This window comes from Methylobacterium fujisawaense (assembly GCF_014138435.1).
GTDB classification, from domain to species: Bacteria; Pseudomonadota; Alphaproteobacteria; order Rhizobiales; family Beijerinckiaceae; genus Methylobacterium; species Methylobacterium fujisawaense.
The window spans coordinates 1-111,000 of sequence record NZ_JACJIM010000011.1 but is presented as its reverse complement, the minus strand read 5'-3'; the positions used below and the strand labels follow the sequence as shown (position 1 = coordinate 111,000).

Genomic DNA, 111,000 nt, shown 5'->3' with positions numbered 1-111,000 from the left:
GTGACGGGGATGCCCTCGGCCATCAGCACCTGCGTCAGCACCTGCCCGAAGCGGCCGAAGCCGATCACCAGCACCCTGGCGTCGCCGCTCTCGGTCAGCTCGGTGGAGGGCGCCTCCAGCGCGCGGGTGCTGCGCGCGGTGCGCCGCTCGATCAGCTTGTCGAGCCCCTTGGCGGCAATCGGCCCGATCAGCATGGTCAGCGCGGCGAGCGCCACCGCGAAGCGCGTCGCCGTGACGCCGGTGAGGCCGAGATCCTGGGCCTGAGGCAGCAGCACGAAGGCGAACTCGCCCGCGGGCGCCAGAACCGCCGCCCCCCGCAGGGCCCCCAGCGTGTCCGAGCCGAACAGCCGGAACAGGCCGGCCACGATGGCGACCTTGACCAGGATCGCCGCCAGGGTGGCGCCGAACAGGGCGGGCCAGACCTCCCGCACGAGGTTGCCGTCGATCGACATGCCGACGCTCATGAAGAACAGGCCGAGCAGCATGCCGCGGAACGGCTCGATATCGGCCTCCAGCTGGTGGCGGAAGTTCGACTCGGCCAGCAGGATGCCGGCGAGGAACGCGCCCATCGCCATCGACAGGCCGACCTGCTCCATGAGGAGCGCGGTGCCGAGCACCACCAGGAGCGCGGCTGCGGTCATCACCTCGCGGGCGCCGCTCGCGGCGAGCAGCCGGAAAAAGGGGTTCAGGCCGTAGCGGCCGACCAGCACCACCGCCAGGATCGCCGCGAGCGCCTTGCCGGTGGAGAGGGCCGCTTCCCCGAGCCAGGAGACGTCGGTCGCCTCCCCCGCCGAGGCCAGCAGGGGCATCAGCGCCAGGATGCCGACCACCGAGAGGTCCTGGAACAGCAGGACCGCGAAGGCGCGGCCGCCATAGGCGCTGGAGAGATCGCCCCGCTCCTCCAGGAGCTGCAGGGCCACCGCGGTGGCCGAGAGCGCCAGCGCGAGGCCGATCACCGCGGCGGCGCCCAAGCTGAGGCCCGCCAGGATTCCGGCGCCGCCGAGCACCAGCGCGCAGAGGACGAGCTGCGCGGTCCCGAGGCCGAAGATGTCGCGCCGCATCGAGACGAGCTGCGACAGGTGCAGTTCCAGGCCGACGATGAAGAGCAGCAGCACCACGCCGATCTCGGCGACGCTCGCCGCCGTCTCGGGCTCGGCGATCAGCGACAGGCCCGAGGGCCCGATCAGCACCCCGGCCACGAGATAGCCCAGCACGGCGCTCTGGCCGATCAGCCGGAAGATCGGCACGCCGATCACCGCCGCCGTGAGGAAGGTCAGGACCGGCGGCAGGAAGCTCGCATGTTCGACGGGGCTCGCCATGGTGATCGTCCCGGCGGTTCTGCTTGATCGGCGCGGGTGGAGCCCCCCGCTTAGCGTGCGCGGGGCCGGGATGCGAGCCGTCCGCGGGTGCCGTTCGGCACCGACGGGTCCGCGCCGGGCGCGGCGCGGGCCGGGATCAGCCTAGGAGTCGCGTGCGGGCCCGGTGCGAGCCGTCGATGAACTCGAAGCCGCCGGCGGCGCTCAGCATGTGCAGGCGCGTGCCCGGCCAGGCCGCCCCGGGCCGCAGGCGCGTCTCGACCCGCTGCGCGTAGGCCTCCTCGTCGAGGCGCAGGATCCGGGCGAGGCCGAGCGCCGCGCCGTAGCCCTCGCGGCAATCCTGGACCGGCCGGATCAGGCCGCCGTCGCGCGCCACGATCGGGCCCGCGGCCCGGGCCGAGCCGATGTCGATCAACACCGGGTTGTGCCGGTGCGGGGTCCAGGGCCCGCGGAAATGCGGCGCGTGCCAGAGATGCAGGGTGTCGGAATAGCTGCCCCCGCCGGCCCGGACCGTGGCGAACATCCACCAGCGGCCGCCATGCTGCAGCAGGGTCGCATCCCCGGCCACGACCCCGTCGAGGAGCACCGCCTCGTGGACCCATCCGCGCGGGAAGTCGGTGGCCCGGTAGAGGTCGATCGTGCCGGAGGCGTGGGATTCCGGGATCATCCAGACCTGTCCGTCCGCCTCGAACACGAACGGGTAGGAGAGATGGGTCTCGAGTTCGAGCACCGGCTCCGGACGGCCGCGGGGTCCGGTCTCCCCGAAGCCCACCGCGGCGATCACGCCCTTGCCGCGGCGATAGTCGAACTCCTCCACGAACAGGGTCACGGCGCCGTCCCGGGCGATCGCGAAGGGGTCGGCGTAGAAGCGCCGGCCGTCGTCGGGAAGGACCTGCCAGCCGCCCTCGGGATGCCGGCGCAGATCGATCAGGTCGGGGCCGACGATCCGGCGCCAGCCCACCCGCCAGTGCGGGCCGTGGAAGCAGAGGGCGTAGAGCCTGCGGGCGATCTGCCGGGCGAGCCCCCCGGCGGCCCGCCGCCGGGCGCCCAGGCCGCCGAGGTCGTAGGCGGTCGCGGGCTGCAGGGGCGCCCCGGCGCCGTCGGGAAGCTCCGTCGAGGCGGCGCCGTCGAGGGCGGCGAGGATCAGCGTGATGGTCCGCGCGAGGTAGCCCTCGAAGGCCGCGAGCATCACCGTATGCGATTCCGCGCCCAGGCGCCCCAAGGCCACCGGCTTGCCGTCCGGTCCACGCAGGGCCGCCACCGGGGCACCATGGGCGAACAGGGCCGCGAGCAGGCCGGCTTCGCCCGGCATCCCGTCATAGTCGAGCCGCCACGCCGGTGCCGATCCCGGTTCCGCAGGCGCGCTCGAGAGATCGAGGACGAGATCCTGGGCGCCGCTGCTGCGGAGCTCCTCGCCCGCGGGGCTCGCCTCGTAGGACGCGAGCGCCACCGGCTCGGCCGCCGTGGCCAGGCCCGGCCGGGGCAGGCCGTGGATGGTGGCCTCCAGCCGGAACAGGAGTTCCGCGTTCGGCGGCAGCCCCCCCGCGTGGTCGACCCATGCGACGCGGATCCGGTGGTCGGGCCGCTGCCCGAGCTGGTCGAGAAGGCGGATATGCCAGCCGCGCAGCGCCCGGCGGTCCAGTCGAACGGTGACGGTCCGGCTGCGGGGGAGCGTCCGCGAGGGCGAAGGCTCGGCCCGGGCGGGAGCCCGGCCGCCGGCCGCCGATGGCCGGTCCATGCCTCCGGTCGCCCGCTCCATCAGCCGGTCGGCCTCATGCCCCGCGTGCCGGCTTTCGTATCGACGTTCACGGCAACCAGACCCGGTATGCGCCCGGCGGTGACCGCCGATACGGTCGTCGCGCAGGCTCGAATTCTGTTACGCCGCGCCACGATCAAGCACGGCCGGATCGATGTCTACCGGTTCAATCTTAACAGCGGAGACGATTTCTGGGCGGTGAACCGAAAAAATCGAAATTCAGGGCGTCGAATAGGCGGGTGTTGGCAGACGGTGATACAATGCCGTGAAGCCGCGGCGGTTCGCACCAGAGTCCGCCTTTGAGGGAACCGCGCTTTCAGCTGGACCGTTCGCTTGGCAATGACATGGTGCGGAGACAGGACATGACGCGCAAGACGCTGACGGTGCCCCTCGCGGCGATGCTCCTCGCCGCCACTCCGGGGATGGCCTTTGCCTGGGGCGGCGGCGGTGGCGGTGGTGGCGGCGACAGCGGCAGCGGCCTCTCGCCCTACGCGGCGCTGAGCGGCAACGATCGTTCGGCCGGGGTCAACAACGGCAATTACCGCGACCCAGCCCTCGACCCTTACATCCGGACTTACGATCCGGAGGCCGCGGCCCGCTACGCCGCCCCGCCGGCGGCGCAGCCGCGGTTGCGCGTGCGGCCGTATTACGGCCACCCCTACTGAGAAACTTCGCCGGCTGAAAGACTTGGCTGAGGCCGCCGGGCGCGGCGGCCTCGTTCAGGAGCGGCCGGCGCCGCTCGCGCTCCGGACGCGCTTCAGCGTCCATGGGCCGCCCGAGAGCTTGCAGCCGGTGCCGCGGACGAAGCGGCTGCGGGCCGGTCCGATCACCGAGGCCAGGAAGTTGCGGCAGATCAGGTCGTCCGAGACATAGGGCAGGCCGGTCGGGTTGACCGACCCGTGAAGCCCGGTCTCCGGATTGTCCCATTTCACGGGCCGCCCGTTGCCCTGCGGATCCAGGGCGACGCCCAGGGCGGCACGCGCCCGGCGCCAATCCTCCTCGGCGAGGTCGTCCCCGAAGCTCACAGGCCGCTTCTCGATGCTGCCGGTGACGGTGGGCTCCTCGACCACGCGCGGCGCCGCCGGGGGATCGCCCCGGAAAATCAGCAGAGGCTGGCTGCAGCCGCACAGGGCCATCGCCACCGACACGACCGACACGGACGCGCAGATGCGCGCCCGCCGGCTTGGCCCTTTACACGCGCATCGCCGCATTACACCTGACTCACGACGGGCTTTCCGCTCGACCGAACATGCCGATGTCGGTGCCCCCTCAGGCCCTTGACGCGGCAGGCAGGAGTCTTGGCGTGGATCAGTTAAGGACCGATGACCCGAAGAGCGCGGACTTCACACTGAGCGACGACCCCTTCGGGCTGTTCGCTTCCTGGATGAAGGACGCGGAGGCGGCTGAACCCGAGGACCCGAACGCGATGGCGCTCGCCACCGCCGGGTCGGACGGGCTGCCGGACGTGCGGATGGTGCTGCTGAAGGGCTTCGACGCCCGCGGCTTCGTCTTCTACACCAACACGCAATCCACCAAGGGGGAGGAGCTGGCCCAGAACCCGCAAGCCGCCCTGGTGCTGCACTGGAAGAGCCTGCGTCGGCAGGTGCGGGCCCGGGGCCCGATCACGCCGGTGACGGCCGAGGAGGCGGATGCCTATTTCCAGAGCCGCCGCCGCGAGAGCCGGCTCGGCGCCATCGCCAGCCAGCAATCACGCCCGCTCGCCGATCGCGCCACGCTGATGAGCGCCGTGGCGGACCTCTCCGAGCGCTACGGCGAAGGGCCGATCCCCCGGCCGGAGCACTGGACCGGCTTCCGCATTGCGCCGGTCACCCTCGAATTCTGGCAGAACGGCGATTTCCGCCTGCACGACCGGGTCCGCTTCACCCGGGCCGGCGATGGCTGGAGCCGCGCGCGGCTCTATCCCTGACCGCCCGCCCGAACGAAGAGAGCCCCGGCAGGGCCGGGGCTCTCGAGAGTGCGGAGCAGTGCGACGAGGCTCAGGCCTCCTCGCCGTCTTTCTTCTCGTCCTCGGAGGTCTCGGCCTCGGCTTCGGCCTTCTCCTCGGCGGCCTCGGCCGACTGCGCCTCGGCGATGGCGGCCTCCTCGGCCTCCACCTCGGCGCCCAGCACGGTCGGCGGCACGATGTTGGCCACCGGATCGGTCGCCTCACCGGTGTAGGTGCCGGCCGGGATCTTGATGTCGGAGACGTGGATCACGTCGCCGATCGCGCGGCCGGTCAGGTCGACCTCGATCGCGTCCGGGATCTGATCCGGGGCGACGTCGAGGGCGAGCGTGTGGGCCACGATGTTGAGGGTGCCGCCGAGCTTCTTGATGCCGGGGGCCGCGTCCTCGTTGACGAAGTGCACCGGCACCTCGACGGTGACGGTCTGGCCCGAGACGACGCGCAGGAAGTCGACGTGCAGCGGCACGCCGGAGACCGGGTCGAGCTGGAAGTCGCGCGGGATCGCGCGGATCTTCTTGCCGCCAGCGTTGATCTCGAACAGCGTCGTCTTGAAGCCGCCCGCGTAGATCAGGGTGCGGGTGCGGATGAGATCGACCGCGATGGATTGCGGCGGCTGGCCACCGCCGTAGATGACGGCGGGAATCTGGCCCTGGCGACGAACGGCCCGGGCGGCCCCCTTGCCGACCCGGTCGCGTGCCACGGCCTCAAGCGTCTTGACTGCGCTCATGGCGTGATCCTTACGAATTGCTGGAGCCGGAACGCGAAAAGGCCGCCCTGTGCGGACGGCCAAGCCCTTCCCGACGCGCCCCTGCCTCCAAGGGTGTCTCGGGGGCGCGGGCTGCGCATACACGGATGGGGGTGGGTTGGCAATGTTGCGGTGGAGCCCCTACGCGGCCGCGAGGCCGCGGCGGAGGATGATGCCGATCGCCTCATCCCGGGTGGGACGCTCCGGCTCGGACAGGCGCCACGCCTCGATCGCGTTCAGCACATCCACAGGGATGGAAGCCGCGTCGACCGGCTGGGGGGCGCCAACCATCACACCGAAGCGGCTCAATGCGAAAGGCGATCCACCCTCGGCGGTCAGGTATAGGGTGGTCGCGACCTTTTCTCCGCTCGCCAAGCGATCGACGATGTCGTGCGCCTCGTGCAAGTCCAGGCCGAATGCCATCAGGGCCTTCACGAGGTCGACGGGCTGATCGTTCGAGGCCGAAATCTGAAGCACGAGTTCAACGGGGATACCGGAAGGGTGGTGGCCGGCGCCCCCGTTTCGGTCCCGCTCCTGTCGTTCGAGCGCCTCCTTCAATGACGACCGCATCAACTTCAGCCTCTCTCAGGATCTCCGCGCCGATCGCGTTCAGCCCCGCTCGCCCAAGGGCACCCTTGTGCAGCCCCTGGATGTGGGCGCGACGAAAATACAAGGTTCGGCCGATCTGCTCCAGTTCGCCGACAGCCTCCAGCCGTCCGGCAGGCGTCTCGATTTCGATCAGAACCGTATTGCCGCGGCCGTAAGCGAGGATCGCGATCGCAACGGAACCAGCTGGCCACACCCGCGAACCTCGTCGACTCGACGGCCTCCAGGGTGAGCGGGTAAGCGCCCTACCGCAACCCCGCCATGGCCCGCCGCGCCCGGCGCTTCTGCAGCCACAGGGTCAGGCCGAGCGCCGTCCCGATCACCAGGGCCGAGACGGCGGTGGTCATCGTGCCCAGCGCATAGATCTCCGGCGTCGTCACCGTGGTGGTCAGGCCCTGCAATTCAAGCGGCAGGGTGTTGCGGCCGCCGATCGCCTGGCTGGTGCGGGCGAGTTCGTCGAACGACAGGGTGAAGCCGAACAGCGCGACGCCGACGAGCGCGGGCGCGAGGATCGGCACCACCACGTGGCGCAGCGTCTGCGGACCGCTGGCGCCGAGGTCGCGGGCGGCCTCCTCGTAGGCCGGGTCGAACCGGTTGAAGACCGCGAACATGATCAGCAGGCCGAAGGGCAGCGTCCAGGTCAGGTGCGCCCCCAGCGCCGAGGTGTAGAGGCCCATCAGCGTGCCGTGATCCTCCAGGAACCCCCAGCCGGTGGCGGCGGCGAGCGCCTTGATCGCATCGTCGAGGAGCCGGAACTCCAGCCCGATGCCCAGCGAGACCACGATCGAGGGCACGATCAGGCTCGACACCGCCAGGGCGAAGACGAGGCCGGCCCCCCGAAACCCCTTCCGGAAGGCGATGCCGGCATAGAAGGCGATCGTCACGGTGAGTGCCATCACCACGAGGCCGAGCGCCAGGGAGCGCCGCAGAGCCGCCCAGATGTCGACCACGCCGACGCCCTCCCAGAGCTTGGCGAACCAATGGGTCGACACGCCGTTCATCGGGAAGGTCAGGCCGCCGGAGGGCCCCTGGAAGCTCAGGGCCAGGATGGTCAGCGTCGGCCCGTAGAGGAACAGGACGTAGAGGGCGAAGACGCCGGCCAGGAGATAGAAGGCGAGGCCGCGGGGCCGGTCCATCGCTACAGCTCCCGCCGGAGGTCGATCATCCGGGTGAGTCCCAGGATCATCAGCAGCACGGCAGCCAAGAGCACCATGGCGTTGGCCGCGGCCGCCGGGAATTGCAGGTAGGCCATCTGCACCTGGATCACCTTGCCGACGCTGGCGATCTGCTGGCCGCCCATGACGCCGACGGTGACGAAGTCGCCCATCACCAGGGTCGTCACGAAGATCGTCCCGATGGCGATGCCGGGCTTGGCCAGCGGCAGGATCACGGTCCAGAGGATCTGTGCGCCGGACGCGCCGCAATCCCGCGCCGCCTCGATCAGGCGCCGGTCGATCCGCGCGAGACTGTTGAAGATCGGCACGATCATGAACACCGTGTCGAGGTGCACGAAGGCCAGGACCACCGCGAAGTCGGAGTAGAGCAGGCCCTCGATCGGCGCGCGGATCAGCCCGAGGGCACGGAGCGTGTCGTTGACGAGGCCGTTGCGGCCGAGCAGCGGGATCCACGAGATCATGCGGATCACGTTCGAGGTCCAGAACGGGATCGTGCAGAGCAGGAACAGCCCCATCCGCACCGTGCCGGAGCGGATATAGAAGGCCAGGAAGTAGGCGATGGCGAAGCCCAGCGGCAGGGTGATCGCCAGCGTCAGCGCGACGAACTTCACCGTCGAGAGATAGGTGCGCAGCGTGGTGCAGAGGTCGGCGGACAGGCAGCCGTCGAAGACGTCGGCGTAGTTCTGCAGGGTCAGCGCCGGGATGATCTCGTACTCGTTGTACTCCCACAGCGAGACGATCCCGGTGAGCACCAGCGGCACCACCAGGAAGACGAGGAAGACGAGGGCCAGCGGCGCGGCCTGGAGATAGGCGAGGGTGCGGCGGCGCGGGCGGCCCGCAACGGTGGGCGCTGCGGTCCGCGCGGCGGTCTCGGCGGCGGGCAGGGCGAGATCGGTCATCGGATTCACCCCACGCGCGCCGCCGCTTCCCTCCCCCTCTGCGGGCTCCGATGTTCACACATCGGCTCCCGCGAGGCGCACCGCGCCCCCTCTCCCGTGCGGGAGAGGGGGCGCGCGTTCCATCCGGCAGCCGCGTGGCCGCGCAGGACGGGCGTCTCCGAGGGCCCGCGGAGGGAGAAGGACGGGGAGGGGGCGCCCACCGCCCTCACGCCGCGATGAACTCGTTCCACTTGCGCACCATGTAGGTGTTCTCGTCCATCACGGCGTTCCAGCAGGCGACCGCGCCCATCCGCGCGTCGAAGGAGCCGCCGTCGCGGGTGGCGCCGGCCTTCTCGATCAGGGTGCCGTCGGGACCGAGGATGTCCTTCTCGGCGGGCTTGCCCTCCATCCAGAAGGCCCATTCGTAGGGCTGCATGTTCGCCTGTGCGGTCTCCAGCACCGCCGAGTAGTAGCCCTGCCGGTTCAGGTAGGCCCCGGCCCAGCCGGACAGGAACCAATTGATGAAATCGTAGGCGGCATCGAGCTTCTTGCCGCTCAGGGTCTTGGGGATGCCGAAGCCCGAGGCCCAGGCCCGGTAGCCCTCCTTCAGCGGCTGGTAGGTGCAGGGCACGCCCTGCGCGCGCACCTTCGTGACGGCGGGCGACCACATCGACTGGATCACCGTCTCGCCCGAGGCCATCAGGTTCACGGATTCGTTGAAGTCCTGCCAGAAGGCGCGGAACTGGCCGGCGCGCTTGGCCTCGATCAGCACCTTGATGGTGCGGTCGATCTCGGGCTTCGTCATGTTGCCCTTGTCGCCGTAGGTGTAGTCGCCGGAGGCCTCCACCACCATCGCGGCGTCCATGATGCCGATCGACGGGATGTTGAGGATCGAGGCCTTGCCCTTGAAGGCCGGGTTCAGGAGCTCCTTCCAGCTCGTCACCGGGATCTTGATTAGGTCCGGCCGGATGCCCAGCGTGTCGGCGTTGTAGACGGTGGGGATCAGCGAGATCCACTCGGTCTGTTCGCCGGCAAATTTTTTCGAATCCTGGCCCTCCAGATAGAAGACCTTCCGGGGGGCCGTGCCCTGATCGCCGATCTTCCGGCCCCCCACCTCGCCCTTGGTGAAGATCGACGAGATCTTGTCGGCCAGTTTGATCCGCTTGGCGTCCATGCCCTGGAGGTTGCCGGAGGGCAGGATCTTCTTGAGGCTGAAATACTCGGTGTCGACCAGGTCGAAGGAATTCGGCTGGGTGACGACGCGCTTGGTCACCTCGTCGGTCACCACCGGTATGTACTCGATGGTGAGGCCCAGATCCTCCTTCACCTTCCTGGCGATGTCGGCGGACTGGTTCACCGCGGTGCCGAGGTAGCGCAGGGTCACCGGCTCGGCGGCGTGCACCGCCGGGAAGCCGGTGACAGGCGTCGCGGCCAGCGCGGCGGCCCCCTTCAGGAGCGTGCGCCGGCTCGGCTTCGAGAAAGCATCCATCGTCGTCTCCGTACCGGTTACGCGTCGAGGCGGTGGGCGGCGGCCGCGTCCCAGCCGACCGGAATCGTGTCGCCCGGGCGCAGCGGGCGGGCCGCGAAATCCGCGTCGCTGAGGATCGCCGTGAGGGCGGCGGGGCTCTCAGGCGCGCGCTCCAGCCCCTCTGCGTCGAGGCCGACATGGACGCTGGTGCCCTGGTACTCGACAGCCACCACCCGGGCCGGCCGCGCGGCGGGGCCGGCCTCGGCGCCGAGGCGGATCCGGTCCGCCCGCACGGCGATGAGCCCGTCGGGCAGGCGGATCACGTTGTGGCCGCCGATGAACCGGGCCACGAAGGCGGTCGCCGGCCGCTCGAACACGGTGCGCGGGTCGGCGGCCTGCTCGATCCGGCCGGCATTCATCACCACCACGAGGTCGGAGAGCGCCATCGCCTCCTCCTGGCTGTGGGTGACGTGGATGAAGGTGAGGCCCAGCTCGGTCTGGATCCGCTTCAACTCGACCCGCATCCGCACCCGCAGGAACGGATCGAGCGCCGAGAGCGGCTCGTCGAGCAGAAGCACCTTCGGGCCCGTGACGAGGGCGCGGGCGAGCGCGACGCGCTGCTGCTGGCCGCCGGAGAGCTGGGCCGGCAGGCGCCCGGCGAGGTGGCCCATCTGCACGAGGTCGAGCATCGCCATGGCCTTGGCCCGGCGCTCCACCTTGCCGCTTCCGCGCATCCGCAGGCTGAAGGCGACGTTGTCCCGCGCATCGAGATGCGGGAACAGGGCGTAGCTCTGGAACATCATGGCGGTGCCGCGCTCGGACGGCGCCGCGTCGCCCACTGCCTTCGGGCCGATCACCACGTCGCCCGCGCTGGCGTGCTCGTGGCCGCCGATCATCCGGAGCGTCGTGGTCTTGCCGCAGCCGGAGGGGCCGAGCAGGCAGCAATAGGCCCCGGACGGCACCTTCAGGTCGATGGCATCGACCGCGGTCGCCGCGCCGTAGCGCTTGGTCAGGCCGATCAGCTCGACATTCATGTGAGGCTCGCCTGCTTCCGGCGATGTGCAAGATACAAGAGTCGCACGATCACTCTTGAAGGCCGCGACACGCCCCCTCTCCCGTGCGGGAGAGGGTAGGGGTGAGGGACGAGAACGTTCAGGACGGGGCACACCCTTGCCATGCGCGCCCTATCCGGAAGCCGCACGCCCCTCACCCTGTCCCTCTCCCGCACGGGAGAGGGGACCCGCGCTCGATCCGGTCGACGCCGCGTCCGCAACATCGATTCCCCCTGTGTCGCCCGCCATCCGACACCGGAGAGCAAGCGGCGGGCCAAGGCTACGCCTCCCGCCGCTCGGCCGGATCGACCGCCCGGTCCAGCACCCGCCCGCGGCCCGGCTCGGACAGGACCCGGCCATCCTCGGCGATGACCTGCCCGCCCGCGATGGTCATCACCGGCCAGCCGGTGACCTCGAACCCTTCCCACGGCGTGTAGTCGGAGCCGTGGTGGAGGATCTCCTGGCGGATGGTCTCGCGCCGGTTCGGGTCCCAGAGGGTCAGGTCGGCGTCGAAGCCCGGGGCGATCGAGCCCTTGCGCGGGTACAGCCCGTAGAGCTTCGCGTGGTTCGTGGCGGTGAGCGCGGCGAACTGGTTGAGGCTGATGCGCCCCTTCGAGACGCCCTCGGAGAAGAACACCGGCAGCCGCGTCTCGATGCCGGGGATGCCGTTCGGGATCCAGCGGAAGGAGGTCTTACCCCGCGGGTTCAGCTTGCCCTGCGGGTCGTCGTAGCGGAACGGGCAATGGTCGGACGAGACCACGTCGAAGATCCCGCGCCGGATCCCCGACCACACCGCCTCCTGGCTCTCGACATCCCGCGTCGGCGGCGAGCAGACGTATTTCGACCCCGCCATCGGATCGTCCTGGCCGAGCCCCTTCATGTCTTCGGCCGTCAGGGTCAGGTATTGCGGGCAGGTCTCGGCCCGGATCTTCAGGCCCCGTCCCTGAGCCCAGGCGATCTGCTCGGTGGCCTCGCGGCCCGAGACGTGGACGATCACGATGGGCAGGTCGATCAGCTCGGCGTGGCTGATGGCCCGGTGGGCCGCCTCCCGCTCGACGATCTCGGGGCGCGACAGGGCGTGGCCATAGGGCCTGGTCTCGCCCGCCCGCTCCAGACGCTCGCTGAGGTAGCGGATCGCGTCGTAGCCCTCCGCGTGGACCATGACCCGGGCGCCCTGCCGCCGCGCGACGTGGAACACGTCGAGGAGCTGGCGGTCGTTCAGCACGAGGTCGTCGTAGGTCATGAAGACCTTGAACGAGGTGTAGCCGTCGGCGACCAAGGCCGGCAGCTCCTGGCCGAGCACCGCCTCGGTCGGGTCCGAGATGATCATGTGGATCGCCACGTCGACGTGGCACTGGCCCTCGGCCCTGGCCCGGTAGGCGTCGACCGCCCCGCGCAGGGAGGCGCCCCGGGGCTGGAGCGCGAAGGGCATCACGCAGGTGTTGCCGCCGGCCGCCGCCGCCCGGGTGGCGCTGGCGAAGTCGTCGGCCATGACGATGCCGGGGCCCGAATCCTGGGCGATGTGGACATGACTGTCGATGCCGCCGGGCAGGACCAGCAGGCCGGAGGCGTCGATCACCCGGGCGGCGTCGGCGATGCCCTCGGCCACAGCCACGATCCGGCCGCCGCGCACGCCGACATCCGCCCGCACCGTGTCGCTCGCCGTGACCACGGTCCCTCCGCGGATCGCCAGGTCGAATTCGGGCATGATGCGCTCTCCTCCGCGCCCGCGGGCGCCTGTCGGGACGGGCGGATGCATCGTCCGCGCCGATTCGGACGATGCGAGGAGGGCACAGCCGTCCGGCGGGGTCCAGAGCGTGGTCAGGGGGATCCCAAAGGGCTCACCCCTTTGGCAGGGGTTCGGGGGCGGTGCCCCTGAGGCCCCAGGGCTCCGCCCTGGACCCGCAAAAGGTCACGGACCTTTCGAAACCAAGATTTGGGTTCGGAGATTCGAGGGCGCGGCGTCGTGGAACTGACGCCAGACCCGCCGCATGTGGCGGGCCGAGCCGAAGCCCGCGCGGTCGGCGACCTGCTCCAGGGCAAGGTCGGTCTGGGCGATCAGGTCCCGGGCCAGCGCGATCCGGGCACGGTTGACCGCATCGGTCACCGTCATCCCGGCATGGACCCGGAACAGCCGGGCGAGGTTGCGCGGGCTCGCCCCGGCGAGGCGGCCGAGGATCTCGGGGGACCAGGCGCGGGCGGGTTCGGCGGTGATCGCGTCCTGGGCGCGGTGCACCACCGGGTGCAGGTGGCTGCGGCCTTCGAGCCAGGGTGAGAGCTGCGGGTCGTCGGGGCCGCGCCGCATGTAGACCACCAGGGTCCGGGCCGCCGCCAGCGCCGCGGCCGGGCCCGCCCATTCGGCGACGAGATGGAGCATCAGGTCCACGCCCGCGGTCACGCCGGCGCTGCTGAACCGGTCCCGGTCCTGCACGAACAGCCTGTTCTCCAGCACCCGCGCCTGCGGCGCCAGGGCGGCGAGCCGGGCGCAGCTCGCGTGATGGGTGGTGCAGGCATAGCCGTCGAACAGGCCGGCCCGGGCCGCCAGCAGCGTACCGTCGCAGACCGTCACCACGGTGTGGCCCGGCCGGACCGCGCCGCGCAGCCAGTCGACGATCCGCACTTCGGCGGCGCCCTCGTCCGGATCGGCCTCGCCGCCGAGCACCCGGGCCGACGCGCCCGGCACGAGCACCACGGTGCCCGGCGCGATCGCCTCCGGCAGCGGCTCGGTGCCGCCGAGATCCAGACCGATCGAGCAGCGGGTGCGCGCCTGCGGCGCCACGTAGCGCACCGAGAACGCGACCCGCTCCTGAGCCGCCCCGGCGATGCGCAGGACCTCGACCGGTCCCGCGAGGTCGAGCAGCAGGGTGCGCGGCGGCAAGACCACGAGGACCGGGATGCGCCGCGCCGTCCCGCTCATGCCGCGACCGGCAAGTCCCGACCGGCGAGCGCCTGCTCCACCGTGGCGATGCGGGCGAAGCGGTCCATCAGCACCAGCTCGGTGCGGGCCTTGATGTCGTCCGCCGTGAACCGGCGTCCGGAGGGATGGGTCATCGCGAAGGTCAGCGTCGCCTCGGTGACGTAATCCACCTGCCAGCCGCTGTCGGAGGCGTGGCGGGTGGTGGTCTCGCAGCATTGCTCGGTGCGGATGCCGGACACGATCAGGCGCCGTATGCCGTGCTGCGTCAGCCAGCCGGGCAGGCCGCTATCGACCAGGGCGCTGTGCCGGCGCTTGTGGAAGATCGCCGTCGGCGCGATCACGATCGGCTCCAGGGTGCGGACATGGCCGGAGGCGGCGGCGAAGGGGCCGCTCTCGGCGAGGTGGAAGATCTGCAGGATCGGAATCCGGCGCGCCGCGGCACCGTCGATGAGCGTCTGCAGGCGCTCGGTGAAGGGCGGGACATCGGCGTCGTTCCAGAAGGGCCTGTGCCGGAAGGATTCCTGGACATCGATGACCAGCAGCGCAACATCGGACATTTCGTGTCTCCCGCTCGGTGAAGCGAGCCGCAGGATTCCTCGGCTTGACCCTGGGCGAAAGAAACCGCGCTGCCAGCCAGCGGACATATCCGGCCAATCTCAGGCGAGCAGGAGCACCGCATGACGGACCATCCCAGGACGATCTTCGTGCTGACCGGGGCCGGCGTCTCGGCCGAGAGCGGGCTCGGCACGTTCCGGGACCGCGGCGGGATCTGGGCGCGGTTCGACCCGATGCGGCTCGCCACCCCGGAGGCCTACGCGGCCGACCCCGACACGGTGCTCGACTTTTACGACCATCGCCGCCGCGGCGCGGTCGCGGCCGAGCCGAACGCCGCGCATGTCGCTCTGGCGCAGGCCGAGGCGCGGCTCGCCGCGCGGGGCGGGCGGCTGTTCCTGTGCACGCAGAACGTCGACGACCTGCACGAGCGGGCCGGCTCGCAGGCAGTCACCCACATGCACGGCGAATTGCTCAAGGCGCGCTGCTGCGCCTGCGGTGCGGTCACGCCGTGGCGCGCCGACCTGAGCCGGGCCGATCACTGCCCCGCCTGCGGCGCATCGGGCCGGATGCGGCCGGACGTGGTCTGGTTCGGCGAGATGCCGATGCACCTCGACGCGATCGAGGCTGCGCTCGCCGGGGCGGACCTGTTCGTGGCCGTGGGCACGTCGGGGGCGGTCTACCCGGCGGCGGGCTACGTCCGGCAGGCCCGGGCGCTCGGCATCCCGACCTGCGAGGTCAACCTGGAGCCGTCCGACAACGCCGACGCCTTCGACGAGGCCCGGTACGGGCCGGCGAGCGCCGAACTGCCGCGCTATCTGGCCGAACTCGGCCTCTAGGCGGGCGCGGGGGCGGCGGCGCGGGTCCATGAGGGTCCGTGAGAGTCCATGAGGGTCCATGCGGGGACTCGGGACGGGCGACGGCCGGGTCCGACCGCGCGGCATTCGCGACCCGGTTTGCCAAGATGTTGTGAGAAAAGGATTTTTCGATCCATGATCGCTGGGCTCCGGCCAGGATCAAAATCCTAAATGACGCGAATCACATCGGCGCGAGCTGTCAAGAACTGGTCGGGCAGTTGCCCACGGGTTACAACAGTCAAGCTCGGGATCGGCGTCGCGGCCTACCCGGGCGTTCGTTGAAGCCACAAGGGGAAGCAACTACCCATGCAGCACTTCACCGTAACCGACCGCGAGCGTGACACCGTCCTGGCGGCGCTGCGCTATTACCAGTTCTACCGGATGCAGGGTCATCCGTTCGATCCCCGCCAGGATCACCTGATCGACACCATCGCCGGCCGGGCCGGCGAGGCGCTGGACCTCGCCGAGATCGACGATCTCTGCGCCGGCCTGAACGGCAACCGGCACGCCCTCGCCGCGGCGGCGGCGGCCTAAGCACCTTCCGGGGCGGCCGAGGCCGTCCTCGACGACCCCGCGGCCGGCCCAGGGATGGGGCCGGAGGACGGGCCACCTCCGAGATGAGCGGGCTACCGCCGCCGGAGCGAATCCTCCTCACCGGGGCCGGGCTTCGCGCCCGCACGACACCCTGCCGACGCGCATCCGGGCCTGCCCGCAGCGCGTCGGTCCGACGGGCGGGGCCGCGCGGCGGCCCCCCCGAAAGGCCGGTTTCGCGTCCCGTCGAAACGTGGCCTAACGGATGCGCGACGGCCGCAGGGCCGCGCCTTCCGGGAGCGCCGAGGCCGATGATGCGGACGGGTTCGGGATGGATCCGCCGCGGCGCGCTGCGGGGCGCCGGCCTCCTGCTCCTCGGGCTGGCGCCCGCCAAGGCCGCACCTGAGAGCGTCGCCACCGCGCTGGTCGTCTCGGTGGACGTGTCGCAATCCGTCGACGAATCGCGATTCCGGCTCCAGATGGAGGGCATCGCGGAGGCCTTGGAGGATCCGTCGGTGATCGGCGCGATCACCGGCAATCCGGGCGGGATCCTATTCGCGATGGTGACCTGGGCGGACCGGGCGAACCTCGCGGTCGGCTGGCGGCGGATCGCCAACCGCGTCGATGCTGCGGCGACCGCCGCCCTCGTCCGGGCCACGCCCCGGCAGGCCGGCGAGTTCACCTGCCTCGGCCAGATGTTCCGCACGGTGACCGACGCCGTGCTCCCGACGCTCCCGATCCCGGCCGAGCGCGTGGTGATCGACGTCTCCGGCGACGGGATCGACAATTGCACCGACGCCGACAGCCTCGCGGAGGCGCATGCGGCGCTGCTCGCCACCGGCGCGACGGTCAACGGCCTGCCGATCCTGGTGCCGGGCGAGAACGACGTCGTCGGGGCCGGGGCCTATCGGGCGCCGGGCTACGGCCTGCTCCCGACCCCGCTGCCGCAGGAACGCACGAGCCTGGAGCAATGGTACCGCGCCCACGTCATCGGCGGCCCGGGGGCGTTCCTGCTTGCGGCCGCCGGTTACGGCGATTTCTCGCGGGCGTTGCGGCGGAAGTTCGTGATCGAGATCAGCGCGCTGGGCCGGTGAGGCGGCAAGCCCAGCCAGGGCTCACGTCGAACCCTTCCCCTCATCCTCAGGCGACCGCGCAGCGGGCCTCAGGATGAGAGAGGTGGCTTGGATCGATGCGGGAGCGGCCAGCCTCGCGCATCGAACCCGTCAGCCCGTTCTATGAAGTGCCTCAGGGTGTCTTCTTCAACTGCTGCTCGACGCGGGACAGGGCCGCCTCGCAGCCCTTGGCGTCACCCTTCGAGTCGGCCGTGCGCGCCTCTTCAAGGGCGACCTGCGCCTGCTGGGCGGCATCCGCCCCCTGGCCGGCCTGGGCCGACTTCTCCGGCGGCGCCTCGGGGGATTCCTTCGCCCGCTGACCCTCCGTGCCGGTGACCCCCTCGCCGCCGCGCTTGGCGGCATTGCCCTGGCCGCTGGTCGAGGCGGAGATCGACTGCCTCATCTCGGACTGAACCCGCTTGGAAACGCTGTCGATCCGGTCGCCGCAGGGCGAGGCGAGGGCCGGGGCTGCCGTCAGGATCAGGGTCAGGCAGGCCGTCAGGGCGGGACGCATCATCGGGTCGGGTACTTTCCAAAAGAATGGGGCCGCAGGTTCCCCCTGCGGCCCCAACGTCTCGCGACGGGTGACGGTTCAGGCGCTCAGCTGATCGCGGATCGGCAATTGCCGGACCCGGCGGCCCGTGGCTGCGAAGATCGCGTTGGCGATCGCCGGCGCCACCGGCGGCACGCCGGGCTCGCCGACGCCGCCGAGCGGCCCGTCCCAATTGCCTGTCGGCACGAGGTGCACGCGGACCACCTTCGGGGCGGCGTCGATCCGGAGGACCTCGTAGCCGTCGAAGTTGTTCTGCACCGCCCGACCCTGCTTGAAGGTGATCTCGGAGGTCAGGGCGAGCCCCATCCCCATGACCACGGCGCCCTCCATCTGCGAGCGGATGCGCTCCGGATTCACCTGCGGCCCGCAATCGACCGCGATGTCGATCGCCTTCACCTTCACCTGGCCCTTGTCGTCGACCTCCACCTCGGCCGCCACCGCCGTGTAGGTGACGAAGCTGTAGTGGCCGGCGATGCCGAGGCCGGTGCCCTTGGGCATCTGCCGCCCCCAGCCCGCCCCCTTGGCGGCCGCCTCGATCACGCCGCGCAGGCGGCCGGTCTCGATCGGGTAGCGCTTCGGGTCCTCGCCGTAGTTCCAGACGTCGCCGATCTCGGTCGGGCTGATCTTGCGATCGGGTCCGATGAGGTCGAGCAGGTACTCCTTCGGCTCGCGGCCGGCGGCGTGCGCCAGCTCCGACACGAAGGACTGGATCGCGAAGGCGTGCGGGATGTTCGACACCGAGCGGAACCAGCCGATGCGGACATGGGCGGCAGCCTCGGGGTTCTCCAGCCGCATGTTCGGGATGTTCAGCGGCGTGTTGACCAGCCCCATCCCGAGCTCGAACGGCAGCTCGTGCTTCGGATCGGGCGCGAAGATCGAGCCGATCGTCGGCGCCACCGAGCGGTGCAGCCACGCCACCGGCATGCCCTTGTCGTCGAGGCCGGCCTCCAGATGCTCCACCGAGATCGTGTGGTAGAAGCCGTGGTGCAGGTCGTCCTCGCGGGTCCAGGCGAGCTTCACCGGGGCGCCGCCCACGGCCTGCGAGCAGAGCGCCGCCTCGACCACGTAGTCGGGCTTCGACTTGCGCCCGAACCCGCCGCCGAGCAGCGTCACGTTCACCTTGACCTTGTCGTCGGGCAGCTTGAGCGCCTTCATCAGGCGGTCGTTGGCCGCCTGCGGACCCTGCGTGCAGGCCCAGGCCTCGCAGAACCCGTCCTTCACGCGGGCCACCGCCGCCGGGGGCTCCATCGGCGCCTGGGCGAGGTGGGGCACGAAGTACTCAGCCTCGACCCTGGTCTTGGCCTTGGCGAGGGCGCCGTCGACGTCGCCCTGCGTGCGCACGACCTTGCCGGGCTTGCGGGCCGCGGCCTCCAGCTCCTTGCGGAACGCGTCGGTGTCGTAGCCGGCGTTCGGGCCGTCGTCCCAGGTGATCTTGAGGGCGTCCCGGGCCTTCAGGGCCGCCCAGGTGTTCTTGGCCACCACGGCGACGCCGCCGAGCGGCATGAACTCGGACGGGATCGTGCCGCCGTCGATCTTGAAGATCTTCACGACGCCCGGGACCTTCTTGGCCTCGCTGTCGTCGAAGGACTTCACCGTGCCGCCATAGACGGCCGGGCGCGCGACGACCGCGTAGAGCATCCCGTCGAGCTTGGTGTCGAGGCCGTAGACGGCCTTGCCGGTGGTGATGTCGAAATTGTCGATCAGCCCGACCTTGCCGGTGCCGATGTAGCGGAAGTCCTTGGGGTCCTTCAGCTTGACGTCGGTGGGCACCGGCAGCTCGGCGGCGGCCTGGGCCACGGCCCCGTAGCCGAGGGTGCGGCCCGACTTGGCGTGGGTCAGGGTGTGGTTGACCGCCGTCACCTCGGAGGCCGGCACGCCCCATTGCTTGGCCGCGGCCTGGATCAGCATCAGCCGCGCGGCGGCGCCGGCGTGGCGGAAGTGCTGGAAGAAGTGGCGGGTCGAGCGCGAGCCGTCGGTGTCCTGGTTGCCGAAGCGGGTCTCGTCACCCCAGGCCTGGACCACCTTCACCTTCGACCAGTCGGCCTCCAGCTCGTCGGCGACCGTGAAGGCCACCGAGGTCCGGATGCCCTGGCCCATGTCGGAGCGGTGGTTGGTCACCGTGACGGTGCCGTCCGGCGCGATGGCGACGAAGATCTTCGGATCGTCGCGCCAGCCGTGCGGCATGCCGTCGGCGCCGAATTTTTGGGCCTTCTGCTCGGCGGTCTGGGTCTCGTCGGCTCGCGCCGGACGCAGCGAGAGGGCCAGAACGAGAGCGCCGGCGCCACCGAGGATCCCGCGGCGGCTGACATTGTCGAGGGCCGGCTTGGTGCCGGCGGCGAGCTGGGCGCTCATCTTCGCGTCGTGGATCACAGGCGCTCTCCCTTGGTGGCGGGCGCCGGCTGGCCGGCAGCCTGATGGATCGCGGCGCGGATGCGCGGGTAGGTGCCGCAGCGGCAGATGTTGCCGCTCATCGTGTCGTCGATGTCCTGATCGGACGGCTTCGGCGTGTCCTTCAGGAGCGCGGCGGCCTGCATGATCTGGCCGCACTGGCAGAAGCCGCACTGGGCGACGTTCTGGTCGCGCCACGCCACCTGCACCGGGTGGTTGCCGTCCGGCGACAGCCCCTCGATGGTGACGACCTCCTGGCCGGCGGCGGCCGAGACCGGGGTGATGCAGGCACGGGTCGCCGTCCCGCCGAGATGGATGGTGCAGGCCCCGCAGAGCGAGACGCCGCAGCCGAATTTCGTGCCGGTGAGCCCGAGTTCGTCCCGCAGGTACCACAGCAGCGGCATGTCGGGGTCGCCGTCGAAGCTGCGCGCAGCCCCGTTCACGGTGAGTTTGATCATCGTTGCGTCCTGTCTGGCGGCGCCGGAGCGGCGATCAGTCGGGTCTGAGCCGGGCCGGAGGCCAAGGCCGGATTTGCCAGCTAACGTTCACCGATGCGGCCGGGCCGCCGGGCTAACGCTCAAGCTCAGAATAATAAGTATTCTAAATCAGGCCTCGGGCCGGGCGCAACGCAGGGACGGGGCCGGTCATCCGCGAGTGGTTGCGCTCAGGACATGCCGCGTGCGGCGGCGCACATCGTCAGGGCGTGCGATCATAGGCAGCATGCCTCACGCGGGGCACGACGTGATCCACGACCGCGCGCACCCGGTGCGCGTGGCGTGCCGGGTGGCTTCGCTCCGCTCGCACAGGGAGCCCAGTGCCCTCGCTCCTCGAGACCTTGTCCGCGCCGATCGGACGCACTTGGCCGTTCTACGGAATAGGAGGGCCGGCCCATACCCGGGCTTTTCCCCACCCGGGTGCCGGTCTCGTGGGCCGCGCTGACCTTGAAGTCGATGCCGGTCCTCTGCATCGCTAAGTGGATGGCCCGCAGCGCATCGATGCCGGCCCCGAGACTCTCGCACGGCTCTTCGGGCCGACCGATCGTGAAGCGGCAGATCCCGTGCCCGTCCGTGTCTTCCGGCGCTCGAGCCGGACCGCGCCGGGAATGTCCGCCACCGGCCCACGGATCGTCAGGACGCGCGCGCCGATGACCATGGCGGCGCGGCCCTCAGACCGTCACCTGCGTCCCCACCTCCACCACACGTCCGGTGGGGATCTGGAAGAAGTCCGTGGCGTCGTTCGCGTTCTTGGCGAGGGTGATGAAGATCCGGTCCTGCCAGAGCGGCATGCCCGAATGCGCCGCCGGCCGGATCGAGCGGCGCGACAGGAAGAACGACGTCGCCATGATGTCGAACTTGAAGCCCTGGCGGCGCAGCAGCACCAGCGTCTTCGGGATGTTCGGCGTCTCCATGTAGCCGAACTTCATCACGACCCGGTAGAAATGCGGGCCCACCGGCTCGATCCGCACCTTGTCGGCCTCGTTGGAGCGGGGCGTGTCCACCGTCTCGACGGTGAGGATCACGTTCTTCTCGTGCAGCACCTTGTTGTGCTTGAGGTTGTGCAGGAGCGCGGCCGGGGCGATCTCGGGATCGCTCGTCAGGAACACCGCGGTGCCGCGCACGTGGTGGGGCGGGCTCTTCTCCAGCATGCCGACCAGCTCCACGAGCGGCACGTCGGTCTTGCGGGTCTTGTTGAACAGGATCGTGACGCCCCGCACCCAGGTCCACATCAGGATGATGAGGCCGCCGGCGAGCAGCAGCGGCACGTAGCCCCCTTCCACCACCTTGATCAGGTTTGACAGCAGGAACAGGAACTCCAGGACGATGAAGGGCAGCATCACGGCGGCCGCCGCCACCGGCGACCATTTCCACATGCGCCACATCACCAGGAAGGTCAGCGAGGCGGTGAGCAGCATCGTGCCGGTCACCGCGATGCCGTAGGCAGAGGCCAGCGACGAGGAGGTCTTGAACAGCACCGCCAGCAGGACGACGCCCACCATCAGCAGCCCGTTGATCTGCGGCAGATAGATCTGCCCGGCATGCGACTCGGAGGTATGGCGGATCTCGAGTCGCGGCAGCAGGCCGAGCTGGATCGCCTGCCGGGATAACGAGAAGGCGCCGGTGATCACCGCCTGGCTCGCCACCACGGTGGCGATCGTGGCGAGGATCACCATCGGCAGCAGGCCCCAGGCCGGCACCAGCTGGAAGAACGGGTCGGCGGTGTCGGGCTTCTCCAGCACCAGGGCCGCCTGCCCGAGATAGTTGAGGGCGAGCGCCGGGAAGACGAGGCCGATCCAGGCCAGCTGGATCGGCTTGCGGCCGAAATGGCCGAGATCGGCAAACAGCGCCTCGGCCCCGGTCACCGCCAGGAACACCGCGCCCAAGGCCACCAGCGCCCCGGTGCCATGGCCGAGCAGGTAGTTCACGGCGTGCCAGGGATTGACGGCGCGGAACACCTCCGGGTGCAGGCCGATATGCGGCAGTGCCGCCAGCGCCATGGCGAGGAACCACACGATGGTCACCGGCCCGAAGAAGGCCGCGACCTTGCCGGTGCCGCGGTTCTGCACGAGGAACAGCGCCACGATGATCACCACGGTGATCGGCAGGACGTAATCGTCGAGGGCGGGGGTGACGAGCTTCAGGCCCTCCACCGCCGAGAGCACCGAGATCGCCGGGGTGATCACCGCGTCGCCGTAGAACAGCGAGGCGCCCATCAATCCCAGCATGAACACGATGCGCGAGCCGCCCAGCGCCTTCCGGGCGAGCGCCATCAGCGAGAGGATGCCGCCCTCGCCGTTGTTGTCCATGCGCAGCAGGATCGCGACGTATTTCACCGTCACGATCATGAACAGCGCCCAGAGGATCAGCGAGACGGTGCCGATCACCTCCTCGGGCAGCAGGATGCCGTCGGTGCGGGCGGGGACCAGCGCCTCGCGGAAGGCGTAGAGCGGACTGGTGCCGATATCCCCGTAGACGACGCCGACGGAGCCGACGAGGAGCGTCCAGAAGCCGGCATGGCCGTGGCGCGTCTCCGCCTTCTCGGGGGCATCGAGGGTGCCGGAGGTCGCCGGCCCGTGCATGGGCGTCTGGCCGGTCGTCTCGTCGGACGCCGCGGCGGCCTCCCGCGCGGCGTCGGGCGCTGCGGGCGCGGGCTGGGCTGCTACGCCGGGTGCGAAGTTGTGGCTCATGGGGATGTCGGAAGCTCGGGCGTGGCCGGCGCTTCGCGGTTCGGCTCAGGGGCCAGTCGGGGCCGGGCAGAACACGCGAACACTCCGCCGAACCGTGCGGGCCGGCCACCGGGCCGACCGCTCGCGGGATCGTGTGGCCTTGCTATCATGCCCTCGTGCGGCCGGAAACCGTGTGCCTCTGCGAAGATCGCCGAGCTGGGTCTCGGTGCGATTCAGGTCCGAATGCGATGCGCCGGAGGCGCGACACGCTCGCATGCCGACCCGATGCGCCGATGGATCAAGCGCCTGAACCGACGCGGGTTCTTGTTTCCGGGCCCGCTCGCGGAGCCCCGGAATGCCGGTGCGGTGGGAGGCGTCCTCTCGGGCGAGGACAGACTTCACCGAGCCGCGACGGGAGCGGGCCGGGGGTGTTTACCCCCGCACCGCGCCTCACTCGGCGGCGGTGCGCGTCCCGCCCTGCTGACCGAATCGGCGCTGGATGTAGTCGATCACGATCGTCTCGAAATCCTTGGCCAGCGTCGGGCCGCGCAGGGTCATGGCCTTCTTGCCGTCGATGAAGACCGGCGCGGTCGGGGTCTCGCCGGTGCCAGGCAGCGAGATGCCGATATCGGCGTGCTTCGATTCGCCCGGGCCGTTCACGATGCAGCCCATCACGGCGACGTTCAGCCCCTCGACGCCCGGATAGGACTTCTTCCACTCCGGCATCGAGGTGACGATCCAGTTCTGGATGTCCCGGGCGAGTTCCTGGAAGGTGGTCGAGGTCGTGCGACCGCAGCCCGGGCAGGCCGCCACCATCGGCACGAAGGTGCGGAACCCCATCGTCTGCAGGAGTTCCTGGCTGGCCTTGACCTCGACGGTCCGGTCGCCGCCGGGCTCTGGGGTGAGCGAGTAGCGGATCGTGTCGCCGATGCCCTCCTGGAGGAGCACGCCGATGGCGGCGGAGGCGGCCACGAGCCCCTTCGAGCCCATGCCGGCCTCGGTGAGGCCGAGATGGATCGCGTAATCCGAACGGCGCGCCACCTCGCGGTAGACGGCGATCAGGTCCTGCACGGCCGAGACCTTGGCCGAGAGGATGATCTTGTTCTGCGGCAGGCCGAGTTCCACGGCGCGGTCGGCCGAGCTGATCGCCGAGCGGACCATCGCCTCGCGCATCACCGCGCGGGCATCGATCGGCCGCGGCGCCTTGGCGTTCTCGTCCATCAGGTGGGTGAGCAGCTCGCCGTCGAGCGACCCCCAGTTGGCGCCGATCCGCACGGTCTTGTTGTGCTTGATCGCCTGCTCGATGATCGCCGAGAACTGGGTGTCCTTCTTGTCCTTGAAGCCGACGTTCCCGGGATTGATCCGGTACTTGGCGAGCGCCTCGGCGCAGGCCGGGTGGTCGGCGAGCAGCTTGTGGCCGATGTAGTGGAAGTCGCCCACCAGCGGGACGTGGACGCCGATCCGGTCGAGGCGCTCGCGGATCTTCGGCACCGCCGCCGCCGCCTCGTCCCGGTCGACCGTGATGCGCACCAGCTCCGAGCCGACCCGGGCGAGCTGGGCGACCTGCGCCACCGTGGCGTCGATGTCGGCCGTGTCGGTGTTGGTCATCGACTGGACGACGATCGGCGCGCCGCCGCCGACCGTGACCGCGCCTTCGCCCTCGCCGACCGTCACGCCGACGGTGCGGTGGCGCGGCGCGGGGCCGGCGATTTCCGGGCCGCCACCGGCCAGCGGGTTGTCGGCGGCAGGGCTTTCGGAACGGGTGGCTTCCATGACTTCCATCGTGGACCTTCGCGGGCGCGCCTCACGGGACGCCGGAGCCTGAGGGCTGCCGGGTCTGTCCCGGGACACGCTTCGCCGGAACTTCGGGGCTGTCGCGGGTTAGCTGCGGACGACCCGGCGCCGCGTCAAGCCGGCGCCACGCAGGACAGCATCGCGCATGACAGCATCGCGGCTGTCATGTCGTATCCGGGCGCGGATGTCGAGTTTGCTGCACGTCCGCGCGGCGTTTGCCTTCGGCGCCATCGGGATTTCGTCCGCCTCTGTTGCCGATTCGCTCGGGTCGGCGGGGGCGCGGGCCGCGGACCGCAGGCGTGGCCGACGGTTGATGCTGCAATGCAGCATCCCATCTAAGCGGCCGGACCAGGAGGCCGACATGAACGAGCAATCCGGCGGCGAGCCGCACAATCCGGCCACTGCCGTCCCCGAGTCACCCGTCTCGGACGTGATCGAGGCGCAGTCCGCCCAGGGGTCGGGCCACGTGCTGGCCGGGCCCAAGGCGGAGAAGCCGGTGGCCCTGGCGCTGCAGGGCGGCGGTGCGCACGGCGCCTTCACCTGGGGCGTCCTCGATGCGCTGATCGAAGATGGGCGTCTGGGCTTCGAGGCGGTCACGGGGGCGAGCGCGGGAGCGATGAATGCCGTCGTCCTCGTGGATGGCTGGCTCAAGGGCGGCCCGGACGGAGCCCGCGAGGGTCTGGAGCGGTTCTGGCGCGAGGTCAGCCTCGACGGCGACCTGGGCCCGGCCCAGCGCAACTTCGTCAGCGGCCTGTTCAGCCTGTGGAAGGGCAATCCGGTGGCCGAGTTCTGGGCCAAGATGCTGGCGCCGAGCCCCTACGTGTCGAACCCGCTCAACATCAACCCGCTGCGCAAGGCGCTGGCCGAGCAGGTCGATTTCGACCGCCTGCGCGAGGCCGACACGGCGGGCCTGTTCGTCTCGGCCACCAATGTCTGGACGGGCAAGCTCGCGGTCTTCGAGCGTGAGCGGCTGACCGTCGATCACCTGATGGCTTCGGCCTGCCTGCCCACCGTCTTCCAGGCGGTGGAGATCGATGGCGTGCCTTATTGGGACGGCGGCTATCTCGGCAATCCGCCGCTCTACCCCCTGCATCGCGGCGCCCAGACCCGCGACATCGTGCTCGTGCAGATCAACCCCGTGGAGCGGCGGGAGACCCCGCGCACTGAGGCCGAGATCCGCGACCGGCTGAACGAGATCACCTTCAACGCCAACCTGATGCGGGAATTGCGGGCGATCGACTTCCTCGACGGGCTGATCGAGGAAGGCGTTCTCGGCCAGGGCCAGTATCGCCGGGTCCTGGTGCACCGCATCGACGGGACCGACGCTTTGGAGGACTACAACGCCGCCTCCAAGCTCGATGCCCGCTGGACCGTCTTCAAGCGCCTGCGCGACAAGGGCCGCGCCGCCGCGCAAGCCTGGCTCGCGGAGAATTATGACGCAGTCGGCCGAGACTGTACGGTCGACCTGCAGCAGGCATATTAATGAGGTGATCCCCCGTCCGACCTGGCCTGTTGCGGCCGCGGGACGTCCGAGCCGGAGACCTGCCATGACGCTGCTGCGCCGCGAGGCTCTCATCCTGATCGGTGCCGGCCTTGCCGGCACCGCCCGCGCCGCCGAGGCCATGCGGGCCACGGACTTCGCCTTCGAGACGCCCGAGGGCGCGCCGATGCCGCTCTCGGCCTATGCGGGAAAGCCGATCCTGGTGGTCAACACCGCCACGGCCTGCGGCTATGCCGGGCAACTCTCCGGGCTCCAGACGCTCTGGACGCGGTTCGGCGACCGGGGGCTCACGGTCCTGGGCGTGCCCTCGCCGGATTTCGGCAATCAGGAGCCGCTGGACGGGCCGGCCATCGCGGAGGCTGCCCGGAAGAATCACGGCGTCACCTTCCCGCTCACCGCCAAGACCCGGGTGAAGATGCCGGGCGCCCACCCGTTCTACCGCTGGGCAGCGGCCGAGCGCCCGGCCGAGACGCCGCGGTGGAATTTTCACAAGTACTTGATCGCCCGGGACGGCACCCTGGCGGCGGCCTTCGCCACGCAGGTCGAGCCGACGGATCCGCGGGTGATCTCGGGCATCGCGGCAGCCCTCGATCAGGCCTGACATCCGAGACCCGGCCGGCAGGCGGGATTAAAAGGCCGCTGCCTCGCGTTCACATCCCATGGCATCGGACAAGAACACGCGCCCGGACCTCCTCGACCTGATGGTGCCCCTGCGGCGCTACGCGCGTTCGCTGGCCCGCGACGCGCTGCGGGCCGACGATCTCGTGCACGATACCCTGGTGCGGGCGCTGGAGATGCAGGGCACGCTCCGGCCCAATACCAATCTGCGCACCTGGATGATGACGGTGCTGCACAACGCCTTCATCGACGAGCAGCGCCGCCGGCAGGTCGAGGCCCGTCACGCCGACACGCTGGTGCGGATGACCGAGGACATGGCCCCGCCGGCCCAGGAGGGCCAGGTGCGCCTCGCCCAGATTCGGCAGGCGTTCCTCAAGCTGCCGGAGGAGCAGCGCGCCGCGCTCCATCTCGTCACGCTGGAAGGCATGGCCTACGCCGATGCGGCCGCCGTGTTGGGCATTCCGATCGGCACATTGATGTCCCGTCTCGGCCGCGGCCGGGCGGCCCTGCGGGCCTTCGAAGAGGGGACGCGGGCCGACCGGGCCTCCGGCGAAGGGGAGCCGTCCCGGGCACCCGAGACGCGTCGCGGGCCACCCTCCACCCTCCGGCTCGTCGTGTCCGACGAGCCGAAAAGCGGGTCCAACTGGCACCTCCGACGCGCCGTCGGCGAGAGCTGAGGACCGCGCCGACACAGGTCCGGCGCCCGCGGGCGCCGGTGCCGATTGAACGATTGCGACCGGCGGATCGCCTCCGGGCACGCTGGATTCGAGGACTTTCACGATGATCGATCCGATCACAGACGACGATCTCATCGCCTTCGTCGACGGGCAGATCGACCCGATGCGCCGTCTCGACGTCGAGGCCCATCTCGCGGCCAACCCCGAGGCTGCGGCCCGGGTGATGGCCGAGATGCACGATCGCGACGCCCTGCGGGCCTGTTTCGAGCGCGTTCCCGGGCCCGGGCCGGACCGGAACGTCGTTCTGGCGCGTCGCTTCGACCGGAATTTGCGCTGGCGCCGGGTCGCCTCGCGCCTGAAGCGGGCCGCGGCCATCGCGGTGCTCGTGGGGGCGGGCTGGCTCGCCCATGACGAGATCGGCCGCTTCGGCGTTCCCGACACCCAGGCGGCGACGCCGGACCCGGCCCTGATCGCGGATGCGCGCCAGGCCCGGGTCGTCGCGCAGCTGCGCAAGAGCATGGGCGGCCAAGCCGACGATCCGGTCTACGACCGGCCGCGCCTGCGCTCGGCGACGGGCATCGATCTCCCGGCCCTGCCGGATGGCTGGCGCGTCCGCGACATCCAGGTCTTCCCCGCCCGGCACGGCACCGGGATCGAGGTCGCCCTGGAGGCCGGTCGGTTCGGCGAGGCGTCGCTGTTCGCCACCCGCGGCATCCGCGGCGGTCCGACGACGCTCACCGGCTCGGATGACGGCGACGTCGTGTCGTGGAATACCGGCGACACGGCCTACGCCCTGAGCGGCCCGCGGGACGACACGGATCTCCGGCAGGCGGCGCGCCTCCTCGGCGCGGTGATCCGCTGACGGCGCCCCGGCGGCACCCGGCCGGAGGGCGCTGACCCCGCCCCGGCCCCCTCGACAGGCCCCCTCGACAGGGCGCCCCGGCGGGTGCCAAAGATCGGCCATGCAGGCCGCGGATTCAGCACGGGACGATGACGGGCTCGCCGCCCTGTTCGAGGCCGCCCGGGCGGTGCGTGACCGGGCGCATGCGCCCTATTCCCGCTTCCCGGTCGGTGCGGCGCTCCGCGACGAGCGCGGCGTCATCCATGCCGGCTGCAACGTGGAGAACGCCGCCTACCCGGTCGGGACCTGCGCGGAGGCCGGAGCGATCGCCGCCATGGTGGCGGCCGGAGGCCGGCGCATCGCGGCGATCCTGGTCTGCGGCGACGGCGTCGGCTTGGTGACGCCCTGCGGTGCCTGCCGCCAGCGGATCCGCGAGTTCGCCGGACCGGACACGCCGATTCATGCCGCCGGACCGGGCGGCGTCGCCCGCAGCTTCACCTTGGCGGAGCTGCTGCCGGAATCCTTCGGCCCGGAGACGCTGGGTGAGTGAGGCGGCTGCCCGCGACGCCCTGCGCGACGCCGGTTTCGCAGGACCCTACGCCTGCGCGGTGGTCACCGGCACCGGCCTCGGCGGCATCGCCGCCGCCCTCACGGATGCCATCGTCCTCGACTACGCGGCGATTCCCGGTTTTCCGGGGCCGGGCGTCAGCGGTCACGGCGGCCGGCTGCACCGCGGTCGCCTCGCGGGGCGGCCGGTCCTGATCTTCGAGGGGCGGGCCCACGCCTACGAGCGCGGCGATCCGGCGGTGATGCGGGTGCCCCTCGCTTGCGCCCGGCACCTCGGCGCCCGGCGTCTGCTGCTCACCAACGCCTCCGGATCGCTGCGGCCTGGGACGGGGCCGGGCAGCCTCGTGCTGCTCGCCGACCACATCAACCTGTCCGGCCTGAACCCGCTGATCGGCGAGGCCAGCGACGCCCGGTTCGTGCCGATGACCGCGGCCTACGATCCGGATCTGCGGACGCGGCTGCGCGCGGCGGCGGCGGCCTGCGGCCTGCCCCTCGGGGAGGGGATCTACGCGTGGTTCTCCGGCCCGAGCTTCGAGACGCCCGCGGAGGTCCGGATGGCCGGCATCCTGGGGGCCGACCTCGTGGGCATGTCCACGGTGCCCGAGGTGATCCTCGCCCGATTCCTCGACCTGCCGGTGGCGGCGGTCTCGGTGGTGACGAACCTCGCGGCCGGGATCGCCGGGGGCGCGCCGCACCACGCGGAGACGAAGGCGGTGGCGGCGCGGGCCGCGGAGGATCTCGGCCGCCTGATCCGGGCCTTCGTGGCCCATCTGCCCGATGGAGAGACCGCCGATGACTGAGTCCGAAGCCGGCGCGGTCGCCCGCCGGGCCCTGCCGCTCCTCGACCTCACCGATCTCGGCGAGACCTGCACCGAACCCAGGATCGACGCCCTCTGCCGGGACGCGAAGCGCGGCGGCGTCGCGGCGATCTGCGTCTGGCCGCGCTTCATCGAGCAGGGCGCGCGGGCGCTCGCGGGCACCGGCATCCGGATCGCCACGGTGATCAACTTCCCAGACGGTGGCGAGGATTGCGCCCGCGCCACCGACGACACCGCCGAGGCCCTGCGCGACGGGGCGGACGAGATCGACCTCGTCCTGCCCTACCGCGCCCTGTTGCGGGGCGAGGCGGCGATCGCCCGCGACATGGTGGAGGCGGTGCGCGACACCTGCGGATCCGCGATCCTCAAGGTGATCCTGGAGACGGGCGAGCTCGCCGATCCCGATCGGATCCGGGAGGCCAGCCGGATCGCCCTGGAGGCGGGCGCCGACTTCCTGAAGACCTCCACGGGCAAGAGCGCGGTCTCGGCGACGCCGGAGGCTGCCGAGGCGATGCTGGATGAGATCCGGGCGAGCGGCCGGCCCGCCGGCCTCAAGGTCTCCGGCGGCCTGCGCAGCATTGCCGACGCAGCCACCTACCTGGCTCTTGCCGACCGCCTCATGGGTCCCGCCTGGGTGAATCCCAAGACCTTCCGGCTCGGGGCGAGCAGCCTGTTCGCGGCCTTGATCCAGGCCCGGGAGTCGTGAACGTGCGGCTGCCTCAGGAGACGATCCGGGCCAAGCGCGACGGCCTTCCCCTCGACCCGGAGGCGATCGACGCCTTCGTCCGTGGCCTCACCGACGGCACGGTGGGGGAGGGGCAGGCGGCGGCTTTCGCCATGGCGGTGTTCTTCCGCGGGCTTTCCCTTCCGGAGCGGGTGGCCCTGACCCGCGCGATGGCCGAGTCGGGCCGCGTCCTCGCCTGGGATCTCCCGGGGCCGGTCCTCGACAAGCACTCGACCGGCGGCGTCGGCGACACGGTGAGCCTGCCGCTGGCGCCGATGGTCGCGGCCTGCGGCGGCTACGTGCCGATGATCTCGGGGCGCGGCCTCGGCCATACAGGCGGGACGCTGGACAAGCTCGGCAGTATTCCGGGCTATGACGCGACGCCCGGATTGGACGCGTTCCGCAGGGTCGTCCGGGACGTCGGCTGCGCGATCATCGGCCAGACCGCCGACCTCGCCCCGGCCGACCGGCGCCTCTACGCGATCCGCGACGTGACCGGCACGGTCGAGTCCCTCGACCTGATCACCGCCTCGATCCTGTCGAAGAAGCTCGCCGCCGGGCTCGACGGGCTGGTGATGGACGTCAAGCAGGGGGGCGGGGCCTTCATGGCGACGCTGCCGGAGGCGCGGGCCCTGGCCGAGAGCATCGTCACGGTGGCGGAGGGCGCCGGCCTGCGCACCGCCGCGCTGATCACCGACATGGATGCGCCGCTGGCCAGTGCGGCCGGCAACGCCGTCGAGGTCGCCTACGCGATCGCGTATCTGACAGGCGACCGCCGCGAGCCGCGCTTCCACGCGGTCACGCTGGCACTGGGAGCCGAGATGCTGGTCGTCGGCGGTCTGGCGCCGGACCGCGACAGCGCCGCCGAGCGACTGGAGCAGGCGCTCGCGTCGGGCCGGGCGGCCGATTGCTTCGCCCGCATGGTCACGGCTCTCGGCGGGCCGGGTGATCTGCTGGAGAGGCCGGCAACCTATCTGCCCGCGGCGCCGGTGCGGCGGCCGGTCCACCAGGAAGGGACCGTTGCGGCGGTCGCCACACGGGCTTTGGGCCTGGCGGTGATCGGGCTCGGTGGCGGGCGGACGCAGCCGGGGGACTCGATCGATCCGCGTGTGGGCTTCACGGATCTCGCCGGCCCCGGTGCGTCCGGTGGCCTGCTGGGGGTCGTCCACGCCGCCGATGAGGCCTCGGCGGATCGCGCGGAGGCTGCCTTGCGCGTCGCCTACCGGATCGGCGACGCGCCGTCGGAGCGGCCGCCCGTCATCGAACGGGTGAGGGCGGCATGAGGGCCGGCATGAGGGCCGGCGCGCGCCCCGCCTGAGCGAGACGCACGCCGTCAGTGCTTACCAGCGGCCGTAGCCGTGGCGATGGCCCCAGCCGCCGTGATGGTGGTGACGCGGGCCGAAGCCATGGTTGCGCCAGCCGTAATGGCGTCCCCGTCCCCAGCCGCCATGATGATGATGGCGCGGACCGAAGCCATGGTGGCCCCAGCCGCCATGACGGGGACCGTAGCCGTAGCCATACTGGACGGTGTGGATGTCCCCGCTGTCAGCCTGAAGCCCGGCGTCGAGGCTCAGCGGAGCGGCCATGGCCGGGGCCGCAAAGGCCAGCCCGCCGAAGGCAAGGGCGGCTGCAAAGCGGGTCCGTGCAGTCTTGGTGAACATCGGCGCTTTCCTGTTCCACGCCGGCCGCGTTGGCGCGTCCGGCCGTGTCTCAGGTATGCGCCTTTCAAGTTGACGCAAACGTGACCTGTTCGCTCAGGCCGTGTTCATGTCAGGGTCGGCGATAGACCCAGACCCGGGCCGGGGGCAAGTTCAGCCACACCCGGTTGGAACGGTCGGCGGTATAGCTGCCGGCTTCGCAACGGGCCGGGATCGGCGGCACGACCGCGTAGGTGAACTGCACGAACGGAGCCCCCGGCCGCATCAGGTCGTGGGCGGTGTTGAGCAGGTCCAGCCGCTGCTCCAACGGCTTGGTGAACAGCGGCAGGCTCGAGATCGTGGCCGCCGCGGGCTGCGTCAGCACGTCCTGAAGGCTCGCCCGCATGTTGTAGGCATCGCCCTGAATGACCCGCACACCGGGGAAGCGGTGGGTCAGGAGGCGGCAGAAATCGGGATTGAATTCCACGAGGATCAGGCGCTCCGGCGCAACGCCGCGCCGGATCAGCGCTTCGGTCACGGGACCGGTGCCGGGGCCGAGTTCGACCACCGGTCCTTCCAGGCGCGGGTCGACATAGGCGGCCATGGTGCGCGCGAGCATCTTGCCCGACGGCGTCACCGCACCCGTGACGAGGGGCCGCTCGAGCCACGAACGCAGGAACCGGGCCTCGTCCTCCAGGGGGTCGCGCCGCGGCCCGAAAATCGCGCTCCTGCCGACAGGAGCCTTCGCGTTGGGACGGCGGAGCGGCGGCAAGTCCTGGATTCCTTGATGCCGAATGAGAATGAAAGGCTGAAGAACGGCGTTGTCTTACAGTCAAGGCGGCGCGTCGCCTAGGGGACCCAAGCCACGCCGGCCGCTTGCATAACGGGTCTTCCCAGGATTCGGATCCGGCTCACGGCCGGACCGCGCCCCCGAAGAAGTCTCGGACCTTCGAGAAGAAGCCGGCGGATTCGGGATGATTCTCCGGCGAGGCCGACTGATCGAACTCCTGGAGCAGCTCGCGCTGGCGCTTGGTCAGGTTCTGCGGGGTCTCGACGAAGACCTGGATGTAGAGATCGCCGACCTCCCGCGAGCGGAGCACCGGCATGCCCTTGCCCTTGATGCGGAACTGCTTGGCGGTCTGCGTGCCCGCAGGGATGCGCACCTGCGTCTGCGAGCCGTCGATCACCGGCACGGTGATCTCGCCCGAGAGGGCGGCCGTCACCATCGAGATCGGCACCCGGCAGAACAGGTCGGCCCCGTCGCGCTGGAAGAATTCGTGCTGCTTGATCGACAGGAAGACGTAGAGGTCGCCGGCCGGCCCGCCGCGCAGGCCGCTCTCGCCCTCGCCGGCGAGTCGGATGCGCAGGCCGTCATCGACCCCCGCGGGCACGTTGATGGAGAGGGTGCGCTCGCGGTTGACGCGGCCCGCGCCCTGGCAGGACGTGCAGGGATCGTCGACGATCTCGCCGCGGCCGTGGCAGTTCGGACAGGTACGCTCGATGGCGAAGAAGCCCTGGGCGGCCCGGACGCGGCCGTAGCCCGCGCAGGTCGGGCAGGTCCGGGGCTTCGAGCCCGGCTTGGCGCCCGAGCCGTCACAGGCCTCACAGGTTACCGAGGTCGGGATCCGGATGGTCTCGGCCTTGCCGGTGAAGGCCTCCTCCAGGGTGATCTCGAGGTTGTAGCGCAGATCCGCCCCGCGCTCGCGGCCCGGTGTGCCGCCGCGCCCGCGCGCGCCGCCGCCGCCGCCGCGGCCGTCACCGAAGAAATTGTCGAAGATATCCGACATGAAGTCGCCGAACTCGTTGCCGAATCCGGGACCGCCGCCCCCGCCCTGGCTGAAGGCCGCGTGGCCGAACCGGTCGTAGGCGGCACGCTTCTGGCCGTCGGAGAGGCACTGATAGGCCTCGTTGATCTCCTTGAACTTGATCTCGGCGTCCTTGTCGCCGGGATTGCGGTCGGGATGAAAGGTCATCGCGAGCTTGCGGAAGGCGACCTTCATCTCGCTTTCCGTGGCGGTCTTGGTGACCCCCAGGATCTCGTAATAGTCCCGCTTCGACATCCCAACCCGTCTCCGGACAATCCATCCGCGCCCTGTCTCGGGGCGCGGCGCGGCCGCCTCGCAGGAGGCGTCCAGACGGCGCCGTGATCCCTGGACCCCGCCGCGCCGACGCCCGCCGCGGCGGGGCTTCGGGACGCGGGTTTGCGCAGGATGTGCGGACCGATGCACGTCGCGATTCGCGCTCTAGCACGGGCCGGCAGCCCGCGGCTCCGATCCGGGCGATATCCCGCGTCCTGCGGCGCCTGCGCAACAGCGCGTGTCAAGCAAAGGCGGGGCCGGATCGCTCCGGCCCCGCACGGTCGTCTCCGACCCGCGCCTCAGGCGCGCTTCTTCTGGTCCTTCTCGTCGACCTCCTGGAAGTCGGCGTCGATGACGTCGTCCTTCTTCTCGGAGGCCGCCTCGGCACCGGCGTCGGGGCCGGCCGCCTGATTGGCGGCGTACATGGCCTCGCCGAGCTTCATCGAGGCCTGCATCAGGTCCGTGGTGCGGGCCTTGATCGCCTCGACATCCTCACCCTCGAGGGCGGTCTTGAGCGCGGTCATCGCGGTCTCGATCGCGCCCTTGTCGGCGGCCGGGACCTTGTCGCCGTACTCGGTCACCGACTTCTCGGTAGCGTGGATCAGGCTCTCGCCCTGGTTCTTCACCTCGACCAGCTCGCGGCGCTTCTTGTCGGCCTCGGCATTCGCCTCGGCGTCCTTCACCATCCGGTCGATGTCGGCGTCCGACAGGCCGCCCGAGGCCTGGATGCGGATCTGGTGCTCCTTGTTGGTCGCCTTGTCCTTGGCCGTCACGTTGACGATGCCGTTGGCGTCGATGTCGAAGGTCACCTCGATCTGCGGCATGCCGCGGGGCGCCGGCGGGATGCCGACGAGGTCGAACTGGCCGAGCAGCTTGTTGTCGGCCGCCATCTCGCGCTCGCCCTGGAAGACCCGGATCGTGACGGCGTTCTGGTTGTCCTCCGCCGTCGAGAAGGTCTGGGACTTCTTGGTCGGGATCGTGGTGTTGCGGTCGATGAGCCGGGTGAACACGCCGCCCAGCGTCTCGATGCCCAGCGACAGCGGGGTCACGTCGAGGAGCAGCACGTCCTTGACGTCGCCCTGGAGCACGCCCGCCTGCACGGCGGCGCCGATGGCCACGACCTCATCCGGGTTGACGCCCTTGTGGGGCTCCTTGCCGAAGAAGGCCTTCACCACCTCCTGGATCTTCGGCATGCGGATCATGCCGCCGACCAGCACCACCTCGTCGATCTCGGAGGCCGAGACGCCGGCATCCTTGAGCGCCTTGCGGCAGGGCTCGATCGTCCGCTGCACCAGATCGTCGACCAGCGACTCGAACTTCGCCCGGCTGAGCTTCAGCGCCAGGTGCTTCGGGCCGGTGTTGTCGGCGGTGATGTAGGGCAGGTTGATCTCGGTCTGGGTGGCCGAGGACAGCTCGATCTTGGCCTTCTCGGCCGCCTCCTTGAGGCGCTGGAGGGCGAGCTTGTCCTTGGTCAGGTCGATGCCCTGCTCCTTCTTGAACTCGGAGGTCAGGTATTCGACGATCCGGTTGTCGAAGTCCTCGCCGCCCAGGAAGGTGTCGCCGTTGGTAGACTTCACCTCGAACACGCCGTCGCCGATCTCGAGGATCGACACGTCGAAGGTGCCGCCGCCGAGGTCGTAGACCGCGATCGTGCCGGCCTTCTTCTTGTCGAGGCCGTAGGCGAGCGCCGCCGCGGTCGGCTCGTTGATGATGCGCAAAACCTCAAGGCCCGCGATCTTGCCGGCATCCTTGGTGGCCTGGCGCTGGGCGTCGTTGAAGTAGGCGGGGACGGTGATGACCGCCTGCGTCACCGGCTGGCCGAGATGGGCCTCCGCGGTCTCCTTCATCTTCTGCAGCGTGAAGGCGGAGATCTGCGACGGCGAATACTTCTTGCCGTCCGCCTCGACCCAGGCGTCGCCGTTGTCGCCGCGGGCGATCTTGTAGGGGACGAGGCCCTTGTCCTTCTGGGTCAGCGGATCGTCGTAGGTGCGGCCGATCAGCCGCTTGATGGCGAAGAACGTGCGCTCGGGGTTCGTGACCGCCTGGCGCTTGGCCGGCTGGCCGACGAGCCGCTCGCCGTCATCCGTGAAGGCGACGATCGACGGCGTGGTGCGCGCGCCTTCCGAATTCTCGATGACCTTGGGCTGCGTGCCATCCATCACGGCCACGCAGGAATTGGTGGTGCCCAGGTCGATGCCGATAACTTTACCCATGGCGGGATCCCTCTTTTCGTCGCGTTCAAGCAGACCGCCGAGCCCCGAAGCAGCTCGGCCCATGGCGGTGTACGGAGGTGATGTGAGTATGGGACCCGGGCCGGATCAAGGGCCGTGAACGGCTGAAACCCAGCGCGCAATCCCGCGTCGAGGGCGATATAAGAACCCCGTTCCGGGCTCGCAAGGCGAAGCCTGCGCGGCGGCATTCATCCCGCACAGGCGCGCCATATCCTTGTCATTCCGGCAGGATCTCGCCGCAGGGCCGCCCTCTGCCGGGCGGCGTGACTGCATTTTGTTGCTCCGCTGCCACGTCGGCGCCATCGACGCCGTGTTAACGCTTCGACAAGGGGTTGCGCGTGGCCCCGCCACTTCGTGTCCCCGTCGTAGAGTCCGATGCGCCCGATCCGCAGTCTCCTGCTCCCGATCCTGGCGGTCGCCGTCGCGGCGCCCGGGATGCTCGCCGCCCCTCCGGCGCAGGCCCAGAATTTCTTCGAGCGCCTGTTCGGCATCAAGCCGGAGCGGCCGCCGGTGCCGCCCCGCGGCCTCCCGGAGGCGCCGCCGGCTCCGGCCGCGCCGGGCGAGCCGGGCCCGTCCGCGGCCCCTGAGGCGCCCCGGCCCGCCCCTGCGCCGGCCCGCCCGATCGTTCTGAAGACGCCCTCCGAGGACGGCGTGATCGGCCAGGATCTGCAGCTCAACGGCCTGTCCGGAACCCTGAAGCTGGAACGGTCCGGCACCGCCGTCACGGCGCGGATCAAGCTGCCGGGGACCAAGATCTCGCAGCCGGCGGAATCGTGCACGGTTCCCCTCGCCGGCGGCAACCCGGTGACGCTCAGCGCCGAGGGCAAGCCCGAGGGCGTGCCGCGCTTCGAGGCGGCCGGGGCCGAGTGCCCGCTGCGCTTCGATGTGACCGAGGGCGGCGTCCTGGTCTCGAGCCTCGGTGCGGGCCCGATCTGTACCTTCTCGGCGGCGGATTGCGCCACGACGCCGGTGGGCCTCTGGGGGCCGGCCGCCGCCACCCTGATCCCGCGAGCCGGCGAGTTCGACACCGCCCGGGGCGTCGCCGACAAGGCCGTTCGGGACAATTACAAGCTGATGACCCAGCGCGCCCGGCGCGAGGACGTGCGGCCGATCGTCAGCGAGCAGGCGGCCTTCTCGTCGGACCGGGAGCAGCTCTGCCGCACCTATGCGCGGGAGGGCACGCACGGGTTCTGCCACCTGCGGGTGACGGAGAACCGCGCCCTGGCCCTGGCGACCCGGCTTGGCGCCAACACGGCGACGCCCACGGCCGCCGTCGCGCCGCGCAGGCCGCGTCCCAAGCCCGCCGTCGAAGGCATGAACCCGGACGCGGCCGGCGGCGGCGACGTGCTTCCGGAATAGGTGGAGGCGCGGCGCGCCGGCTCCGTCGGCCCGGCGCTCTGACGCCCGCGGCATCGCGAGCGCAGGGCAGCGGCCCAGGGCGGAAGGAAGCCGGACAGCCTGGGACCGGACAGCCTGGGCCGGCGGGATTGCCCCGCTTGCAAGCACCGGGGCGCCGCAAATCTCTGAGGTCGATGTCGATCAGGCCCGGCCGGCGGTCATCGACAGCATCGCCGGGTCGATGCCGTTGGCCCGCAGGGCGAGGTCGTACTTGGCGTCGAGGTCGGCGTTGAAGATCAGGGCCGGGTCGGCCGGGCAGTTGAGCCAGCCATTGGCCATGATCTCGCTCTCCAGCTGCCCCGCCTGCCAGCCGGCATAGCCCAACGCGAGCACGGCGCTCGCCGGCCCCTCGCCGCTGGCGATGGCGCGGAGGATCTCCACGGTTGCGGTCAGGCAGATGCCGTCGTCGATGATCAGCGTCGATTGCTGGATGTGAAAATCGTCGCTGTGGAGCACGAAGCCGCGCCGTCCTTCCACCGGACCGCCCATCAGGACCGGCATGTGGCCGACCCGCTCGCGCAGGCGAATCGCATCCGCCTCGGGCGCCACGTCGAGCTGGACCAAGAGGTCCGGCATGCTGATGTCGGTCGCCGCCTTGTTGACGATGATGCCCATCGCCCCGTCGGCGGAATGGGCGCAGACATAGATCACCGAACGGGCGAAGCGCTCGTCGGCCATGCCGGGCATGGCCACGAGGAATTGCCCGTCGAGGAAGTTCGGACCCGACAGCTCCGTCTGAAGCGGCGACGCGGCCTTGCCGGCCAGCGAAGACGCTGCCGACGGGGGATCGGGCCTGCGGTGCGGAGGGTGCGCCATGCGTCCATGCTACGCCCCGTCTCCTGGTTGTCCAGCGGGCAATAGGGACGCAGCAAGCCTCCCTCAAGCTTGTGCGCGTCGCAATCCGTGTCCCGCAATGCCGTAGTCGGTCCGGGTCGCGGCCGGCGCGGTTGCGGCCGCGGCCCGATGGTCACGGCGGGTTTCGTGCCCTCTCCCACTCTCGACGTTGGGGAGCAGAGGGCGCGGATCGAGCGGTCTCACAAGATCAAGCGCCTCGGCATCAAGCGCCTCGGCCCGTGCGTGTGGTTCAAGCCGGACTGGGCCGCATCCTCGACAGGCATCCCCTGCCACGCTAGGTCAGGCGCGCTGCTCACGCGCGCCATCCCAGCGCGCGACAACGAGGGACCCGCGATGATCCAGGTCGGCGACCACCTGCCCCAGGCCACCTTCCGGGTGATCGGCCCCGAGGGCCCGATCGCGCGCACCACCGACGACGTGTTCAAGGGCCGGCGCGTGGTCCTGATCGGCGTGCCGGGCGCGTTCACCCCCAGCTGCCACCGCAACCACCTGCCGGGCTTCGTCACCCACAAGGACGAGATCCTCGGACGCGGCGTCGATGCCATTGCGGTGACGAGCGTCAACGACGTGTTCGTGCTCGACGCGTGGTCGAAGGCGAGCGGCGCGGAAGGGCTGGAATTCCTGGCCGACGGCAACGCCGATTTCGCCAAGGCCATCGGCCTCGAGATGGACGGCACGGGTTTCGGCCTCGGGATGCGCTCGAAGCGCTACTCGATGCTGGTCGAGGACGGCGTCGTCCGGATCCTCAACGTCGAGGAGACGCCCTCGAAGGCGGAGGCCTCGGGCGCCGAGGCCCTGCTGAAGGTCCTCTGACCGCGCCGCGCTCCGCGGATCGGCCCTTTTAAGGCCACGATCCATCCGCTTGTGTCGCCGGGCTTTGCCCGGAGACCGGCCCCGAGGACCGCATGGCCTTCCTGAACGATCTGCCCATCGCCGAGCTGATCGCGAATTACGGATACATCGCGATCTTCGTGATCATCACCCTCGAGAGCGCCGGCGTGCCATGCCCCGGCGAGACGGTGCTGATCTCGGCCGCCGTCTATGCGGGCAGCACCGGCAATTTGAATATCGGCCTGGTCATCGCCGCGGCCGCGGCGGCGGCGATCCTGGGCGACAATGTCGGCTATTGGGCGGGGCGGCGCTGGGGCATGCCGCTGCTCCTGCGCTACGGTCACCTCATCGCCCTCGATCACGGGCGGCTCAAGCTCGGCCAGTATCTGTTCCGCCGGCACGGCGGCAAGATCGTGTTCTTCGGCCGCTTCACCGCGATGCTGCGCGCCTACGCGGCCGTGCTCGCCGGGGTCAACCGTCTGGATGCCCGGCGCTTCTTCGCCTTCAACGCCCTCGGCGGCGTCGTCTGGGCCGGCAGCATGGGGATCGGCTCCTACTATTGCGGGCGCCAGATCGAGCACATCGTCGGCCCGGTCGGCCTGACCCTGCTGGCGCTCGTGGTGTTCGGAGGCCTGGCCCTCTGGCTGTTCGTGCGTCGGCACGAGGCGCGGCTGCTCAGCGAGGCGGAGACCGCCATCCCCGGGCCGCTTGCCTGACGACCGTCACGCCTCTGCGAGATCGTTCGCGTCGAGGGTGTCCAGCGCCTCGTGATGCATCAGGAGCACGCCGGTCGCCGTGGCGAGCCGGCGCGCGGCCGGGGTGAAGCCGGCATTGGAGACCACGGCGGCCCGGTCCCCGTCCCAGTAGCGCAGCGCCGCCGCCGCTTCCTGCACGGCGGCGTTGCCGACGGGCTTGCTCAGCCGCTTGCATTGCACCACGAGGCGCAGGCCGTCCTGCACCGCGACGATGTCGGCGCCCTGGTCGCCGCTCGCCGGCGTCCGGTGCGTCCGCCAGCCCGCCCGGGTCAGGCGCTCGGCGCAGTAGCGCTCGTAGTCCAGCCCGTCCCCCGGCGCCTCGTCCTCCTCCGGGAGGGCGACGGCCGCCGCCTCGGCCTCGATGATCGCCAGCATCCGCTCGTGCTCCACCTCGGCGAGGTCGGCGAAGCGGGGGCCGAGCTGCGGCAGGACGGTCCGGTCGAGAAAGTAGTCCCGCTCGCGCAGCCAGCCGTCCTCGATCCAGTTGCCGTAAGGATCGCAGTAGCTCTCCTGACGCCGCCGCAGCGCCAGCGTGTCGGCATGCGCCCGGGCGATCCGCCGCACCCGGGCACGGAAGCGGCGCTTGCGCCCGAGATGCCGGAGCAGGACCAGGACGAGGGCCAGGCCCGTCGCGGCCAGGGCCGGCGGGCCGTACCAGAGCCCGAACGGAAGGCCGATCACGGCCGTCCAGAACAGGCGGGCAACGGGATTGGGCTTGCCGGGCATCGGGTCTCTGAGGCGCTGACGGGCCCCTGACCCTCGCAAGCTTGGCTTGCCCGATGCCTAACCCGGATCCGAAAGCTGTGGACGCGCTCGGCGCGTTCTCAGCCCTTCCGCCGCTGGTGGCCGAGGCCCATGCTCTTGGCGAGACTGGAGCGCGCCGCGGCGTAGTTCGGCGCCACCATCGGATAATCGGGCGGAAGGCCCCATTTCGTCCGGTATTCCTCGGGCGTGAGGTTGTAGTGCGTGCGCAGATGGCGCTTGAGCGACTTGAACTTCTTGCCGTCTTCCAGACACACGATGAAGTCGGGCTGGACCGAGCGCCGGACCGGCACGGCCGGCCGCAATTCCTCCGTCGGCGTGATGGCCGGCTCGCCGAGACCGTGCAGCGTCGCGTGGATGGCCGCGATGAGCCCGGGCAGCTCCGGCGCAGGCACCGGATTGTTGCTCACGAAGGCCGACACGATGTCGACGGACAGCGCGAGATAGTCCGGTTGCCCTTCACCCGTGGCGTCCATCCCATAACCTCCTGTCGATCCCGGCTCGCCGCCAACCCGAGGTGCCGGCCGGAATCTGTCTCTGCTCAACCCGATACAGGGTAGTTAAGCAGCAGTTACTATGGTGGTGGGAATTTAATAGCAAGACCAATCTACACACGCTCACAACTGTCGTCTTGGGGTGGATAAAGCGCGCTGGATATTGGACAAAAGGACGTCGCCAACGATGCCGTCGGGGCGATCGTTCGGTGTCCCCATGTCGCGTGCCGCGCGGGCGTTGCAGGCGCGCCGGATCGCGCCATCTGAGGGGGCGGCGGGCGTTCCATGAGCCGTGCCCGATCGGACGAAGCGGGGGACCAGATGCGTGCCGGCACGAACGGCCTGCGGAAGCTCATCCCGTGACGGCGGCGCCGTGAGCCGCCGGTCATGAGCACATACCGGTTCGACAAACTGTTGGCGCCCCGGTCGGTCGCCCTGGTGGGTGCGGTCGCCCGCGTGGGCTCACTGGGGCGCAGCGTGTTCGACAGCCTGCGCGCCGCGGGCTTTCCCGGCGCGATCCTGCCGGTCCAGCCCGATCAGGCGACGGTCGAGGGGCTGCCCTGCGTGCCCAGGGTCGCGGATCTCCCCGTCGCCCCCGATCTCGTTCTGATCGCGGTGCCGCCGCCGCGCGTGCCCGAGGTCGTCGCGCAGGCCGCCGCGATCGGCGCCGGGGCGGCGGTGATCCTCACCGCCCGGCTCGGGTCCGAGCCGGACGATCCCGGCCCGATCGCCCACCGGATCGCCCGCGCCCACGGCCTGCGCCTGCTCGGTCCCGACAGCGCCGGCCTCGCGGTGCCGGGTGCCAAGCTCAACGCCAGCCTGTTCGCCCATGCCCCCGCGTCCGGCGACCTCGCCCTCGTCTCGCAATCCGGCACGGTCGCGGCCGCCATCGTCGCCTGGGGTGCCCGCCACGGGACCGGCTTCTCGGCGGTTCTGTCGCTCGGCAGCGTCCTCGATATCGGCGTGGCCGATTGCCTCGACCACTTCGCTGCCGATTATCACACCCGCGCGATCCTGCTCTGCCTCGACAGGGTCGCGGATGCCCGCCGCTTCATGTCGGCCGCCCGGGCCGCCGCGCGGGCCAAGCCCGTCGTGGTGCTTCGGGCCGGCCGGCACCGCCCGGACACGCGCGCCGCCGCCACCCATACCGGCGCCCTGGCCCGTCCGGATGCGGTCTACGCGGCGGCGTTCCGGCGGGCGGGCCTGCTGGCCGTGCCGGACCTCGACGCGATGTTCTCCGCTGTGGAGACCCTGGGGCGCCAGCGGCCCTTCCCGGGCCACCGGTTGGCGATCGTGTCGAACGGCCGCGGCATCGGGCTGCTCGCCGCGGATCGGTTGATCGAGCGGGCCGGGACCCTGGCGGCGCCCGCCGAGGCGGACGGCCGCGCGCCGGGCAACCCTCTCGATCTCGGCATCGATGCCGCCGGGCCGGCCTTCTCCGCCGCGCTGGCACCCCTGCTGACCGATCGGACGAGCGACGCCGTGCTGGCGATCCACGTGCCCACGATTCGTTCGGAGGCGGGCGCGGTGGCGCGTGCCATCGCCGAGACGGTCGAGACCGCCCGGGCCGGCCAATCCCGCAAGAAGCCCGTCTTCGCGGTCTCGCTGGGCGACGCGGAGGCGGGGCGCGAGACCTTCGCGCAGGCCGGGATCCCGCACTTCACCACCGATTCCGAGGCGATCGAGGGCTTCCTGCACCTGGTGCGCTACCGCGAGGCGCAGGACGATCTGATGCGCACGCCGGACTCGCTGCCGCGGGACTTCTCCCCCGACACGGCGCGGGCCCGCTCGATCGTCGCCGGGGCGCTGCAGCAGGGGGCTGCCTGGCTCGACCCGGTGGCGGTCAACGGCCTCTTGGAGGCCTACGGGATTCCGACCGTGCCGATCACGCTGGCGCCCGACAAGGACGCGGCGGCGGCGGCCGCGTGGCCGATCATCGCGGCGGGCGGAACGGTGGCGCTGAAGGTCGTCTCGCCGGACGTGGTGCACAAATCCGACATCGGCGGCGTCCATCTCGACCTGACCAGCGAGGCCGACGTGGCGGACGCGGCCCGCAGCATCCTGGCCCGCGCGCGCCGGGAGCGGCCGGATGCCCGGGTGACCGGTTTTGCCGTGCAGCCGATGGTCCGCCGCGGCCAGCGCCGCGAGCTGATCGCCGGGCTCGCCGAGGACGCGGTGTTCGGCCCGGTCGTGGTCTTCGGCCGGGGCGGCACCGCCGTGGAGGTGATCGACGACCGCGCCCTCGGCCTGCCGCCGCTGGACCTGACCCTCGCGCGCGACCTCATCGCCCGCACCCGGGTCGCGCGGCGCCTCGAAGCCTACCGCGACGTGCCCGCCGCCGATCTCGGGGCGATCGCGCTGACGCTGGTGAAGCTGTCCCAGCTCGCCGCCGACCTGCCGCAGGTGCGCGAACTCGACATCAACCCGCTTCTGGCCGACGAGACCGGCGTGCTCGCCCTCGACGCGCGGGTCCGGATCGGGCGCGCCGAGCGCGGAGCCGACGGACGCGGCCATCCGCGCTTCGCGATCCGGCCCTACCCGGCCGAATGGGTCCGGACGCTCAACCTCAAGGACCGGACGGTGCGGGTGCGGCCGGTGCGCCCGGAGGACGAGGGCCTGTTCCTGACCTTCTTCAAGGGACTCGACCCGGAGGATCTGCGGCTGCGGTTCTTCGGCCCGGTACGCGAGTTCAGCCACGCCTTCCTGGCGCGTCTGACGCAGCTCGACTACGCCCGCGCCATCGCCTTCGTGGCCACGGAGATCGAACCGGGCGGCGGCGAGCGCATGCTCGGCGCCGTCCGGCTGCATGCCGACGCCAACCATGAGAGCGGCGAGTACGCGATCGCGGTCGGCCGCGATGCCCGGGGGACCGGCCTCGCCTTCGCGTTGATGCGCCTCATGATCGATTGGGCGCAGTCCGAGGGCATCGGGCGGGTCGAGGGTACGGTGCTCGCCGAGAACCGGCCGATGCTGGCGGTGTGCCGCCGCCTCGGGTTCACGCAGGGGCGGGATCCCGACGACCCGGGACTCGTGAAGGTGCACCTCGATCTCGCCGGCAGTTAGCGGCGGCGCGACGAGGCCGGACCCGACATCGGCCGTGCCGATGCCGGGAGGCGCGGCTCAGTGGCCGCTGTCGGTGGCGTTGCGGGTGGTCTCGTAGAGGAACCACGTGCGCTCCTCGGACTGGTCGATCCATTCCTCCAGCTGCGAGGTCGTCGCCACGTCGCCTGCCTCATCGGTCACGCCGTGGAGCGTGCGCATGTTGGCGGTGAGGGCCTTGTTGTCGTCGCGCAGCTCCTTGAGCATGTCGAGGGGCGAGACATACTCGGCATCGTTGTCGGCCACGCGGGTCAGGCTCTTGGCCTGGCCGAGCGAGCGCAGCACCGTGCCGCCGATCTTGCGGGCGCGCTCATTCACGGCGTCGATGATCTCGAAGATCTGAGCGGCCTGCTCATCCAACAGGAGGTGGTAATCGCGGAAGTGGGGTCCGCTCATGTGCCAGTGAAAGTTCTTGGTCTTGATGTAGAGGGCGAACAGGTCCGAACTCAGGATCGTCAGGCCCTCGGCGATCGTCCGCACGTCGTTCGGATCAAGGTCGGTCGGGGTGTTCAGCCGCGCGCTCTCGATGCGGCTGCTCGGCTTGGCCTTGGCCATGGTGGTCTCCAGTCTGATTCCGTGGCTCGGCGCGTCGCCCCGTCTCGCTGAAAACGGGCCGATGCGCGTTCCCTGAGCCAATGACGGGCCTGCCGGGAGGTTCCGGTGGACCGAGAATCGCATGGCTGGGTTGGGCTTAGCGGATAGGTTCGACAGATTCCAAACTATGGCGCTCGGCGGCCGAGCGGCCCACCGCGGGCTTCACGGGGGTCGGTTTGACTGCGGCGGGCTTGGTCGCAGCGGCCCGCGCCGGGGCCGGCTTCGCGTCGTGGGCGGCGCCGGGCCGGGGCGCGGTCGGCGCGGCACCGGCGGAGGCCGGCTTCGCGGAGGCCGCGTCCGCACCCGGGGGTGCTGCGGGGGGGATCGCGCCGGTGGCGGCCGGTTCCGGAGCCGGCGTGTCGAGGGCGTAGATGTCGTCGCGGAAATGCGCCTTCCCGTCCGGCGTGGCGAAGCCGGTGAGATACACGAAGACGACCGGGACCGGCTTGGCGAGCTTGATATCGCGGCGCTCGCCATCGGCGATCCCGGTTTCGATCTCGATCGGGCCCCAGTTGGTGCCCGGCCCGTTGGGCCCGTCCGTGCCCTGGAGCAGCCAGCCGACGAGTTCCTTCACCTGGCCCACCCGGACGCAGCCGTGGCTGTGGAACCGCACGCTGGCGGCGAAGAGCGATTTTGCCGGCGTATCGTGCATGTAGACGGCAAAGCGGTTCGGCATGTCGATCCGCACCTGACCCAGCGAATTGTCGAAGCCGGAATCCTGCCGCAACGTGTAATTGACCGCCTTCTCGCCGGCCCAGTCGATCCGGGTCGGATCGACCTCGCCCGAGGGGCCGAGGATCCGGATGTGGTTCTTGGCGAGATAGCCCGGATTCTTGCGCATCTGCGGGATGATCTCGTTCTTCACCACCGAGGCCGGGACGGTCCAGGTCGGATTGAAGTTGATGTCGGTGATCCGCGTCTCGACCGGCGGCGTCGCCTTGTCGGGCGAGCCGACCACCGCGACGTAGCGGCGCGCAACGGCGCCGTTCTCCACCGCCTCCACCGCGGCGGACGGGATGTTGACCACGACGTAGCGGTCGCCGAACGGGAATTTCGAGCCCATCAGCCGGGCCGCGGAGGCGGCGAGCTGGCGCTGGCGCACCGCAGCCGGCACGTTGAGCGCATTGATGGTGAGCCGGCCAAGTATGCCGCTGTCGGGGAGGCCGTGGCGCGCCTGGAACGCCGCGATCGCCGCCACCAGGGGCGGGTCGAGGCGGTCGTTCGGCGGGGCATCCGCCGGCAGGTCGCCGGTCAGCGTCAGATGGTGGCGCAGAGCGGGGATCGCCGGATTGCGTTCGCCGGGCTTGAGGCGCGCGAGGTCCTCGGGCAGCCGCTCCCAGCCGCCGGCCTCCGCGAAGGCCGCGTACCGCTCGGCCGCCCGGAGGGTGTCGAGGAACGTCCGGGGGGTCAGCGTCGGGTTCGGGTCGGTGGAGACCTTGGCGTAGACCAGCGGGGCCGGCTCGCGGGATTTCTTGGCCGCCTCCTGAGGCTTGGCCTGCTGGGTTTTGATGTCCGACGACTTGGTGTCTTGAGCCTTGTTGTCCGGGGATCTGGCATCCTGGGCCTTGGCATCCTGCGCCTTCCCCTGCGCCGGGACAGGCTCCGGCGCGGCCTCGGCCGGTTTGGTTTCAGGGCGCTTGGCATCCGCCGCCTTGCCGGCCGTGCCCTTCGCCTCACCCTTCGCCTCCGGCATCCGGGGCTCCTGGCCCTTCGCGGCCTCCCCTGTGGCGGCGGGCGGCACCGCGACCGGCACGGCGAGCGGCGGCACCGGGCTGCCCTGCACCGCGCCGGCGCCCTGCGCCAGGGCCACGGCTGGTGCGCCGAGGAGCGCCAGCAGCGACAGGCCCGCGCCCAGGGCGGCGTGCGGGCGGGCGTGACGGCGGGGCGGGACCGGGACCATACGCAACACTCCCGACGGCGCCCGAGACAGGGCGGTCGGGCAGGATCATGGACGGCCGTGGTTACCAATCTCCTCCGGTGTTGCCGGGGCCTTGAGTCCCGGATTCACCATCCGGACACTGGTCCAGCCGCTCAGCGTGCCGTGCGGATGTCCGTCCGCACGGAAAGGGCGCTTATGCTGGGCCCCTGACGCGACAGGAGATCGACCTCCGCCATGCCGGATTCCGGGTTTCTGGTCCCGAAGACGATGCCCTACCTGCCTCAGCTCGACGGGGTGCGGGCGCTCGCCATCCTGATCGTGTTCGCGGCCCATTGCGGCTACAGCCACGTTGTGCCGGGCGGCTTCGGCGTCACCGTCTTCTTCTTCCTCAGCGGCTACCTGATCACCACGCTCCTGCGAATCGAGCGGGCGCAGACGGGCGCGGTGTCGCTCCCGGCCTTCTACCTCCGGCGCAGCCTGCGCATCCTGCCCCCGATGTACCTGACCCTGCTCGCCTCCGGCGCCCTCTACGGGGCGGGATGGCTGGACTGGATGCACGTCGAACCGGCGGCGATCCTCGGACAGGCGACGTTCCTGACCAACTATCCCGGCCTGTTCGGCACCGAGGCGGTGCTGCCGGTGCCGCTGTGGAGCCTCGCCATCGAGGAGCACTTCTACCTCGTCTTCCCGCTGGCCTTCGTGCTCTGGCTCGGGCGCCTCCGGCCGCGCCATGCGGCTCTGGCCTGCCTGGGGCTCTGCGCGGTGGTGCTGGCGATCCGGTGCGAGAACGTCTGGCGGCTGCCGGATTACAGCCTGAACTACAGCTGGACCCACACGCGGATCGACGCGATCCTGTTCGGCTGCTGCCTCGGGTTGTGGAACAACCCGGTGGTCCCGGCCGACCGGGCGTGGCGCCCCACGGCCTGGCACGTCGCGGCCAGCCTCGCGGTGATCCTCGGAACCCTGGCGGTCCGCGAGCCCGCCTTCCGGGAGAGCCTGCGCTACACGCTCCAGAGCGCCGCCCTGTTCGTGCCCTTCGCGTACCTGCTGCACGGCGAGGGGCCTATGGTCCGGCTGCTCGCCAGCCGGCCGATGCGCCAGCTCGGGCTGTGGTCCTACAGCTTCTACCTCGCACACATGACCGTGGTGGCGCTGGTGCTGCACGTGAGGCCCGGGCTGCACGGCGTCGGGCTGATGCTGGCGGCCTTCCCGGTGACGCTGCTGTGGTGCTGGGGGATGTACGCGGTCGTCGAGCGCCCCTGCGCGCGCCTTCGCCGCCGGCTCCTCGCGGACCGGCCGCCGGAGCCGAGCCTGGCCGAGGACGGACGCCGGGCCGGCGTCACGCCCGCCTGAGCGTCTCGCGGGCGGTTTTGTGATCCGGCGCGGCCTCGAAGGCCGCCTTCATGGCGTGCCACAGGGGCTTGCGCCGGAACTGCGCGTCGAGGGGGAGGGCCCGCTGCGGCAGGCCATCCGGCCGCTTGCGGTAGGGATGGTCGTTCAGCCACGTGTCGGGGTCGTAGATGTCCCAGGTCAGGACGTCGAGGCAGGCGGGCTCGTCCAGCACCACGTCGAGGTAGCGCCGGGCGTAATCGGCCACCTTCCGGTCGCGGGTCGCCACGTCGGACGGGAAGGCGCGGTCGTCGATGTCGAGTTCGGTGATCGCGATGCCGAGCCCCATCTGGCCGATCTCCCGGAGGAAGCGCCGCAGCTGGCCCTGGTCGATCGGGATCGTGCTGGTGAGGTGCGACTGAAGCCCGAAGCGCCGGATCGGCACGCCGCGGGACCGCATCCCCTCCAGGCGGCGCAGGACCTTGGTGCGCTTGGCCTCCATCCAGGGCACGCCCTGCTCCACCGCGTCCTCGTTCCAGGTGCCGGCGGCCGCGGGATCGGCCTCGTGCAGGATCCGGAACGCGAGGTCGACGTAGCCGGGGCCGATCGCGGCGAGCCAGGGCGAGTCGCGCAGGCCCCCGCCGCGGTCGGGATCGGCCTCGTTGCCGAAGATCTCGTTGACCACGTCCCAGGCGACGATCTGGCCCCGGTAGTGGCCGGCCACCGTCTCGATCCAGCGCCGCATGAAATCCTCGGCCTGGACGGCGCTCGCCCGGCCGAGCAGCGGGCCGACCCAGGGCGGCAGCGCCGCGTGCCAGACGAGCGTGTGGCCGCGCATGCGCTGGCCGTTTCCCCGCGCGAAGCGCAGGATCGCGTCGCCGCGGGCGAAGTCGGTCTTGCCGGGCGCGGGCAGGACCTCCTCCATCTTCATCTCGGTGCCGCAGACGAGGATGCCGCATTCCCGCGCCACCGCCTGCCGGTAGGCGGGCGTCGAATCGAAGCGGTGGAACGGGACCTCGCAGCCGTAGAGCAGGCCCTTGGCGGCCGCCGCGGCCTGGAGGCTGTCGCCCGACCAGGACGGACGGCCGAGGGGACCGAACCCCGCCGGGCCGGCCGCACGCGCCGCATGGGCGAGGCCGAGGGAGGCCGCACCGGCGAGGATCGACCGGCGGCTCGGGGGAGGGGGCATCCGGGTGCTTCGTTCCGAAGGGTGTCCGGTCATCCTAGCAGAAGCCGCCGCCGCGGCGATCCGCGGGTTCTGCCGGGTCGCGGGATCCGTCTCGAACTCGCCTTCCGTCCGGCTCGCCCCATCTGAAGGGCGCCACGCCTCCGAGGATCCGTCATGAGCCAGAACCCCGCGATCAGCCCCGGCCGCAGCGCGGTCGTCACCGGCGCTGCGAGTGGCATCGGGCTCGCCGCCGCGCAGGCCTTCGCGCGGGCCGGCATGAACGTCTGGCTCGCCGACCTGCCGGGGCCGGCCCTGGACGCGGCCCGCGCCGCCGTGGCCGAACTCGCCGCCGTCGAGGTCCGGGCCATACCCACCGACGTGTCGGATCGCGGGGCGGTGGAAGCCCTGGCGGCTGCCGTCGCCAAGGCCGGGCCGCCGGCCCTGGTGATGCTGAATGCCGGCATCGAGGCCGGTGGGAAACTGTTCTCCGACGCCGACACCTGGACGCGGATCCTGGGCACCAATCTCGGCGGCGTAGTCAACGGCATCCACGCCTTCGCGCCCGGCATGATCGCGGGCGGCAAGCCCGGGGCGATCATCGTCACCGGCTCGAAGCAGGGCATCACCACGCCGCCGGGCAACGCGCCCTACAACGTCTCGAAGGCGGGGGTGAAGGCGGTCACCGAGGCGCTCGCCCACGAGTTGCGCAACCGCGAAGGATGCCGGACCACCGCCCACCTGCTGATCCCGGGCTTCGTCTATACGGGCCTCACCAAGGCCCGGGGCGTCGCCGAGAAGCCCGCGGGAGCCTGGACGCCCGACGAGACCGTGGCCTTCATGCTGGAGCGGCTCGCCGCCGGCGACTTCTACATCCTCTGCCCCGACAACGAGACCACCCGGGCGCAGGACGCGAAGCGGATCGCCTGGGCGGCGGGCGACATCATCGAGAACCGGCCCGCCCTGTCGCGCTGGCACCCGGATTTTTCCGAAGGCTTCAAGCGGTACATGGAGGGGTGACCCATACGGCCTCGCGCGGCCCTGGGTCACTTCGCTTCGCTCGCGAAGACGGGGGAGTGAGACTCGTCGCGTGGCTGCGCGCGGGTTGCCGCGTTCACCGTCCTTGCGAGCGCAGCGAAGCAATCCAGGGAGCCGCGACGCCGGACCTGTTCACGCGAGATCAGGATACAGGTCGTTCCAATCCGGATTCATCGCCTCGATCAGAGCGAGCTTTTTCTTCCGTGAGCCCGCCTTGATCTGCTTCTCGCGCGTGATGGCCTCATTCATCGTGGGATAGCGCTCATACCAGACGAGGCGCTTGCAATCGTAGCGGCTGGTGAAGCCCTGGAGCAGCGCCTCGCGATGCTCGTAGACCCCGCCGGGCGAGGTTGGATGTCACGCCGGTGTAGAGCGTCCCGTTGCGGCGGCTCGCCATGATGTAGACGGCCGGCTCACGCATCGTGCTGCCCTCCGACGCCGGCGCGCGGCCCTGGGTTGCTTCGCCGTGCTCGCAAAGACGGAGCGTGACGTCATCGGGTTGCCCAAAGCTGTCGCGGCCGCGCCCCGGCCCGGGCAGCGCTGGTCCGCGCCCCGAGTCTGGCGAAGCCCTTGCACACGGGCTAGGTCAGTGCGACGCAGCCGCCGCACGAGACCAGCGCACGACAACCGGGAGCCGCACTTGGCCACGATCATTCCCGTCGCCTCCTTCGACTGCGTCGTGTTCGGCGCGACCGGCGATCTGACCGCGCGAAAGCTTCTGCCGGCCCTGTTCTACCGCTTCCGGGACGGGCAGATCCCGGAGACGAGCCGGATCATCGGTGCCTCGCGCTCGGAATTGTCCCTCGACGCCTTCCGCGAGCATGCCCGCGACGCCCTGAAGCGTTTCGTCCCCGCCGCCGACCTGTCGGAAGACATGCTCCATCGCTTCCTCGACCACGTCGACTACGTCGCGGTCGACGGCGCCGGCGACAGCGGCTGGACGGACCTCGTGGCCAAGCTCGACGAGCGGCCCGACCAGGTCCGGCCCTACTACCTCGCCACCTCGCCCGACCTCTACGGCTCGATCTGCCGCAACCTCGCCGCCCACGGGCTCGTCGGCGAGAAGTCCCGCGTCGTGCTGGAGAAGCCGATCGGCAAGGATCTGAAATCGGCCCGGGCGATCAACGACGCGGTCGGCGAGGTCTTCCCCGAATCGCAGATTTTCCGGATCGACCACTATCTCGGCAAGGAGACGGTCCAGAACCTGCTCTCGCTCCGCTTCGCCAACACGATCTTCGAGCGGCTTTGGACCTCGGACGTGATCGACCACGTCCAGATCACGGTCGCCGAGACGGTGGGGGTCGAGGGCCGGGCCGGCTACTACGACACATCGGGCGCGATGCGCGATATGCTGCAGAACCACATCCTGCAGCTCCTGTGCCTCACCGCCATGGAGAGCCCGCTCAACCTCGAGGCGAACTCGGTCCGCGACGAGAAATTGAAGGTGCTCCGCGCCCTCAAGCCGATCACCACGCACGATATCCAGAGCGTGACGGTGCGCGGCCAGTACGTGGCGGGCGCCGTCGACGGCAAGCCCGTCGAGGGCTACCTCTCCGAGCTCGGCCACGAGAGCCGGACCGAGACCTTCGTCGCCATGAAGGTCGAGATCCAGTCCGGCCGCTGGGCCGGCGTGCCGTTCTACCTGCGCACCGGCAAGCGCCTGCCCCGGAAGCTCTCGGAGATCGTGGTGCAGTTCCGCGCCTCGCCGTTCTCGATCTTCCCCGAGGAGGCCTTCGGCCGCGAGCCGAACCGCCTCGTGATCCGCCTGCAGCCGCAGGAGGGCATGAAGCTCGAGGTGATGACCAAGGATCCGGGCCCCGGCGGCCTGCGCCTGCGTCCCACCGACCTCGACATCTCCTTCGAGGAGACCTTCAAGCAGCGCTATCCCGACGCCTACGAGCGCCTGCTGATGGACGTGGTCCGCGGCAACGCCACCCTGTTCATGCGCCGCGACGAGGTCGAGGCCGCCTGGGCCTGGGCGGACGGCGTGCTCAAGGCCTGGGCCGACCGGCCCGAGGCGCCCCGGCCCTACCCGGCGGGGAGCTGGGGGCCGACCGCCGCCATCGCGCTGATCGAGCGCGACGGCCGGACCTGGCACGAGGAACTGCGGTAACGACGGTCTTCGGCTTACGGCCAAGCTGCCTTGATACGGTCAAGCCAGATGTGAAATCTGTCTGTGCCGTCGGATACCGCCCCGCGAGAGGGCGGATACGGCGCAGCACGAGGGATCATCAATGCTGGACAATCATCACGACGCGGCCGCTCAGGCCGAGCGTCGCCTGGAGCGTTCGGTCGCCGCCGCCCTGCGCGTCATCGCCGCCGCCCATGTCGAGCGGCAGGCCCCGCCGGTCTCCGCCGCCCGTCGCCGCCTGAGCGAGGTCTACGGCGCCACCCGTCTGGCCCGCCGCCTGGAGCAGGAGCGCCGGACCGCCTGAGCGTTCGCCGCCCGAACCGTCGCGCCGCGCCCCGGTCGGAGCGGCGAGACCCGACGTCGCGCTGCCCCGGGTCGCTTCGCGTCGCGCGCGATCACGGGGTTACAGGGCGGCGTCCCAGGTCTCGCTGAGGGGGGTCGCCCCGCGGACCAGCCGGGCGCGCAGCACGACGTCGCCCGCCGGCATCGGTTCCGGCGGGCGCCACTCGACATAGATCCGCCAGCCGCCGGTCTGCGGCACGAAGTTGGCCACCGGCTCGTGCATCGTGCCGGCACTGGCCGAGACCTCGGCGGTGACCGCCTCGTCGGCAGATTTCGGCAGGCCCGGCCCCTCGAAATCGATCACGCAGAGCCGCCGCTGCGGGCTCGGCGGGGTGATGGGGCGCAGGCGTTCCGCGGAGCCGAATCGCGTCGAGGTCACCCGGGCGAGGGCGGCGTCCGGGATCGCCGGCACGGGCTCCGCCCCCACCGTGGTCAGGCCGTAGGCGAGATGCAGCGGCGCGCCGGGCTGCGCCGGCGCCGCGGGCACGAAGGCCGCCACGATGTTGTCCATGTACTCTTCGCCCGACGGGATCTCGAAGAGCTGCACGGCGCCGTTCGCGAAGGCGCCCCCGGCGGGATCCGGGGCCACCCACAGGCCCGGCCGCGCCTCGTGACGCGCCTCGACGTCGAGATAGGCCGCGAAGGTCCGCTCCCGCTGCAGCAGCCCGAAGCCGGCGAGCGGCCGGGCCGCGAAGGCGGAGATCTGCGGCTGCTTGCGCCCGTTGACCAGGGGCCGCCAGATCCGGTCGACCCGCGCCGGGTCGGCCCCGGCCGCGACGCAGAGGCCGTCGGAATCGTGGACCTGCGGCCGGAAGTCGTCGAACGGCTTGGCCCCACGCGCCCCGGGCCCGTTCTGCCCGTACAGGAACATGCTGGTGAGGGGGGCCAGCCCGAGCTTCGCGATCGACCGGCGTGGATGGAGCGCCGCGGTGACGGCGATCCGCGCCGGGTCTCCGGGGCTGATGGCGAACCGGAAGGCGCCGGCCACGCTCGGGCTGTCGAGCAGCGAGAGCACCGTCAGGGTGCGGGCTTCCGGCTCCGGTTCGCAGATCCAGTGGGCGACGAAGTCGGGAAATTCCTCGCCCTCCGGCGCGCCCGTGCCGATGGCGAGCCCCCGGGCCGAGAGCCCGTATTCCTGATGGGCCGCGCGCAGGCGGAAATAGGAGGCCCCCAGGAAGACGAGAAACTCTTCCTGGAAGCCCTTCGGTCGCCACGCCGGCGTGTCCGGGAAGGCGTAGTGCAGGCGGAAGCCCGCGAAGCCGAGATCCGGCGCGAAGCTCTGGCCGGCGAGCCGCCGGCCAAGATCGAACAGGCGGGTCTCGTAGGGGATCGGGCGCGCCGGCCCGCGCCGCGGCTGGAGGTAGAGCGCCACGCGCTTGCGCTGCAGGAAGCCGCGGTGGAACAGCTGGGCGCTGAAATGGTCGCCGAGGTGCAGGCTCTCGGCCGGACGGAAGGTGATGGCGCGGTAGCCGTCGTAGTCGAGGGCGGCGAGCGCCGGCGGAAGATCCTCGGGCGGGGCGGCATAGGGGGCCGCGGCGAGGCGTGCCGCCTCCGCCGACAGGGTTTCGAAGGTCATTGCGCCCCCCTGCGGCGGAAGCGCCGGCCCGGCCCACGTTCTGGACCCATTCAGATCAGCCGCGCTAGGTAGAACCGTGCCGGCAGCCGCGGCCAGAGCTGTTCGAAGAACGCGGCGTCGGGAGGGGGGATTGATCCGTTCGGCTTCCGGCGGTCTGTGCTGCCGGGTCGGCTCCGTGTCCTCGCCCCGCACATCGGTATCCACGGTCATCGGTTCCCGGCCTCCGACGGCCGGGCGGCCGGCAGTCTTCCACGGTCGAGTTCCTCGCGCCATGTCCTCACGCGTCACCTCCTCCGCCGAGCGGTCGCACCGGAACGCGGATCCCGCCATACCCGATCCCTCGGACGCCGCATCCTGTCGCGAGGTCTGGACCGGCGAGCGCCGCGGCGCCCTGCGCGCCCGGCGCCTGGCCCTGGCCGTCCCGAGCCTCGGCACCGCCGGCGGTCTCGTGTGGCTCGCCGCGCTCGCCTATCCGGCGGGCGTCAGCCCGCTTGCCTGGGCGGTCCTGGTTCTGTTCGGCCTCGTGATGGGCTGGCAGGCCTTCGTCGCCTGCCAGTACGTCTACGGGTTCGTCGCTTCCCTCCTGGGCGACCGGGCGAAATCCGCGCTGGAGCGCTGCTCAGAAGCGGCGGGTGCCGGGCCGGCTGGGACCGGACGCACCGCCGCCGTGGTGGCGATCCACGCCGAGGACGCGGTCGCGGTGTTCGCCCGCCTGCGGGTGATGGCCCGCTCGCTGGCCCGTACCGACGCGCAGGGCATCGACATCTTCGTCCTCTCCGACACGCGGGACGGGGCGATCGCCGCCGTGGAGGAGCACGAATTCGCGCGCATCCAGGCCTGGGCGGCACAGGATCCGGCCCTGCCGCGGATCCGCTACCGGCGCCGGGCGGAGAATCTCGGCCGCAAGGCCGGCAACATCGGCGAGTTCTGCCGCAGCTACGGTGCCGAATACGCCTTCATGATCGTGCTGGACGCCGACAGCCTGATGACCGGCGCGGCCATGACCCGGCTCGTCGGGCTGATGCAGGCGAGCCCCCGCACCGGCCTGATCCAGACCGTCTCCTACGCGGCCGGTCGCGACACGCTCTTCGCCCGCATCCAGCAATTCGCCGTCCGCCTCTACGCGCCGCTGGCCTTGCGCTGCCTGGAGACCTGGCAGGGGCCGGAGGGCAGCTACTGGGGCCACAACGCGATCCTGCGGATCGAGGCCTTCGCGGAGAATGCGCAGCTCCCGAAGCTCCCGGGCCGGGAGCCGCTGGGCGGCGAGATCCTGTGCCACGACATCGTCGAGGGCGCGCTGATGGTCCGCGCCGGTTGGGAGGTGCGGCTCCTGCCCGAGATGGGCGGCACCTGGGAGGAGATGCCCACCAACCTCATCGACCTGCTCGGCCGCGAGCGCCGCTGGTGCCAGGGCAATCTCCAGCACCTGCGCGTGCTGCCCTGGGCGGGCCTGCACGCGGCGAGCCGCTGGCATCTCCTGGTCGGGATCCTCTCCTACGGGATGCTGCCGCTCTGGATCGCCTTCCTCGGCCTCGCCGCGTGGCAGGCCGCCCGGACCGGCGATCTCGGCCTCCTGGCCTACGGGCTGACCGGGCAGGGCGCGGCCGCCCACGCCCTGGCCGCCCTCAGCCTCGCAATCCTGGCCCTGCCGAAGCTCCTCAGCCTCGTCCATGTCCTGGCATCGCCGGAGCGCCGGGCGGCCTTCGGCGGCACCCGGGCGCTGCTCGCGAGCGCCGCCCTGGAGCAGGCGGCGTGGGTGTTCCTGTGGCCGGTCCTGACCCTGTTCACCGCCGGGGCCGTGGTCTCGACCTTCTTCGGCCGGGTGGTGCGCTGGGAGACGCAGGATCGCGACGATCGGCAACTGTCCTGGGCGGAGGCCTTCCGGCTCCAGGCGGACGCCGTGGTGGTCGGCGGGCTGATGGTCTTCGCGCTGCTCCTCGTCGGGAACGCGTGGCTCGCCCTCTGGATGGCGCCGCTGGCCCTGGCGCTCCTCACGAGCCCGGCCCAGAGCGTCTGGACGAGCCGGGCCGATCTCGGCCGCGCCGCCCGGGCGCGCGGCCTGTTCCTGAACGCCGACGACACCGCGCAGGCGCCGGAACTCGCCGAACTCGCCCAGCTCCGCGGCCTGCCCTCCGCACCGGCTCCGCTCCGGACGGTCCCCCGCGAGCCGGCCATCTGGCTCGCCGCCGACGAGGCCTGATCCGGGCGCCGGTCGCGGGCCGTCGGTCGAGCCGGCCCTCGCCGTCGTCGCGCGCAGCGAAGCGCCCCAGGAGCGTGGGACAGCAGGACCTGCCACGCGCACGAGATTGCTTCTCTCGGCGCGCAAGGACGGTGGTGCCGGCGCCATCGACCGGAGACGGGATGCGAGCGGGCCTTCGCCGGCGGGGCGAAGGCACCGGACGTCGGGACCGTTGGCATTCATCCCGGGGCTACGGCCAAGCTGCCACAGTGTTGCCATCGAGTCACGGGCGGGCGGAACCGCCCGGGCGGGGCGGTTTCAGGCTTGGATTCGAGGCGCGAGCGTTTACCCCTTGGCGAGGATCGGCACGGCATCGTGCCCCGGTATTCGCCGCGTTCCCGCCATAGTCCGCGCCTGCCCCGAGAGGCTTTGATGCGTCGTTTTCTCCCCGCCCTGATCGGGCTTTTCGGCGTGGCCGCCTCCGCCGCGCCGGTTCTGGCCTACGAGATCGACCCGCTGACCCGCCAGCCCCTGAACGACGCGCTCACCGTGCGCGTGCGCCCGCAGGCCGTCGAGACGGTTGCGGTGCCGGTGGCGAACGCCTCGCTCAACCCCGCCGACCCGCTGAACGCCGACGCCGCGGTCCCGCAGATGTCGGCGATCCCGCGCGAGACGGTGGCCTATAACGGCCCCTACGGCGCCGGCACGATCGTCGTCTCCACCGCCGAGCGGCGGCTCTACTACGTCCTGGGCGGCGGTCAGGCCCTGCGCTACGGCGTCGGCGTCGGCCGGCCGGGCTTCACCTGGGGTGGCGTGCAGACGATCACGATGAAGCGCGAGTGGCCGGATTGGCGCCCGCCGTCGACCATGCTGAAGCGCCGGCCCGACCTGCCGCGCTACATGAAGGGCGGCCTCGAGAACCCGCTGGGCGCCCGCGCCATGTATCTCGGCGGCTCGATCTACCGGATCCACGGCTCCAATGAGCCGGAGACCATCGGCACCGCCGTCTCGTCGGGCTGCATCCGCATGACCAACGATGACGTGACGGACCTCTACACCCGCGCCAAGGTCGGCACGAAGGTCATCGTCCAGCGCTGAGGCGTTCGGACCTTTGGGAGGGGCCGGCCGTCACAGGTCGGCCCTTTCGCGTTCAGGCGCCCGGCAGGGTCACCAGCGCGTCCGGGCGCTTCACCTCGATCTCCACGAAGGCGATCGGGTGGTCCGAGCCGTTCATCACGTCGTGCCGGATGCCGGCCGGGCGCATGTAGGATTGGCCGGCCGCGAGCGCGGTCTCGCTCACCGCCGCGCCGTCGTGGACGCGCAGGATCCCATCCATCAGCATCACCACGAAGTAGGGCCAGCCGTGCTCGTGCCAGCCGGTCACGGCGCCCGGCGGGAAGTCCCAGCGGGTGATGCGCACGGTGGCGTCGTCCTGCTGGACGGTCGGGACGGCTGGGATGGTGCAGGCGAAGGCCATGGCGGCTCCAAGGGAAGCGGTCGGTGTGCCGTCATGGCGATGCAAGGCTTCGGCCTACCGGGCGGCGCAGTGACCCACGCCGTCCTCGCGCACGCGGCGCGACGCCCCAGGGTGGCGCGGCTTCAGCCGCCGAGCCGCGGCGGCCGGTCGTCGCGGCATCCCGCGCCGGAAACGGTGCGGCGAGCAGCGTCCGCCGCGGCCCTCAATGGCACCCGCACGAACCCGAGCCGCAGCCCCCGCCGGACTTGACCGAAGCCTGCCGCGCCGTGTCGCGGTCGAGGCCGCGCTCGGCGAGTTCGCCGAGATAGGTTGTCCAGCGCGTCTCGTACTCGCGGCCGAGGGTGTGGAGGTAGCCCCAGCCGTAGATGCCGGTGTCGTGCATGTCGTCGAAGCCGAGCTTGACCGCGTAGTTGCCGATCGGCTCCACCGCCAGGATCGCCACGGACCGCTTGCCGCCGATCACCTTGCGCTCCAGCGGCGAGTGGCCCTGCACCTCGGCCGAGGGGCTCGACACGCGCAGGTACTCGGCCGGCAGGGCGAAGCGCGCCCCGTCCTCGAAGGCGACATTGAGCACCCGCCGATCGGCCGACAGGCGGATCTCGGTCGGCCACAGATCCTCGCTCACGGGTCACACTCCTCACGCAATCTGGGGCTGCGGCGCGGGACCTGCTTGCCCGCGACCATCCGGGACATCATATGCCGGACGATGCTCGATGACAGCTCCCTGACGCCGCAGACGTCCGCGGTCGGCGTGCCCGCCGGGCCCGCCCCGCTGATCGACCCGTTCCAGCGGGCGATTTCGTATCTGCGCATCTCGGTGACGGATCGCTGCGATCTGCGCTGCGCCTACTGCATGTCCGAGCACATGCAGTTCCTCCCCAAGCGCGATCTGCTGACCCTGGAGGAGCTGGACCGGCTCTGCGGCGTGTTCATCGCCCGGGGCGTGCGCAAGCTCCGGATCACCGGCGGCGAGCCGTTGATGCGGCGCGACATCATGCACCTGTTCCGCCGCCTCTCGCGCCACCTCGATTCCGGCGCGCTGGAGGAGCTGACGCTGACCACCAACGGCACGCAGCTCACGCGCTACGCGGATGAACTGGCGAGCCTCGGCGTGCGCCGGATCAACGTCTCGCTGGACACCCTCGACCCCGACAAGTTCAGGGAGATCACCCGCCGGGGCGATCTCGCGGTGGTGCTCGACGGCATCGCGGCGGCGCGGGCCGCCGGGATGAAGGTCAAGATCAACGCTGTGGCGCTCCGCGACGTCAACGCCGACGAGATCCCCGACATGATCGCCTGGGCGCACGGCCTCGGCATGGACATGACGCTGATCGAGGTCATGCCGCTCGGCGAGATCGAGGCGGATCGGACCGACCAGTTCCTGCCCCTGTCGGTGGCCCGGCAGCGCCTGGAGACCCGCTACACCCTCACGCCGCTGCCCGACCGCACCGGCGGCCCGGCGCGTTACGTGCGCGTCGAGGAGACCGGCGGGAAGCTCGGCTTCATCACGCCGCTGACCCATAATTTCTGCGAGAGCTGCAACCGGGTGCGCCTGACCTGCACCGGCCAGCTTTACATGTGCCTCGGTCAGGAGGACTCGGCCGATCTGCGGGCGGTGCTGCGCGCCTCCCAGGACGATGCGGTGCTGGCCGCGGCCGTGGTCGAGGCGATCACCCGCAAGCCCAAGGGCCACGACTTCGTCATCGAGCGCCAGCGCCCAGCCGCCGTGCCGCGGCACATGAGCGTGACGGGCGGCTGACAGACCAACCCCGGCGCCACGCGCGCCCTCTCCCGTGTGGGACAGGGAACCCGCGCTCGTCCCTCGAACGGTGTGGAGCCTGCCGGCGCAGGCCGTCGTTCGGCGACCTCACATTTCCTCGTCGGCGTAGCGTGCCTGTTGCCGCCCGCGCTGCCCGGAGCCCTTCCGCGGCGCCCCCGCGCTGATCCCCGCCACCAGATCGGCGATGTGGCGCAGCGTCTCCACCGACAGCGCCTTCTCGCCCTCGCCCCGGCCCTGCGGGATCAAGGCCTTGGCGAAGCCAAGCTTCTGGGCCTCCTTGAGCCGGGATCCGGCCTGGGCGACCGGCCGGATCGCCCCCGACAGGCCGATCTCGCCGAAATACACGGTCTCCGGCGGCAGCACCGCCCCCGACAGGGAGGAGACCAGGGCGGCCGCCACCGCCAGATCCGCCGCGGGCTCGGTGATGCGCAGGCCCCCCGCCACGTTCAGGTAGACGTCGTGGCTCCCGAGCCGGATGCCGCCATGGGCCTCCAGCACGGCGAGCACCATCGACAGCCGGTTCGGGTCCCAGCCGACCACGGCGCGCCGGGGCATGCCGAGTGACGATGGCGCCACCAGCGCCTGGATCTCCACCAGCAGCGGCCGGGTGCCTTCCATCCCTGCGAAGACCGCGGTGCCGGCCGCCTGATGGTCCCGGCCCGCCAGGAACAGGGCCGAGGGATTCGGCACCTCGCTGAGGCCCGCATCGGTCATCTCGAACACGCCGATCTCGTCGGTGGGCCCGAACCGGTTCTTCACGGCGCGCAGGATCCGGAAATGGTGGCCCTGGTCGCCCTCGAAGGACGCGACTGCGTCGACCATGTGCTCCACCACCCGGGGGCCGGCGATCTGCCCGTCCTTGGTGACGTGGCCGACCAGGATCACCGCCGTGCCGGTGGTCTTGGCGAAGCGGATCAGCGCCTGGGCCGAGGAGCGCACCTGGGTCACCGTGCCGGGGGCCGATTCCACCGTCTCGGTCCACATGGTCTGGATCGAGTCGATGATCGCCAGGGCCGGCGGCCGGCCCTGGCTCAGGGTCTCGACTATGTCCTCGACATTGGTCTCGGCGGCGAGCTGCACGGGGAGCGCGCTGAGCCCCAGCCGCTCCGCCCGCAGGCGCACCTGTCCCACCGCCTCCTCGCCCGAGATGTAGGCGACCCGCTCGCCCGTCCCCGCCATGGCGGCGGAGGCCTGCATCAGCAGGGTCGACTTGCCGATGCCGGGATCGCCGCCGAGCAGGATCACCGAGCCGCGCACGAAGCCGCCGCCGGTGACCCGGTCGAGCTCGCCGATCCCCGAGGGGATGCGCGGCGCCTCCTTGGCCTCGCCGGTCAGCCCCTCCAGCGGGAAGACCCGGCCGCGGTTGCGCGACGGCCGGGTCGCCGCCGGCCCGGATTGCCCGGGAGCCGAAGGCGCCTCCTCGACGATCGTGTTCCAGCCGTTGCAGGCCTCGCAGCGCCCGCGCCAGCGGTTGTAGACCGCCCCGCAGGACTGGCAGACGAAGGTCTGATGGATCTTGGCCATTCGAATCCGGGGCGCCGTCGGTCCGGCGGATCAGCGGGGAGGTGCGTCAGCCTACATAATCTCGAACATAACGAGAACCCAGCCCGGTCAGGATCTCGTAGCCGATCGTGCCGGCAGAGCGCCCGACCGCGTCGATTTCGAGGCTGTCGCCGATCAGCACCGCGGTTGCGCCGCGCGTCGCGGCGGGCGCCGCAGTGACGTCGAGGATGATGAGATCCATCGAGACGAGGCCGAGGATCGGGCAGGGCACGCCGCCGACCAGCGCCTGCCCGCGCCCGCTGATCGCCCGCGGGAACCCGTCGGCGTAGCCGAGGGAGAGCGTCGCGAGCCGGCTCGGCCGGGGCGCGGTCCAGCGGCCGTTATAGCCCGCGGTCGCCCCGACTGCGACGTCGCGTACCTGTGCGATCAGCGCCTCCAGCCGCACCACCGGGCGCATCGGGTTGGCGCCCCCCGGAATCGGGTTGCCGCCGAACAGGGCGTAGCCCGGCCGCAGGAGATCGTGCCGGGCCCCGTCGAGGAAGACGCCCGACGAGTTCGCCAGCGAGGCCCGGAGTTGCGGATACGCCGCCCGGACGCGGGCGAAATCGGCGATCTGCCGGGCGTTGACCGGATCCTCCGGCTTCTCGGCGCTGACGAAGTGGCTGAGGAGAAGATCGATCCCGGCCGCGGTGATCCGCCCATCGCCCGCGAGATCGAGCGCCTCCGGCACGGGCAGGCCCAGACGGTTCATGCCGGTATCGACGTGGAGTGCCGCCGGCAGGCGGCCGGACGAGAGCGCCGCCCAGTCCGACAACTCCGCGATGCTGCCCAGCACCGGGCGCAGCTCGTGCGCCGCGAAGGCTTCCGCGGCGCCCGGTGGCAGACCGTTCAGGATGTAGATCGCCGCCTCGGGCAGGGCGGCACGGGCCGCGACCCCCTCCGACAGATGGGCGACGAAGAAGGTCCGGCAGCCGGCGGCCCACAGGGCCGGCCCGACGCGACCGATGCCGCAGCCGTAGGCGTCGGCCTTCACCACTGCGGCGCAGTCGGCGCCCGCGCCGCGGGCCGCCAGGAACCGCCAGTTGGCCACGATCGCCCCGAGGTCGATCGTGAGCCGGGCGCCGTGGGCGCCGATCTCCGTCACAGGTCCGGCCTCGGCCACGCAGACCGCCTCCATCCATTCGCCACCGGGGCTCCGGAAGCACAGACCGGACCCCAGGCCGGACCCATAGCACCGGTACGGCGCCCGGGTGGAGCCGGGCCCTCGGCGCGGCGGCTCGCGCCCTGGTGAACGGCGCGGCTGATGCAAGGACGGCACAGCGCGCGATCAGGCGGGCTCGCGAGGGTGACGGCCGAGATCCGGCTTGGTATAAATCCACCGCGGTCCGGGGGAGCCGCAGGTCGGACACGGCATCCCCGCGGGTACCAAAAAGTTTAACGATGCCGTTTACCGTACTGGATCTCGCCGTGCTCGGCATCGTCGCGGTTTCCGCGCTGCTCGCGGCCGTGCGCGGCGTCACCCGCGAGGTGCTGGCGATCGTCGCCTGGGTTGCCGCCGCCGCGGTCGCCTGGACGCTCCATCCGATGCTGCTGCCGACCGTGAAGCAGCACGTGAACAGCGACACCGTCGCGCTGGTCGCCTCGATCGCGGCGATCTTCCTCGGCACCCTGATCATCGTGTCGATCATCACGGTCAAGATTTCCGACGTGGTGCTCGATTCGCGGATCGGCGCTGTCGACCGTTCCCTCGGCTTCCTGTTCGGCGCGGCCCGCGGCTTCCTGATCTGCGTGATCGGCTGGGTGTTCCTGTCCTGGCTGGTCCAGGGCAAGGTGCCGGACTGGGCCGCCCAGGCCCGCACGCGCCCGATGCTGGAGAAGTCCGGCGACGCCCTCGTGGCGCAGCTGCCCGAGAATCCGGAAGGCTTCCTCAAGCAGTTCAAGAAGCCGAAGGTCGCCACGCCGCCCAATGAGGCGGCCGACGCCCCGGCCGAGACCGACGCGGCGCCCCAGCGCCGGACCGAGACCGCGCCGACCCCGACGCGACGCTGATCTGCGGTATTCGCCGTAGGACTCGTCGTGCGGAACGCCTAGATAGCGGTTCCGGTGGTGCACGGATTGCTTCCGCGACGACCGGCGCGTCGGCCCTTCGCCGCCGGGATCTGTGAGTGATCGACCGCCTCATGTCACACGCCGCCGCCTCCACCGACGCTTTCAATTTCGATCTCGATGGCGACACGCTCCGGGAGGAGTGCGGCGTCTTCGGCATCTTCGGCCATCCGGAGGCCTCGGCCATCGTCGCGCTGGGGCTGCACGCCCTTCAGCACCGCGGCCAGGAGGCGGCCGGCATCGTCTCCTTCGACGGTTCGGTGTTCCACTCCGAGCGGCGCCCCGGCCTCGTGGGTGATTCCTTCTCGGACGGCGACACCATCGCCCGCCTGAAGGGCCGCGCCGCCATCGGGCACGTGCGCTACTCGACCACCGGCGGGACGATCCTGCGCAACGTCCAGCCGCTCTTCGCGGAGCTCGCCAGCGGCGGGCTGGCAGTCGCCCATAACGGCAATCTCACCAACGCCCTGTCGATCCGACGCGACCTCGTCCGCGACGGTGCGATCACCCAGTCGACCTCCGACACCGAGGTGATCCTCCACCTCGCGGCCCGCTCCCGGAAGCCGCGGATCATCGAACGCTTCATCGACGCCCTGCAGGCGATCCAGGGGGCCTACGCGATCGTGGCGCTCACCAACAAGAAGTTGATCGGTGCCCGCGACCCGCTGGGCATCCGCCCGCTGGTGCTGGGCGAGCTGGACGGCCGCTACATGCTGGCCTCCGAGACCTGCGCACTGGACATCATCGGCGCCCGGTTCGTCCGCGACATCGAGAACGGCGAGATCGTGGTGATCTCCGAGGAGGGGATCGAGTCGATCCGCTTCGCCGACGCCGTGCCGATGCGGCCCTGCATCTTCGAGTACATCTACTTCGCCCGGCCGGACTCGGTGGTGAACGGCAAGAGCGTCTACGGGGTGCGCAAGGCGATCGGCCGCGAACTGGCCCGCGAAGCCGCCGTCAGGGCCGACATCGTTGTGCCGGTGCCGGATTCCGGCGTCCCGGCGGCGCTTGGCTTCTCGCAGGAGACCGGGATTCCCTTCGAGATGGGGATCATCCGCAACCATTATGTCGGGCGGACCTTCATCCAGCCGACCCAGTCGGTGCGCGAACTCGGCGTGCGGATGAAGCACTCGGCCAACCGCGCGGCGATCGAGGGCAAGAGCATCGTCCTCGTGGACGACAGCCTCGTGCGCGGCACGACCTCGGTGAAGATCGTCCGGATGATGCGCGAGGCTGGGGCCGCCGAGGTGCATTTCCGGATCGCCTCGCCGCCGATCACCTACCCGGATTTCTACGGGATCGACACGCCCGAGCGGGAGAAGCTGCTCGCCGCGACCCACGATCTCGAGGCGATGCGCAAGTATATCGGCGCGGATTCGCTCGCCTTCCTGTCGATCCCCGGCCTGTACCGGGCAATGGGCGAGGAGGCCCGGAACGCCGCTTGCCCGCAATACACCGACCATTGCTTCACGGGCGACTACCCGACCGGCCTCACGGACCTCTCCATCGCCGGCCCGAAGCGCTTCGCCATGCTGGCCGAGGCGGATTGACGGATCTGCGGATTCCGTGCGCGGACGGGCATCCCCCGCGGGCGGAAATGCGCTAGGTCCTCTCCATGGCTGAGTCTCAGAAACCCCTGGAAGGCCGCGTCGCGGTCGTCACCGGCGCGTCCCGCGGCATCGGGCGCGCTGCCGCCCTGGCGCTCGCCGGCGCCGGCGCCCACGTGATTGCGGTGGCGCGCACCGTCGGCGCCCTGGAAGAGCTGGACGACGGCGTGCGGGCGGCCGGCTCCAGCGCCACCCTCGTGCCGTTCGACCTCGCCGATTACGACGCGATCGACCGCCTCGGCGCGGCGATCAACGAGCGCTGGAAGCGCCTCGACATCCTGATCGCCAATGCCGGCATCCTCGGCGCGCTCATGCCCATCGGCCACATCACCCCGAAGATCTGGGGGCAGGTGATGGACGTGAACGTCACCGCCAACTGGCGCCTGATCCGCTCCCTCGATCCGCTGCTGCGCATGTCGGATGCCGGGCGGGCGATCTTCGTCTCCTCGGGGGCGGCCTCGAAGTGCCGGCCCTACTGGGGACCCTACTCGGTGTCGAAGGCGGCACTGGAGGCCCTGGTGCGGACTTACGCGGCCGAGAACGAGAGCACGGCGATCCGGGCCATGCTGCTCAATCCCGGACCCTTGCGGACCGGCATGCGCCGCTCGGCCATGCCCGGGGAGGACCCCGAGACCCTCAAGACGCCCGAGGACCTCGCCCCCCATTTCGTGCGGCTCGCCGCGCCGGACTGGGCCGAGACCGGCAAGCTCTACGATTTCCCCACCGACCGGGTGCTGAGTTTCCGCGCACCTGAATGAGCCGGTACCCTGTTATTCGAACACGCACCCCACCGCCTCCCTCATCCTGAGGTCCCGGAGCGCAGCGGAGGCCTCGAAGGCGGGCTCCACAGGTCGCGCGATCCCTGGACCCCGCCTGCGAGGCCCGCTCGCGCGGGCACCTCAGGATGAGGGGGGATGGGGGAGGCCTGATCTTCCTGTCTGAGTTGCTTCCCATGATCGACGTCCGCTGCATCTGTGCGATCGGCCTGCGCGGCCAGCTCGGCCTCAACGGCCAGCTGCCCTGGGAGGGCAACACCGATCCGCTGTTCGTGGAGGACGTGACGCGTTTCTTCGCGCTGACCATGGGCCATGTCCTGATCGCCGGGCCGAAGACGGTGGCCTCGGTGCCCGAATTCGCTTTCAAGGATCGCACCATCGACGTGATCCGCAGCCACGAGGATCCGGAGGCGGTGCTCAAGCGCTATCCCGGCCGGCGGATCTTCGTCGGCGGCGGGATCGCGGTGTGGAACGTCTACGCCAAGTACATCCAGAACTGGGACATCACCCGCCTGCCCTACGACGGCGAGGCCGACCGCTGGTTCGATCCCGCCTGGCTGGTGGGCGGACCGCTGCGCGCGGCTTGAACGGCACCTTCCCGTGAGCCGGCGCGTTGGCCGCGCACGCGTCGCGTTTCCGGAGGCCACGATGAGCGCCCACAGCTACCGCTTCGGCATCGAGGAGGAATACTTCCTGGCCGATGCCGAGACCCGTGGGACACCGCGCGGCGACCTCGCCGCCTTCCACGCGCGGGTGAAGGCGGAACTCCCCGAGACGGGACGCGAATTGGTCGCCGCACAGGTCGAAGTCTGCACCCCGCCGCTCACCGACGCGAGCGCCGCCCGGGCGAATCTCGGCGGCCAGCGGGCCCGGCTCGCCGGCATCGCCGCGGAGAATGGGCTGGCGCTCCTCGCCTGCGGCACGCATCCCCTCGCGCGCTGGTCGCGCCAGACCGCCACGGACGGCGAACGCTACAAGGGCATCCTGTCGGATGTCGGCATCGCCGCCCGGCGGGCCCTGATCTGCGGGATGCATGTCCATGTCGAGGTGCCGGACCCGGAGGCCCGCATCGATCTCATGAACCGGCTGCTGCCGTTCCAGCCGCTGCTGCTCGCCCTCTCGGCCTCCTCGCCGTTTTGGCAGGGCGAGGCGACGGGGCTCAAGGCGTACCGGCTCAGCGTCTTCGGCGAGCTGCCCCGCACCGGCCTGCCGGAGCTTTTTTCCGATGCCGCCGCCCATGCGCGGTTCGTCGCCATCATGACCCGCTCGGGCGCCATCGCCGATGCGAGCTTCCTGTGGTGGTCGCTGCGCCCCTCGATCAAGTTCCCGACGCTGGAATTGCGCATCGCCGATGCCTGCACGCGGCTCGACGATTCGCTGTGCGTCGCCGCCCTGTTCCGCTGCCTCGTGCGCCTGTGCGTGCGCCGGCCCGACCTCCATGCCGATCTCGACGGCGTCTCGCGGGCGCTGGCCTCCGAGAACCTCTGGCGCGCCCAGCATAGCGGCGTGGCCGCGGCGCTGATCGACGAGGCGCGGGGCGACGCCGTGCCGTTCCCGGAGGCCTTGGAGGCGGTGCTCGCCCTCGTGGCCGAGGATGCGGACGCCCTCGGCTGTGCAGCGGACGTGGCCCGGGCCCGGTCGATCGTGGCCGAGGGGACCAGCGCGGACGGGCAGATCGCGGCTTTCGAGGCCGCGCTGTCCGAGGGCAAGGACGAGCGCTCCGCGCTGGCGGCGGCGGTGGACTGGATCGCCGACGCGGCGCGGTAGAGCGGGTCCCGTCCGCCCGCCGCATCCTGAGGTGCGGGAATGCAACGCAGGCCTCGACGGGGACCCCCGCCCGGCCGCGGCTGGATCAGCCCTTGTCGAACGGATTCTGCGAGGTCCGCAAGCTCAGGCGGATCGGTGTGCCCGGCAGGTCGAAGGCCTCGCGCAGGCCGTTCACGAGGTAGCGCGTGTAGGATTTCGGCAGGGCGTTGAGCTGGTTGCCGAACAGCGCGAAATGCGGCGGCCGGCTCTTCACCTGCGTGGCGTAGCGGATCTTGATCCGCCGGCCCGACACCGCCGGCGGCGGGTTGCGGGACGTCGCCTCGTTCAGCCAGTCGTTGATGCGCGAGGTCGAGATCCGCCGGTCCCAGACCTCGGAGGCCTGCACCACCGCCTGCATCAGCTTGTCGACGCCGTCGCCGGCCAGCCCCGAGAGCGGCACGACCGCGACGCCGCGCACCTGCGGCAGCAGCCGGGTGCAATCCTCGCGCAACTGCTTCAGCAGGCCCGGCTGGTCGGCCACGAGGTCCCACTTGTTGAGGCCGATCACCAGGGCGCGGCCCTCGCTCTCGACGAGGTCGACGATGGTGAGATCCTGCTTCTCGAAGGGGATCGTGGCATCGAGGAGCACCACCACCACCTCGGCGAAGCGCACGGCGCGCAACCCGTCCGAGACCGCGAGTTTCTCCAGCTTGTCGTCGATCCGGGCGCGGCGGCGCATCCCGGCGGTGTCGTGCAGCTTGATCCGCCGCCCGCGCCATTCCCAATCGAGGGAGATCGAGTCGCGGGTGATGCCGGCCTCGGGGCCGACGAGCAGCCGGTCCTCGCCGAGCATCCGGTTGATCAGCGTCGACTTGCCGGCATTCGGGCGACCGACAATGGCGACCTTGAGAGACCGGCCGCCAGGGGCGTCCGCGTCGTCCTCCTCGTCCTCGTCCTCGTCGCGCTGGGGCAGAGCGCCCTTGAGCGCCTCGTGCAGCTCGCCCAGGCCCTCGCCATGCTCGGCGGAGAACGGGATCGGGTCGCCGAGCCCGAGGGTGAAGGCCTCGTAGGCCCCGGCGAGGCCGGCCCCGCCCTCGGCCTTGTTGGCGATCAGGATCACCGGGCAGCCGGCCCGGCGCACCAGTTCGGCGAAGGGCTGGTCGGCCGGCAGCACGCCGGCGCGGGCGTCGATCACGAACAGCACCACGTCGGCGGCGAGGATCGCCGCCTCGGTCTGCATCCGCATCCGGCCCGTGAGGGTCGCGGCGTCGGCCTCCTCCAGGCCGGCGGTGTCGATCACCCGGAATTGGAGGCCGCCGAAGGTGACGTCGCCCTCGCGCCGGTCGCGGGTGACGCCCGGGCGGTCGTCGACCAGCGCGAGCTTCTTGCCCACGAGGCGGTTGAACAGGGTCGACTTGCCGACGTTCGGCCTCCCGACGATCGCGACGGTCGGCATATCCATGGTGGTTCTCGAAACAGTCCGAACAGAAATCAGCGCGTGATCGGCGGGGGCGGGGCAGCGGGCTCGGGCTTGGCCTCGGTCACCGTCACGGGGCCGCCCGCGACGATCGCCGCGTAGACCTCGATCCGATCCCGCAGGTTCCGCGGGGTATCAGGATCGGCCACGATCTGGTCGAACCAGCGTCCGGCCTCCTCGTAATCGCCCTTCTTCAAGGCGGCGAGGCCCAGCATCTCCCGGGCGGTGTGGCGGAACGGGGTGCCGGCGGCCAGGCCCTGGAGGTTGGCCAGCGCCGGATCCGGGTTCGGCCCGTCGAGGCGCAGCAGGGCCGCGCGCAGGCGCGCGAGGTCGCGCAGGCCGTCGCCCAGGCCGGTATCGTCGGCGAGCTTGTCGAACTCCGCGGCGCCTGCCGCGGCGTCGCGCTTGCCGGTCTCGGCCGCCGCCCGGAACCGGGCGAGCAGGCGGTAGCCCGCCGGGCCCTGCGCCTCCAGGGCGTCGAAGGCCTTGTCGGCCTCCGCGACCTTGCCGTCCTTGGCGAGGCGGTTGGCGTCGTCGAACTGCACCGAGGCCACCTCGGCCGCCGCGCGCTGCTGGGCCTGCCAGTAGCGCCAGCCCGCGACGCCCGCCACCACGAGCACGGCGAGCGCGATGATCACGCCGCTGTAGCGCTTCCAGATCTGAAGGATCCGGTCGCGGCGGTAATCCTCGTCGACCTCGCGAAGGAACTCGTTGTTCTCGGCCATTCTATCCCGGCCCGCATGATTTCAGCGGACCACCTCGTCTCGTTCGGGCCCCGCGCCTAACACACGGGCGCGGGGTTGGCGACAGGCAGTGTCTCAGGCGGCGCCCGGCCAGACCGGCACGCCGATCACCGGATAGTGCAAATAGCGGGCGAAAACGAACCACGCGGCCGTCCCGATCACCAGAGCCAGGATGTCGTTGCGCCAGCCCTGCGGGGCCACCGCCGGCCCGCCATGCTGAGCCGCGACCGCCCCCGGGGCGAGAGCCCGGCGCTTGGCGCTGATCCGCGCCGCCACCGCCCAGGCGAGGAAGCCGCCGAACAGCAGCATCGAGCCGAGATCGCCGTTGGCCAGGAGGTGCGCGGTGGCCCAGATCTTCACGGCGAGCAGCATCGGGTGCTTGGCCTTGGCGCGGATATGGCCCGGCAGGTAGGCGGCGGCGAGGCACACGAAGGCGAGCCAGACCAGCGTCAGGGCGAGGTGGCGCGTCCAGACCGGCGGATCCCAGACCGGGATGTAGCCGGCGAGGCGGTAATCGTGGAAGCCGATGCCGATCAGCACCAGCCCGAGCAGCGACAGGGCGATGTAGCCGAGCTTGTAGCGGCCCTCGCCGATCCGGTTGACGATCGCGGCGCGCCGGGTGCGGGCCATCGAGAAGGCATGCGTGCCGAGAAACAGCACCAGCCCGAGGATCAGGAGAACCATAGGAGACTTTCAGTCGGGCCGCACGGCCGGCGGCAAGCACTCTGTAATGGTTCTCAAGCGAATCTCCGCCTGTTTGTCCAGGCGCGGCCGGGACGCAGCCGGATGGCGACCATGGGCTGGGCGGATCGGGTGTCCGGGATGCGACGCGGCGGTACCACGCTGCGATCGCGCGGGTTTGAGCAGCCGGCGCCGCGCAGTCTCCCTCCCTCCTCTGCGGGGGAGGGCGTCACGGTTGTCAGCCCGGGTCGGGCGAGGGGAGCCCCGTTTCCGGAGGGACCGCCACCTGCGCTGAAGCCCGCACCGTCGCGCCGCCGCGCTCCCCGCCCGCTTCACAGAAAACCCTCCCCCGCAGAAGGGTGTGGGAGGGCGGTGCGCCTTGGGCGCGTGGCGCTGCTGGTCCTGATCCCCTTCGCAACCCCCGCCTCCGCCGATCCCCCGCTCTCGGCCCTGACCCTGGTCGGGCCGCCGACGGAGATCTTCAAGGCCGGCCGCGATGCCTGCGACGGCGCCGACGTCCCCGACGCGCCGGCCCGCGCCTTCCGCGACGCCGCGGGCGCGGTGGCGCTCTACGGGATGCATTACCGCAACCGGGCGCTGCGCGGCCCGGATCTCGGCCAGCTCAAGCTCGACTGCACGGTGGTGCTCGATTCGGGTGAGAAATCCGATCCTGCGGCCTACGACGACCGCTCCTGGATCACCGCCACCTGGACCGAGGACGGCGCCCGCGTGGCCGCACTCCTCCACCACGAGTACCAAGCCAACGAGCATCCGGGCCGCTGTCCGGCGGCCACCTACATGGCCTGCTGGTACAACACGATCACGGCCGCCACCTCGACGGATGGCGGCCGCAGCTTCAAGCGGCAGAGTCCGCCCGTGGTGGTCGCCGGAGCCCCATTCCGGCAGGAGATCGACCAGGGCCGCCACCGCGGCTTCTTCAATCCGTCGAACATCGTCGCGGACGGGAGATGGCGGTACTTCCTCGCCTCGACCACCGGTTGGACCCTGCCCGGCAGCGACCAGGAATCCGGGATCTGCCTGTTCCGCAGCGACGATCCGGCCGATCCGACGCGCTGGCGCGCCTGGACCGGCACCGGTTTCACCGCCGCCTTCCCGGACCCCTACCGCGCCGCCCGCCCGAACACGGCGACCTGCCGGCCGGTCGGGCCGTTCCCGGGCCCGGTCGGGGCCGTCGTCCGGCACCGCGGCTCGGGCGCCTGGATCGCCGTGTTCATGGCCAAGGCGGCCGAGGGTTACCCGCAATCCGGCTTCTACTGGACCACCTCCCGCGACCTGATCACCTGGGACAGCCCGCGCCTGCTCCTCGCGGGCGCAACCCTCTACGACGACCCGTGCGCGGCCACGGCGCCGCTCATCGCGTATCCGTCGCTGCTCGATCCGGACGCGCGGGGCCGCAATTTCGACGATGTCGGAGACCGGGCGCTGCTCACTTATGCGCGCCTGCGCACGGAGGGCTGCACGATCACCTCCGACCGGGACCTGCTGCGCCGCCCGGTGGCGATCCACGTCTGGCCCTGATCGCGCTTGACCGGGATGCGGCCGCCGCGCCACTCAGGGCCTGAGAGGTTCGCATGGACGCGCAAGCCGATACGCCGATTCGCGATGCCGCCGCGCTGCGCGGGCAGTTCGGGCCCGTCGGACCGCTCGCCGCCCGCAAGGTGCTCGACCACATCGACGATTACGGCCGCCGCTTCATCGCTCTCGCGCCGTTCCTGGTGGTGGCGAGCGCGGACAAGGCCGGCCATGTCGACGCCAGTCCCCGGGGCGATGCGCCGGGCTTCGTCGCCGTTGCGGATTCCCGGACCCTGGTGATCCCGGACCGGCGCGGCAACAACCGCATCGACACGTTCCTCAATCTGCTCGAGAGCCCGGGCGTCGGGCTGATCTTCCTCGTGCCGGGGATCGACGAGACCTTCCGGGTGAACGGCACCGCCGCGCTGACGCAGGACGCCGCGCTGCTCGAGCCCATGCGCGCCCAGGGCAAGGTGCCGGCCGCCGGGCTCGTCGTGCAGGTGCGCGAGGCGTTTTTCCATTGCGGCAAGGCGATGATCCGCTCCGGGCTCTGGGATCCGGCGCGTCATGTCGCGCGCGACACCTTCCCGAGCCTGGGACGCATCCTGTCCGATCAGACTGCGGCCGCCGACGTGGCGGAGGCCGAGGCCACCATCGCCGACGCCTATCGGACGCGGCTCTACTGACCGGATTGGCCGAGCGCTCGTGCGTCGGATGCGACGGAGCGCACCGGCTGGCCGATCCGCTGGCAGACCACCGTGCCGAGGGTCACGCTCAGCATCAGGGCGGTGCCCGAGAGCAGCATCGTGGTTGCCCGGGCATAGGCACGGCCGACATGGATCAGCAGGCAGCCGGATGCGAAGATCGCGAAGGCCGGGAGCAGATGCTGCACGGGCGACGTCCTCTCTGGCTGCGGACGGACTGTCCGGGGTGCGGGGACCGAGGACCATCGTCAGCGCGCGGCGTGAAAACGCGGTTAATGTCGCGTATAGCTGTCGTCGGAGTGGACCGGCCGGAGAGGATCCCGCATGCCGCATTCGAGGGTTCCGGAGGCCGAGATCGGGACGGTCGGGACGGCGTCGGCCGACCCCCGCGACACGGCGCTTCTGGGCGCGGGTGCCATCGGCGCCGGGACGGTCGGGGCGTCAGCGCTGGGTGCGCTGGCCCTCGGGGCCGCGGCGCTCGGCGTCGTCGCGGTGGGCGCCTTCGTGATCGGACGCCTTTCGGTGGGGCGGGCCCGGGTCGGCTCCCTGGAGATCGGCGCGCTGGAGATCGACACGCTCACGGTGCGGTCTCTGCGGATGCCCGACCGGGATCCGGGTTGAGACACGGTATGAGTCTCCGGGCGGCCCATCGGCGCCGCGCGGATAGCGAGGAGGGGGAGCGATGACCGATCGGAAGCCGCCCTTTCGGCCCGCGGATGCGGTCGATGTCCTCGGTGAGGTCGAGGGTGATTTCGTCCTGCCGCTCTGCCTGCCGGGATCCAACCTGCTGATCGGCGAGGATCTCGCCATGCTGGTCCTCAGCACGATCCACGGGCAGCGGGTCGGCCTGCCGCTCAGCCCCCAGGGCGTTGCCGACCTTCACACGGTCCTGGGAGAGGCCCTGCGGCTGCTGCAAGCGCGCGAGCGCGGGCCGGTGCAGTAGCTTCGGCCCGTCGCCGGGGCGGCGAAAGGCTTCGTTGAGGCGGCCGGGATAGACAGGTTCCGGACCCTCTCCGTGGCGGCCGATGCGCGCTCCGTTGCTTCTCCTGCTGCTGACCTGCGCGGCCCCCGCGCAGGCCCGGCCCGCGACCTTTCTGGCGGTGCATGCGCTCGGCATGGCGTCCCTGCCGCCGGTTCCCCCGGTTGCCGCGCCGGCGCCGGCCGTCGCCGATGCGCGAGCCCGCTTCCTGCCGCTCATCGCCCGCGAGGCCGCCGGCACCGGCCTGCCGCTCGCGGTCGCCGACGCCGTCGCGCGGATCGAGAGCGGCTACGATCCCACCGTGGTCGGCAGCGTCGGCGAGGTCGGTCTGATGCAGGTCCGGCCCACCACCGCGGCGATGCTCGGCTTCCGGGGCACCGTCGCAGAGCTGGCGGCCCCGGAGATCAACGTTCGCTACGGCGTACGCTATCTCGCCGAAGCCTGGCGCCGGGCCGACGGCGACCTCTGCCGCGCCCTTATGAAGTACCGGGCGGGACACGGGTCGGAGGTGATCTCGCCCCTGTCGCAGCTCTACTGCGCCCACGCCCAGGCGATCCTGGCCGATCCCGAAGCGCGCCTCGTCCGGGCAAGCGCCCGCCCAGCCGTCCCGTTCCGCCTCGCCGACAAGCAGGGGCGCCCCGTCCACCGGACGCGCGCGGTCGCCGAGCCGACGACGCCGCTCTCGTTCTGGGAGGCGCACCGGGCACGGATCGCCCGGCTCAACGCCGCCGTGCTGGCGCGCTGGCGGGCCCGCGGCGTGACGGCCGCCCCCACAGGCCATCCCTCCGGCGAGCCGGCGGGCGGGTAGGGCGGATCAGTCCTCGGCCCCGTCCGACCGCGCCCCCCGGGCGACCTCGCGCATGGCGGCATCCGGCAACGGGCGCTGGAGCCGGAGCGCCTCCGCGGTGGGCGCCTCGAGCCAGGTCGCCCATTCCTCCGGTTGCGTGAGCAGCACCGGCATCGCCTTGGGATGGACCGGCCCGACGACGCCGTTCGCCTCCGTGGTCAGGAAGGCGAACAGCCGGTGCTCCGCGGCGACCCGGTCCGGGTTCTCGCGCTTCGTCCCCCGTACGCCCGTCCAGGGCCGCCAGATCCCCGCGAAGGCGAAGAGCGGCCGATCCTCGTCGAGGGCGAACCAGACCGGCGTCTTGCGCGGCTTGGTGTCGGCGTACTCGCTGAAGGCGGTGACCGGCACGAGGCAGCGATGGGCGACCCCGAGCCAGGGTCGCCAGTGCGGGCTCGCGACGTTGCGCACGTTGGTGATCGGATGCTCGCCGAACGCCTTCGGCCCCGGCATGCCCCAGCGCATCATCGCGAGGTCCCGTCCGGCGGTGCCGTTCAGGACCACCGGCGCCAGCTGGTCGGGAAAGATAGCCGGCAACGGCGGAAGGTTTCCGGTGCGGTCCTCCGCGATCGCGAAGGCCCGGCGCAGATCCGCGGGGCCGGTCCGCAGGCTGTAGAGGTTGCACATGGGCGTCCCGGGCGGTTGGTGGGCACGGTGCCGGCTCTACACGCTTCCGGGATACCGCGCCCAGCCAGGCATACGGGGATACGCCCCAGCCTATCGGCGGCCGGAGCGCGCCGCCTCAGTTCAGGTGGAACACCACCTTCACGCAGCCGTCCTTCTTGTCGCGGAAGGCCTTGTAGAGGTCCGGCCCGTCCGCGAGGTCGTGCGAGCGGTGGGTGATCAGGGAGGTCATGTCGATCTTGCCCTCTTGGATCAGCTTTGTCAGCGGCTCGAGATAGCGCTTCACATGGGTCTGGCCGCTCTTGAGGGTCAGGCCCTTCTGGACGATCGAGCCCATGTTGACGGGGATCGGTCCGCCATAGACGCCGGGCACCGAGACGATCCCACAGGGCCGGACCGCCTTGATGGCTTCGGCCAGCGCGTAGGGCCGCTCGGTGGCGGTCAGCTTCTCCTGGACGGCGGAGAGCACGCCGGTGAGGCCGCCATGGCCGGCACTCGCCTCCATGCCGACGCAGTCGATCACGCCGTCGGCACCCTGGCCCTTGGTGATCTCCTTGATCCGCTCGAACACGTCCTCGTTCATGAAGTCGATGATGTCGGTGGCGCCGGCCTTCCGGGCGAGGGCGATGCGCTCGGGCACGGTCTCGATGGCGATGATCCGCTCGGCCCCCATGATCTTCGCCGACTGGATCGCGAAGATGCCGACCGGGCCGGCGCCCCAGACCGCGATCGTCTCGCCGCCCTGGATCTCGCAATGCTCCGCGCCCTGCCAGCCGGTGGGCAGGATATCGGTGAGGAACAGGACGGATTCGTCGTCCATGCCCTCCGGCACCTTCATGGGCGCGACGTCGGCCATCGGCACACGGACATACTCGGCCTGGCCACCGGCATAGCCGCCGGTTAGGTGCGAGTATCCGAACAGGCCGGCCGTCGTGTAGCCGAACTGCGCGGCCGCCATCTCGGCGTTGCGGTTGGAGCGCTCGCAGACCGAGTAATTGCCGAGCTTGCACTGGCGGCATGCGCCGCAGTTGATGTTGAAGGGCACGACGATCCGGTCGCCCTTTTTGAACTTGGTGAAGCCGGTCCCGACCTCCACGACCTCGCCCATGAATTCGTGGCCGAGGACGTCGCCGCTCTTCATGGTCGGCATCTGGCCGTCCATCAGGTGCAGGTCCGAGCCGCAGATCGCGCAGCTCGTGACCTTGATGATCACGTCGCGGGAATCCTCGATGACCGGGTCCGGGACCGTGTCGCAGCGGATGTCGTTGCGGCCGTGCCAGCACAGTGCCTTCATCGCGAGGATCTCCGGAGACTTTCGGGAATGCGGCCGGCTCGGCCGCCTTCCGGGTAAAGCCGTCGGCGGTACGGCCAAGTTCCCCGGGATCGCGTTTGGGAATCGCCTCGCCGACAGCCGAACCCTCGGGCCGCTGGGCCGCAGCGTTGTGGCCACCGACACGTTCAGGGCCGTCGATCTCACGCTGGGCGGGGCTGCTGGACCGGCTCAGGATGAGAGGTTTACAAATGTTTCACGTGAAACAGCGGTGTTCACCGCCCTTTTACGGTTCGAGACGGTGCCAGGTCTGCCTGCCTCAGGCGATCCCGTCGATGCCGATGGGGAGCTGCTCCGGACCGCGCAGGGACGCGCCCGGGCGATAGGGGGGCGGATCCTGCGGCAGACGCGGGGCGATCAGGCGGCGGCTCAGCGCCACCAGGGCGATCTCGGCCTCGATCCGCGCCAGAGGCGCGCCGACGCAATAATGCAGGCCGCCGCCGAAGCCGAAATGCTCGATATCGGACCGGTCCGGATCGAAGCGGTCGGGGGCGTCGAACCGGGCCGGATCGCGGTTCGCGGCGGCGAAGAGCAGGATCACGGGCGCGCCCTTCGGGATCGTCTCGCCGGCCACCGTGATCGCGCCGAGGGCCTTGCGGGTCCGGAAATGCACCGGCGGTTCGTAGCGCAGAACCTCCTCGATCAGGCGGGGGGCACGTTCTGGATCGGCGCGGAGCCGCTCCAGCTGCTCGGGATGCCGGAGCAGGGTCAGCATGGCGTTGGTGATGAGGTTCACGGTGGTTTCGTGGCCTGCCACCAGCAGAAGGACCGCCGTCGACAGGAGATCGAAATCGCTCAGCTGCTTGCGGCCGTCCGGACCGGGCGCGGCCAGACCGCTCAGCATGTCGTCGGTCGGGCGCCGCCGCTTCTCGCGGATGAGGTCGCGCATATAGGCGGCGATCTCGTCGAAGGCCCCGACGATCTTGCGGCGGGTCGCGTCGTCGTGGCGCGCGTCCGGCTCCACCGCGGTGGCGAGCTGCGTCGCCCAGGCCTGGAACCGCGGCTCGTCCTCCCGCGGAACGCCGAGCAATTCGCAGATCACCGTCACCGGCAGGGGATAGGAGAGATCGCTGACGAGGCAGACCTCCCGGCGTCCCCGACATGTATCGATCAGGGCGTCCACCTCGCGGGCGATCCTTGGCCGCAGGGCCTGCACGCGCGCGATCGAGAATTCCCGCATGACGAGGCTGCGCAGCCGGTCATGGTCCGGCGGGTCGCGGAAGATGAACGGTCGGTGCGTGGCGCTGATGCGGTTCTTGATCGGATTGAGGATCAGGTCCTTGAGCGGGTTGCCGGTGCGCGGACGCCGGGGCGGCGGAAGATCCTCGGAACTGAGCCGCGGATCGAACAGCAATCCGCGGATCGCCGCGTGCGTGGAGACGACGTAGCTGCCGTCGCGCTGGCGGGAGACCGGCCGCTGCCGCAACCGGGCATAGAGCGGGTACGGATCGGCCCGGTTTGCCGGATCCATCACGGCGGCGAACAATGCGTCGTCAGACATCGACGGTCTCGGTGGATGGGCGCGCCGGGGCGGCTTGGCGCGGAGACGGGAAGCCCGGGGCGGCGGTCTGAACGCGCGGCTGGTCGGTGGCGTCGATGATCGGCGGGAAGGCGGCGCCGGCCGTGATCGCCTCCGCGTAGGCGGGCAGCCAGCGGGCCTGATCGAACGAGACGGCCGCGATGCTGCGCCCGGCCCGGCCGTACACGGCGAGAAAGCGCCGGGAGGACCGAGACCCCTGCACCACCGCGACGGAATCAGCGCCCTCGGGAAGCCCGATCACCTTGACGTTGATCCCGAACTGGCTCGACCAGAAGGCCGGCAGGTGCGCGTAGGGGCGCTGGTCGCCGGGGCCGGCCAGCATGTTGCGCGCGGCGTGGGCCGCCTGCTCGACGGCGTTGCCCCAGTGCTCCACCGCGATCAGGCGATCGCCGTAGAGCGGGATCGGCCACCGGGCGACGTCGCCGGCGGCGTAGATGTCCGGGCAGGGCGCCCCGTCGGCGTCGAGGACCCGGCAGGCCGCGTCGCAGGTCACCCCGCCGGCATCCGCCTTCAGGCCCGCGCCCCGCAGCCAGCCTGTCGCCCGGGTCGCCCCCAGGGCCGCGATGACGAGGTTGGTCTCGATCGTGCTGCCGTCGGCCAGTCGGGCCCGTGCCACATGCCCCGCCGCATCGCCCTCGAAGGCGCGCACCATCGTGTTGGGCCGGAACGCCGCGCCGGCGTCGCGCAGGCACGCCGCGATCACCCCGCCGACGAAGCTTCCCAGGCCTCGAGCCAGGGGCGCCGGATTCGGATCCACGAGGGTCACGGGCAGGCCGAGATCGCGCAGGCACGACGCCGCCTCGCAGCCGATCAAGCCGCCGCCCACGATGAGCACCTGGCGCGGGCGGGAAACCAGGGCCTCCCGGAGAGCCGCGGCATCGTCGCGCCCGCGCAGGGTGAAGAGACCGGCGAGCCCGCCGCCGGTCTCGGCCGGCCAGGGCCGGGCCTCGGCGCCGGTGGCGATGAGGAGGGCCTCGTAGGCCAGGACCGACCCGTCGGCGAGCCGAAGGGTGCGGGCCGCCCGATCGAGGGAAATGGCCGGGCTTCCGAGGCGCCAGCGGGCGTGGAGGTCGGTCAGTTCCGGCAGCCGGGTGGCGTCGGCGGCGAGTTCCCCGGCGAGCACGTGCTTCGACAGGGGCGGGCGGTCGTAGGGGCGGTGCGGCTCGGCGCCGACCAGGGTGAGCGGGCCGTCATAGCCGCCCCGCCGCAGCGCCTCGGCGCCGCGCAGGCCGGCGAGGGATGCCCCGACCACGACGATGCCGGCGGGTTCGGGGGTCACGGGGCGTCTCCGTCATCCGGGCCGGCCTGGAGGCTGATGGCGCGGACCGGGCAGGCCTCGACGGCCCGCTCGACGGCGCCGCGCCGGTCGGCCGGCGGCGCAGGATCGTAGAACAGTATCTCATGGCCGCGGATGGCGAAGGCCTCCGGTGCGGCGTAGCAGCACTGGGCGTAGCCCTGGCAGCGGTTGAGGTCGACGACGACCCGGAGCGCCCCGGCGCCGGCGGCCGGCTTCATGCCGACCTCGCGAGACGGCCTGCGCCGCCGGCACCTGACCGTGCGAGGTCGTCCACCGCCGTCAGGATGGAGGCCATGGCGTCCCGGGCCGCGAAGGCGTCCCGCAGCGCCCCGGCGCGCGTCCGGAAGCCGGGCTCGTCGAGCACGCGCCCCACCGCGGCGCCGATGGCCTCCGGGCTCGGTGCGTTGGTCCCGAGGTTGATCCCGACGCCGGACCAGCCGATGCGCGCGTTCACCTCGGCCTTGTCCTCGGTCAGGCCGGCCGACACGATCGGCACGCCGGCGGCGAGGGCCTGCGAGACGCTCCCATAGCCGCCGTTGGTGACGAGCACGCTCACCCGCGGCAGCAAGTCCCGGAACGGCAGGAAGCACGACACCCGGGCATTGGCCGGGACCGGACCCGTCAGCGCGTCCACGGGACGGCCGCCGGTGGTGGCCAGGACCAGCAGATCGTCCCGGTCGGCCAGGGCCGCGAGGGTCGGCTCGACCAGCTCGCCGAAATCCGCGTTGGCCAGCGTTCCCTGGGTGACCAGCACGACGGGCCGGCCCGCCGCGTTCGCCTGTTCCAGCTCGGGCCACCAGTCCGGAAGCGGCGCGGGCGGCGTCGGCGGCTGGAGCAGGCCGATGAAGCGGAGGCCGGAGGGCAGGGTGCCGTAATCGTACTCGAAGCCCGGCACGGTCGGCTGCAGGAACAGGTCCGGCAGGATCACGATGGAATGCGGCAGCGAGGCCGGCAGCGGCGGCAGGCCGAGCCGCGCGAGCGTCGCGTCGGTATAGGCCCGCACCGGGTTGACGAAGGCCGCGTCCATGCCGGCCTTGAGGCTGGCATAGCGGACCAGGTCGTCCCGGTCGCGGGCCGGGGGCAGGCCGAGGCCCACGGGCGCGTGGTCGGGCCGGTCGAGGAACAGGAAGCTGACGTTGACGGTCACGATGGGCGGCCGCGGCGCGGTATCGAGGAGCAGCGGCAGCACCCCGAGGAACATGCTGCCGGCCAGGATCACGTCGGGGGCCTCGGCGGCGATCAGCGCCCGCAGGGCGGCGGCCTGGACCGGCATGGGATCCACGAAGCGGCGCTCGAATTCCCGGCGGTAGCGCTCCGGGCCGGCGGGCAGTTCGGTCTCGCGGTACGCGGCCGCATGATGGTCCGCGTAGGGCGTGAACCGCAGACCCGCCGCCTCCACCTTCCGCCGGAAGGCCGGGTCGGTGAGAACGAGGACGTCGTCCCCCCGGGCAGCAGCCGTCCGCCCGATGGCGAGGAGCGGGTTCACGTGGCCGGTGAGCGGCGTCGCGGCGATCAGGATCTTCATCACGGCCTCTTCGAGCGCAGCCGGTCGAGCCGGCGGCGCTTCGGATCAGGGTGCCGGCGCCTTCATGCGCAGCGGCCCCGTGGCCCCCGACGCGCCGGACTCACAGGGGGAATCGCAGCCGGGCCTGCGCAGTTACACAACCGGAGGGTGCTTCGTGCGGCACCGCACCATCGCACCCGGCCGAACAACCGCGCAAGATCCGAATGTCGGATGCCACGAGGCGCGCGCGGCCTGTCCAAGGCAGGGGCGCACCGGCCGTGGCGGCCATCCTCGGCGGACCGGAAAGCCGTCAGTCGACCACGACCACCCGGTTCGGCAACTCGTCCGGGTCGCCGGGCTCCGCGGGGAGATGTTCCGCCAGGCAGGCGCCGACACGCTCGACCGCCGCCGTCAGGCCATCCTCGACGGCGCCGCGACCGAGGGCCGGGACCAGCTCGGCGAGGATCCCGTCCCAGGCGGTGGGCGGGATCTCCCGGAGGACGCCGAGATCGGTGACGATCTCCGCGTGCCGCTCGGCGAGCGACAGGTAGAGCAGTACGCCGGTGCGGCGGCGCGTCAGGCTCAGGCCCCGGGACCAGAAGGCCCGGCGGGCGGCCTCCCGGGCGCGGGCCCGGCGCAGCTGGCGCGGCACGAGGGCCATGCGCAGCCGCTCGTTCTGGCTTGCGACGAGGATCGCGGCCACGAGGGCCGCCTGCGCCAGCAGGATCGACGCGGCGCTCCAGGCCGTCAGGGCGATCAGCGGCCAGGGCAGGAGCAGCGCCGCCGCCAGGGTCGCGAGCAGGATCACGGAGCGATAGGCGCCGGCGCGCCGGCTGACCATCACGACGATCTCGCCGGATGTCCCGGCTTCCGCCCGGGCCACCGCGCGGGCGAGTCGCGCCCGCGCCTCCGACGTCAGAACATCCGCGCGTCTACCAGTCACCGGAGGCTCCTCCGCCGCCCGACGAGCCGCCGCCGCCGGAAAAACCACCGTCGAAACCCCCCGACGATCCGCTGTCCGAGAAGCCGCCGCCCCATCCGCCCGAGCCGGGGCCCGGCAGGATGACGAGGCCGCCGCCCCGCCCCGTTCTTCCGCTCCGGCTCATGCGCCAAGCGACGAAGAGCACGATCAGGAACAGGGCGATGAAGACCGCGACCTGGGCGGGATCGACCTCGTCGGCCCGCACCTGCGGCTTGCGTTGCCATTCCTGCGCGTCGCCCGACAGGATCGACAGGATGCCGTCGACGCCGGCATTGAGGCCGCCGAAATAATCGCCGGTCTTGAAGCGCGGGGTGATGGCGCTGGCGATGATGACCTTGGACAGGGCGTCGGTCAGCGCCCCCTCCAGGCCGTAGCCGACCTCGATCCGGACCTTCCGCTCGCTCGGCGCCACGAGCAGCAGGACGCCGTTGTTGGTCTTGGCCTGCCCGAGCTTCCAGTCCCGGAACAGGCGGTTGGCGTAATCCTCGACGGTCGTGCCCTGCAGGTTCGGAACCGTTGCAACGACCACTTGGTCCGAGGTCTTGTCCTCGTGCGCCTTCAGCTTGGCGTCCAGCGTGCCGCGCTGCTCCGGGGTGAGGATGCCGGCCGCGTCGATCACGCGGCCGGTCAGCGCCGGGAAGGTCAGCTCGGCCGCCAGCGCCCCGATCGCGTAGACCGTCAGGCAGGCTGCCAGGACGGCGAGCGACAGGGCGAGGCGCGCCCGGACGGGCATGGTCCGCCCCATGGTCCGCCCCCTGTGCCGCACCCTAGAACTTCACGTTCGGCGGCCGGTCGGCGTTCGGCGTCGCCGTGAAGGTCTCCATCGGCTTGGCGTCGGGATACAGGATCGCCGCGATCCAGCGGCCCGGGATCGTGCGCACCTCGGTGTTGTAGGCCTGGACGGCGGTGATGTAGTCGCGCCGTGCCACCGCGATGCGGTTCTCCGTGCCCTCGAGCTGGGATTGCAGGGCGAGGAAGTTCTGGTTCGACTTGAGGTCGGGATACTTCTCCACCGTCACCAGCAGGCGGCCGAGCGCCCCAGAGAGCTGGTTCTGGGCGTCCTGATACTCCTTGAACTTCTGCGGATCGCTGACCGTGGAGGCGTCGACCTTCACGCTGGAGGCCTTGGCGCGGGCCTCGGTGACCCCGATCAGCACGTCCTTCTCCTGCTGGGCGTAGCCCTTCACGGTCTCGACGAGGTTGGGGATCAGGTCGGCCCGGCGCTGGTACTGGTTCTGCACCTCGCTCCAGGCGGATTTGGCCTGCTCCTGCAGCGTCGGCACCCGGTTGACCGCCCCGCAGCCGGAGAGGCCCGCGGCCACCAGGATCACCGAGAGCACGCCGAAAAGGCGCGCCGCAGGCGATGTCCGGCGCCCCGCACCGGCCGTCAGCGTCGTTCCCATATCGTCCCCCATCTGCCGGCCGAGACTCGGCCGCTTGATCACGAACACGAGAGATAAGCGCCGGAACCGCCAAGGTAAGGTCCCCGCGTCCTCGGCCTTGTAGGATTGTGGTGTTGCCCGGTAAGGGCGTCGGCAACGGACCGGGTCGGCGCACGTTCGGACCTCGGGTCGATCATTGGGTCGATCATCGGGTGGACCCATCGGCGCGGCGCCGCGGAGACCGGGAATGGATGCAGCACTCGCCGATCACGTCCGGGCCGCCAGCGCCGCCGCGCGGCGCCACGCCCTGGCGTACCGGGCGCCCTCCGGCAAGGACGCGCTGCCCTGGTCGATCATCGAGGCGTTCGACGCCCGGGTCCGCGGTCACCTCGCCCGCGACCCGCGGATCGAGGACGAACGCGACCGGGTCCTGATCGCCGCGGTGAAGCTTGCCGAGACGCCGGTCGAGGAGGGCGAGGAGAGCATCGCCGAGGCGCGCGCCCATCTCGTCGACGCGATCGACTACCTGGAACAGGCGGTGCTGCGGCTCGGCCTCGTCAACCGGGAGGGGGCCAAGGCCGGTCTCGGCACCTACGGCCAGCCGGTCGGATCCCGCGACTGACGGCACGCCTGACCGAGCCGTCACCGGATGTCCGCCGACCTGCCCGCGGCCGCAACCCTCAGCCGCCTCGACCTGAAGACCCTCCGGCTGTTCGCGGCCATCTGCGCGGAGGGGACCCTGAACGGCGCGGCCCGCCGGGCGGCGATCGCGCCCTCGGCGGTGAGCAAGCGCCTCGCCGAGCTGGAGCACGCGCTGGGCTGCACCCTGCTCACCCGCGAGCCGCGCGGCATGCGGCTCACGCCGGCGGGCGAGACCCTGCTGCACCACACCCGCCGGATGCTGGCGAGCGCCGAGCAGATCGCCCTGGAACTCGCCGAGCACGCCCGGGGCGTGCGCGGCTTCGTGCGGGTGCTCGCCAACCTCTCGGCCATCGTGGAATTCCTGCCCGAGGACCTGCAGGCCTTCCTGGCGGCGCAGGCCGGGATCCGGGTCGACCTCGAGGAGCGCCCGAGCGGCGGCGTCGTGGCTGGCGTCGAGGAGGGACTCGCCGATCTCGGCCTCTGTGCCGACAACACCGACACCCGCAGCCTCACCGCCTACCCGTACCGGAGCGACCGCCTCGTCCTGGTGATGCCCGTCGGGCATCCGTTGAGCCGCCGCGGCGCCGTCGCCCTGGCCGATACCCTCGACTACGACCATGTCGGGCTGCACGCGGAGAGTTCGATCTACGCCGCCCTGCGCGACGAGGCCCGGCGCCTCGGCCGGCCCCTGCGTCTGCGCATGCACGTCCCGAGCTTCGACGCCATCTGCCGGATGGCGCAGGTCGGCCTGGGTCTCGGGACCGTCCCGGAACATGTCTACGCCCTGCTCGGACCGCCGATGCGGCTCGCCGCGGTGCCGCTCACCGATCCCTGGGCGGCGCGCACGCTGCGCCTCGTGGTCCGGCCCGGACCGGTATCCCCGGCGGCGGCGCTCCTCTTGGACCATCTCCGGGCCGCCGGGCGCTGAGTCTGCGTTCTCCGCTCGCGAACGCACGATGATGCATGGCGTTTGGACTTCGCGGCGGGAACGGCCGTATTTTCCAGGCAACCAAAGATGGAGGAAAGCCGTGTCCGGTCCGCTCAGCGGTATCCGCGTTCTCGAGCTTGGTCAGCTGATCGCCGCGCCCTTCGCCACGCGGCTGATGGCCGAATTCGGCGCGGAGGTCATCAAGGTCGAACCCCCGGGTGAGGGTGATCCCCTCCGGAAGTGGCGCAAGATGCACGAGGGCACCTCGCTCTGGTGGTACCTGCAGTCGCGCAACAAGAAGTCGATCGCGGTCAATCTGAAATCTCCGGATGGCCTCGACATCGTCAAGCAGCTCGCCAAGAGCGCCGATGTCGTGGTCGAGAACTTTCGGCCCGGCGGTCTGGAGAAGCTCGGGCTGGGCTGGGACGTGCTCTCGGCGCTCAACCCCAACCTCGTGATGGTCCGCATCTCGGGCTACGGCCAGACCGGGCCCTACCGCGACCGGCCCGGCTTCGGCGCCATCGGCGAGTCGATGGGCGGCATCCGCTTCACCACCGGCAGCCCGGAGGCTCCGCCGGCGCGGGTCGGCGTCAGCATCGGCGACACCCTGGCCTCGCTCCACGGCGTCATCGGCGCGCTGATGGCCCTGCTGCGGGTCAAGACCGGACAGGGCGCGGGCCAGGTCATCGACGTCTCGCTCGTCGAGAGCGTGTTCAACGTGATGGAGAGCCTCGTTCCCGAATACGACCTGCTGGGCGAGGTCCGCACCCGCACCGGCGGCGCCCTGCCGGGCATCACCCCGTCGAACACCTATCCGACGCGGGACGGCGGCTACGTGGTCATCGCCGGCAACAGCGACCCGATCTTCCGCCGCCTGATGACGGCGATCGGCCGGCCCGACCTCGCCGACGACCCGGCCCTGCGCAACAACGAGGGCCGCTCGCAGCAATCCGCGATGCTCGACGGCACCATCGCCGACTGGTCGAAGACCAAGACCGTCGACGAGGCGCTCGCCGTCCTCGACGCCGCCGACGTGCCGGCCGGCCGGATCTACTCGGTGGCCGACATCGTGGCCGATCCGCACTACCAGGCGCGCGACATGATCCTGCAGGCGGAACTGCCCGGCGGGACCGCGGTGAAGATGCCCGGCATCGTGCCGAAGCTCTCCGACACGCCCGGCGAGGTCCGCTGGCAGGGGCCGGCGCTGGGCGCCCACACCGATTCCGTGCTCGCCGAGCTCGGTCTCGACCCGGCGCGCATCGCCGCGCTGCGCGAGAAGGGAGCCGTGGCATGAGCGGCGACACGCTGATCGTCCAGGAAGTCGCCACCCGCGACGGCTTCCAGATCGAGCCGGTCTTCGTGCCGACGGCGGAGAAGATCCGCCTGATCGACGCCCTGGCGGCGGCCGGCTTCAGCCGGATCGAGGTCTCCTCCTTCGTCTCGCCGAAGGCCGTGCCGGCGCTCGCCGACGCAGCCGAGGTCTTTTCCGGGATTCGGCGCCGGCCCGGGACCGTTTACGTCGCCCTGGTGCCGAACCCGAAGGGCGCCGAGCGGGCGCTCGCCGCCAAGGTCGACGAGATCAACCTCGTCGCCTCCGTGAGCGAGACCCACAACCGCGCCAACATGGGCATGAGCCCGGCCGACTCGATCGCCGGCTTCGCCCGGATCATGGATTCGGTGCGCGGCGCCCCGGTCAGCACCAACGCCACGGTGGCGACCGCCTTCGGCTGCCCGTTCGAGGGCGACCAGCCGGTCGACAAGGTCGTCGCGCAAGTGGAGCGCTACCTGTCCCTCGGCATCGACGGGGTGACGCTGGCCGACACCACCGGCATGGCCAATCCCCGGCAGGTGGGCCGCCTGGTCGCGCGGGTCCTGCCGCTGGTCGGCCCCGGGCGCCTGACGCTCCATTTCCACAACACCCGCGGCCTCGGCCTCGCCAACGTGCTGGCTGCCTACGACGCGGGCGCCCGCCGCTTCGACGCGGCGCTCGGGGGCCTCGGCGGCTGCCCGTTCGCGCCCGGCGCCACCGGCAACATCTGCACCGAGGATCTCGTCAGCATGGCCCACGAGATGGGCGTGCCGACGGGCCTCGACCTTCCGGCGCTGATCGGCCTGTCGCGGGATCTGCCCCGCCTCGTCGGCCACGACGTGCCCGGCCAGGTCGCCAAGGCCGGACGCCCCTGCGATCTCCACCCGGCGCCGGCCAAGGCCGCTTGAGAGTGCGTTGACCCTGCGGCCGCGATCCCGCGCCACGCGAGGGAGATCCCGGTCGCGCCCTCATCCTGAGGTGCCGGAGCGCAGCGGAGGCCTCGAAGGAGGTCTCCAGGCATCGCGCTTCGGACTGGAGGGCTCCTTCGAGACGGCTTCGCCGCACCTCAGGATGAGGGCGCGGGTTGGAGGAGCCCAGTCGAACAGGCTCTGAGCTCACCCGGGGCAAGCCGCCCGTCCGAAGGCGGCGCCCCCCACCACGTGTCCAAAAACAACAACACGGAGGAAACCATGACCGCAGCCCTGTCGGGTTCGCCGGCCGCCGTCGAGGCCGGTGCGGTGACGGAGACGAGCGTCGTCCGCAAGGTCGCGTGGCGGCTCATGCCGCTGATCATGATCTGCTACATGTTCGCGTTCTTCGACCGCATCAACATCAGCTTTGCCAAGTTCCAGCTCCAGAGCGACCTCGGCTTCAGCAACGTCGCCTACGGGCTCGGCGCGAGCATGTTCGTCGTCGGCTACGTGATCTTCGAGGTGCCCTCGAACCTGATGCTGTACCGGGTCGGGGCGCGCCGGTGGATTGCCCGGATCATGATCTCCTGGGGCATCGCCACCGCGCTGATGATCTTCATCCGCAGCGAGTGGCACTTCTACGCCCTGCGCTTCGTGATCGGCGCCATGGAGGCGGGTTTCGCGCCGGGCATCCTCTACTACCTGACCCTGTGGTTCCCGGCCTCGCATCGCGGGCGGATCACCAGCTTCATGTTCGTGGCCTCGGCCTTCTCGGGCATCTTCGGCGCGCCGGTGGCGGGCCTCATCCTCGGTGGCCTCAACGGCGTCGGCGGCCTTGCCGGCTGGCAATGGCTGTTCCTGGCGGGCGGCCTGCCCTGCCTCGTCCTCGGCCTGCTCGTGCTGACGCGCCTCGACGACCGGATCGCCGACGCCCGCTGGCTCTCGGAGCCCGAGAAGGCGCTCCTGTCCAGCCGCATCGCCCACCACAACCGCGAGATCGGCGACCATTCGCTCCTCGGGGCGATCCGGCAGCCGGGCTTCCTGATGATCGCGCTGATCTACTTCCTGCTCCAGATCGGCTCGTATGGCCTCAACTTCTGGGGGCCGGACCTGATCAAGACCGCGAGCGGCGGCCAGGCGGCCTCGGTGGGCTTCCTCACGGCGATTCCCTACATCTGCGGCGCGATCAGCATGGTCGTGATCGGGCGTCTCTCCGACGCCTCTGGCGAGCGGCCGAAATTCGTCGCGGGCCTCGCCATCACGGCGGCGCTCGGCTTCTTCGGCGCCGGCCTGTTCGACAAGCACATCGTGCCGCTGATGTTCGCCCTGGCCCTGCTGGGCGCCGGCATCGTCGCCTCGATCCCGACCTTCTGGACGCTGCCGGCCAAGCTCGTCACCGGCGTCGGCGCGGCGGGCGGGATCGCGCTGATCAACACGCTGGGCCAGTTCGGCGGCATCGTCAGCCCGGTGATGGTCGGCTGGGTGAAGGACCTGACCGGCTCGACGACGCCGGCCCTGTATGGCATCGGGGTGCTCTGCCTCGTCGCCGCCGGGCTCGCGCTCTTCGCCATGCCGGCGAGCCTGCGCCGGAGCGACAGGGCGGCCTGATCCGGCCGCATCGGGCGTCCCGGGCCGACGAGCTACGGGACGCCCACCAGGGCCGCCTGCCGATACGCGCGGGGCGCTGCCCCGTGGCGCTCCTTGAAGCGGCGGACGAAGTGGGCTTGGCCGGCGAAGCCGCAGCCGCAGGCGAGCAGGCCGATCGACAGGTGCGCGCAGGCCGGATCGGCCAGCCGCCGGGCGGCGGTTTCCAGATGGGCCTCGGCGCGCTGGACCACGACGCTGCCGTTGACGGGCTGGGACACCTCCCGGACCAGCCGCTCCGAGAGACCGGCGATGATCAAGTCGATGCCGATCTCCGTCATGCGCGCGGCTGCGGCTGCCCCGAGCCGGTCGCGGACACGGATCAGCTCGCTGAAGACGCTCATTGCCAGGCTTGCGGATGCGCGATCGGCGCCGACGGTCAGGGCCGTGTAGAGCCGGGCCGGTCCGAGCCGCGATCCAGACGGTCGCGCGGCACATCCAGGATCCGGCGACTGTCCGTCTCCGTCATCACCACCAACGGCTGACGGTCGACCACGACGAGGGAGCGGATCTCCGCGCGTTCCCGCTTGGCCGCAAAGGGCTTTGCTTGGAGCGTCCGAAGCTCAACCGTCATGAGGGGGTCGGAGATGATCTCCCGTCACCGTCGGACGCTGTCCTGCGCTGGAAGACCGGCGGTTGAGAACTGAGTCTGCACGGATCGATCTCCGCGACACCGGGATGGGGTGTAAGAGGGCTGTCGGCTGCGGGACGTCGTCGGGCGGAGCAGATCCCGCACGGCCGTGCCCGGACCCGGCAGACGGCACCGGTGAGCCGTCCCGGGCTGGAGCCCGACAGGCGGCTGCCGACGCCGAAAATGAGTTCGGATGCCGATCTTCGCGGCCGAAAACAGTGAATGCCGCGGTAACCAATTCGAGGATCGGTCGCCCTGCGCGACGGATCAAAAAACCTCGCGCTCACGGACAAACCCCGGCCCGCTCATATTGTATATTATCTGCAACCTCAAGAATTGGCGCGATATCAACTTGAGGTAGCAATTCTCCGGCTTTCGATCCGGCACCCTGATCAACGTCTGCGGTCTCGGTTAACCCCGACCGGCAGTCGTGGATCAGGCGCATGGTGCCAGGCCTTTCAATGGTGATGTCTCCTATGGATAACCTCAGCGCAGCCCGTTCAACGTTCATGTTGGAGAAGGTCGGCGCCATAGTCGCCGCCTACGTCTCGCGCAACGCGATCGACGTCGGGGCCCTGCCGGCTCTCATCGACCAAGTGCATTCGGCGATCGCAGTCCTCCGCCGCGACCCGTCGGGTTCGGGGGCAGGCGGCCTGAGCCAGGAGCAGGTCGACGCCTCGATCCAGGAAGCGGGCCTGATCAGCTTCATCGACGGCCGCGCCTACCAGACCCTGAAGCGCCACCTGACCGCCCACGGCCTCACGCCCGAGCGGTACAGGGCCAAGTACGGCCTGCCGGCCGATTACCCGATGGTCGCCCCGGGCTATGCGGCCCGGCGTTCCGAGATCGCCCGGGCGATCCAGCTCGGCCACAAGGCGGGGTGAGTGATGGTGCCCGCCTCGTCCCCGGGTCCCGCCCGGACCCACAAGCCTCCCCCCGGGGCGGCCTCGAAGGATGCGCTGTATCGCATCGCCGGGATTCTCGACGTGCCGGTGGCGAGCTTCTTCCCGGATGCCGACCGGCCCGACGCGGCCATCGCCCAGGCGGCCGACCTCGTCTCGGCGTTCGTGGCGATCGAGAATCCGGCCGCGCGCCGGACCTGCCTGGCCTTCGTGCGGGCGATGGCGGGTTCCTGAGGGGGCCGACGGAAGCCGGAGACCGGGCTGCTCCCCATGGGATGACGCCCGGTCTCCGGCCAGCCGGCCAGACGCCGGATCAGAACATGTGGCGCAGGAGGTAGAACAGCACGGCCGCGAGGGTGATCGCCGCCGGCAGGGTCAGGATCCAGGCGAGTGCCATGTTGCGCACGGTGGCCATCTGCAGGCCCGAGCCGTTGGCCGCCATCGTCCCGGCGACACCGGATGACAGGATGTGGGTGGTCGAGACCGGCAGGCCGTAGAGTTCGGCCAGCCCGATCGTGCCGGCCGCGACGATCTCCGCCGAGGCACCCTGCGCGTAGGTCAGGTGGGTCTTGCCGATCTTCTCGCCCACCGTGACGACGATGCGTTTCCAGCCGACCATGGTGCCGAGGCCGAGGGCGAGGGCGACGCAGACCTTGACCCAGCCCGGGATGTAGCGCGTGCCGTCGTTGAGCAGGCCCGCGTAGCGCTTGAGGGTCGCCTTGTCGGCCTCCGAGAGATCGGCCCCGGAGCCCGGCAGCACGCGCACCGCGTCGGCGGCGAGGTACATGTCGCTGCGCAGGTTCTGGGTCTGGGCGGCCGGCACCGTGCGGATCGCGCCGTAATTCTTCACGCTGGCGGCAATGTCGTTCGCGAGCGCCGCCAGCGCGGCGTAGACGGGCGGCGCGTTCAGGTCCTTGGTCTTCAGCGCTTCCGTCACGGTCCGGCGCGCGGCGGCGGCGTCCGGCACCTCCGCGCCGGGCGCCCGGGCGGAGAACACCGCGCCCGCCGCCGTCGAAGCCTGCACGAAGGCGGGCGTCGTGTCGTCCGCCATGGTGCGGTTGAGCGCGTAGGCAGTGGGGGCGGCGCCGATCAGGATCAGCATGATCAGGCCCATGCCCTTCTGCCCGTCGTTGCCGCCGTGGAAGAACGAGACCAGCGTGCAGGTGAGGATCAGCAGGCCGCGGATCCACAGGGGCGGCGGCGCTTCGCCCTTCGGCGCCGCGTAGAGATCCTTGCGGCGCACCGCGAATTTCAGGGCGAGCAGCAGCAGCGCCGCCAGCACGAAGCCGCAGACCGGCGAGAACAGCAGCGCCTTGAAGACGTTGAGGGCCTGGCTCCAGTCGACGCCCGCGGTGCCGTCGCCGCCGTTCATCAACTGGTTGGCGAGGCCGACGCCGAGCACCGAGCCGATCAGCGCGTGGGACGAGGAATTAGGCAGCCCGAACGCCCAGGTTCCGAGGTTCCAGAGGATCGCCGCCAGCAGCAGCGCGAAGATCATCGCGTAGCCCGCATGCGAGCCGACATTGAGGATCAGCTCCACCGGCAGCAGCGTCACGATGGCGTAGGCCACGGCGCCCGAGGAGAGCATCACGCCGAGGAAGTTGAAGACGCCCGACCAGATCACCGCGACGAGCGGCGGCATCGAGTGGGTGTAGATCACCGTGGCGACCGCATTGGCGGTGTCGTGGAAGCCGTTCACGAACTCGAAGGCGAGGGCGATCAGCAAGGCGAGGCCGAGCAGCGCGAAGGCGCCGTAGGCGAGGGGCGCCTCGCCGACGGCGTTCATGTCCGCGATCAGGCTCACCACCGCGTAGCCGAGGCCCGCCACCAGCACGAGGAGGAAGGCGACCACCCCGCCGAGATGCAGTCCGTGGTCGAGGCGCGGGCCCCCTACCTGCCGGCCTGCGACCGCCCCCGACGGCGCCACGGCGGAATCGGACATGAACCCTCGCGCGGAATCATTCGTGATGGTGAGCCGGGATTAAAATGTGCCCGTGACGGTCGGGTGACGTCGATCCCGCGTCCAGCCTCGCGCAACGGCATCCGGCCGAAGCGATTTGCGGGATTTCGTCCCGTCCCCAGTGTCCGGGCCGTCCCAGTGTTCGGGCCGCCGAGGATGGGCGGTCTGTGCCGGGCCCGTTGCGATGACGGACGGCCATCGCCCCGATCCTCATGTCATGACGGCACGCGCTACAAGGTTAAGACGAAGATGAGTCATGATATGATTTGCGCCGGCAAAGTTTTGATCCTGTTGCTGACAGGATACAAATGTAAGCTTTTAGATTTGTGACTGGATTATGACGAAGGCGAGCGCGTAGAGTTCGCTAAATCTCCGGCTCGCAGGCTGAATCGCCGCGCGCTTTGGGGGTTGGCATGACATTTCGATATGGCGTCTCGATCGTGGCCTTGGCGGTCGCTGCCTTCGGACCGGGCGCGCAGGCACAGACGGCCAACACGACCGCTTCGGACGTCAACGTCCTCAATCTGCTGGCGCCGTACCTGACGCTCAATACGACGGCGACCGGTCAGCAGACGCTGCAGCTCAACCTGGCGCAGTCGATCGCGATCAACAACGCCGCGGGGCTCGCCCAGCAGCAGCTCGCGATCAGCGACAAGAACCTGCTGGGCTCGGCGCGCAACGACCTGTCCTCGGCCGGGCTCGGGACATACGGCGTGGCTGCAAATCTCGCGGGCGGCCTGCCGGCCCAGACGCCGATCAACGGCATCGTTCCGCAACAGCTCGTCGGCGGCCTGGGTGCCCAGCTCGGCCCGATCTACCAGCGCGGGGTCGAGCAGGGCGCGAGCGGACCCCTGGGCAGCGTGGTCAATCTGCTGGCCGGTGCCTACGGTTTCACAGGCAACAACCTGGGCGTGGCCAAGAACTACTATGCCAACGGCGCGGCCAACAATCCGAGCGTGACCCCGGCCAACTACGTGGCGGTGCCGGCCGTGGCGCCGGCGGGCTACAGCCTGCCCACCGCCAACGGGCTGCCGAACACGATCAACAGCGTCTACGACCTCGCCTACGGCGTGACCAACACGCAAGCCGGCCAGGATGTCTACGGCTCCTCGCGGCCCGTCCAGGCGGCGCCGGCCCGGTTCAACACCTTCGACCCGACCGCGCTCAACGGCATCGCCACGAACCCGTCCTTTCCGAGCGGGCACACCACCTACGCGTTCACCGACGGCATCCTGCTCGCGATGCTGGTGCCGCAGCAATACCAGAGCATGCTGGCCCGGGCGGCCGACTACGCCAACAGCCGCATCGTCCTGGGCGTGCACTACCCCCTGGACATCATCGGCGGACGGGCGCTCGCCACCTACGACCTCGCCCAGGCCTTCACCAACCCGGCCTATATCAACAACGCCGCGGTGACTGGCACGGCGATCAACCTGCCCGCCCAGTTCGTGGCGGCCCAGAGCCAGCTGCAGGCCTACCTCGCCGCCCAGTGCGGCAACACCGTCGCCGCCTGCGCGGGCAGCGCCGCCAACGCGGCCGGGAATTCCTACGTGCCGTCGGCCGGTAACCAGGCTGCCTACCAGCAACGCCTCACCTACGGCCTGCCGACCCTCAGCTTCGCCCAGGCGCCCCGCGAGGCGGCTCCCGCCGGCGGGCCGGACGCCTCGATCCTGCTCGCACCGCTCTACGGCGGATCGACCGCCGCCGCGCGGACCCTCGCGCCCAACGGCGGCCTCTACGGCCAGCTCGCCACCAGCACGATCAACCAGATCCTGGTCAACACCGAGACCAACGCGCTGGCCGCCTTCTACGGCAGCCCCCTGAGCTATTGGAGCCGCCTCGACCTCTATGCGGCCGCCGGGTATTTCGGGAACGTCACCGGCACCCTGCGCATGGACGCCACCGACCGCCTCGGCATCGATGTCGGCATCGGACAGGGCGGCGCGCTCTACGCCAACGGCACCATCGCGGGGACTGTCTTCGTGGGCGCCGGCGGCCTGCTCGGCGGCTCCGGCACGGTGGGCGGGATCGGCGCGCTCTCGGGGGGCACCGTGTCTCCCGGCAATTCCATCGGCACGCTCACCGTCGCCGGCAATGCCGCCTTCGCGGCCGGCTCGACCTACCGGGTCGAGGCCAACGCCGCCGGCCAGGCCGACCGCATCGCCGCCACCGGCAGCGCCACCCTGTCGGGCGGCACCGTCCAGGTGCTGGCCGCCTCGGGCGCCTACAACCCGCGCACCACCTACACGATCCTCTCCGCCGCCGGCGGCGTCTCGGGCCAGTTCGCCGGCGTGACCGCGAACCTCGCCTTCCTCAGCCCGGGCCTGCGCTACCGGACCGACGCGGTCGACCTGACCCTCACCCGCAACGACGTGCCGTTCGCCGCGTCAGCCACCAGCCGCAACGGCATGGCGGCGGCCAACGCCGTCCAGGCGGCCGGCCCGGGCCGGCTCTTCGACGCGGCGGTCGCCTTCACCACGGCCGAGGCCGGCAACGCCTTCCGGGCGCTGGCGGGCGACATCCATGCCGGCACCGTGTCCACCGCCTACGAGACCGCGTTCTTCGTGCGCGAGGCGGTGCTCGACCGCCTGCGCTGGGGCAGCCCCGGCACCGGCCTCGATTACGGCACCCTGCCGGCCGCCTACGCGGCCGACCTGCCGGGGCGCCAGCCGGTGGTGGCGGGCGTGCCGGTGCGGACGCTCGACCCGCAGGTGTTCGGGCTCTGGGGCCAGGGCTTCGGCGCCTTCGGCACGGCCGAGGGCGGCGGCAACGCGTTCAACCTCGACCGGCAGATCGCCGGCTTCGCGGCGGGCGCGGATGTCCGCGTGTCGAACGGGCTGCGCGTCGGCGTGGTCGGCGGCTACACGGAGGCGTATCTCGACAGCGCCGGCCGGACGGGCGGCACGAGCCGGGCGGAGAGCGCCACGCTCAAGAGCGGCTTCGGCGGCCTGTATGGCGGCTATGAGGTCGGGCCGTTGTCGGTGCGGCTGGGAGCGCTCTACGCCGGGACCGACACGCGCACCCGGCGGGCGGTGCTGTACGGGCTGTCGGACACGCTGAGCGGCCATGGCGGCGGCTATACGGTGCAGGGCTTCGGCGAGATCGGCTGGAGGATCGCGCTCGGCCAGCCGGCTCCGGCGGCTCTGGTGTCGAGGGACGGCGTCGCGGTGCCGGTGCCGCCGGTGGCCTCCTACGTCGAGCCGTTCGTCGGCGGGGCGTATGTCGGCATCCGGCGGGACGCCTTCGCGGAGACCGGGGGCGCGGCGGCGCTGGCGAGCGTCGCGCGGGACTACGATCTGGGCGCGGCGACCGTGGGGGTGCGGGCGCAGACGGGCCTGGAGCTGGGGTTGGGTCTTCCGGTGACGCTGCGGGGTCTGGTCGGCTACCGGCGGGCCTTCGGCGACGTGGTGCCGACGGCCCTGCTGCGGTTCGGCACGGGCCCGGCCTTCCTGAGCGCGGGCGTGCCGATCGACCGGGACGCGCTGGTGGCGCAGGTCGGGCTCGATCTGGCGGTGGCGCCGAACGCGAGCCTGGGCGTGGCCTATACCGGCCAGACCGGCGCCCGCGCCCAGGATCAGGCCGTGAAGGGCACCTTCACCCTCCGGTTCTGAACACGCCGGACGACGTCGCCTCTGTCACACGCCTGACGCGGTCCGGCCGCTAGCGGACCGGACCGCTCGCTTCATCGATCGAGGGATCCGCATGCTTGACGCCACGGTGCCGGCCCTGTCCCTCGGCGCGCTTCTGGCCCTCGTCCAGATCGTCAGCATCGGCGTCGCGGGCCGGCGCCTCGGCCGGAGCCACGGGCCGTCGCGGTTTCCGGACGGCGCGCCCGTCTCCGTGGTCCGTCCGCTTCACGGGATCGAGGCTTACAGCGAGGAGATGCTCACCCGGAGCTTCCGCCTCGACTACCCGTCCTACGAGCTGATCTTCTGCGTGGCCGACCCCGGGGACCCGATCGTGCCGATGGTCCGGCGGCTGATCGCGGCCCATCCGCGCGTGCCCGCCCGCCTGATCCTCGGCGACGAGCGCCTCTGCGAGAATCCGAAGCTCAACAATTGCCTGCGGGGCTGGCGGGCCGCCGCCCACGACTGGGTGGTGCTCGCCGATTCCAACGTGGCCATGCCGCCGGACTACCTCCAGCGGCTCCAGGCGGCGTGGCGGGACGATACCGGCCTCGTCTGCTCGACCCCCGCCGGGGCGCGCCCGGGCAGCTTCATGGCCGAGGTGGAATGCGCCTTCCTGAACACCCTGCAGGCCCGCTGGCAATACGCCGCCGAGGCGTTCGGGCTGGGCTTCGCGCAGGGCAAGAGCATGCTGTGGCACAAGCCCTTTCTTGAGGCGCAGGGCGGCCTGCAGGCGCTCGCGGCCGAGATCGCCGAGGACGCGGCCGCCACCAAGCTCGTCCGGGCCGCCGGCAAGCGGGTCCACCTCGTGGCGAGCCCGTTCGAGCAGCCGCTCGGGCCGCGCGGCTTCCAGGAGGTCTGGGCGCGGCAGCTGCGCTGGGCGCGCCTGCGCCGCGTGACCTTCCCGCTGTTCTTCGCTCCCGAGATCGGCAGCGGTGTCCTGTTGCCGGCGCTTCTCATCGCCCTCTGGGCCGGCAGCTTCACGGGCCTCGTCGGCGCTGCCGGCCTCGCCGGCCTGTGCTATGCCGCCGAGCACCGGCTCGCGATCCGCGCGGGCTGGCACCGTTCGCCCCGCCTGCTGGCGGCCTTCCTGGTGCGCGACGCCCTGATCCCGGCGATCTGGCTCGGCGCCTGGATGCAGAGCGCCATCGTGTGGCGGGGCAACGCCATGGACGTGCGCCCCCGGCGGGCCGCCGAGGCGCGTCCCTACGCGCCGACGGCCTGACGGCGGCCGACGATCGGAGGCCGAAAGGTGTCGCGCCGCTACGCTCTCTACTGCCTGCCCGCCCCGGGTTCCCGGCTGGAGGCCTTCGGCCGGTCCGTCTTCGGCACCGACCCCGTCTCGGGGGCGTCGGTCCCGCACCCGGAGGGCTTGAGCGACCTCGCCGCCGTCACGGCGGGGGCCCGGATCTACGGGTTCCACGCCACCCTCAAGGCGCCGCTGCGCCTCGCGGCGGGCACCACGGAGGCGGATCTCGTCGCCGCCACCCGTGACCTCGCGGCCGCGCACCCGCCGGTGGCGGTGGGCCCGCTCCGGGTCGCCACCCTCGGGCCGTTCCTCGCCCTCGTGCCGGAAGCTCCCCCGCCGGAGCTGGGGCTCTTCGCCGCCGAGTGCGTCGCCGCCCTCGACCCGTTCCGTGCGCCGCTCACCGAGGCCGAGCGCGCCAAGCGCCGCCCGGAGCGCCTCGACCCGCGCGGGCGGGCGCTGCTGGCGCGCTGGGGCTACCCGTACGTGTTCGAGGCCTTCCGCTTCCACATGACCCTGACCGACGCCCTGCCGGAGGCGGAGCGCGAAGCCTGGCACCGGCGCCTGTCCGAGGCCTACGCCGCCGCGGGGCCGGAGCCCCTTGTGATCGACGCCGTGTGCCTCCTGACCCAGGACGGGTCCGGCCCGTTCCGGCTCCTGGCGCGCCTGCCCTTCGGAGAGCCCCGTGGTTGACCGTCCCCTCGGACTCGAACCCGCACGCGATCCCAGCGCCCGGGTCGTGGATTGCCGCCTCGGCCACTACACGGAGGTCGGCGCGCGAACCCGCCTCACCGAGACGATCCTCGACGATTATTCCTACATCGGTCAGGATTGCGAGGTGATCTACACGACCATCGGCAAGTTCTGCTCGATCGCCGCCAGCGTGCGGATCAATCCCGGCAACCACCCGATGGAGCGCGCGTCGCAGGCGCATTTCACCTACCGGGCACGAGCCTACTGGCCGGAGGAGTCCGACGAGCCCGCCTTCTTCGACCGGCGCCGGGCGAGCCCGGTGGCGATCGGCCACGATGTCTGGATCGGCCACGGCGTCGTTGTCCTGCCCGGCCGCACCATCGGCACCGGCGCCGTGGTCGGCGCGGGCGCCATCGTCACCCGCGACGTCGAACCCTACACGATCGTTGTCGGCAATCCCGCCAAACCGGTCCGGCGCCGCTTCCCCGAGGCCATCGCCGAACGTCTGATGCGCCTGGCATGGTGGGACTGGGATCACGAACGGCTGCGCCGGGCGCTTCCGGATTTCCGCGGCCTGCCCATCGAAGCATTCCTCGAGCGCTATGAAGTTTAAGCCGGCTATCAAAATGTAAGAATTGTGCCGGCAAACATAACCGATCTGTATTCGTCATCCAATCGTCGTGAAATCGGCGTTTACCTGCGGCCATTCCCCGGCGGATGGTGGCATGCTGGTTATCGAGGATCTCACGCGCCAGTACGGCGACCGGCGCGCCGTCGACGGCGTGTCGCTCCGGATCGAGCCCGGCAGCTTCGTCGGCGTGATCGGCCGGTCGGGCGCCGGCAAGTCGACGCTGCTGCGCCTGATCAACCGGCTGGCGGACCCGAGTTCGGGGCGCATTCTCCACGACGGCCGTGAGGTCACCACCCTGCGGGGCCGCGACCTGCGCGAATGGCGGACCCGCTGCGCCATGATCTTCCAGCAGTTCAACCTCGTCGGCCGCCTCGACGTGATGACCAACGTGCTGATGGGCCGGCTCAGCCACGTGCCGAGCTACCGTTCCCTGCTGCGGCAATGGTCCGCCGAAGACCGGGCCATGGCGCTCGCCGCCCTGGAGGGCTTCGACATGGGCGAGTTCGCCGGCCAGCGCGCCGACGGCCTGTCGGGCGGGCAGCAGCAGCGGGTCGCCATCGCCCGCGCCCTCGTGCAGGAGCCCGAGATCCTGCTCGCCGACGAGCCGGTGGCCTCCCTCGACCCGCGCAACACCCGGCTCGTGATGGACGCGCTGGCCGAGGTGAACCGGCGCTACGGCATCACGGTGCTGTGCAACCTGCACTCCCTCGACCTCGCGCGCGCCTATTGCGACCGCCTCGTGGGCCTCGCGGCCGGGCGGGTCGTGTTCGAGGGCGGACCGTTCGACCTCACCGAGGACGTGGCGCGCCGGCTCTACGGCCTGGAGGCCGGCGAGGTGCTGGACGATTCCGCGCAGCGCGAGGCGGAGCAGCGGGCCGCGATGCCCGGCCGGCCCGGTCTCGTGCCGGCGCGGCCGGTCCGCGAGGCCGCCCTCGGCGCCTGATCCGGGCCCTCCAAGCCCCAACAACCATTCGGGAAACGCGCGACCGGCCTCCGGCCGGCCGAACTTCCTGCCCTACGCCGTCACGAAGGACGACACGATGATCACCCGACGCACTCTCGCCGGCGCCGCCGCGGCTCTCGCCCTCCTCGGCCTGCCGGCCGCCGCCCAGGACTGGAAGGCCCAGTATCCGGAGCTGACGCTCGGCGTGATCCCGGCCGAGAACGCCTCGGGCACCGCCGACCGCTGGGCGCCGCTCACCGCCTACCTGACCAAGACGCTCGGCGTGCCGGTGAAGCTGCGGGTGGCGAGCGACTACGCCGCCGTCATCGAGGGCCAGCGGGCCGGCAACATCCAGATCGCGTGGTACGGGCCGGCCTCCTTCGCGCGGGCCGTGATGACCGGCGTGAAGATCGAGCCGATCGTCAACCAGAAGCACGAGACCGGCGCCTCGGGCTACTATTCGGTGGTCTACGTTCTGGCCTCCAGCCCCTACAAGACCGTCGAGGATCTCAAGGGCAAGAACCTCGCCCTGGTCGATCCGAACTCCACCTCGGGCAACCAGGCGCCGCGCTTCTTCCTGAAGCGGGCCGGCTACGACGTGGAGAAGTTCTTCGGCAAGACCTTCTACGCCGGCAGCCACGAGAACGCCGTGCTGGCGCTCACCCAGGGCACGGCCGACGCCGCCGCCAACCTGTGGAATTCCGAGACCGACACGATGGTCACCCGCATGGCCGCCAAGGGCATGCTCAAGAAGCCCGACGGCACGCCGATGCAGCAATCGGACTTCCGGGTCGTGTTCAAGTCCGACTTCCTGCCGGAGGGGCCCTTCGCCATGCTGACGAGCCTGCCGGACGACCTGAAGGCCAGGATCCGCGACGCCTTCGTGGCCCTGCCGAAGGCCGACAAGGCCGCCTTCGACCGTCTCTCCGACGGCAAGGACCAGGATCTGACGCCGGTGACCCTCAAGGATTATCAGCCGATCATCGACATGCTGCGGTTCAACGACGAGCAGCGCCGGAAGTCCTGATCCGGGCCCGCCCGCCTTGCGCGGTCTGACACCCCTGTCGCCGGAGCGGGAAGCCGCCCTCTCCGGCCTCTACGCGGCGGCGACCGGCGCTGCGCGCCGCCGCACGCTGGCGGGCTTCGCCCTTGTGGCGGCGCTCGCCCTGGTCGCCGGCTTGGTCGCCGAGGTGCGGCCGCTGGTCTTCGCCGAGAACATCGGCAAGTTCACCGCCTACATCCAGCAGATCCTGCCGCCGATCAGCCTCGAGCACCCGCTCGAAGACGTCCGCAGCTGGTACTGGGGCCTGCCCAAATGGCTGGGCCTGCTGGGCGAGACCCTGCTCATGGCCTATCTCGGGACGCTGCTCGGGGGGCTCGCGGGCTTCGCCCTCAGCTTCGTGGCCGCCGCCAACCTCGTGCGGTCGCGCCTGCTGCGCGTCGGCGCCAAGCGCCTCCTAGAGCTGTGCCGCACCGTCCCCGAGGTGGTGTTCGCCCTCATCTTCGTGATCGCCTTCGGGCTCGGCCCGATGGTGGGCGTGCTCGCCATCGCGATCCACACCACGGGGGCGCTCGGCAAGCTGTTCTCCGAGGTGGTCGAGAACATCGACATGCGGCCCGTCGAGGGCCTGTCGGCCTCGGGCGCCACCTGGGTCCAGACGGTACGCTTCGCGGTGCTGCCGCAGGTGCTGTCGAACTTCGCCTCCTACGCGCTGCTGCGCTTCGAGATCAACGTGCGCGGGGCCGGGGTGATGGGCTTCGTCGGCGCCGGCGGCATCGGCCAGGAATTCCTCGTGGCGATCCGAAATTTCTACTACGCGGACGTGAGCGCGATCCTCGTGCTGATCATCCTGACCGTGTTCTGCATCGACCTCGCCACCGAGCGGGTCCGTCACCGCCTGATCGGCGCGGAGCAGGCCCGATGAGCGCGCGTCCCGAGGCCCTGCGGGCGGCGGCCCGGGCCGACCTCGCCCGCCTGCGCGCGCGCTACCCCGCGCAGTTCCGCACCGACTGGCCGGGGCGGGCGCGGCTCGCCGCCCTGCTCGCCGTCCTGATCGGGCTCGCGGCGTTCGGCTACTGGCGCCTCGACTTCTCGATGGCGCGGATCCTCCACGGGCTCGGGCGGCTCGGTACCTTCGCGGTGCTGATGCTGCCGCCGTCCCCGGAGGGCCAGTTCTGGACCTTCCTGCACGCGCTGGGCGAGACCCTGGGCATCGCCTTCCTGGGCACGCTGACGGCGGCGGTCTTCGCCTTCCCGGTGGCGTTCCTGGCGGCCCGGAACGTCGTGCCCAACCCCTTCGCGCGGTTCGCCGTCCGCCGCGGCCTCGACGTGATGCGCTCGGTGGACGTGCTGATCTGGGCGCTGATCTGGATCAACGTCGTGGGCCTGGGCCCCTTCGCGGGGGCGCTCGCCATCGCGTGCTCGGATTTCGGGGCGCTCGGAAAGCTGTTCTCCGAGGCGATCGAGACCTGCGACAAGCGTGCCGGCGAGGGCGTCGTCGCCTCGGGCGGCTCGCGCCTGCACCGCATCCGCTTCGGGCTGATCCCCGGGGTCCTGCCGGTGCTGGCGAGCCAGGTCCTGTACTTCTTCGAGTCGAACACCCGGTCGGCGACGATCATCGGCATCGTCGGCGCCGGGGGCATCGGTCAATACCTCACCGAGCTGATCCGCGTTCTGGAGCTGCAGCAGGTCGCCTTCCTGGTGCTGATGATTCTCGTCACCGTGGCGGCGATCGACTGGGTCTCGACCCGCCTGCGCCGGGCGATCATCGGGCCGGCGGCGCGCTGAGCCGGCGGCCCGATAAACCGCCGATCACCCGCCGATCACCCGCCGATCACCCGCCGATCACCAGCTCCACCCGGTCGGCGGCGAACAGGGTGCGGTTCGCCTGGATCGGCACGCCGGCAGGATCGATGTTGACGCTCGACACCACCAGAACGACCCGCCCCGGGGCGATGTCGAGGCGCTGCGCCTCCGCGGAATCGGCCGGCCGGGCGCGGATGCGCGTCGAGAGCCGGGTATAGTCGTGCAGGCCGCAGGCCGCGAAAGCCCGGGTGATCGAGCCGCGCTCGGCATAGGCCTCGGCGAAGCCCGCGAAGCGCGGCAGCGGCAGCCAGGTCAGCGCCGTCGAGAGCGGGGCGTCGTCCGCCCGGTGGACCGTCAGCAGCTCCAGGATCGGCGCGCCGGGGGCGAGGGCCAGAGCTGCCGCCTGCTCGGGCCCGGCCGGGACCGTAGTCGAGGCGACGAGGTCGCCCCAGGCCTCGCGTCCGGCCCCGGCGACGATCTCGGAGAACCGCGTGCGCGGCCCGATCGGGTAGGCGAGGGGTGCCTCCTCCACGAAGGTGCCCCGGCCCTGGCTGGCGCGCACGAGCCCGCCCTCGGCGAGCGCCGCGAGGGCACGTCGCACGGTGTGCCGGTTCACGGCGAAGCGCGCCGCCAGGGCGGCCTCGGCGGGCAGCTGCTGTCCCGGCGGATAGCGCCCCGCCGCGATCTCGGCCGTCAGCGCGTCGGCGATCTGCCGCCACGCCGTCAGACCCTCGCCCCGGACGAGGCCGGGTGCCTGCTCCTGCGCATCCATCCTGTCATCCAAACTTCATTTGTGCGGCGCACGCCAGTTGTCTATACACCTATACAACCGAGCGACGGAGGGATTCGCGATGACGACGAGCCCGAGACATCCGGCATCCGAGGGGGAGATCGGGGCGCGCCAGGCCGTGATGGCGCTCTGTGCCGAGGCGAGCCGCACGGACCTGGAGGCGGCCCTGTCGGTCCTCGACACCCCCGCCGCCGCGGATCTCCGGCCGCCGGAGACGGGGCTCGTGATGGCCTCAGGCCGGATCGGCGGCGACGGGCGCCCGTTCAACCTCGGCGAGGTCAGCGTGACCCGGGCCGCCATCCGCCTCGCGGACGGTCCGGCCGGCTTCGCCTACCATCTCGGCCGCGACCGCACGAAGGCGCGGCTCGCCGCGATCCTCGACGCCCTCTGGCAGGACCCGGACCGGCGCGCCCGGGTCGAGGCCGCCCTGGCGCCCGCCGCCCGGCGGCTCGCGGCGGACCGGCAACAGGCGGCCCGGCGCACGGCGGCCACCCGGGTCGACTTCCTGACCCTCGCCCGCGGAGACGATTGAGCATGCTCGCCCCCGGCTTCGCCGATCCGGTCCACGACGCGCAGGGCACCTTCCGCGCCGTGATGGACGCCCTCGCCCGCCCCGGGCTCGTCCGGCCGCTCGCCCCGTTCCTCGCGCCGCCCGCGCCGCTCACGCCGGAACTGGCCGCCGTCGCACTGGCGCTCACCGACGCCGACACGCCGGTCTGGCTGGATCCGGCCCTCGCCGAAGCCGCGGACGTCGCGGCTTACCTGCGCTTTCACACCGGCGCGCCGCTCACCGACGATCCGGCCCGGGCCGCCTTCGCGCTGGTCCGCGAGTCTCGACGCTGCCCGCCGCTGGGCCGGTTCGCCCTCGGCACGCCGGCCTACCCCGACACCTCCACCACCCTGGTGCTCGCCCTCGACACGATCACGGATGGGCAGGGGCTGAGCCTCTCCGGCCCGGGCGTCCGGGGCACGGTCCGGGTCGCGCCGGGACCTCTGCCGGACGGCTTCGCGGCGCAATGCGCCGAGAACCGCGCCGACTTTCCGCTGGGCGTCGACCTGATCCTCACCGCGCCCGGCCGCGTGGCCGGTCTGCCGCGCTCCACGACGGTCACGGAGGCCTGACCCATGTACGTGGCCGTGAAGGGCGGCGAGGCCGCCATCGACAACGCCCATCGGCTCCTCGCCGAGGCCCGCCGGGGCGACCCCGCCGTTCCGGAACTCTCCGTGGCGCAGATCCGCGAGCAGATGGCGCTGCTCGTCGACCGGGTGATGACCGAGGGCTCGCTCTACGATCCGGACCTCGCGGCCCTGGCGCTCAAGCAGGCGCGCGGCGACGTGGTCGAGGCGGTGTTCCTGGTCCGCGCCTACCGGACCACGCTGCCCCGCTTCGGTGCCTCCGCGCCGGTCGACACCGGCACCATGGCGGTCGAGCGCCGGGTCTCCGCGACCTTCAAGGACCTGCCCGGCGGGCAGGTGCTCGGGCCGACCTTCGACTACACCCACCGGCTCGTCGACTTCGCGCTCGCGGCGGATACCGCCTCCGAGCCCGCCGCCGAGGCCGAGCCGCGCGCCGATGCCGGAACCTGCCCGCGGGTCACCGACCTGCTGGCCCAGGACGGGCTGATCGAGGCCTCGCCGCCGGACGACGGCGCCCCCGTGGGCGACCTCACCCGCGAGCCCGTGGATTACCCCGCCGACCGGGCCCTGCGCCTCCAGGCGCTCGCCCGGGGCGACGAGGGCTTCGTGCTCGGCCTCGCCTACTCGACGCAGCGCGGCTACGGCCGCACCCACCCGTTCGTCGGCGAGATCCGGGTCGGCGCGGTGGCGGTGGAGTTCGTGCCCGAGGAGCTGGGCTTCGCGGTCCCCCTCGGCCGGGTGCGGCTCACCGAGTGCCAGATGGTCAACCAGTTCAAGGGCTCGGGCGCGGCCGCGCCCCAGTTCACCCGCGGCTACGGGCTGAGCTTCGGGCAGAGCGAGCGCAAGGCCATGGCAATGGCCCTGGTGGACCGGGCGCTGCGCGCGGAGGAGCTCGGCGAGCCGGTGGCGAGCCCCGCCCAGGACCAGGAATTCGTGCTGGCCCATTGCGACAGCCTCCAGGCGACCGGCTTCGTCGAGCACCTGAAGCTCCCCCACTACGTCGACTTCCAGGCCGAGCTGGAGCTGGTCCGACGCCTGCGCGCCGAGTTCGAGCGCAAGACCGAGACCGTCGAGATGCAGGAGGCCGCCGAATGAGCGCGACAGGGATGTCCCCCTTCCTTGGTGGCTCCGCTTCCCGGGAGCTTCCGGGCCGCGCGCCGGATGACGCACAGGTTCCCTCTCCCGAACGGGACAGGGGGATCGTCGCGTCCGTCCTCGACGCGGCAGGAAACGCGCGCGGCTCCGGCTACAACTTCGCTTATCTCGACGAGGGCACGAAGCGGATGATCCGCCGCGCCATCCTCAAGGCCATCGCGGTGCCGGGCTACCAGGTGCCCTTCGCCTCCCGCGAGATGCCGATGCCCTACGGCTGGGGCACCGGCGGCGTGCAGGTCACGGCGGCGATCCTCGGGCAATCGGACGTGCTCAAGGTCATCGACCAGGGGGCCGACGACACCACCAACGCGGTCTCGATCCGCCGCTTCTTCGCCAAGACCTCCGGGGTGGCCACCACCACCCGCACGACGGAGGCGACGGTGATCCAGACCCGCCACCGCATCCCCGAGACGCCGCTCACCGAGGGGCAGATTCTGGTCTATCAGGTGCCGATCCCCGAGCCCCTGCGCTTCCTCGAACCGCGCGAGACCGAGACGCGCCAGCTCCACGCGCTGGCCGAGTACGGCGCCATGCACGTCAAGCTCTACGAGGACATCAGCCGGCACGGGCACATCGCCACCACCTACGCGTACCCGGTGGAGGTCGCCGGCCGTTACGTGATGGACCCGTCGCCGACGCCGAAATTCGACAATCCCAAGATGGACGACTGCCCGGCGCTCCAGCTCTTCGGCGCGGGCCGCGAGCGGCGGATCTACGCGGTGCCCCCCTACACGCGGGTGCGCAGCCTCGATTTCGAGGATCACCCGTTCCGCGTGCAGGAATTCACGCAGCCCTGCGCCCTGTGCGGCGCCCGCGGCCACTACCTCGACGAGGTGGTCACCGACGATTCCGGAGGCCGGATGTTCATCTGCTCCGACACCGACATCTGCGAGACCCGTGTCGCGGAGGCGGCCCGATGAGCGCGCCGCTCCTCTCCGCCCACGGCCTGACCAAGACCTACGGCAACCGGCTCGCCTGCGCGGGCATCGACCTCGACATCACGGAGGGCGAGGTGCTGGCCATCGTGGGCGAGTCCGGCTCGGGCAAGTCGACGCTCCTGTCGCTGCTCGCCGGCGAGCTGGCGCCCGATTCGGGTGAGGTCCGCTACCGGATGCGCGACGGGCAGACCCGCAGCCTCGCCGATCTCGGACCCGCCGCGCTGCGCCGGCTGATGCGCACCGACTGGGGCTTCGTCCGCCAGGACGCCCGCCAGGGCCTGCGCATGGCGGTCTCGGCCGGCGGCAATGTCGGCGAGCGGCTGATGGGCATGGGCGAGCGCCATTACGGCCGGATCCGCGGCCAGGCGCTGGACTGGCTCGGCCGGGTCGAGATCGAGGCCGGCCGGGTGGACGACCCGCCCAGCCAGTTCTCCGGCGGCATGCGCCAGCGCCTCCAGATCGCCCGCAACCTCGTCACCGGGCCGCGCCTCGTGCTGATGGACGAGCCGACCTCCGGCCTCGACGTCTCGGTCCAGGCCCGGCTCCTCGATCTGATCCGGCGGCTCTCGGCCGAGCTCGGCCTCGCGGTGATCATCGTGACCCACGACCTCGCGGTGGCGCGGCTGCTCTCACACCGGATCGCCGTGATGCGGGCCGGCCGGGTGATCGAGACGGGCCTCACCGACCGGGTGCTCGACGATCCCGAGCACGCCTACACCCAGCTCCTCGTCGCCTCGGTGCTCGCCGCATGACTGCGCTTCTGACCTTCCAGGACGTCGCCAAGAGCTTCACCCTGCACCTGCGCGGCGGGATCGTCCTGCCGGTGGTGGGCGGCGTGAGCCTCGTGGTCGAGCCCGGCGAGTGCGTGGTGCTCGGCGGCCCCTCGGGGGCGGGCAAGTCCTCGCTCCTGAAGATGGCCTACGGCAATTACCGCTGCGATGCCGGCGCCATCCGGGTCCGCGACGGCGAGGCCGTGGTGGACGTCGTCCGGGCCGATCCGCGAGTGGTCCTGGCGCTGCGGGCGCGGGTCATCGCCTACGTGTCGCAGTTCCTGCGGGTGATCCCGCGGGTCCCGGCCCTCGACGTGGTCGAGGCCGCCGGCCGCGAGGGCGGGTTGTCCGAAGAGGCGGCCCGCGCCCGGGCCAAGGATCTGCTCGCCCGGCTCAACCTGCCCGAGCGGCTCTGGGGCCTGCCGCCCGCGACCTTCTCGGGAGGCGAGCAGCAGCGGGTCAACATCGCCCGGGGCCTGATCGCCGACCGGCCGCTCCTGCTCCTCGACGAGCCGACCGCCTCCCTGGACGCGCAGAACCGCGCCGTGGTGGCCGACCTCGTGCGCGAGAAGCTGAAGGCCGGCGCCGGCGTGCTCGGCATCTTCCACGACAGCGAGATGCGCGACGCTGTGGCGACCCGGGTGGTCGATGTCACCCGCTTCGCGCCGCAAGCCCGGGCAGCCTGAGGAATTCACGATGGACGACTTCATCCTCGAGAACGCGACCCTGGTCCTGCCCGACCGGGTGCAGCGCGGCTGGCTCGCCGTCTCCGACGGGGCGATCATCGAGATCGGCGAGGGCCGGGCGCCCGCGCGCGGCCTCGATTGCGGCGGCGATTACCTGATCCCCGGGCTGATCGAGCTGCACACCGACCATCTGGAGAGCCACTACGCGCCGCGCCCCAAGGTCCGCTGGCATCCGCTCGGCGCGGTGCTCGCCTACGACGCGCAGATCACCGCCTCGGGCATCACCACGGTGTTCGATTCGCTCCGCGCCGGCAGCGACCCGGACGGCAGCGGCCTCGGCTCCGAGCTGGAGCAACTCGCCGGCGCCATCGCCGCCGCGCGGGCCGGCGACCTGTTCCGGGCCGAGCACTTCACGCATCTGCGCTGCGAATTGCCCTCCACGGATGTGCTCGACACGGTGGCGACCTTCACGGCCCGCTACCCGGTGGGGCTGATCTCGCTCATGGACCACACCCCCGGCCAGCGGCAGTTCCGCGACATGGAGAAGTACTACACCTACGCCACGCGCGGCGGCCGTCCCATGGAGGAGATCCGCGCCAACACCGAGCGCAAGATCCGCGACGGTCGGTCGCTGAATGCGAAGAACCGGCCGGCCCTGGTCCAGTTCGCCCGCGAGATGGGGATCCCGCTGGCGAGCCACGACGACACCACCCTGGCGGATGTCGACCTCGCGGTCGGCGAAGGCGTGCGGCTGGCCGAGTTTCCCACCACCCTGGAGGCGGCCGAGGCCGCGCACCGCCAGGGCATCACCGTGATGATGGGAGCGCCGAACCTGATCCGCGGCGGCTCGCATTCCGGCAACGTCGCCGCCCTGGCGCTGGCCGAGGCCGGGCACCTCGACATCCTCTCGTCGGACTACGTGCCGGCGAGCCTCTTGATGGCGGCCTTCCTGCTGCCCGAGCAGGCACCGTCGATCACGCTGCCCGAGGCGCTGGCCACCGTCACGGCGAATCCCGCCCGCGCCACCGGGCTCACCGACCGGGGCGCCCTGGCGCCCGGGCTGCGGGCCGATCTCGTGCGCGTGCAGCGGGCCGAGGGCGTGCCGGTCGTCCGCGAGGTCTGGCGCGCCGGCCGGCGGGTCGCCTGATGCCGGGCTGCCTCGTCCTCGTGGTCGGCCCGAGCGGAGCCGGCAAGGACACGCTGATCCGGCTGGCCCGGGCGGCCCTGGCGGACGATCCGCGCTACGTCTTCCCGCGGCGTCTCGTGACCCGGCCACCCTCGGCGGACGAGGACAACGACGAGATCGACGAGGCTGCGTTCGCGGATGGCTGCACGGCCGGCCGCTTCACCTTGAGCTGGCGCGCCCATGGCCTCGGCTACGCCCTCCCGGCGGAGGCTGGAAGGCGCGCCGCCGACGGTCAGGTTGTGATCTGCAACGTCTCGCGCCGCGTCGTCGCGGAGGCGCGGAGGACCTGCCCGCGGGTGAGCGTCGTCGAAGTCACCGCGCCGCCCGAGATCCTGGCGCAGCGTATCGCCGCCCGGGGCCGGCCGCAGGACGGCGACCTCGCCGCGCGTCTCGCCCGGGAGGGCGACGTCGTCGCGGATCTGACGATCCTCAACACCGGCTCCCCGGGCGACGCCGCGTCGCGGCTCGTCGCGCATCTGCGCGCCTGCTGACGGGACATCTTCGTCCCACGCCGGGTGCGACGGTCGGGTCGCGGCGGCCGATGCACCGATCGCGCCGGAGCAACGAAAAAGGGCGGGTGCCGATATCGGCACCCGCCCTTGTTGGTCTCGGCCGGGGAAGCCCCGGCGCCGTCGGTCTCAGAGGCCGCCGAACTTGTAGTTGAAGCCGGCGCGAACGATGCTGCCCTCGGTGCGGAAGCGCGAGATGTACGCGCCGTTGCCGACACCCGGGACCGCGCCGACGAGCACGTTCTGGCTGCCGAGGTCGTAGTGCAGGTACTCGGCCTTCACCGTGATGGCGTCGTACTTGATGCCGATGTAGCGGCCGAGCGCGAAGGTGTTCAGGAAGCTGTCGGTGGGCAGGGCGAACTCGATGCCGCCGCCGTAGGCGTAGCCGACCTTGAAGTCGTCGTAGCGGCCGGCGAACTGCAGGCGGCCGCCCGGGGTGTAGAAGTTGGCGTCGTGGAACACGTTGCCGTAGGCGAGGCCGCCCATCCCGTAGACCAGAACGCGGTCGAAGGCGTAGCCGACGCGGCCCGTGAGGGTGCCGAGCCAGTCGAGGCTCTGGCGGAACTGGCTGATGTTCGGCGGGCCGCCGGCGACGTTGCCGGTGCCGAGGACGACGCGGTTCTTGGTGATGTCGGTCCAGTCGATGCTGTTGGCGAGACCGACGACGATGCCGGAGCCCGGCGTGAACTGGTAGTTGTAGCCGGCGGTGCCGCCGATGTTGGCGAAGCCGTCCTGCGTGGTCGAGGTCAGGAAGGGACGGCGGCCGAGGGCCACATTGGTGGCGTTGCCCGGCTGGACGCCGACCGTGGTGATGCGCTCACGATCCGTGAAGGTGTAGGCGGACTCGAGACCGGCGTAGAAGCCCGTCCAGGTGAAGACCGGCACCGGCGTGAAGACCGGCGGCGGCGCGGCCCGGCGCGGCAGGTCGGCGGCCGAAGCGGCCGTCGTGACCAGCGCCGTCGCGGCGGTGGCGAGGAGGAACTTCTTCATCATGGCGGGGGGTCCGAGGTGATGCGTTGTTGTCCCCACTTAAGCTCGGCCGCACGGATCCCGCTATGCCCGCGAAGCCACACTGTGGCGCGAAAGCGGCGTGGATACTGCCTGTGATTGATGTTTCGGCGTTCAAGACTCATGGCCGCGGCTTGACAGCAGAGCCGGTCGTCGGGCGCCCGCGCGCCGCGGAGCTTGATCCCTGGCGGCCGACCCTCTAAGCGGACCGCGTTTTTCGCCCCTGTCCGAGCTTCGGGGCGGCTGACCAGGATTCGGGGCCCTTGGGTGGTCCCCGCCGCAGGAATGGGAATCATGGGCAAGGAAAAGTTCTCCCGCACCAAGCCGCACTGCAACATTGGCACGATTGGTCACGTTGACCACGGCAAGACGTCGTTGACGGCGGCGAT

Annotated in this window: 108 protein-coding genes and 2 pseudogenes (1 of these 110 only partly in view); 58 read left to right on the top strand and 52 right to left on the bottom strand. The window is 71.2% G+C overall.

The window, feature by feature from the left end:
* Positions 1 to 1,319: the 5' portion of a monovalent cation:proton antiporter-2 (CPA2) family protein gene (locus tag GGQ91_RS26630; RefSeq protein WP_182593208.1), read on the bottom strand. Its footprint begins 658 nt before the window's first position; the window shows 1,319 of its 1,977 coding nt (coding positions 1-1,319); the start codon lies at positions 1,317 to 1,319; its stop codon lies off the left edge, out of view.
* A gap of 136 nt (positions 1,320 to 1,455) precedes the next feature.
* Entirely contained in the window at positions 1,456 to 3,075 is a 1,620-nt protein-coding gene (locus GGQ91_RS26625) for a glucosamine inositolphosphorylceramide transferase family protein (protein ID WP_043386418.1), read from the bottom strand.
* A gap of 359 nt (positions 3,076 to 3,434) precedes the next feature.
* On the opposite strand from GGQ91_RS26625, the gene GGQ91_RS26620 reads away from it, so the two are divergent.
* A complete protein-coding gene (locus tag GGQ91_RS26620) occupies positions 3,435 to 3,737 on the top strand; it encodes a hypothetical protein (protein ID WP_053609111.1) in 303 nt (100 codons plus the stop codon).
* Positions 3,738 to 3,791: 54 nt separating this feature from the next.
* Here the strand turns inward: GGQ91_RS26620 and GGQ91_RS26615 are convergent, their stop codons facing one another.
* Positions 3,792 to 4,229 carry an RT0821/Lpp0805 family surface protein gene (locus tag GGQ91_RS26615; protein ID WP_374701347.1) on the bottom strand — a complete coding sequence of 146 codons (438 nt, stop codon included), beginning with the start codon at positions 4,227 to 4,229 and terminating at the stop codon, positions 3,792 to 3,794.
* A 146-nt stretch (positions 4,230 to 4,375) separates the two neighbouring features.
* On the opposite strand from GGQ91_RS26615, the gene pdxH reads away from it, so the two are divergent.
* Positions 4,376 to 4,999: a pyridoxamine 5'-phosphate oxidase gene (gene pdxH, locus GGQ91_RS26610; RefSeq protein ID WP_078947071.1), complete on the top strand. Its 624-nt coding sequence runs from the start codon at positions 4,376 to 4,378 to the stop codon at positions 4,997 to 4,999.
* 70 nt (positions 5,000 to 5,069) lie between these two features.
* Here the strand turns inward: pdxH and GGQ91_RS26605 are convergent, their stop codons facing one another.
* The 9 genes from GGQ91_RS26605 to GGQ91_RS26565 all read right to left on the bottom strand — a co-directional run bounded on the left by GGQ91_RS26605 (position 5,070) and on the right by GGQ91_RS26565 (position 14,433).
* Positions 5,070 to 5,762, bottom strand: coding sequence for a 50S ribosomal protein L25/general stress protein Ctc (locus tag GGQ91_RS26605; protein ID WP_043386413.1), 693 nt, complete (start codon positions 5,760 to 5,762; stop codon positions 5,070 to 5,072).
* 159 nt (positions 5,763 to 5,921) lie between these two features.
* Positions 5,922 to 6,350 carry a hypothetical protein gene (locus tag GGQ91_RS26600; RefSeq protein ID WP_182593207.1) on the bottom strand — a complete coding sequence of 143 codons (429 nt, stop codon included), beginning with the start codon at positions 6,348 to 6,350 and terminating at the stop codon, positions 5,922 to 5,924.
* Positions 6,351 to 6,631: 281 nt separating this feature from the next.
* The gene (locus GGQ91_RS26595) at positions 6,632 to 7,522 is read right to left on the bottom strand and encodes an ABC transporter permease (RefSeq protein WP_182593206.1); all 891 of its coding nucleotides are present in this window, start codon (positions 7,520 to 7,522) and stop codon (positions 6,632 to 6,634) included.
* A 2-nt stretch (positions 7,523 to 7,524) separates the two neighbouring features.
* Positions 7,525 to 8,460 carry an ABC transporter permease gene (locus tag GGQ91_RS26590; protein WP_182593205.1) on the bottom strand — a complete coding sequence of 312 codons (936 nt, stop codon included), beginning with the start codon at positions 8,458 to 8,460 and terminating at the stop codon, positions 7,525 to 7,527.
* Between the two features lie 205 nt (positions 8,461 to 8,665).
* Positions 8,666 to 9,928, bottom strand: a complete 1,263-nt coding sequence (locus tag GGQ91_RS26585; RefSeq protein ID WP_182593204.1) for an ABC transporter substrate-binding protein — start codon at positions 9,926 to 9,928, stop codon at positions 8,666 to 8,668.
* Between the two features lie 17 nt (positions 9,929 to 9,945).
* Positions 9,946 to 10,941, bottom strand: a complete 996-nt coding sequence (locus GGQ91_RS26580; protein WP_182593203.1) for an ABC transporter ATP-binding protein — start codon at positions 10,939 to 10,941, stop codon at positions 9,946 to 9,948.
* 298 nt (positions 10,942 to 11,239) lie between these two features.
* The gene (gene hydA, locus GGQ91_RS26575; protein WP_043385186.1) at positions 11,240 to 12,667 is read right to left on the bottom strand and encodes a dihydropyrimidinase; all 1,428 of its coding nucleotides are present in this window, start codon (positions 12,665 to 12,667) and stop codon (positions 11,240 to 11,242) included.
* A gap of 204 nt (positions 12,668 to 12,871) precedes the next feature.
* Entirely contained in the window at positions 12,872 to 13,876 is a 1,005-nt protein-coding gene (locus GGQ91_RS26570) for a GlxA family transcriptional regulator (protein ID WP_182593202.1), read from the bottom strand.
* Positions 13,873 to 14,433, bottom strand: a complete 561-nt coding sequence (locus GGQ91_RS26565; protein ID WP_182593201.1) for an isochorismatase family protein — start codon at positions 14,431 to 14,433, stop codon at positions 13,873 to 13,875. Before GGQ91_RS26565 ends, GGQ91_RS26570 begins: the two co-directional genes overlap by 4 nt.
* 120 nt (positions 14,434 to 14,553) lie before the next feature.
* Between GGQ91_RS26565 and GGQ91_RS26560 the strand changes: the two genes are divergently transcribed.
* From GGQ91_RS26560 to GGQ91_RS26550, 3 genes are all read left to right on the top strand, one after another.
* On the top strand, positions 14,554 to 15,267 hold the full coding sequence (locus GGQ91_RS26560) for an SIR2 family NAD-dependent protein deacylase (RefSeq protein ID WP_182593200.1): 714 nt from the start codon (positions 14,554 to 14,556) through the stop codon (positions 15,265 to 15,267).
* Between the two features lie 324 nt (positions 15,268 to 15,591).
* Positions 15,592 to 15,819 (top strand): hypothetical protein, encoded by a 228-nt coding sequence (locus GGQ91_RS26555; protein ID WP_043352204.1) that lies wholly within the window; start codon positions 15,592 to 15,594, stop codon positions 15,817 to 15,819.
* A gap of 311 nt (positions 15,820 to 16,130) precedes the next feature.
* Positions 16,131 to 16,910, top strand: coding sequence for a DUF1194 domain-containing protein (locus GGQ91_RS26550; RefSeq protein ID WP_182593221.1), 780 nt, complete (start codon positions 16,131 to 16,133; stop codon positions 16,908 to 16,910).
* 151 nt (positions 16,911 to 17,061) lie between these two features.
* On the opposite strand, the gene GGQ91_RS26545 is transcribed toward GGQ91_RS26550, so the two are convergent.
* From GGQ91_RS26545 to ispG, 6 genes and pseudogenes are all read right to left on the bottom strand, one after another.
* Positions 17,062 to 17,445 (bottom strand): hypothetical protein, encoded by a 384-nt coding sequence (locus GGQ91_RS26545; RefSeq protein WP_043352202.1) that lies wholly within the window; start codon positions 17,443 to 17,445, stop codon positions 17,062 to 17,064.
* 75 nt (positions 17,446 to 17,520) lie between these two features.
* On the bottom strand, positions 17,521 to 19,851 hold the full coding sequence (locus GGQ91_RS26540) for a xanthine dehydrogenase family protein molybdopterin-binding subunit (protein ID WP_043385197.1): 2,331 nt from the start codon (positions 19,849 to 19,851) through the stop codon (positions 17,521 to 17,523).
* Entirely contained in the window at positions 19,848 to 20,327 is a 480-nt protein-coding gene (locus GGQ91_RS26535) for a (2Fe-2S)-binding protein (protein WP_043385201.1), read from the bottom strand. Before GGQ91_RS26535 ends, GGQ91_RS26540 begins: the two co-directional genes overlap by 4 nt.
* A 251-nt stretch (positions 20,328 to 20,578) precedes the next feature.
* Positions 20,579 to 20,938 (bottom strand): annotated as a pseudogene (locus tag GGQ91_RS28635) (DUF6968 family protein); the annotation flags it as partial.
* Between the two features lie 96 nt (positions 20,939 to 21,034).
* Complete coding sequence (locus GGQ91_RS26530; RefSeq protein WP_043356352.1) at positions 21,035 to 23,053, bottom strand: potassium transporter Kup; 2,019 nt, start codon at positions 23,051 to 23,053, stop codon at positions 21,035 to 21,037.
* 429 nt (positions 23,054 to 23,482) lie between these two features.
* Entirely contained in the window at positions 23,483 to 24,814 is a 1,332-nt protein-coding gene (ispG, locus tag GGQ91_RS26525; RefSeq protein ID WP_043356351.1) for a flavodoxin-dependent (E)-4-hydroxy-3-methylbut-2-enyl-diphosphate synthase, read from the bottom strand.
* Between the two features lie 373 nt (positions 24,815 to 25,187).
* On the opposite strand from ispG, the gene GGQ91_RS26520 reads away from it, so the two are divergent.
* From GGQ91_RS26520 to deoA, 8 genes are all read left to right on the top strand, one after another.
* Complete coding sequence (locus tag GGQ91_RS26520) at positions 25,188 to 26,309, top strand: patatin-like phospholipase family protein (protein ID WP_182593199.1); 1,122 nt, start codon at positions 25,188 to 25,190, stop codon at positions 26,307 to 26,309.
* 64 nt (positions 26,310 to 26,373) lie between these two features.
* The gene (locus GGQ91_RS26515; protein ID WP_043347523.1) at positions 26,374 to 26,928 is read left to right on the top strand and encodes a glutathione peroxidase; all 555 of its coding nucleotides are present in this window, start codon (positions 26,374 to 26,376) and stop codon (positions 26,926 to 26,928) included.
* Positions 26,929 to 26,986: 58 nt separating this feature from the next.
* Complete coding sequence (locus GGQ91_RS26510; protein WP_182593198.1) at positions 26,987 to 27,622, top strand: sigma-70 family RNA polymerase sigma factor; 636 nt, start codon at positions 26,987 to 26,989, stop codon at positions 27,620 to 27,622.
* A 103-nt stretch (positions 27,623 to 27,725) separates the two neighbouring features.
* A complete protein-coding gene (locus GGQ91_RS26505) occupies positions 27,726 to 28,484 on the top strand; it encodes an anti-sigma factor (RefSeq protein WP_182593197.1) in 759 nt (252 codons plus the stop codon).
* A gap of 100 nt (positions 28,485 to 28,584) precedes the next feature.
* A complete protein-coding gene (locus GGQ91_RS26500) occupies positions 28,585 to 29,013 on the top strand; it encodes a cytidine deaminase (protein WP_051045123.1) in 429 nt (142 codons plus the stop codon).
* Positions 29,006 to 29,830: a purine-nucleoside phosphorylase gene (locus GGQ91_RS26495; protein WP_075380869.1), complete on the top strand. Its 825-nt coding sequence runs from the start codon at positions 29,006 to 29,008 to the stop codon at positions 29,828 to 29,830. Before GGQ91_RS26500 ends, GGQ91_RS26495 begins: the two co-directional genes overlap by 8 nt.
* On the top strand, positions 29,823 to 30,554 hold the full coding sequence (gene deoC, locus GGQ91_RS26490; protein WP_182593196.1) for a deoxyribose-phosphate aldolase: 732 nt from the start codon (positions 29,823 to 29,825) through the stop codon (positions 30,552 to 30,554). Before GGQ91_RS26495 ends, deoC begins: the two co-directional genes overlap by 8 nt.
* A gap of 2 nt (positions 30,555 to 30,556) precedes the next feature.
* Entirely contained in the window at positions 30,557 to 31,855 is a 1,299-nt protein-coding gene (gene deoA, locus GGQ91_RS26485; RefSeq protein WP_182593195.1) for a thymidine phosphorylase, read from the top strand.
* A 57-nt stretch (positions 31,856 to 31,912) separates the two neighbouring features.
* On the opposite strand, the gene GGQ91_RS26480 is transcribed toward deoA, so the two are convergent.
* The 4 genes from GGQ91_RS26480 to dnaK all read right to left on the bottom strand — a co-directional run bounded on the left by GGQ91_RS26480 (position 31,913) and on the right by dnaK (position 36,500).
* A complete protein-coding gene (locus tag GGQ91_RS26480) occupies positions 31,913 to 32,233 on the bottom strand; it encodes a hypothetical protein (protein WP_043357856.1) in 321 nt (106 codons plus the stop codon).
* A 109-nt stretch (positions 32,234 to 32,342) separates the two neighbouring features.
* Positions 32,343 to 32,981 carry a class I SAM-dependent methyltransferase gene (locus GGQ91_RS26475; RefSeq protein WP_043357854.1) on the bottom strand — a complete coding sequence of 213 codons (639 nt, stop codon included), beginning with the start codon at positions 32,979 to 32,981 and terminating at the stop codon, positions 32,343 to 32,345.
* A 139-nt stretch (positions 32,982 to 33,120) separates the two neighbouring features.
* Entirely contained in the window at positions 33,121 to 34,269 is a 1,149-nt protein-coding gene (gene dnaJ / locus GGQ91_RS26470; protein WP_043357852.1) for a molecular chaperone DnaJ, read from the bottom strand.
* 317 nt (positions 34,270 to 34,586) lie between these two features.
* Positions 34,587 to 36,500 (bottom strand): molecular chaperone DnaK, encoded by a 1,914-nt coding sequence (gene dnaK / locus GGQ91_RS26465; protein WP_075380866.1) that lies wholly within the window; start codon positions 36,498 to 36,500, stop codon positions 34,587 to 34,589.
* 393 nt (positions 36,501 to 36,893) lie between these two features.
* Here dnaK and GGQ91_RS26460 point away from each other — a divergent pair, with 393 nt between their 5' ends.
* A complete protein-coding gene (locus tag GGQ91_RS26460) occupies positions 36,894 to 37,877 on the top strand; it encodes a hypothetical protein (protein ID WP_182593194.1) in 984 nt (327 codons plus the stop codon).
* Positions 37,878 to 38,057: 180 nt separating this feature from the next.
* Here GGQ91_RS26460 and GGQ91_RS26455 read toward each other — a convergent pair whose 3' ends face one another.
* A complete protein-coding gene (locus tag GGQ91_RS26455; RefSeq protein WP_257787385.1) occupies positions 38,058 to 38,732 on the bottom strand; it encodes a YqgE/AlgH family protein in 675 nt (224 codons plus the stop codon).
* 372 nt (positions 38,733 to 39,104) lie between these two features.
* On the opposite strand from GGQ91_RS26455, the gene GGQ91_RS26450 reads away from it, so the two are divergent.
* Both GGQ91_RS26450 and GGQ91_RS26445 read left to right on the top strand, forming a co-directional pair.
* Entirely contained in the window at positions 39,105 to 39,584 is a 480-nt protein-coding gene (locus tag GGQ91_RS26450) for a peroxiredoxin (RefSeq protein WP_043357846.1), read from the top strand.
* A gap of 92 nt (positions 39,585 to 39,676) precedes the next feature.
* Positions 39,677 to 40,318, top strand: coding sequence for a DedA family protein (locus GGQ91_RS26445; RefSeq protein WP_043385228.1), 642 nt, complete (start codon positions 39,677 to 39,679; stop codon positions 40,316 to 40,318).
* Between the two features lie 6 nt (positions 40,319 to 40,324).
* Here GGQ91_RS26445 and GGQ91_RS26440 read toward each other — a convergent pair whose 3' ends face one another.
* A complete protein-coding gene (locus GGQ91_RS26440; protein WP_182593193.1) occupies positions 40,325 to 41,083 on the bottom strand; it encodes a restriction endonuclease in 759 nt (252 codons plus the stop codon).
* Positions 41,084 to 41,181: 98 nt separating this feature from the next.
* Positions 41,182 to 41,595 (bottom strand): Ros/MucR family transcriptional regulator, encoded by a 414-nt coding sequence (locus GGQ91_RS26435; protein WP_043357841.1) that lies wholly within the window; start codon positions 41,593 to 41,595, stop codon positions 41,182 to 41,184.
* Positions 41,596 to 42,000: 405 nt separating this feature from the next.
* Between GGQ91_RS26435 and GGQ91_RS26430 the strand changes: the two genes are divergently transcribed.
* Positions 42,001 to 44,676 (top strand): bifunctional acetate--CoA ligase family protein/GNAT family N-acetyltransferase, encoded by a 2,676-nt coding sequence (locus GGQ91_RS26430; RefSeq protein WP_182593192.1) that lies wholly within the window; start codon positions 42,001 to 42,003, stop codon positions 44,674 to 44,676.
* Between the two features lie 57 nt (positions 44,677 to 44,733).
* Here GGQ91_RS26430 and GGQ91_RS26425 read toward each other — a convergent pair whose 3' ends face one another.
* Both GGQ91_RS26425 and GGQ91_RS26420 read right to left on the bottom strand, forming a co-directional pair.
* Complete coding sequence (locus GGQ91_RS26425) at positions 44,734 to 45,267, bottom strand: Dps family protein (protein ID WP_043385237.1); 534 nt, start codon at positions 45,265 to 45,267, stop codon at positions 44,734 to 44,736.
* Between the two features lie 136 nt (positions 45,268 to 45,403).
* Positions 45,404 to 47,206, bottom strand: a complete 1,803-nt coding sequence (locus GGQ91_RS26420; RefSeq protein ID WP_182593191.1) for a L,D-transpeptidase family protein — start codon at positions 47,204 to 47,206, stop codon at positions 45,404 to 45,406.
* A gap of 213 nt (positions 47,207 to 47,419) precedes the next feature.
* On the opposite strand from GGQ91_RS26420, the gene GGQ91_RS26415 reads away from it, so the two are divergent.
* The gene (locus GGQ91_RS26415; protein WP_182593190.1) at positions 47,420 to 48,538 is read left to right on the top strand and encodes an acyltransferase family protein; all 1,119 of its coding nucleotides are present in this window, start codon (positions 47,420 to 47,422) and stop codon (positions 48,536 to 48,538) included.
* Here the strand turns inward: GGQ91_RS26415 and GGQ91_RS26410 are convergent.
* On the bottom strand, positions 48,525 to 49,703 hold the full coding sequence (locus GGQ91_RS26410; protein WP_182593189.1) for an endo-1,4-beta-xylanase: 1,179 nt from the start codon (positions 49,701 to 49,703) through the stop codon (positions 48,525 to 48,527). The genes GGQ91_RS26415 and GGQ91_RS26410 overlap by 14 nt on opposite strands.
* Before the next feature lie 153 nt (positions 49,704 to 49,856).
* Here GGQ91_RS26410 and GGQ91_RS26405 point away from each other — a divergent pair, with 153 nt between their 5' ends.
* Entirely contained in the window at positions 49,857 to 50,699 is an 843-nt protein-coding gene (locus GGQ91_RS26405) for an SDR family NAD(P)-dependent oxidoreductase (protein ID WP_053609123.1), read from the top strand.
* 150 nt (positions 50,700 to 50,849) lie between these two features.
* Here GGQ91_RS26405 and GGQ91_RS26400 read toward each other — a convergent pair.
* Positions 50,850 to 51,138, bottom strand: a pseudogene (locus tag GGQ91_RS26400) (GIY-YIG nuclease family protein).
* A gap of 219 nt (positions 51,139 to 51,357) precedes the next feature.
* Here GGQ91_RS26400 and zwf point away from each other — a divergent pair.
* The gene (gene zwf / locus GGQ91_RS26395; protein ID WP_043357817.1) at positions 51,358 to 52,830 is read left to right on the top strand and encodes a glucose-6-phosphate dehydrogenase; all 1,473 of its coding nucleotides are present in this window, start codon (positions 51,358 to 51,360) and stop codon (positions 52,828 to 52,830) included.
* A 121-nt stretch (positions 52,831 to 52,951) separates the two neighbouring features.
* Positions 52,952 to 53,152, top strand: a complete 201-nt coding sequence (locus GGQ91_RS26390) for a hypothetical protein (RefSeq protein WP_043357814.1) — start codon at positions 52,952 to 52,954, stop codon at positions 53,150 to 53,152.
* Positions 53,153 to 53,251: 99 nt separating this feature from the next.
* Here the strand turns inward: GGQ91_RS26390 and GGQ91_RS26385 are convergent, their stop codons facing one another.
* Positions 53,252 to 54,766, bottom strand: coding sequence for an OpgD/OpgG family glucan biosynthesis protein (locus GGQ91_RS26385; protein WP_182593188.1), 1,515 nt, complete (start codon positions 54,764 to 54,766; stop codon positions 53,252 to 53,254).
* 271 nt (positions 54,767 to 55,037) lie between these two features.
* Here GGQ91_RS26385 and mdoH point away from each other — a divergent pair, with 271 nt between their 5' ends.
* Together mdoH and GGQ91_RS26375 are read left to right on the top strand one after the other, a co-directional pair.
* Complete coding sequence (mdoH, locus tag GGQ91_RS26380) at positions 55,038 to 56,966, top strand: glucans biosynthesis glucosyltransferase MdoH (RefSeq protein ID WP_182593187.1); 1,929 nt, start codon at positions 55,038 to 55,040, stop codon at positions 56,964 to 56,966.
* 411 nt (positions 56,967 to 57,377) lie between these two features.
* Positions 57,378 to 58,043, top strand: coding sequence for a L,D-transpeptidase (locus GGQ91_RS26375; RefSeq protein ID WP_043385259.1), 666 nt, complete (start codon positions 57,378 to 57,380; stop codon positions 58,041 to 58,043).
* A 52-nt stretch (positions 58,044 to 58,095) separates the two neighbouring features.
* Here the strand turns inward: GGQ91_RS26375 and GGQ91_RS26370 are convergent, their stop codons facing one another.
* A complete protein-coding gene (locus tag GGQ91_RS26370) occupies positions 58,096 to 58,422 on the bottom strand; it encodes a cupin domain-containing protein (RefSeq protein ID WP_043759164.1) in 327 nt (108 codons plus the stop codon).
* A 202-nt stretch (positions 58,423 to 58,624) separates the two neighbouring features.
* Entirely contained in the window at positions 58,625 to 59,047 is a 423-nt protein-coding gene (locus GGQ91_RS26365; protein WP_043357798.1) for a gamma-butyrobetaine hydroxylase family protein, read from the bottom strand.
* An 81-nt stretch (positions 59,048 to 59,128) separates the two neighbouring features.
* Here GGQ91_RS26365 and moaA point away from each other — a divergent pair, with 81 nt between their 5' ends.
* On the top strand, positions 59,129 to 60,181 hold the full coding sequence (gene moaA / locus GGQ91_RS26360; RefSeq protein WP_182593186.1) for a GTP 3',8-cyclase MoaA: 1,053 nt from the start codon (positions 59,129 to 59,131) through the stop codon (positions 60,179 to 60,181).
* Between the two features lie 108 nt (positions 60,182 to 60,289).
* On the opposite strand, the gene radA is transcribed toward moaA, so the two are convergent.
* Positions 60,290 to 61,726, bottom strand: coding sequence for a DNA repair protein RadA (gene radA / locus GGQ91_RS26355; protein ID WP_043385270.1), 1,437 nt, complete (start codon positions 61,724 to 61,726; stop codon positions 60,290 to 60,292).
* A 46-nt stretch (positions 61,727 to 61,772) separates the two neighbouring features.
* Positions 61,773 to 62,882 carry an alanine racemase gene (gene alr / locus GGQ91_RS26350; protein ID WP_078947072.1) on the bottom strand — a complete coding sequence of 370 codons (1,110 nt, stop codon included), beginning with the start codon at positions 62,880 to 62,882 and terminating at the stop codon, positions 61,773 to 61,775.
* Between the two features lie 263 nt (positions 62,883 to 63,145).
* Between alr and GGQ91_RS26345 the strand changes: the two genes are divergently transcribed.
* The 5 genes from GGQ91_RS26345 to GGQ91_RS26325 all read left to right on the top strand — a co-directional run bounded on the left by GGQ91_RS26345 (position 63,146) and on the right by GGQ91_RS26325 (position 67,961).
* On the top strand, positions 63,146 to 63,754 hold the full coding sequence (locus GGQ91_RS26345) for a CvpA family protein (RefSeq protein ID WP_043357783.1): 609 nt from the start codon (positions 63,146 to 63,148) through the stop codon (positions 63,752 to 63,754).
* Between the two features lie 131 nt (positions 63,755 to 63,885).
* A complete protein-coding gene (gene purF, locus GGQ91_RS26340; protein WP_075381995.1) occupies positions 63,886 to 65,361 on the top strand; it encodes an amidophosphoribosyltransferase in 1,476 nt (491 codons plus the stop codon).
* A gap of 65 nt (positions 65,362 to 65,426) precedes the next feature.
* The gene (locus GGQ91_RS26335) at positions 65,427 to 66,176 is read left to right on the top strand and encodes an SDR family NAD(P)-dependent oxidoreductase (RefSeq protein WP_053609128.1); all 750 of its coding nucleotides are present in this window, start codon (positions 65,427 to 65,429) and stop codon (positions 66,174 to 66,176) included.
* A 194-nt stretch (positions 66,177 to 66,370) separates the two neighbouring features.
* Positions 66,371 to 66,781 carry a dihydrofolate reductase gene (locus GGQ91_RS26330; protein WP_043385327.1) on the top strand — a complete coding sequence of 137 codons (411 nt, stop codon included), beginning with the start codon at positions 66,371 to 66,373 and terminating at the stop codon, positions 66,779 to 66,781.
* A 61-nt stretch (positions 66,782 to 66,842) separates the two neighbouring features.
* Positions 66,843 to 67,961, top strand: coding sequence for a carboxylate-amine ligase (locus tag GGQ91_RS26325; protein ID WP_043385278.1), 1,119 nt, complete (start codon positions 66,843 to 66,845; stop codon positions 67,959 to 67,961).
* Positions 67,962 to 68,046: 85 nt separating this feature from the next.
* On the opposite strand, the gene der is transcribed toward GGQ91_RS26325, so the two are convergent.
* The 3 genes from der to GGQ91_RS26310 form a co-directional block, all read right to left on the bottom strand.
* Positions 68,047 to 69,402 (bottom strand): ribosome biogenesis GTPase Der, encoded by a 1,356-nt coding sequence (gene der, locus GGQ91_RS26320; protein WP_043357773.1) that lies wholly within the window; start codon positions 69,400 to 69,402, stop codon positions 68,047 to 68,049.
* Positions 69,403 to 69,431: 29 nt separating this feature from the next.
* Positions 69,432 to 70,142 (bottom strand): tetratricopeptide repeat protein, encoded by a 711-nt coding sequence (locus tag GGQ91_RS26315; protein ID WP_043357771.1) that lies wholly within the window; start codon positions 70,140 to 70,142, stop codon positions 69,432 to 69,434.
* A gap of 93 nt (positions 70,143 to 70,235) precedes the next feature.
* Positions 70,236 to 70,844, bottom strand: coding sequence for an NnrU family protein (locus tag GGQ91_RS26310; RefSeq protein ID WP_182593185.1), 609 nt, complete (start codon positions 70,842 to 70,844; stop codon positions 70,236 to 70,238).
* 369 nt (positions 70,845 to 71,213) lie between these two features.
* Here GGQ91_RS26310 and GGQ91_RS26305 point away from each other — a divergent pair, with 369 nt between their 5' ends.
* On the top strand, positions 71,214 to 72,380 hold the full coding sequence (locus GGQ91_RS26305) for a hypothetical protein (protein ID WP_107088710.1): 1,167 nt from the start codon (positions 71,214 to 71,216) through the stop codon (positions 72,378 to 72,380).
* Positions 72,381 to 72,433: 53 nt separating this feature from the next.
* On the top strand, positions 72,434 to 73,060 hold the full coding sequence (locus tag GGQ91_RS26300) for an MSMEG_1061 family FMN-dependent PPOX-type flavoprotein (protein WP_043357765.1): 627 nt from the start codon (positions 72,434 to 72,436) through the stop codon (positions 73,058 to 73,060).
* Here the strand turns inward: GGQ91_RS26300 and GGQ91_RS26295 are convergent.
* On the bottom strand, positions 73,054 to 73,266 hold the full coding sequence (locus GGQ91_RS26295; RefSeq protein ID WP_043357763.1) for a hypothetical protein: 213 nt from the start codon (positions 73,264 to 73,266) through the stop codon (positions 73,054 to 73,056). The two genes, GGQ91_RS26300 and GGQ91_RS26295, sit on opposite strands and share 7 nt — an antisense overlap.
* A gap of 136 nt (positions 73,267 to 73,402) precedes the next feature.
* Between GGQ91_RS26295 and GGQ91_RS26290 the strand changes: the two genes are divergently transcribed.
* The 3 genes from GGQ91_RS26290 to GGQ91_RS26280 all read left to right on the top strand — a co-directional run bounded on the left by GGQ91_RS26290 (position 73,403) and on the right by GGQ91_RS26280 (position 74,865).
* Entirely contained in the window at positions 73,403 to 73,699 is a 297-nt protein-coding gene (locus GGQ91_RS26290; RefSeq protein ID WP_051045121.1) for a hypothetical protein, read from the top strand.
* Between the two features lie 61 nt (positions 73,700 to 73,760).
* Positions 73,761 to 74,021 (top strand): hypothetical protein, encoded by a 261-nt coding sequence (locus GGQ91_RS26285; protein WP_043357761.1) that lies wholly within the window; start codon positions 73,761 to 73,763, stop codon positions 74,019 to 74,021.
* Positions 74,022 to 74,103: 82 nt separating this feature from the next.
* Positions 74,104 to 74,865 carry a lytic transglycosylase domain-containing protein gene (locus tag GGQ91_RS26280; RefSeq protein WP_182593184.1) on the top strand — a complete coding sequence of 254 codons (762 nt, stop codon included), beginning with the start codon at positions 74,104 to 74,106 and terminating at the stop codon, positions 74,863 to 74,865.
* Positions 74,866 to 74,871: 6 nt separating this feature from the next.
* On the opposite strand, the gene GGQ91_RS26275 is transcribed toward GGQ91_RS26280, so the two are convergent.
* The 9 genes from GGQ91_RS26275 to GGQ91_RS26235 all read right to left on the bottom strand — a co-directional run bounded on the left by GGQ91_RS26275 (position 74,872) and on the right by GGQ91_RS26235 (position 83,581).
* Positions 74,872 to 75,528 (bottom strand): SOS response-associated peptidase, encoded by a 657-nt coding sequence (locus GGQ91_RS26275; RefSeq protein ID WP_043357758.1) that lies wholly within the window; start codon positions 75,526 to 75,528, stop codon positions 74,872 to 74,874.
* A gap of 115 nt (positions 75,529 to 75,643) precedes the next feature.
* Positions 75,644 to 76,819: a zinc-dependent alcohol dehydrogenase gene (locus GGQ91_RS26270; protein WP_182593183.1), complete on the bottom strand. Its 1,176-nt coding sequence runs from the start codon at positions 76,817 to 76,819 to the stop codon at positions 75,644 to 75,646.
* 295 nt (positions 76,820 to 77,114) lie between these two features.
* The gene (locus GGQ91_RS26265; protein ID WP_043352561.1) at positions 77,115 to 78,356 is read right to left on the bottom strand and encodes a cytochrome P450; all 1,242 of its coding nucleotides are present in this window, start codon (positions 78,354 to 78,356) and stop codon (positions 77,115 to 77,117) included.
* A complete protein-coding gene (locus GGQ91_RS26260) occupies positions 78,349 to 79,674 on the bottom strand; it encodes an FAD-dependent oxidoreductase (RefSeq protein WP_182593182.1) in 1,326 nt (441 codons plus the stop codon). Before GGQ91_RS26260 ends, GGQ91_RS26265 begins: the two co-directional genes overlap by 8 nt.
* The gene (locus GGQ91_RS26255; protein ID WP_043385300.1) at positions 79,671 to 79,910 is read right to left on the bottom strand and encodes a ferredoxin; all 240 of its coding nucleotides are present in this window, start codon (positions 79,908 to 79,910) and stop codon (positions 79,671 to 79,673) included. The genes GGQ91_RS26260 and GGQ91_RS26255 overlap by 4 nt, the downstream gene beginning before the upstream one ends.
* A complete protein-coding gene (locus GGQ91_RS26250; RefSeq protein ID WP_182593181.1) occupies positions 79,907 to 81,217 on the bottom strand; it encodes a glycosyltransferase in 1,311 nt (436 codons plus the stop codon). The genes GGQ91_RS26255 and GGQ91_RS26250 overlap by 4 nt, the downstream gene beginning before the upstream one ends.
* 289 nt (positions 81,218 to 81,506) lie before the next feature.
* On the bottom strand, positions 81,507 to 82,139 hold the full coding sequence (locus GGQ91_RS26245; protein ID WP_043352558.1) for a TPM domain-containing protein: 633 nt from the start codon (positions 82,137 to 82,139) through the stop codon (positions 81,507 to 81,509).
* Positions 82,129 to 82,923 (bottom strand): TPM domain-containing protein, encoded by a 795-nt coding sequence (locus GGQ91_RS26240; protein WP_182593180.1) that lies wholly within the window; start codon positions 82,921 to 82,923, stop codon positions 82,129 to 82,131. The genes GGQ91_RS26245 and GGQ91_RS26240 overlap by 11 nt, the downstream gene beginning before the upstream one ends.
* Positions 82,924 to 82,945: 22 nt before the next feature.
* The gene (locus GGQ91_RS26235) at positions 82,946 to 83,581 is read right to left on the bottom strand and encodes a LemA family protein (RefSeq protein ID WP_043352562.1); all 636 of its coding nucleotides are present in this window, start codon (positions 83,579 to 83,581) and stop codon (positions 82,946 to 82,948) included.
* Positions 83,582 to 83,807: 226 nt separating this feature from the next.
* Between GGQ91_RS26235 and GGQ91_RS26230 the strand changes: the two genes are divergently transcribed.
* From GGQ91_RS26230 to GGQ91_RS26210, 5 genes are all read left to right on the top strand, one after another.
* A complete protein-coding gene (locus tag GGQ91_RS26230; RefSeq protein WP_043385305.1) occupies positions 83,808 to 84,182 on the top strand; it encodes a hypothetical protein in 375 nt (124 codons plus the stop codon).
* Between the two features lie 27 nt (positions 84,183 to 84,209).
* The gene (locus GGQ91_RS26225; RefSeq protein ID WP_043352554.1) at positions 84,210 to 85,130 is read left to right on the top strand and encodes a LysR substrate-binding domain-containing protein; all 921 of its coding nucleotides are present in this window, start codon (positions 84,210 to 84,212) and stop codon (positions 85,128 to 85,130) included.
* 100 nt (positions 85,131 to 85,230) lie between these two features.
* Complete coding sequence (locus GGQ91_RS26220; RefSeq protein WP_182593179.1) at positions 85,231 to 86,424, top strand: CoA transferase; 1,194 nt, start codon at positions 85,231 to 85,233, stop codon at positions 86,422 to 86,424.
* Complete coding sequence (locus GGQ91_RS26215) at positions 86,421 to 87,347, top strand: hydroxymethylglutaryl-CoA lyase (RefSeq protein WP_043352552.1); 927 nt, start codon at positions 86,421 to 86,423, stop codon at positions 87,345 to 87,347. Before GGQ91_RS26220 ends, GGQ91_RS26215 begins: the two co-directional genes overlap by 4 nt.
* A 282-nt stretch (positions 87,348 to 87,629) precedes the next feature.
* Positions 87,630 to 88,958, top strand: coding sequence for an MFS transporter (locus tag GGQ91_RS26210; protein WP_043352551.1), 1,329 nt, complete (start codon positions 87,630 to 87,632; stop codon positions 88,956 to 88,958).
* Positions 88,959 to 88,990: 32 nt separating this feature from the next.
* Here the strand turns inward: GGQ91_RS26210 and GGQ91_RS26205 are convergent, their stop codons facing one another.
* Both GGQ91_RS26205 and GGQ91_RS26200 read right to left on the bottom strand, forming a co-directional pair.
* Positions 88,991 to 89,338, bottom strand: coding sequence for a helix-turn-helix domain-containing protein (locus tag GGQ91_RS26205; RefSeq protein ID WP_182593178.1), 348 nt, complete (start codon positions 89,336 to 89,338; stop codon positions 88,991 to 88,993).
* Positions 89,339 to 89,373: 35 nt separating this feature from the next.
* Positions 89,374 to 89,568, bottom strand: a complete 195-nt coding sequence (locus GGQ91_RS26200) for a hypothetical protein (RefSeq protein ID WP_182593177.1) — start codon at positions 89,566 to 89,568, stop codon at positions 89,374 to 89,376.
* A 566-nt stretch (positions 89,569 to 90,134) separates the two neighbouring features.
* Between GGQ91_RS26200 and GGQ91_RS26195 the strand changes: the two genes are divergently transcribed.
* Both GGQ91_RS26195 and GGQ91_RS26190 read left to right on the top strand, forming a co-directional pair.
* The gene (locus tag GGQ91_RS26195) at positions 90,135 to 90,509 is read left to right on the top strand and encodes a Ros/MucR family transcriptional regulator (protein WP_269466598.1); all 375 of its coding nucleotides are present in this window, start codon (positions 90,135 to 90,137) and stop codon (positions 90,507 to 90,509) included.
* A 3-nt stretch (positions 90,510 to 90,512) separates the two neighbouring features.
* Complete coding sequence (locus GGQ91_RS26190; RefSeq protein ID WP_043385309.1) at positions 90,513 to 90,761, top strand: hypothetical protein; 249 nt, start codon at positions 90,513 to 90,515, stop codon at positions 90,759 to 90,761.
* A gap of 79 nt (positions 90,762 to 90,840) precedes the next feature.
* Here the strand turns inward: GGQ91_RS26190 and GGQ91_RS26185 are convergent, their stop codons facing one another.
* Positions 90,841 to 92,469, bottom strand: a complete 1,629-nt coding sequence (locus GGQ91_RS26185; protein ID WP_075380853.1) for an inorganic phosphate transporter — start codon at positions 92,467 to 92,469, stop codon at positions 90,841 to 90,843.
* A 431-nt stretch (positions 92,470 to 92,900) separates the two neighbouring features.
* On the opposite strand from GGQ91_RS26185, the gene GGQ91_RS26180 reads away from it, so the two are divergent.
* The 8 genes from GGQ91_RS26180 (at position 92,901) to phnE (GGQ91_RS26145) (ending at position 102,414) form a co-directional block, all read left to right on the top strand.
* A complete protein-coding gene (locus GGQ91_RS26180; protein WP_182593176.1) occupies positions 92,901 to 96,098 on the top strand; it encodes an autotransporter family protein in 3,198 nt (1,065 codons plus the stop codon).
* A 91-nt stretch (positions 96,099 to 96,189) separates the two neighbouring features.
* Positions 96,190 to 97,338: a glycosyltransferase gene (locus tag GGQ91_RS26175; protein WP_179697195.1), complete on the top strand. Its 1,149-nt coding sequence runs from the start codon at positions 96,190 to 96,192 to the stop codon at positions 97,336 to 97,338.
* A 27-nt stretch (positions 97,339 to 97,365) separates the two neighbouring features.
* Entirely contained in the window at positions 97,366 to 98,052 is a 687-nt protein-coding gene (locus GGQ91_RS26170) for a DUF1045 domain-containing protein (protein ID WP_182593175.1), read from the top strand.
* Positions 98,045 to 98,665 (top strand): LbetaH domain-containing protein, encoded by a 621-nt coding sequence (locus GGQ91_RS26165; RefSeq protein ID WP_182593174.1) that lies wholly within the window; start codon positions 98,045 to 98,047, stop codon positions 98,663 to 98,665. Before GGQ91_RS26170 ends, GGQ91_RS26165 begins: the two co-directional genes overlap by 8 nt.
* Positions 98,666 to 98,777: 112 nt before the next feature.
* Complete coding sequence (gene phnC, locus GGQ91_RS26160) at positions 98,778 to 99,626, top strand: phosphonate ABC transporter ATP-binding protein (protein WP_182593173.1); 849 nt, start codon at positions 98,778 to 98,780, stop codon at positions 99,624 to 99,626.
* A gap of 97 nt (positions 99,627 to 99,723) precedes the next feature.
* Positions 99,724 to 100,653 carry a phosphonate ABC transporter substrate-binding protein gene (gene phnD, locus GGQ91_RS26155; RefSeq protein ID WP_182593172.1) on the top strand — a complete coding sequence of 310 codons (930 nt, stop codon included), beginning with the start codon at positions 99,724 to 99,726 and terminating at the stop codon, positions 100,651 to 100,653.
* Positions 100,654 to 100,669: 16 nt separating this feature from the next.
* Positions 100,670 to 101,551 (top strand): phosphonate ABC transporter, permease protein PhnE, encoded by an 882-nt coding sequence (phnE, locus tag GGQ91_RS26150; protein ID WP_043355022.1) that lies wholly within the window; start codon positions 100,670 to 100,672, stop codon positions 101,549 to 101,551.
* The gene (gene phnE / locus GGQ91_RS26145; RefSeq protein WP_182593171.1) at positions 101,548 to 102,414 is read left to right on the top strand and encodes a phosphonate ABC transporter, permease protein PhnE; all 867 of its coding nucleotides are present in this window, start codon (positions 101,548 to 101,550) and stop codon (positions 102,412 to 102,414) included. Before phnE (GGQ91_RS26150) ends, phnE (GGQ91_RS26145) begins: the two co-directional genes overlap by 4 nt.
* A 46-nt stretch (positions 102,415 to 102,460) precedes the next feature.
* On the opposite strand, the gene phnF is transcribed toward phnE (GGQ91_RS26145), so the two are convergent.
* Complete coding sequence (gene phnF, locus GGQ91_RS26140; protein WP_043387929.1) at positions 102,461 to 103,204, bottom strand: phosphonate metabolism transcriptional regulator PhnF; 744 nt, start codon at positions 103,202 to 103,204, stop codon at positions 102,461 to 102,463.
* Positions 103,205 to 103,283: 79 nt separating this feature from the next.
* On the opposite strand from phnF, the gene phnG reads away from it, so the two are divergent.
* Genes phnG through phnN form a run of 8 tightly spaced genes read left to right on the top strand, consistent with a single transcriptional unit; the run spans position 103,284 to position 109,585 of the window.
* Complete coding sequence (gene phnG / locus GGQ91_RS26135) at positions 103,284 to 103,754, top strand: phosphonate C-P lyase system protein PhnG (RefSeq protein WP_170861899.1); 471 nt, start codon at positions 103,284 to 103,286, stop codon at positions 103,752 to 103,754.
* 2 nt (positions 103,755 to 103,756) lie between these two features.
* Complete coding sequence (phnH, locus tag GGQ91_RS26130) at positions 103,757 to 104,344, top strand: phosphonate C-P lyase system protein PhnH (protein ID WP_182593170.1); 588 nt, start codon at positions 103,757 to 103,759, stop codon at positions 104,342 to 104,344.
* A gap of 3 nt (positions 104,345 to 104,347) precedes the next feature.
* Positions 104,348 to 105,454, top strand: a complete 1,107-nt coding sequence (locus GGQ91_RS26125; RefSeq protein ID WP_043387925.1) for a carbon-phosphorus lyase complex subunit — start codon at positions 104,348 to 104,350, stop codon at positions 105,452 to 105,454.
* Between the two features lie 11 nt (positions 105,455 to 105,465).
* The gene (locus tag GGQ91_RS26120; protein WP_279901504.1) at positions 105,466 to 106,434 is read left to right on the top strand and encodes an alpha-D-ribose 1-methylphosphonate 5-phosphate C-P-lyase PhnJ; all 969 of its coding nucleotides are present in this window, start codon (positions 105,466 to 105,468) and stop codon (positions 106,432 to 106,434) included.
* Entirely contained in the window at positions 106,431 to 107,204 is a 774-nt protein-coding gene (phnK, locus tag GGQ91_RS26115) for a phosphonate C-P lyase system protein PhnK (protein WP_075380844.1), read from the top strand. Before GGQ91_RS26120 ends, phnK begins: the two co-directional genes overlap by 4 nt.
* Positions 107,201 to 107,908, top strand: a complete 708-nt coding sequence (gene phnL, locus GGQ91_RS26110) for a phosphonate C-P lyase system protein PhnL (protein ID WP_182593169.1) — start codon at positions 107,201 to 107,203, stop codon at positions 107,906 to 107,908. Before phnK ends, phnL begins: the two co-directional genes overlap by 4 nt.
* 10 nt (positions 107,909 to 107,918) lie before the next feature.
* The gene (locus GGQ91_RS26105; protein WP_043351241.1) at positions 107,919 to 109,055 is read left to right on the top strand and encodes an alpha-D-ribose 1-methylphosphonate 5-triphosphate diphosphatase; all 1,137 of its coding nucleotides are present in this window, start codon (positions 107,919 to 107,921) and stop codon (positions 109,053 to 109,055) included.
* Positions 109,055 to 109,585, top strand: a complete 531-nt coding sequence (gene phnN, locus GGQ91_RS26100) for a phosphonate metabolism protein/1,5-bisphosphokinase (PRPP-forming) PhnN (RefSeq protein WP_179697188.1) — start codon at positions 109,055 to 109,057, stop codon at positions 109,583 to 109,585. Before GGQ91_RS26105 ends, phnN begins: the two co-directional genes overlap by 1 nt.
* A gap of 147 nt (positions 109,586 to 109,732) precedes the next feature.
* Here the strand turns inward: phnN and GGQ91_RS26095 are convergent, their stop codons facing one another.
* A complete protein-coding gene (locus tag GGQ91_RS26095) occupies positions 109,733 to 110,596 on the bottom strand; it encodes an outer membrane protein (protein WP_043351243.1) in 864 nt (287 codons plus the stop codon).
* 309 nt (positions 110,597 to 110,905) lie between these two features.
* Here GGQ91_RS26095 and GGQ91_RS27960 point away from each other — a divergent pair.
* Positions 110,906 to 111,000: GTP-binding protein (locus tag GGQ91_RS27960; protein WP_133250949.1), on the top strand; the 95-nt coding region annotated here is incomplete at its 3' end.

Coding starts and splice junctions, on each gene's coding strand:
- GGQ91_RS26625 (WP_043386418.1), bottom strand. CDS start 3,075: ATGGAGCGGGCGACCGGAGGCATGGACCGGCCATCGGCGGCCGGCGGC.
- GGQ91_RS26620 (WP_053609111.1), top strand. CDS start 3,435: ATGACGCGCAAGACGCTGACGGTGCCCCTCGCGGCGATGCTCCTCGCC.
- GGQ91_RS26605 (WP_043386413.1), bottom strand. CDS start 5,762: ATGAGCGCAGTCAAGACGCTTGAGGCCGTGGCACGCGACCGGGTCGGC.
- GGQ91_RS26600 (WP_182593207.1), bottom strand. CDS start 6,350: ATGCGGTCGTCATTGAAGGAGGCGCTCGAACGACAGGAGCGGGACCGA.
- GGQ91_RS26595 (WP_182593206.1), bottom strand. CDS start 7,522: ATGGACCGGCCCCGCGGCCTCGCCTTCTATCTCCTGGCCGGCGTCTTC.
- GGQ91_RS26590 (WP_182593205.1), bottom strand. CDS start 8,460: ATGACCGATCTCGCCCTGCCCGCCGCCGAGACCGCCGCGCGGACCGCA.
- GGQ91_RS26585 (WP_182593204.1), bottom strand. CDS start 9,928: ATGGATGCTTTCTCGAAGCCGAGCCGGCGCACGCTCCTGAAGGGGGCC.
- GGQ91_RS26580 (WP_182593203.1), bottom strand. CDS start 10,941: ATGAATGTCGAGCTGATCGGCCTGACCAAGCGCTACGGCGCGGCGACC.
- hydA (WP_043385186.1), bottom strand. CDS start 12,667: ATGCCCGAATTCGACCTGGCGATCCGCGGAGGGACCGTGGTCACGGCG.
- GGQ91_RS26570 (WP_182593202.1), bottom strand. CDS start 13,876: ATGAGCGGGACGGCGCGGCGCATCCCGGTCCTCGTGGTCTTGCCGCCG.
- GGQ91_RS26565 (WP_182593201.1), bottom strand. CDS start 14,433: ATGTCCGATGTTGCGCTGCTGGTCATCGATGTCCAGGAATCCTTCCGG.
- GGQ91_RS26560 (WP_182593200.1), top strand. CDS start 14,554: ATGACGGACCATCCCAGGACGATCTTCGTGCTGACCGGGGCCGGCGTC.
- GGQ91_RS26555 (WP_043352204.1), top strand. CDS start 15,592: ATGCAGCACTTCACCGTAACCGACCGCGAGCGTGACACCGTCCTGGCG.
- GGQ91_RS26550 (WP_182593221.1), top strand. CDS start 16,131: ATGCGGACGGGTTCGGGATGGATCCGCCGCGGCGCGCTGCGGGGCGCC.
- GGQ91_RS26545 (WP_043352202.1), bottom strand. CDS start 17,445: ATGATGCGTCCCGCCCTGACGGCCTGCCTGACCCTGATCCTGACGGCA.
- GGQ91_RS26535 (WP_043385201.1), bottom strand. CDS start 20,327: ATGATCAAACTCACCGTGAACGGGGCTGCGCGCAGCTTCGACGGCGAC.
- GGQ91_RS26530 (WP_043356352.1), bottom strand. CDS start 23,053: ATGAGCCACAACTTCGCACCCGGCGTAGCAGCCCAGCCCGCGCCCGCA.
- ispG (WP_043356351.1), bottom strand. CDS start 24,814: ATGGAAGTCATGGAAGCCACCCGTTCCGAAAGCCCTGCCGCCGACAAC.
- GGQ91_RS26520 (WP_182593199.1), top strand. CDS start 25,188: ATGAACGAGCAATCCGGCGGCGAGCCGCACAATCCGGCCACTGCCGTC.
- GGQ91_RS26515 (WP_043347523.1), top strand. CDS start 26,374: ATGACGCTGCTGCGCCGCGAGGCTCTCATCCTGATCGGTGCCGGCCTT.
- GGQ91_RS26510 (WP_182593198.1), top strand. CDS start 26,987: ATGGCATCGGACAAGAACACGCGCCCGGACCTCCTCGACCTGATGGTG.
- GGQ91_RS26505 (WP_182593197.1), top strand. CDS start 27,726: ATGATCGATCCGATCACAGACGACGATCTCATCGCCTTCGTCGACGGG.
- GGQ91_RS26500 (WP_051045123.1), top strand. CDS start 28,585: ATGCAGGCCGCGGATTCAGCACGGGACGATGACGGGCTCGCCGCCCTG.
- deoC (WP_182593196.1), top strand. CDS start 29,823: ATGACTGAGTCCGAAGCCGGCGCGGTCGCCCGCCGGGCCCTGCCGCTC.
- GGQ91_RS26480 (WP_043357856.1), bottom strand. CDS start 32,233: ATGTTCACCAAGACTGCACGGACCCGCTTTGCAGCCGCCCTTGCCTTC.
- dnaJ (WP_043357852.1), bottom strand. CDS start 34,269: ATGTCGAAGCGGGACTATTACGAGATCCTGGGGGTCACCAAGACCGCC.
- dnaK (WP_075380866.1), bottom strand. CDS start 36,500: ATGGGTAAAGTTATCGGCATCGACCTGGGCACCACCAATTCCTGCGTG.
- GGQ91_RS26460 (WP_182593194.1), top strand. CDS start 36,894: ATGCGCCCGATCCGCAGTCTCCTGCTCCCGATCCTGGCGGTCGCCGTC.
- GGQ91_RS26455 (WP_257787385.1), bottom strand. CDS start 38,732: ATGGCGCACCCTCCGCACCGCAGGCCCGATCCCCCGTCGGCAGCGTCT.
- GGQ91_RS26450 (WP_043357846.1), top strand. CDS start 39,105: ATGATCCAGGTCGGCGACCACCTGCCCCAGGCCACCTTCCGGGTGATC.
- GGQ91_RS26445 (WP_043385228.1), top strand. CDS start 39,677: ATGGCCTTCCTGAACGATCTGCCCATCGCCGAGCTGATCGCGAATTAC.
- GGQ91_RS26440 (WP_182593193.1), bottom strand. CDS start 41,083: ATGCCCGGCAAGCCCAATCCCGTTGCCCGCCTGTTCTGGACGGCCGTG.
- GGQ91_RS26435 (WP_043357841.1), bottom strand. CDS start 41,595: ATGGACGCCACGGGTGAAGGGCAACCGGACTATCTCGCGCTGTCCGTC.
- GGQ91_RS26430 (WP_182593192.1), top strand. CDS start 42,001: ATGAGCACATACCGGTTCGACAAACTGTTGGCGCCCCGGTCGGTCGCC.
- GGQ91_RS26425 (WP_043385237.1), bottom strand. CDS start 45,267: ATGGCCAAGGCCAAGCCGAGCAGCCGCATCGAGAGCGCGCGGCTGAAC.
- GGQ91_RS26420 (WP_182593191.1), bottom strand. CDS start 47,206: ATGGTCCCGGTCCCGCCCCGCCGTCACGCCCGCCCGCACGCCGCCCTG.
- GGQ91_RS26415 (WP_182593190.1), top strand. CDS start 47,420: ATGCCGGATTCCGGGTTTCTGGTCCCGAAGACGATGCCCTACCTGCCT.
- GGQ91_RS26410 (WP_182593189.1), bottom strand. CDS start 49,703: ATGCCCCCTCCCCCGAGCCGCCGGTCGATCCTCGCCGGTGCGGCCTCC.
- GGQ91_RS26405 (WP_053609123.1), top strand. CDS start 49,857: ATGAGCCAGAACCCCGCGATCAGCCCCGGCCGCAGCGCGGTCGTCACC.
- GGQ91_RS26390 (WP_043357814.1), top strand. CDS start 52,952: ATGCTGGACAATCATCACGACGCGGCCGCTCAGGCCGAGCGTCGCCTG.
- GGQ91_RS26385 (WP_182593188.1), bottom strand. CDS start 54,766: ATGACCTTCGAAACCCTGTCGGCGGAGGCGGCACGCCTCGCCGCGGCC.
- mdoH (WP_182593187.1), top strand. CDS start 55,038: ATGTCCTCACGCGTCACCTCCTCCGCCGAGCGGTCGCACCGGAACGCG.
- GGQ91_RS26375 (WP_043385259.1), top strand. CDS start 57,378: ATGCGTCGTTTTCTCCCCGCCCTGATCGGGCTTTTCGGCGTGGCCGCC.
- GGQ91_RS26370 (WP_043759164.1), bottom strand. CDS start 58,422: ATGGCCTTCGCCTGCACCATCCCAGCCGTCCCGACCGTCCAGCAGGAC.
- moaA (WP_182593186.1), top strand. CDS start 59,129: ATGCTCGATGACAGCTCCCTGACGCCGCAGACGTCCGCGGTCGGCGTG.
- radA (WP_043385270.1), bottom strand. CDS start 61,726: ATGGCCAAGATCCATCAGACCTTCGTCTGCCAGTCCTGCGGGGCGGTC.
- alr (WP_078947072.1), bottom strand. CDS start 62,882: ATGGAGGCGGTCTGCGTGGCCGAGGCCGGACCTGTGACGGAGATCGGC.
- GGQ91_RS26345 (WP_043357783.1), top strand. CDS start 63,146: ATGCCGTTTACCGTACTGGATCTCGCCGTGCTCGGCATCGTCGCGGTT.
- purF (WP_075381995.1), top strand. CDS start 63,886: ATGTCACACGCCGCCGCCTCCACCGACGCTTTCAATTTCGATCTCGAT.
- GGQ91_RS26335 (WP_053609128.1), top strand. CDS start 65,427: ATGGCTGAGTCTCAGAAACCCCTGGAAGGCCGCGTCGCGGTCGTCACC.
- GGQ91_RS26330 (WP_043385327.1), top strand. CDS start 66,371: ATGATCGACGTCCGCTGCATCTGTGCGATCGGCCTGCGCGGCCAGCTC.
- GGQ91_RS26325 (WP_043385278.1), top strand. CDS start 66,843: ATGAGCGCCCACAGCTACCGCTTCGGCATCGAGGAGGAATACTTCCTG.
- der (WP_043357773.1), bottom strand. CDS start 69,402: ATGGATATGCCGACCGTCGCGATCGTCGGGAGGCCGAACGTCGGCAAG.
- GGQ91_RS26315 (WP_043357771.1), bottom strand. CDS start 70,142: ATGGCCGAGAACAACGAGTTCCTTCGCGAGGTCGACGAGGATTACCGC.
- GGQ91_RS26310 (WP_182593185.1), bottom strand. CDS start 70,844: ATGGTTCTCCTGATCCTCGGGCTGGTGCTGTTTCTCGGCACGCATGCC.
- GGQ91_RS26300 (WP_043357765.1), top strand. CDS start 72,434: ATGGACGCGCAAGCCGATACGCCGATTCGCGATGCCGCCGCGCTGCGC.
- GGQ91_RS26290 (WP_051045121.1), top strand. CDS start 73,403: ATGCCGCATTCGAGGGTTCCGGAGGCCGAGATCGGGACGGTCGGGACG.
- GGQ91_RS26285 (WP_043357761.1), top strand. CDS start 73,761: ATGACCGATCGGAAGCCGCCCTTTCGGCCCGCGGATGCGGTCGATGTC.
- GGQ91_RS26280 (WP_182593184.1), top strand. CDS start 74,104: ATGCGCGCTCCGTTGCTTCTCCTGCTGCTGACCTGCGCGGCCCCCGCG.
- GGQ91_RS26275 (WP_043357758.1), bottom strand. CDS start 75,528: ATGTGCAACCTCTACAGCCTGCGGACCGGCCCCGCGGATCTGCGCCGG.
- GGQ91_RS26270 (WP_182593183.1), bottom strand. CDS start 76,819: ATGAAGGCACTGTGCTGGCACGGCCGCAACGACATCCGCTGCGACACG.
- GGQ91_RS26265 (WP_043352561.1), bottom strand. CDS start 78,356: ATGTCTGACGACGCATTGTTCGCCGCCGTGATGGATCCGGCAAACCGG.
- GGQ91_RS26255 (WP_043385300.1), bottom strand. CDS start 79,910: ATGAAGCCGGCCGCCGGCGCCGGGGCGCTCCGGGTCGTCGTCGACCTC.
- GGQ91_RS26250 (WP_182593181.1), bottom strand. CDS start 81,217: ATGAAGATCCTGATCGCCGCGACGCCGCTCACCGGCCACGTGAACCCG.
- GGQ91_RS26240 (WP_182593180.1), bottom strand. CDS start 82,923: ATGGGGCGGACCATGCCCGTCCGGGCGCGCCTCGCCCTGTCGCTCGCC.
- GGQ91_RS26235 (WP_043352562.1), bottom strand. CDS start 83,581: ATGGGAACGACGCTGACGGCCGGTGCGGGGCGCCGGACATCGCCTGCG.
- GGQ91_RS26230 (WP_043385305.1), top strand. CDS start 83,808: ATGGATGCAGCACTCGCCGATCACGTCCGGGCCGCCAGCGCCGCCGCG.
- GGQ91_RS26225 (WP_043352554.1), top strand. CDS start 84,210: ATGTCCGCCGACCTGCCCGCGGCCGCAACCCTCAGCCGCCTCGACCTG.
- GGQ91_RS26215 (WP_043352552.1), top strand. CDS start 86,421: ATGAGCGGCGACACGCTGATCGTCCAGGAAGTCGCCACCCGCGACGGC.
- GGQ91_RS26210 (WP_043352551.1), top strand. CDS start 87,630: ATGACCGCAGCCCTGTCGGGTTCGCCGGCCGCCGTCGAGGCCGGTGCG.
- GGQ91_RS26205 (WP_182593178.1), bottom strand. CDS start 89,338: ATGAGCGTCTTCAGCGAGCTGATCCGTGTCCGCGACCGGCTCGGGGCA.
- GGQ91_RS26200 (WP_182593177.1), bottom strand. CDS start 89,568: ATGACGGTTGAGCTTCGGACGCTCCAAGCAAAGCCCTTTGCGGCCAAG.
- GGQ91_RS26195 (WP_269466598.1), top strand. CDS start 90,135: ATGTTGGAGAAGGTCGGCGCCATAGTCGCCGCCTACGTCTCGCGCAAC.
- GGQ91_RS26190 (WP_043385309.1), top strand. CDS start 90,513: ATGGTGCCCGCCTCGTCCCCGGGTCCCGCCCGGACCCACAAGCCTCCC.
- GGQ91_RS26185 (WP_075380853.1), bottom strand. CDS start 92,469: ATGTCCGATTCCGCCGTGGCGCCGTCGGGGGCGGTCGCAGGCCGGCAG.
- GGQ91_RS26180 (WP_182593176.1), top strand. CDS start 92,901: ATGACATTTCGATATGGCGTCTCGATCGTGGCCTTGGCGGTCGCTGCC.
- GGQ91_RS26175 (WP_179697195.1), top strand. CDS start 96,190: ATGCTTGACGCCACGGTGCCGGCCCTGTCCCTCGGCGCGCTTCTGGCC.
- phnC (WP_182593173.1), top strand. CDS start 98,778: ATGCTGGTTATCGAGGATCTCACGCGCCAGTACGGCGACCGGCGCGCC.
- phnD (WP_182593172.1), top strand. CDS start 99,724: ATGATCACCCGACGCACTCTCGCCGGCGCCGCCGCGGCTCTCGCCCTC.
- phnE (WP_182593171.1), top strand. CDS start 101,548: ATGAGCGCGCGTCCCGAGGCCCTGCGGGCGGCGGCCCGGGCCGACCTC.
- phnF (WP_043387929.1), bottom strand. CDS start 103,204: ATGGATGCGCAGGAGCAGGCACCCGGCCTCGTCCGGGGCGAGGGTCTG.
- phnG (WP_170861899.1), top strand. CDS start 103,284: ATGACGACGAGCCCGAGACATCCGGCATCCGAGGGGGAGATCGGGGCG.
- phnH (WP_182593170.1), top strand. CDS start 103,757: ATGCTCGCCCCCGGCTTCGCCGATCCGGTCCACGACGCGCAGGGCACC.
- GGQ91_RS26125 (WP_043387925.1), top strand. CDS start 104,348: ATGTACGTGGCCGTGAAGGGCGGCGAGGCCGCCATCGACAACGCCCAT.
- GGQ91_RS26120 (WP_279901504.1), top strand. CDS start 105,466: ATGTCCCCCTTCCTTGGTGGCTCCGCTTCCCGGGAGCTTCCGGGCCGC.
- phnK (WP_075380844.1), top strand. CDS start 106,431: ATGAGCGCGCCGCTCCTCTCCGCCCACGGCCTGACCAAGACCTACGGC.
- phnL (WP_182593169.1), top strand. CDS start 107,201: ATGACTGCGCTTCTGACCTTCCAGGACGTCGCCAAGAGCTTCACCCTG.
- GGQ91_RS26105 (WP_043351241.1), top strand. CDS start 107,919: ATGGACGACTTCATCCTCGAGAACGCGACCCTGGTCCTGCCCGACCGG.
- phnN (WP_179697188.1), top strand. CDS start 109,055: ATGCCGGGCTGCCTCGTCCTCGTGGTCGGCCCGAGCGGAGCCGGCAAG.
- GGQ91_RS26095 (WP_043351243.1), bottom strand. CDS start 110,596: ATGATGAAGAAGTTCCTCCTCGCCACCGCCGCGACGGCGCTGGTCACG.